The sequence below is a fragment of the Allobosea sp. 2RAB26 genome (genome assembly GCF_052115465.1).
Classification (GTDB): domain Bacteria; phylum Pseudomonadota; class Alphaproteobacteria; order Rhizobiales; family Beijerinckiaceae; genus Allobosea.
The window spans coordinates 114,235-210,206 of the sequence record NZ_JBFRGS010000012.1 but is presented as its reverse complement, the minus strand read 5'-3'; the positions used below and the strand labels follow the sequence as shown (position 1 = coordinate 210,206).

The following is a 95,972-nucleotide window of genomic DNA, read 5'->3' as shown; positions in this document are numbered from 1 at the left end:
CACTATCTCAAGCGCGTGAAGATCCCCGAGCAGGCGCTGAAATACCCGGGCCAGCTCTCGGGCGGCCAGCAGCAGCGCGTCGCGATCGCGCGCTCGCTCTGCATGAGCCCGAAGATCATGCTGTTCGACGAGCCGACCTCGGCGCTCGACCCCGAGATGGTCAAGGAGGTGCTCGACACCATGGTGAGCCTGGCAGAAGAGGGCATGACCATGCTCTGCGTCACCCACGAAATGGGCTTTGCGCGCCAGGTCGCCGACCGCGTCATCTTCATGGATGCCGGCCAGGTCGTCGAGATGAACGAGCCCAACGAGTTCTTCAAGAACCCGCAGCACGAACGCACCAAGCTCTTCCTCAGCCAGATCCTGCACTGAGGCCGGGCAAGACTTGAACCATGCGGCGCGCCGAACCCTCGGCGCGCCGCAACTGCGTCAAGGTTAGAGCGAGGATCGAGCGTCGTCTGCCATAGTGGACGCTGCCACGGCGATTGATCCAACAGGCATAGATAGAGATAGCCCCCGTATCGAACCACTATCGGCGCGATCAAATTCCGGAACAATTCGGGATGTACCCCGTTCTTGCCTGCAGAACGGAGGAACGCATCATGAGATTCATCATTCCGACGATGACTGCTGTCCTGCTTGCGACGAGCGGCGCCTATGCCCAGTCGATCAACATTGGACCGGGCGGGGTCTCGGTCGATCCACGCCCGCCGCGCGAGCGCGCCATCGACCGGGAAATCCGCCGCGAAGAGCGCATGCGCGATCGCGCCCGCTGGGAGCGCAGCAGCTGGCGCGGAGATTGCCGCACCGTGAGGACCATCGAGGAAACGCCGCGTGGCGAGATCAGGCGGACGACGCGGGTCTGCGATTGATCTCCCGCTGAAATGTGCAAGAGAAAGCCCGCCCTGGTGATCCAGGGCGGGCTGCTGATCGTTGGGGCTGCCTTATTTGGCGTCGCGGGCCTTCACGGCGGCATCGGGGAAGTCCGAGAACAGCCCGTCGATTCCGAGATCGAAGAAGGCCTTGTACTCGGCAGCGGGATCGCCCTTGAAATTCGAGGTTAGCCGCTTCGGCTCGCTGCGGAACGTCCAGGTATGGACGAAGAGGCCGGCCGCATGCGCGTCCTTGACGACATTGGTCGGCGCGATCAGTACCCGATCCTGCTCGTCGATCTTGCCGTCGCCGTTCAGATCCTTCGGCTTGCCGTCCTCGCCGATAGTTTGCTTGCCGGCGAGGATATAGGGCTTCCACGGCCCGACACCGTCGGCATAGGTCTTGATCTCCTTCAGCCCGTCGGCCGTGACCAGGTCCTTGAAGGTGCGCTTGTCGCCGGTGACGACGAAATCGTAGGGCTTGTCGAAGGGCGCGGCCAGCACGATGCCGCCATCCTTGTCGACGTCATCGGCATCGACGAGCTGGACGAGGCGCAGTTGCGTCTTGCCGCGCAGATATTTGAGATTGGCCGTCTCGAAGCTCTGGATGATCACGGGCGAGGACTTTTCGGTCCAGCCGGCCGCCTTCAACTGATCGAGCAGGCGGTCCTCGAGCGGCAGCCCGATCGCGGCATGAAAGATCGGGTGCTTGGTCTCGGGATAGATGCCGATGGTGCGGCCGGTCCGGGTGCTTTCGGCCTTGGCGAGATCGATGATCTCCTGCAGCGTCGGGATCGGGAACTTGCCATTATGCGACTGGTCGCGATCGGGCATCGCCTGCTTGGCGCGCAGCGTCTTGATCTCGGCGAGGGTGAAATCCCCGGCGAACCAGTCATTGGTGTCGACACCGTCGACCTTCCTGACAGTCTTGCGAGCAGCGAATTCCGGTCGCTCCGAAACGTCCGTGGTGCCGCTCAGCATCGGCTCGTGCCGTGCGACGAGTACGCCGTCCTTGGTCGCGACAAGATCCGGCTCGATGAAATCGGCACCCTGTTCGATCGCCAGCTTGTAGGATTCGAGCGTGTGCTCGGGCCTGTGGCCGCTGGCGCCGCGGTGACCGACGATGAGGGGCTTCTTCCCATCGAGCGTCGGCACGGGTTGGGCGAAGGCGGGCGATGTGGCAGCCAGGCCGCCGCAGGCAATGGCGGCCAGCATCGTGGCCGAAAGTAGCGTCTGTTTCATCGGATCTGTTCCCTGATCGCGGCAAGAGCGCGCGACCATGATCAGACGATATGACAGCTCCGTGAAGTGGTCTTGTGCCGCAAGGACAACTTTGTGGCGAGGCGCGGGGGCGCTGCCCGTCCGGTCCGTATCGTGGCGCGTCCTGACGGACGACGATCGAGAGGCCCGGCAGAAGCGTCGCCCGGTCAAGCCAGAGCGACGCCTGTGATTGGCTACGGGCTCAGCGCTTGTTTTCGAGCGTCGTCTTGGCGTCGAGGCGCTTCTGGGGGGGCGGCGTCAGGTCTGGCGGCGGTGTTGTGGCGCAGGCCGTGAGGGCCAGGGCAAGAAGACCGGCAAGCGTGATTCGGCAAAGGCGCTGCATGGCGTGGTTTCCACTTGATCGGAGCGATCGCCCCCCGTGTGCCGCTGACGACGACGCTTCGTCAAGCAGACGGCTTCACATGATAATGCGTCGATTTTCAAGCTGGACGCAGCAAGGGCAACCAGCCTCGGTTGCCGGATCATCCTGCGATGAGGGCCGTAAGCCCTGGCTCGCCATGCGGATTGCGGCATTCGGGGAGAGTGCCGCAAGATCGGCCGGAGTGGTGGCCCGGTCATGAGCGCCCGCGAGCGGCAGAGCAGAACGTCTGCTCAACCGGGACGGAATGTCCGGGACATGCCTTCGCCTCAAGTATCCGGTCGAGACGTTGTTGCCCCTGCCTCGTCTATATGACACCACAGCGCCGAGATTATGCCGCACACGCCGGCACCAGACGGAACGACGCAATGACCCCTGCCGCCCGCATCAGCGCCGCCATCGAGGTGCTGGACGATATCATACAGCGTCGCCGGCCGGCATCCGACGCCCTGAAGGATTGGGGTCTGTCGCGGCGCTTTGCCGGGTCGAAGGATCGTGCCGCAATTGCGACCCTGGTCTATGACGCGCTCCGCCGCCGCTCCTCCTCGGCCTTCGCCATGGGCGAGGAGACCTCGCGCGCGATGGTTCTCGGCATGCTCGCCGGCCTGCGCGAACTCCGGATGGAAGAGATCGCCGAACTGTGCTCGGGCGAGAACCACGCGCCCGCGCCGCTGACGCGCGAGGAAGCGACCCGGCTGATCACCTTCGACCTCGACGATGCACCGGGCTGGGTCCGCGCCGATGTGCCTGAGTGGCTTTGGCCTGCTTTCTCAGCGAGCTTTGGCGAGCAGGCCGTGTCGGAGGGCGCCGCACTGGCCGATCGTGCGCCGATCGACATCCGCGTCAATCGCCTTAAGTCGAATCAGGCCAAGGTGTTGGCGGAACTCGCTCATCTTGGAGCGGAGGCGGGGGCATGGTCCCCTGATGCGATCCGCTTCCTGCCGGGGGCGGATGGGCGCGGCCCTTCGCTGCAGAGCGAGCCGAGCTTCTTCGAGGGCGCCTTCGAGATCCAGGACGAGGGCTCGCAGCTCGTCTCGCTACTGGCCGGCGCCAAGCCCGGCGAGACCGTGGTCGACCTTTGCGCCGGCGCCGGAGGCAAGACGTTGGCTCTCGCTGCCCAGATGCAGAATCAGGGTCGCCTGTTCGCGACCGATCTCGATAGCCGTCGTCTGGCGCCACTGCATGAGCGTCTGGCGCGCTCGGGCGCCAGTATCGTCCAGATTCGCGTCCCGCGCAGCCGCGGCCATGAATCCCTCAGCGAAGTCGTGGGCGAGGCGGATCTCGTCCTGGTCGATGCGCCCTGCACCGGTTCCGGCACCTGGCGGCGTAATCCCGACGCAAAATGGCGCGTCAGACCGGGCGCGCTCGCCGAGCGGATCAAGGACCAGGCCGAGGTGCTGGCGCGCGCAGCCCGCCTGGTGAAGTCCGGCGGTCGTATTGCCTATGTCACCTGCTCGGTGCTTCCGGATGAGAATGACGGGGCCGTTTCAGGGTTCCTGCAGCGCCACCCCGGCTTCACCCTCGTGCCGAGCCAGGAGATCCTGTCGCCGAGGGAAGGCGACTTTGCTTTGCTCGCGCGGTTCTCGACCGCGCTTGGCCTGCAATTGTCGCCGCAGCGCACCGGGACGGACGGATTCTATCTGGCTTGCGTCAGGCGCGAGGCCTGAGGCGCGCTTGCGCCGTTGCGCCTGCGCGCGTGATGGCGTAACCGGGCGCGATGACGAGCAAGCCCCACGACTCCATCCTCATCATCGATTTCGGTAGCCAGGTCACGCAGCTGATCGCGCGTCGCGTACGCGAGATCGGCGTCTATTGCGAGATCGCTCCGTTCCAGTCGGCCTCCGAGGCCTTTCAGCGGATGAAGCCGAAGGGCGTCATCTTCTCCGGCGGTCCGGCCTCGGTGCCGGATGAAAATTCGCCGCGCGCCCCGCAGGAGGTCTTCTCGGCGGGCCTGCCGCTTCTCGGCATCTGCTATGGTCAGCAGACTATGGCGCATCAGCTCGGCGGCAAGGTCGAGGGCGGGCATGCGGCCGAGTTCGGCCGCGCCGATGTCGAGATCGTCGCGCCTTCGGCACTGTTCAGGGAGGTCTGGAACCAGGGCGGCCGCTTCCCGGTCTGGATGAGCCATGGCGACCGCGTCACGCAGTTGCCGGCTGGTTTCTCGGTCAAGGCGACCTCGGAGAACGCGCCCTTCGCGGTCGCGAGCGACGAGGAGCGGCGTTTCTATTCGACCATGTTCCATCCGGAGGTGGTGCATACGCCGGACGGCGCCAAGTTGCTGCGCAACTTCGTCGTCGATATCTGCGGCTGCGTCCCGGATTGGAGCATGTCCGCCTATCGCTCCGAGACCATCGCCAAGATCCGTGCGCAGGTCGGCAAGGGCAGGGTGATCTGCGGGCTTTCCGGCGGCGTCGATTCCGCCGTTGCCGCCGTGCTGATCCACGAGGCCATCGGTGACCAGCTCACCTGCGTCTTCGTCGATCACGGCCTGATGCGGATGAACGAGGCGGAAGAGGTCGTGCGCCTGTTCCGCGACAGCTACAACATCCCGCTCGTGCATGTGGAGGCGGAGGAACTCTTCCTCGCCGAGCTCGCCAAATGCGGCTCCGATCCGGAGGCCAAGCGCAAGACCATCGGCCGCCTCTTCATCGAGGTCTTCGACGAAGAAGCGCGCAAGCTCGGCGGTGCCGATTTCCTGGCACAGGGCACGCTCTATCCCGACGTGATCGAGAGCGTCTCCTTCTCCGGCGGGCCCTCGGTGACGATCAAGTCGCACCACAATGTCGGCGGGTTGCCCGAGCGCATGAAGATGAAGCTCGTCGAGCCGCTGCGCGAGCTGTTCAAGGACGAGGTCCGCGTGCTGGGCCGGGAGCTTGGCCTGCCCGAGGCCTTCGTCGGCCGCCATCCCTTCCCAGGGCCGGGCCTCGCCATTCGCTGCCCCGGCGAGATCACCAAGGAAAAGCTCGACATCCTGCGCAAGGCCGACGCGATCTATCTCGAGGAGATCCGCAAGGCCGGTCTCTACGACGTGATCTGGCAGGCTTTTGCCGTGCTGCTGCCGGTGCGCACCGTCGGCGTGATGGGTGACCACCGCACCTATGACCACGTCTGCGCGTTGCGTGCCGTCACCTCGGTGGACGGCATGACGGCCGATTTCTATCCCTACGACATGGCCTTCCTCGGCCGCACCGCGACCCGCATCATCAACGAGGTCAAGGGCATCAACCGGGTCGTCTACGACGTGACGTCGAAGCCGCCCGGCACGATCGAGTGGGAGTGATTCAGACCTTCTCGAATGTCGCGCTGAGGGTCTTTCCCGGCCTCGAACATCACAATCTGCGTCGGCTCCTCCATGCCGGCATCTGCGTTCCGGTCAACTCCGATGATCCAACGTACTTTAGAGGTCACGTAAGCGAAAATCTCATCCCGTCGGCCGAGGCATTGGGCCGGACCGCAGAGGAGCAATTGACCCTGGCAGACAACGGCCTCAGGGCCGCGTTCGTCGATGGGGACAGGCGCAAAAACGAACCGGAAGGTCATCAAGGGCAGGAGTCCACTGGGTCTTGCAGCGGTCTCCTACAATGAGACCTGAAAATACAGATTCTCCGCTCCGCATCTGGCTTGCGGTAATCGTGCTCGGCATCGCCTCGTTCACAATGGTCACGACCGAGTTCGCGCCGATCGGGCTGCTGTCCCAGATCGCCCTGGATCTGGGGCGAGATCAGGCCTCGGTCGGGCTCACGGTGACGCTCTATGCCTGGATCGGCGCCGCGAGCGGCCTGTTGTCGGTCGTTCTGCTCCAGAAGTTTCCTCGCAAGCCATTGCTCATCGTCTTGATGCTCATTCTTTCCGCGACCAATCTTGCGGCGATGATTTCCCACAGCTTCGACGGGTTGTTGCTGGCACGCGCGGTGGGCGCTGTCGTTCACGGTTTCTTCTGGGCCATGGCGGCTGCGGTCGCGTCACAGATTGCACCGTCCCACCGTATGGGTGTTGCAACCGCAATCATATTCGGCGGGATCTCGATGGCGACCGTTGTCGGCGTGCCGCTCGCGAACCTCGTCGGTCAGGCGAGTGGATGGCGTGCAGCGTTTGGCTCAATTGGCGCAGTCGGGCTGCTTACCTCGGTCCTGATGATCGCAGTTCTTCCCAAAATGCAGCCCGGATCGCCGGCAGGATGGAGAGAGCTTGGATCGGTGTTCCGCAGACATGACCTGCTGGGGATCTATGCTGTAACGGCATTCATGGCGGCGGCGAACTTCGCAGCGTACACTTTTATCGAACCATTCCTCGGAGAAATTCCGGATCTTCCCCAGGTCATGATCGGTGTGTTGCTGTTCGGCTTTGGGGGTGCAGGATTCCTTGGGAACATCCTGACCGGCTTTCTCATCGACCGCTTCATGAAGTCGATCATCACTGCAGGGCTGTTTGCCTTGTGCCTGGCGCTTGTTGGCCTTGGATGGTTCGGTCCTCAGCTGGGAACAGGTTGGGTCTTCGTCTTGCTCGTCATCTGGGGCGCCGCCATCGCGGCGCTGTTCGCGGGCCTGCAGACCTGGATCCTGCGCGCGGCCGGTTCGACAGTCATGTCCGCTGCCGCGATACACTCGGCGGTCATCAATTCGGCCATCGGCTTCGGAGCCATCCTCGGCGCCCGGATATTGACTGTATCCGGCGTATCCGGAGTGATGCTGGCCGCCGGAATGGTCGTCATTATCCCGCTTCTGATCATCCTGTTGCAAGCGGCTCCCCAGGCTGGCCCGAAGGAAAGGGGGAGCGTTGCTTGATGGTTGAGGCTGCAGTCAGACGCCGGCAGGCTTCTCAAGAATACTGAGACGGGTTCGGCAACGGTCCGGTGATCTTGCTTTTGAAATCAGGACCCCAACTTTTTGACAGTCCTAATGTCGGAGTTTTTGCGGCTACAGATTAGATTTGCGCGAAATGTCCATTGATTATTCGTTGTTCAAACAATCGAGTGGGAGTGAGGGCGAGCGGCGGCGGCAGGCCAGTTCCCACCGCTCGCGGGCATGCGAGTATGTGCATGCGACAACGACCTTTGATCGCCGATAGCGCTCCTCAGATTGTCGAGGCCAGGGCTTTGACCAACTCCTGAGGGGCTCCTTCACCGCCGGATTTGGGATCAGATTGACCGCACTTGGGGTCCCTAGGCGGGGACAGAGCAGCGTATTCGCCGCGATGCTGTTCCAACGATTGACGTTGACAGTTAATGTTTCCGTGGACCGCGACTTTCCGTCGGAGCCTTTAGCGATTGAACGACCCTGATCTCAGGGCAGGACAACGATTTTCCCGCCCGCCTGGTTCGTTTCCATCGTGCGATGCGCCTCAACGATTTCGTCGAGCTTGAACACCCGGCCGATGTTGATGCAAAGATCGCCGGCTGCGACCTGATCGGCCAGTGACTGCAGAGGGGTTCGCATGAAATCCTCTGACCCGCCTGCATAGGTGGTCAGTGACACAGCTGTCGGGATGGCGTCCATCGGGCTGAACTGATCAAACCACCATCGGTCGCCGACCATTCCGGTCATACAGACAACGCCGTGCGGGCGTGCGGTGCGCAATGAGTCCTTCAAAGTCGTCGTGCCGACCAGTTCGAGCACCTTGTTGACGCCGTTTGGGCAGATTTCACGGACCTGATCCGCGATCTCGCCGTTGTCGATCAACACCTGATCGGCTCCGTTCTCGCGCAACAAGCGTTCGCGAGCAGGATTGCGTGTTGTCGCCAGCACGAAGGCGCCGTGCTTCTTGGCGATCGCCGCGGCGGCCAAGCCCACCGATGTCGTGCCGCCACGTATGAGCAAGCGATCGCGTGCCTTCAGCTGCAACGCGTTGAAAAGCGATCCCCATGCCGTTTGCAGCATTTCGGGCATTGCGCCGAGAGTCTCCCATGGCAACGCCGTCTTGAGTCTTTGCACCTGTATCGCGGGTACGCAGACGTATTCGGCATAGCCGCCGTCGAACTGGCGCCCCATTCCGCCCATCGCGGTCGCGACGATATCGCCGGAGGCAAACGTCCCCCCTGGCGCCGCTGCAACGATTCCGACGGCTTCAATTCCGAGCACGCGCGGGAAAGGAACGCCGAGCGAAAGCCCCTTGCGAGTGAACAGTTCCGAGCGATTGAGCCCGAAGGCCTTCACCTGGATGAGCACCTGCCCTTTCTTGGGCGTCGGCATCGGTCGCGTTTCGAGCTTGAGGACTTCAGGCCCTCCGGCCTGATGGATCACGGCGGCCTTCATCGTGTTGGGCATCGGCCTGCTCCCTTACTGGCGCGGCGGATTGGTGGTGGAGAAGCTGTAGCGCGCGATCTTCCAGTCGCCCGAACCGAGCCTCTGCAAGACAAACAGTTCCTGATTGGCCTCTGCCCCTGCCTGGCCGTTCGCCTTGACGGTAACGGTGCCTGCGGAGTTGGTGCGCGCAAAGGCCCAGTGGGGTGCGACCTGGACGATTTCGACAATATCGAAGCGCACTGCCAGCCTGATCGCGTTGAACACGTTCACATAGGCGGCGCGCACTGCATCGGCGCCGACGCTTGATGGGGTGTTTGGCGGCATGAACACGCCGTCAGGCGCATAGAGCTTCATCACCGCGTCGGTATCCTCGGCGTTGAGTGCCCGCTCATAAGTGCGCAGGACATGCTCGATCGCGGTCCCGTCGCCGGTACGTTCGGCCGCGGAAGCTGTGAGGGACATCGCCAATGCGGTGCTGGCGGCAAGCGCGGAAATTACGATCTCTTTCATGGAGGTTCTCCTCGTTCACGGCATAATTGCCAACAAGAAGATGGGTCATTTCCAGTTTTGGATTTAGTCTGAAAATCTGGCAATGATTATCCCAAATTTGGGAAAGACATGCCAGACCTCAACGCGCTCCTGATATTCGCCCGGGTCGCCGAAACCGGCAGCTTTTCGGAAGCCGCGCGCCGTACCGGCATGCCGATCTCGACCGTGAGCCGCAGAATCGCCGAACTGGAGGACCAACTCGGCGTTCGCCTCTTCGAACGTTCGACCCGCAGCCTGCGGCTGACCGATGTTGGCGCGGAGATTCTGGAGCAGGCGCAACGCAGCGCCGAGATAAGCGAAGCGGTCGAGAGCATCGCCTCCAATCGCCTCTCCGAAGTGCGCGGTGCGCTGCGGCTTTCGGCGCCGCCCAACATTTCTGACAATCTGTTGGCGCCGCTCATTGGCTCCTTCCAGACGGCCTATCCCGCCGTAGAAGTGCAGGTGCTGATTACCGATCGCCATGTCGATCATATCTCCGAGGGCGTCGATCTCGCTCTGCGCCTCGGCCCCCTGAGTGACTCGAACCTCATTTCGCGCCCGATGCTCCGCTACCGCCATCGCCTCGTGGCCAGCCCCAGCTATCTGGAGCGGAAGAGCCCGCCGCTGCATCCACGGGACCTGCAGGAACACCGAATCCTGGCCTTCGCCTATTGGTCGCAGCAGCACCGTTGGACATTCGAGAGAGGTGATGAGCGCGAGACGGTCAGTTTCAGACCCAAGCTGACAATGAACGATTTCACCGGCCTGGCGGCTCTGCTGGCGGCTGGCGGCGGGATCGGCGAATTGCCTCCCATTGTCGCGCCTGCACTTGTTGCAGACGGGCGTCTGGTGGAGGTGATGCCGCAATGGCGCTTCCGGACGCTCGACTTATTGATCGTGCATCTTGGAAACCGCCACATCTCCCGCCCAGTTCGCTTGTTCAAGGATTTTGCGCTGCAGATGGCGCCAACGCTCGTCGGTGAACTACCGGTCTGAAATGCAGTTCAGTCGGCGGCGATGCATCATCGCGCGTTTCCCCGATTTTTTGACGGACCCGCCGTCGGAATGTGCTCGGCCGCAAAGGAAGTTGCGTCAAGATTTCAATGTTCTACGCGCTGTTTGAACAATCGAGTGGGAGTGAGGCGGCAATCGACACCTGCAGCTTTCGCTAGGGTGTCTCTGCCGCTTGCCGGGCGACCTGATCCCGGCGGCACCTGAGAAAGACCGCGTCCGATGGATTGGACGCAAGACCGATGGCGCGATCAAAGGCCGCAAGCGCGGCGTCGGTCGGGCCCGAGCGGGACAGCAATTCGGCACGTGCCGCATGAAACGGCTGATAGGCCGAGAGCGCTGAGGCAAGCAACTCAAGAGCGTGCAAGCCTGCTTGGAGTGCGCCAGCTTCCGCCAATGCCACGGCGCGGTTCAACCGGACGACCGGCGTCGGTTCGATCCGCAACAGGCTATCATAGAGCAGGACGATCTGCGGCCAGTCGGGCGGCTCCGCCTGGACATGCAAGGCGGCAATCGCCGCCTTGATCTGAAAGGCCCCCGGCGCGCGTCGCGCCACTGCACGATCGAGCAAGGCCAGCCCTTCGGCAATCCGGGCGCCATCCCAAAGCCTGCGGTCCTGCACTGCAAGTGGGACGCTGGTTCCGCCGGCATCGAGCCGTGCCGCGCGGCGGGCTTCGGTGATCAGCATCAGCGCCAGCAGTCCCTCGATTTCGGCCTGGTCCGGACGCAGGCCATTCAACATGCGCGCAAGATAGATGGCCTCTTCACCCAAAGGACTGGTGTGAGATTCGTCCGTGCCCGAATAGGCCTGGTTGAAAATGAGATAGACGACGGTCAGGACGGATTGCAGCCGCTCTGCCCAGGCTTCCGGTCCGGGTACGGCATAGGGAATGCCGGCGGCGAGTATCTTTGCCCGTGCCCGCGAGAGGCGCTGGCCCATGGTGGTTTCGTTGTCGAGGAAAGCAGCGGCAACGTCGGCCGTACTCAATCCGCGCAGGGTGCGAAGCGTCAGTGCGACCCGGGTCTTGGGCTCCAGCGCCGGATGGCAGCAGGTGAAGATCAGCCGCAGGCGTTCGTCGGCAATATCCTCGGTCGTCGTCTCGGCTGCTTCGGCTAGGGAAAGCCGGGCGATCTCGCCAGCCTTGCGGTCCTCACGGGCCGACTTGCGCAAGCGATCGATCGCCTTGCGCAGCGCGACCTTCAAGAGCCAGCCCTGAGGCGAGGCAGGCAGCCCCGTCCTTCCCCAATGCACGACCGCCGAGGCCAGGGCGTCCTGCAGCGCGTCCTCGGCAAGCTGGAAATTCTTCAGCTGAACAATCAGCGCAGACAGAAGCCGCCCCCGATCCATCCGCACCATATTCTCAATGGCACAGGAAACCGATCGGGGATCGGCGGCGGCCTCCGACATCAGGCGTCGTAGTCCATCACGGGCCGCACTTCGATCGTCCCATAGGCCGCCGACGGGATCATCGCTGCGAAGCGCAGGGCGGCATCCAGGTCGGGAACCTCAAAAATATAGTACCCGCCGAGGCGTTCCTTGGTCTCGGCAAAGGGGCCATCCATCGTCTCCACCTTGCCTCCGCGAATTCTCAGACTCGTGGCGGTCTCGACATCCTTCAGGCCTTCGCCCGCCACATAAGCGCCCGCCGCCTTCAGGGTTTCGTTGAAGGCGAAATACCCCTTCATCATCACCTCGAATTCTGGCGTGCCATAGGCTGGCTCGAGGGACGGGTCACTATAGATCAGCGCCATGTACTGCATGTCAGGTCTCCGGTGTTGGGCAGGTTCGGGGAGGTGTCAGGGGCGAGAGCCAAGCGCCGCGAGGGCGAGGGCCGCGGTCAGCGTCAGGGTTGCAAGGATGCAGGCGGAGTTACCCGCGATCCGCAGGGGATGGGTGGGGGCATTGGCGCGCAGTCCGATGGGGTGCAAAATCCGCCCGATGACGACCAGCAGCCCGGCGGCATGGAGCCAGAGCGGGCCGGCGCCCTGGCCCTCGGCCAGCACCATCAGGATGAGGATCATCGGCACCCATTCGACGAAATTGCCATGCCGGCGGATGCGTTCGTGCAGATTGGCATTGCCTGCATCTCCGATGGAGACGCTCAATGCCGAGCGGGTTTTGGTGACGCCGATCCACAGGGCCAGAAAGATCACGGCCAGGGGGATCGCATAGAGCGAGGTAATCGGAAAAATCATCAGGTTGGGCCATTCAGCTTGGTTTCGATGCCCCAAGAACGCTGCCCAATCCCGGATTTCGACATCCAGGCAAAAAATTTCAAACGAGCACGCCGGGTGGCATCCGCTAGGGTAAATTGGCCGCCTGGGCCAGTGGTATGAAATTCTATGAAGAATTGCTCTGACGGAAAAGGGTGAAGTCGTTCGTATGATATTACATTTCGATACTGTGCCTCACAGCGGATAAATATAGCCTGAAATTCATTCGATCGCCCAATGCGGATAGACTTCGCGGTGAAGTCCGGTCCTTGGAGGCGCCGCGCCTCCGGCGGGAGAACGCACGAGCGATCAGATCGTCACGACGATCTTGCCGAATTGTTCGTTCGACTCCAGGAACCGGTGCGCCTCGACGATCTGGTCGAACGGAAAGATCCTGGCGATGGTCGGCTGAAGCGATCCGGACGCCAGCCCGTCGAGGATGAACGCCTTGGCTGCCTCGAGCCGCGCGGGATCACTGAGGATCTCGTGTACGAGGTAGCCGCGGAGCGTCAGTGTCTTGCTGAGGACGGCGAAGAGCGGGAAGGGGGTCGGTTCAGGGCTCAAACCGCCATATTCGATGAGAATGCCACCCCGCGACATCGCGGCCGTCAGCGGGCCGAATATCGGGCCGCCGATCGGATCGAGCACGACGCGTACACCATTCCGGCCAGCGATGTCCGACAGCCGCGCTTCCAGATCTTCCTCGGCCGAAGCGACGACATGGGTCGCGCCAAAGGCGAGCAGGGCCTGCTTTTTGCCTGAGGTGCGCGTGACCGCGATCGTGGTCGCGCCCACCGTCTTGGCAATCTGGAGCGCGGCAAGTCCAACGCTGCTTGATGCAGCCGTGATGACGACAAAGTCCTCCCTGCGGAGCTTGGCGATGTCGATAAGCGCCCCATAGGCGGTGAGGTACTGCATCCAGAAGGCGGCAGCCGCTTCGAAACTGAGCGATGGCGGATGCTTCACGACGAGTTCGGCTGGAAACGTGGCAAGCTCGCCATAGGCGGGCCAGCGCACCATCGACACGGGTGGCACCACGCTGACGGCGTCGCCAAGTACCAACCCTTCCACATCGTCGCCGACGGCTTCAATGATGCCTGCTGCCTCAAGGCCGAGACCGGACGGCAAAGTCGGTGTCTCGATATAGGTGCCGGCGCGCAGCAACGCCTCGGCGCGGTTCAGCCCGAGCGCCTTGACCCGGATCTGCACCTCGCCTCGGCCGGGAGCCGGAACCGTCACGGTCTCGATGCGCAAGACCTCCGGACCACCATGCTCATGAAAGCGAACGACGCGTGCCATTGGCTGTAACTCCAAATTATTTGAACGGAATAAGCTATGCGTTCGGGCCGTGCCGCGGATAAATGGCTGAATCGGAAGATCAGTCAAAACTATGGGTTCTGAAAGATGGATCGCCTTACGAGCATGGCCGTGTTCGTCAAAGCCGTTGACTTGGGCTCGTTCGCGGCTGCCGCCGAGGCTCTCGATCTGTCGGGGCCGATGGTCGGCAAGCATGTCCGCTTCCTGGAAGAGCGGCTGGGCGTGCGCCTCATCAACCGCACCACGCGCCGCCAGAGCCTGACGGATTTCGGGCGCACCTATTTCGATCGCTGCCGCGTCGTTCTGGCCGAAGCCGAGGCTGCAGATGCGCTCGCTGCCGACCAGCTTTCAGAACCGCGCGGAAAGCTGCGTGTCACCATGCCTGCGCTCCTCGGCCGATGCTGCGTTGCGCCCATCCTGCTGGAGCTCGCGCGGCGCCATCCCGCGCTGGAGCTTGATCTGTCGTTCAGCGACCGCATCGTCGATCTTGCCGAAGGGAACTACGATCTCGCCATCCGGACAGGCGAGCTGGCGAACAAGACAGGCGTGATCGCGCGACGCATCGCTCGTCACCGGATGCTCGTCTGCGCGTCGCCGTCCTATCTCGAGACACACGGCCGGCCCGGTCAGATCGAGGAGATCGGTCGGCATCACGCCATCATCTACAGCCGGCCGGGCTGGATTCACCCGTGGCTGTTCGCGCGCGAGGGCCAGCCACCGGTGGAGGTTGCGCCGGTCGGCCGGTTGCGGCTCGACGACCTTGATGCCGTGGCCGATGCCGCAGCTTCCGGCCTGGGCCTTGCCTGGCTGCCATCTTGGCTGATTCAGGAGCGCATTCAGGCAGGCAAGCTTGTGCCGTTGTTGCTGAATGAGCCGGGATATGTGTTCGACAACTACGCGCTATGGCTGCAGACGCCTCACCTGCCGCGCAAGGTACGTCTCGCCGTCGATGCGCTGGCATCGGCGCTGCCCAGGCTCATGGCCTGAAATGCAGGGCATAGGGCGTCGCGACGACTTCAAGGCGCTTTCGGCCGCCCATTCCATCCCCACCGGACAAGAACGGAGTGTCGTGCGTCGGCCGGCAGCGCCTCAGTGCTTGCTGAGATATTTCATACCGGTATCGCACATCACGGTGACGATGGTCGCGCCGGGGCCGAACTGCTCGGCGAGGCGTAGCGCTGCGACGACATTGGCTCCCGTCGACGTTCCCGCGAAGAGGCCTTCCTCTCGGGCGAGGCGGCGGGCCATGGTGGCAGCCTCCTCGGTCGAAACCAGATCAATCCGGTCGGCGATGTCCTTCTCCCAGAGCGGCACGACATAGCCGGCGCCGATCCCGTCGATCTTGTGGGCTCCGGTCGCGCCGCCCGACAGCACCGGGGATTCGGCGGGCTCCACGGCCGCAATTGCGATCGCGGCATTGTGCCGGCGCAGCGCCTCGCCGGTTCCGCGGAGCGAGGCGGCGGTGCCGACGCTCTGGACGAAGCCGTCGATCCTGCCCCTCGTCTGCGCCCAGACTTCGTCAGCCATCCGGTGATAGGCCGCCATCTGGTCGCGGTTCTTCATCTGGTCGGTCCAGAAACTGCCGGTCTCGGCGGCAAGGACCCGTGCGGCTTCGATCATGTCGCGGGTGAGCTTCTCGGTCATGCGGCCGCTCTCACTGGGAATGATCTGAAGCTGGGCGCCCAGCAGTTTCATATGCTCGAGCTTCTCTCGCGCGAACGCGTCCGAGGTCACGATATGCAGCGGGTAACCCTTCACGGCACAGACCAGCGAGAGGGAGACGCCCGTGCTTCCGCCGGTATATTCGACGACGGAACCTCCCGGCTTCAGGCGGCCGTCCGCTTCGGCGGCCTCGACCATCGCCAGCGCCATGCGGTCCTTCATGCTCCCCGTCGGGTTTTCGCTTTCCAGCTTCAGCAGGATCCGGGCGCCGTTTGCCGGTGCGATCCGCCGCAGCGCGAGGAGGGTGGTGTTGCCGACGAGGTCCAGGATGGTTCGGTCCGGGTGGTTCATCTCAGGCGCCCTGCTGTTCGAGCCAGATCTTGAGCGCAACCGCATTGTTCCGCTCTTCGTCACGCGCCGCGTAGAGCAGGGTCACCGGACCTTCGCGCAGATGCCGGAAAAGCTCCCTGGTGGCCGCTTGCGCCGCTTCGCTCGTCAATTCGTCCGCATAGGCCGCGCGGAACGCATCCCAATCATCCGGCTTGCCGTGAAACTGCTTCCGCAGGGCATTGCTCGGCGCGATCTCCTTGAGCCAGAGGTCGATATGCGCCTTGTCCCTGGAGATGCCGCGCGGCCAAAGCCGGTCGACCAGGATGCGCTTGCCGTCATTGGCGGCCCGGTGGTCGTAGACGCGCTTCAGGACGAATGAGGCCATTGGACGTCTGCCACGTGGGGAACGAGGCGCCCGGATCGCGCGACGCCCATTTCCATGCATCTACATGTATTGTAGATGCATATAACCATGAGAGCTGGGAAGCAATCGCAAGGCAGCCTGCGACGCGAGGCTCGCGCCCTGGTCGACGCTTGCCCGGCCTGGAATGCCCGGCTGGCGGCGCGACGCATTTCGCTGTTCATCGATCGGGACATGGCGGCCCTTGGCCTTACCGCGGCGCAAGCCGGGCTGATGGCGCAGATCGCGACCATCGGCGACGATACGCTCGGCGCACTCGCTCAGCGGACCGGGCTCGAGCAATCCACGCTGTCGCGCAATCTGCGTACGCTGGAACGCGAGGGGCTGATCGAGATCGCGGTGGTGGAGGCAGACTTGCGGCGTCGTGCAGTGTGGCTGACCGAAGCCGGCGTACGGCGGTTACAGGAGGCCCTGCCGGTCTGGCGTCAGGCCCAAGCCCGTCTCGCGCAGATCCTGAGGCCTGGACTGGCGCGCGAGCTCGCAGACCACAGCGAGGCGCTGAACGAGGCGAAGCCCGGATCACGATTGCCTTGAAAGCTCCAAAATCTCTTGGTCGAGTGCGCGCCCTGGTCCCCCTCCGGCGAGCATCGGGCGCTGAGGTCGGTCGCGCTGCGATTGGAGGGCCTGGCTAGCGGGCAGCAGGACAAGCGTATCGGATTTCGTGCTGCGGTAGCGGTCGGGCGTCTTGCCGGACAGGTCGAGAGCGAGGTGCGAGATGACACCTGTCGACGCGTGTGATCTGTCGTTTCCGGATCTCAGTCTTCCGCAGAACCTTCGCGGCCCCCCGCGGGCAGGCAATCGCGAAAGCGTCGCAATCTTCTTCGCGCTCCTGCCGGAGCCGGACACAGCGAGCTACATTTCCCATCTCGCCGGCGACCTTCGCGCCGAGTTCAAGCTGCACGGTCGGCTGCGCCCGCCGAGCCTGCTCCATGTCTCGCTCAACAAGGTCGGCAATTTCATCGAATTGCCCAGGGAAATCATCGCCGCAGCGCTGGAAGCCGGCCGAATGGTCGAGGCCCATCAGTTCGCCGTGAGCCTTGACCGGTTCCTCAGTTTCAGCGGCGGTGAACCTCACGCCCTTGTCCTGTGCTGCGGGGAGGATCTCGCCGCGCTTTCGACACTGCGCCGCAACATCGATCGGGCGCTCAAGAGGGTCGGGCTGAAACCGGGTGGTCAGGCAGGTTCGACGCCCCATGTGACCATATTATACGACCGCGAACTCGTACCTCCCATGGGGCTCGAGCGGCCGATCGGCTGGGTCGCCCGCGACTTTGTCCTGATCGAGAGTTTCCAGGGACAAGGCCGATACGAGATTCTGGGGCGCTGGCCGCTGCACCCGCTATGTTGAAGGTCGAATGCGGTAAGCGCAGCGCCGCGCGCCATGAAGGATGTGTTCCTCTCGTTCGACCGAACAGCCCGGTCCGAGCGCGTCTCTGAAGATCGCGAGTTCGGCGCGGCAAAACCCCTGGCAAATCGACGCCGCGGCGCAGATCGGACAGTGGTTCTCGATCAGAAGCCAGCCATCGTCCGATCGCTGCCATTCGGCCATATAGCCTTCGCGGCTCCGGATCTCGGTGAGCGCCGCAATGCGGGCCTCCAGCCCTTCGGCGCCCGCCATGGCTGCCTGATAGGCGGTTCGCATCTCGGTTTCGCGGGCGTTGATCAAACGGTCGAGCGCGTCTGCCCCCAGGAGTTCGCGCACGGACCGCAACAGGCTGACCGTGAGCTCCGCATGGCTGTCGGGGAAGCGCGCCTGACCCTTGTCGGTCAAACGCCAGAACTGGGTTGGGCGGCCGACACCTCGGGACACGGTCTCGGTTTCGACAAGGGCTTCGGTCGCGAGCTTCGCGAGTTGCTGCCGCGCGTTCTCGCCCGTGGTGCCAAGCGCCCTTCCCAGATCAGCCGCGGTCTGTGCGCCGCGTGTCTTCAGCAGGGTCAGCAGCCGGTCAGCCGGCGGACGGGGCAGTGATGATGCATTTTCCAAGTCGTAGCTTGACATATTTCAGGAGCGCCAATATTCCAAGTCGATACTTGTTTTATAGAGCTTGCAGCAACCCGCTGCAAGCTGCGCTGGAGATGACGATGCCCTTCACGGTTCCGAGCCTGCCTTACGCCCTCGATGCGTTGGCGCCCGTCATGTCGGCAGAGACGCTGGACCTGCATCACGGCAAGCACCATCAGGCCTATGTCACCAAGCTCAACGAGCTTGTTCCGGGCTCGGCCTTCGAAGGTTTGAGCCTTGAGGAGATCATTCGCGGCTCCTTCGAAAGACCGGGCGCAGAGGCGATCTTCAACAATGCCGGCCAGCACTGGAACCACAATTTCTTCTGGCCCTCGCTAAGGCCCGATGCCGGCGGCATGCCCGGCAGGCTGGAAGCCCGGCTGAAGGGCGATTTCGGAACGATCGATGCCTTCAAGGCCGAGTTCGTGAAGCAGGGCCTTGCCCAGTTCGGTTCTGGCTGGGTCTGGCTGGTGCAGACGCGGGAAGGGCGTCTTGTCGTCACCAAATCAGCCAACGCGATCAACCCGCTGGTCCATGACCAGACGCCGCTGCTCGGCTGCGATGTGTGGGAGCATTCCTATTATGTCGACTATCGCAACCGCCGTGCCGATTACCTCCAGGCCTTCGTCGATCATCTCGTCGACTGGGATGTGGTCGCGTCGCGCTTGCCGGCCTGAGCCGATGATGGGACTCGCTGAGCGGCTCTCGGCGCGGCTCGCGGCTGGCGCCGAGAGCCACATCCTCCGCTTCGCCCTTGGCGCTGCCTGCCTGAAGAGCGGCGACGGCCCGGCCGCGATCGTACACCTCGAGCGCGCGGTCGCGCTTGATCCTGATTATTCGGCGGCATGGGCGCTGCTTGGCCGCGCCCGGTTGCTGGCGGGGCGGACGGAAGCGGCGTGCACAGCGTGGCAGCGTGGAATTTCGGCGGCCGAGCGGCGAGGCGACATTCAGTCCGCCCGGCAGATGCAGGTCCTCCTCAAACGCGCTTCAAAACCTGCCGGAGACGTGGATCGTGCCTGATCTGCCCTCAGCGATCCTGCTGTTCAAGACGATGCTGGTCTGCGGTCTTTCGCTCTGGTCGGCGATCACGGTCCTGAACAATATTGGCGACTTCCGTGGGGCGGCCGGCGCCATTGCGCGAACATTGGCGATGACGCCACTCAGGGAGGAGCCCGCGATCCCGACGCCGCTGCTCCGGCGGGCGCTGCGCTGCGATCACTGGTCTGTTCTCGCGCTTGCCGCAATCCTCGCGATGCAGGCCCTTGCGACAGCGCTGCTCGGCCTTGGTGGGTTTGAGTTGATCCGTGCCTGCCTGACTGCCGCGGCTCCGGCGCGGGGCATCTGGTTCTCGACTGCGGGGCTGGGCGTGATGGCGCTGGTCTGGCTGTCGATGATGAGCGGCGGGCTCTGGTTTGGCTACTGGATCCGTCAGGGCGAACTTCAGCTGACGCAGATCGCCCTGCTCACCATGACCGTTGTGGCTGCGCTGGCAGTCAATGCCTGACGCCGCTCGGGCGTCAGGCTGGCTTGTCCTGCTGTCTCAGACGATGGGCGGGTTGAGCCGCGCAAACCCCGCCTGACGGCGATAGGGAAAATAGGGATAAGGCGCGGTCACGCTGCTTGCTGCATCCAGCCGTGCGATCTGCTCTGCAGTCAGCGACCAGCCGACCGCTCCGAGATTCTGCCGGAGCTGCTCCTCGTTGCGGGCGCCGATGATGACGCTCGACACGGTCGGGCGCTGAAGCAGCCAGTTGATCGCGATTTGCGGTACCGATCGGCCGGTCTCCTTGGCGACCTCGTCGAGCGCATCGACCACCGCATAGAGCCTGTGATCGTCGACCGGCGGACCGAACTCGGCGGTCTGGTGCAGGCGGCTTCCCTCCGGCAGCGGCTGGCCGCGGCGCAGCCTACCGGTGAGGCGGCCCCAGCCGAGCGGGCTCCAGACCAATGCGCCCACGCCCTGGTCGCGCCCGAGCGGCATCAGTTCCCATTCGTAGTCACGCCCGACCAGCGAGTAATAGACCTGATGCGCGACATAGCGCGGGTAGCCATGCCTCTCCGCGAGTGCGAGCGACTTCATCAGCTCCCAGCCGGCAAAGTTGGAGACGCCGACATAGCGGAGCTTGCCGGCGCGCACGAGGTCACTGAGCGTCGACAGGACCTCCTCGATCGGCGTATGGGCATCGAAGGCGTGGAGCTGCAACAGGTCGATATGCTCGGTGCCGAGCCGGCGGAGCGCATCTTCGACCGCCTTGATCAGGCGCGGGCGCGACGATCCGGCATCGTTTGGTCCATCGCCCATCGGAAGGCTGGTCTTGGTCGAGATCAGCACCTCGTTGCGGCGCCCCTTGATCGCCTCGCCCAGCACCTCCTCGGACGCTCCGTTGGAATAGACATCGGCGGTGTCGAACAGGGTGAGACCGGCCTCAAGGCAGATGTCGACCAGTCGCCGGGCTTCTCTGGCGTCGGTGGTGCCCCAGGCGCCGAAGAGCGGACCCTGGCCACCGAAGGTTCCGGCGCCGAAGCTGAGGGCGGGGACCTTAAGGCCGGATGCTCCGAGATTACGATAGTCCATGATGGCTCTCCTTGGTGGTGTGATGGAGCAGATAAGTCTGGTTGGATGAAATCGCTCAGCAGCCACTCAGGGCCGGTGCCGTGACCGCGGCTTTGCGATCGAGGCGCAGGCTCCAGAGGGCGACCACGAGGCCGCCGATCGGCATCAGCGCTGCGACGAGGGGGACGGCCGTCAGGCCGGGCCCATGGTCGATCACCGCGCCGCCCGCCCAGGCGCCGAGCGCATTGCCGAGATTGAAGGCGGCGATGTTGAGGCTGGAGGCGAGACTCTGGCCAGCCCCGGAAGCCTTCTCCAGCACCCAGATCTGAAGGGGAGGGACGGTGGCGAAGCCGGCGGCGCCGAGCAGCCCGACGAAGATGGTGGCTGCGATGCCGTCGTGAATGGCGAAGGTCATCAGCCCGAGCACCAGCGCCAGGACGAGCATGCTGCCGATCACCGTCGGGACCAGGTAACGGTCGGCCAGCCGCCCGCCGATCAGGTTGCCGATGATCAACCCACCCCCGAAGACGAGCATGACCGGTGAGACCAGGCTATCGCCGAGCCCGGTCACCTTGGTCAGGATTGGCGCGATATAGGTGAAGACCGCGAAGACGCCGGCAAAGCCGAGGACAGTCGTCAGCAGGCCGAGCAGCACGGGGCGTTGCGCCATCGCCTTCAAATCGGTGCGCCAGTCGCTCGCCTCCGGTGCCGCCTTATCCTTCGGCACGAAGGCCGCGATGATGGCGAGCGCGACGATGCCGACGAGCGTCACAGCCCAGAAGGTGGCGCGCCAGCCGAGCTGCTGCCCGAGCCAGGTGCCGAACGGCACACCGAGGATATTGGCGATCGTCAGGCCGGTGAACATGATCGCGATGGCAGAGGCCTTGCGCTCCTGCGGCACCAGGCCGGTGGCGACGACCGAGCCGACGCCAAAGAAGGTGCCATGCGCGAAGGCGGTGAGGATGCGCGCTGCCATCAGCAGTCCGTAGTCCGGAGCCAGAGCGCAGGCGGCGTTGCCGAGCGTGAAGATGACCATGAGGGCGAGCAGCACGGTTTTGCGCGGCCAGCGCGCGGTGAAGGCTGTCATCAGCGGCGCCCCCACGACGACGCCCAGCGCATAACCGGAGATCAGCAGGCCGGCCGAAGCGATCGAGACGCCGAGATCGGCGCTGACCTCGATCAGGAGTCCCATGATGACGAATTCGGTGACGCCGATGCCGAAGGCGCCGGCGGTGAGAGCATAGAGTGCAATGGGCATGGTGGTTGTCCGCAAGACGGGAGGATGTCTCGCGGCAAGATGGCGCGCTGCAGCATCGTGCGTTAGACTGCCGCAAGGAATATCATTTGTGAGATGAATTCATCATGGCGCGTTTGGAGATCAACCGCTCCGGCGAGATGGAGGTCTTTGCCCGGGTCGTCGAGCTCGGCGGCTTCTCGGCGGCGGCCCGTGCCTTCCGGATGACGCCTTCGGCCGTCAGCAAGCTCGTCGCCCGGCTGGAGAGCCGCCTTGGCACGAGACTGGTCAACCGCTCGACGCGCAAGCTCCAGCTCACGCCCGAAGGCGGCATCTTTTATGAGCGCAGCATCCGTGTCCTGGCCGACCTGGACGAGGCGGAGCGTAGCGCCTCCTCCAGCGAGAGCCCGGCGGGCCGCATTCGCCTCAATACCAACGCCTCCTACGGCACGCATATTCTCGCGCCGGTCGTGCCGGAATTCCTGGCGCGCCACCCGGGCGTGACGCTCAACCTCGTGCAGACCGATGCCATCATCGACCTCATGGAAGAGCGTACCGATGTCGCGGTCAGGGCCGGGCCGCTGAAGAGCTCCAATCTCATCGCCCGCAAGCTCGGCGCGACCCGCATGACGATCGTCGCGGCGCCGATCTATCTGGAGCGGTTCGGCGAGCCGAAGAGTGTCGCGGAACTCGACGGCCATAATCGTATCGGCCTCTGCTACGCCCGCACCATAGAAGGCTGGCCGCTGCTCGATGGCGGTCAAGCCGTCACCGTCCCGATCGTCGGCAGCACGCAGACCAGCGATGGCGAGGCATTGCGGCATCTGGCTGTCGCGGGGGTGGGGCTCGCGCGGCTGGCGACCTTCACCGTGCGCGAGGATATTCGGGCCGGAAGACTGCGGCCGGTTCTGGAGGAGAGCAATCCGGGCGATCTCGAGGAGGTGCACGCCGTCTATCTCGGGCAGGGCGGACCTCTGCCGGCGCGTATCCGGGCGTTGCTCGATTTTCTGGGGGAGAAGGCGCGCGTCGGTTGAGCCTGGCCCAATCCCTGCCTAGACCAAGGCGTTCAGGCAGAGGGCGACATGGCGATCACGATTTACGGCATCAAGAACTGCGACACGATGAAGAAGGCCCGAACCTGGCTGGACGAGCACGGGGTCGCCTATCGCTTCCATGACTACAAGGCCGAGGGCGTGGCGCGCGCCAGTCTCGAGGCATGGTGCGCGGAACATGGCTGGGAAACGATCCTGAACCGCGCCGGCACCACGTTTCGGGCGTTGGCCGATACCGACAAGCAGGGGCTCGACACTGGCAAGGCAATTTCCTTGATGCTGGCGCAGCCCTCCCTGGTCAAGCGGCCGGTGCTCGACCTTGGCTCGCGGACATTGGTCGGTTTCAAGCCGGCGCTCTACGAGGCGGCCTTCCCGCGCTGATCCAGGACCATGGCCATGCCGGGCCCGGCCGTGCCGTCACGGTGGGCCGGCGTGCGCTGCACTTCCGTTGTCGCTGCGGCTGCGCTACCTCGCTGCGCATGACAACCGATTTCAGCTTCCATCTGCTCGGTCGGGACGGCGCTGCCCGTACCGGCGAGATCCGCATGCCACGCGGCGTAATCCGCACCCCGGCCTTCATGCCGGTCGGCACAGCCGCGACCGTGAAGGGAATGTATCCCGAGCAGGTCAAGGCGCTCGGCGCCGATGTGGTGCTCGGCAATACCTATCACCTGATGCTGCGCCCCGGCGCGGAGCGCATCGCGGGTCTTGGCGGCCTGCACAGTTTCATGAACTGGCAGCACCCGATCCTCACCGATTCCGGCGGGTTCCAGGTGATGTCGCTCTCCCAGCTTCGGAAGCTGACCGAGGAGGGCGTGACCTTCCAGTCGCATATCGACGGCTCGCGCCACATGCTCTCGCCCGAGCGCTCGGTCGAGATCCAAAAGCTGCTCGGCTCCGACATCGTCATGCAGCTCGACGAATGCGTCTCGCTGCCATGCGAGGACAGCGTCGCCGAGAAGGCGATGCGCCTGTCGCTGCGCTGGGCCGAACGCTGCAAGACGGCCTTCGGCAATCCCGCGGGCAGGGCGCTCTTCGGCATCGTCCAGGGCGGTTCCGTGCCGTCCCTGCGCGTCGAGAGCGCCAGGTCGCTCGTCGACATGGACCTCAAGGGCTATGCGATCGGCGGCCTTGCGGTCGGCGAGCCGCAGGACGTGATGCTCGCGATGATCGAGACGGTCGAGCCGCATCTGCCGCAGGAGCGCCCGCGCTACCTGATGGGCGTCGGCACGCCCGACGATATCGTGGAGTCGGTGAGCCGCGGCATCGACATGTTCGACTGCGTGATGCCGACCCGTGCCGGGCGCCATGGCCAGATCTTCACCCGCTTCGGCCGGATGAACCTGCGCAATGCCAAGCACGCCGACGATCCCCGGCCGATCGACCCGAAGTCGAGCTGCCAGGCCGCCAACGGCTACGCGCGCGCCTATCTGCACCATCTCGTCAAGGCCGACGAGATGCTCGGCAAAATGCTGCTGACCTGGGTCAATCTCGCCTACTATCAGGATCTGATGGCCGGGCTGCGCGCTGCGATCGCGGCCGGAACGCTGCTCGATTTCATCGCGGAGACCAAGGAAGGCTGGGCGAAGGGCGAGCCGGCATGATCGCGATTGCGGCAGCCAAGTCCCGGCTGGAGCGATGATCGACCCCTGGCTCGGCATGCTGCTGCTCAAGATGGCGACCGCGGCAGCGATCGTCGTCGGTTGCTCGCTGCTGGCCGAGCGGACCGGTCCGCTCGTTGCGGCCCTGATCGCGACGCTGCCGATTTCGGCCGGGCCGGTCTATGTCTTCCTGGCGCTCGACCACGACCCGGCCTTCATCGCCGCCGGTGCGCTCGGCAGCATGGCCGCCAATCTCTCCAATGCCGGTCTGGCGCTGGTCTATGTCCTGCTCGCCCAGCGCCTCGGCATGGTGGCGAGCCTCGTGACGGGGCTGGCGACGTGGTTCACGATTGCCATCGTGCTGCGGCAGCTCACGCCGCCGGTCATGGTCATGGCTGCACTGACCGTGGCGGTCTTTGCCGGCCTTCACATGCTCTTCAGGCCGTATCTGGCGGCGCGGCCGGCGGCGCCTCCCGGGCGGCCCTGGTACGCGATCCCGCTGCGCGCCGCTTGCGTCGCCGGGCTGGCGGGGACGGTGACGACCATCAGCGCACGCGTCGGCCCGGCTTGGTCCGGCGTGCTGGCGGCTTTTCCCATCGTGCTGTCGAGCCTCATCGCGATGCTGCAGCCACGCATTGGCGGCCCCGCGACGGCGGCCGTCATCGCCAACTGCGCGCTCGGCCTTCTCGGGTTCGGCCTCGCGCTTGGCCTTGTTCACCTGACGGCGGTGCCGCTCGGCTCATGGCCGGCGCTCGGCCTCGGGCTTCTGCTTTGCATCGGCTGGAATCTGGGCCTGATGACTATTGCCCGTCGCACGCGTCGGGCGGCGCCATGACGCGATGAATAGGCCGCCAATGATCAGGATGAAGCCCACCACCTGAAGCGGGCCCGGGATCTCGCCCAGGATCGGGATGGCGAGCAGGGTGCCGGTCACCGGGATCAAAGGGGGAAAACGACCGACGACGGAGGCGCCGAGCACATGCGCCGCCCAGCCCCAGATCCACAGGCCGATGATGACGTTGAGCACGCCCTGGTTGAGTGCATGCGCGACGAGCACCCACCACGGCGCGACATCGAAGCCGCGGAAATAGAACAGGAAGTAGAACGGCAGATAGGCCATCGACAGGACCGAGACGATCGCCGCCGCCTTTAGCCCGTTCACCTTCCAGAGCTGGATCAGCAGCGGGTAGAAGCCCCAGAGCAGCCCGACGCCGAGAAAGCAGAGATCGCCGCGCAAGGTGCCGGCCGTCGAAGCGGTGCTGCCGGCTATGCCGAGGCAGGCCAGGCCTGCGAGAACCCCGATGACGCCGATGATCAGGTTCCGCGTCAGCATAGCGCCAAACAGCACGACACTTCCTGCGATGCCGATCAGCGTCACCGTTCCAGGGCCGATGGTGGCGCCATGAGCCGCCGGGGCTAGCGTCAACCCGGTCAGCATCAGATAGGTCATCGGAAAGCCGCTGGTGATCGCGAGCCAGATTCCGCGCCGCCAGGTCACGCCGCCGCATGTCGCCAAGCCCCCATCCCTGAGGAAGATCGGCAACAGCAGAAGACCGGCGGTCGTGAAGCGCAGGGCTAGCAGATCGTGCTGGCTCAGTCCGTTGAGCACGGCGTGGCGGCTGATCACGAAGTTCGAGCCGAAGATCAGCACGCTGCACAGCATGCCGATGACGGCGAGACGCCAGCGCAGCCGTACTGCCTTTTGATCGATCAGCAAAGCGTCGGCGATCTTGTCCATGCTTCGATTAATCCCGCATCGCACAATCGCGATATGCCCGATGCTGCATGGCGCGCCCGCACCCGTCGCGGGATGGGAAATCTGTCGAGGGCCGCAATTGCTCCCCGGCTGCGCCATTTTGTCGCCGTGTCCGGCCTCTTCTCTCGAGGCGACCAAGGGATGAACTCATGAACGACGATACGACGAAGATGGCGATCGGCCGGGTTCTGCGCAGCTTCGGCGGCCAGGTCGCGGTTTCGGTCACGGCCTCCGTGGCTGCCGCCGGAGTTCTGGCCTTTCTTCAGATCCAGTCCGGAGCTGCCCATCGCGCGACCATGGCTGAGCAGATCGCCCGGGCGTCGCAGCCTGATGCCGAGCTTGCAAATGCCCCGGAAGCTCCCGTGAGCAAGTTCCTGGAGCGCCATCGCGATCAGATGAGCGCCGGCAATGCGGAGTCCGTCTCGCCCACCAGGGCCTTGGCTGTGCCGGCGACGTTGCTGATGCCGATGGCGACAGCCTGGGCGCTGCCAGCCGGCACGACACCCGCCTTGGCTCGCTCTGAACCGCAACGTAGCAGCGCGCCCGTCACTGCGGCGGCGCACACGGTCCCGCGCGAGCGGAGCAAGCCAAGCGTCGCGGCAGCGCAGCCTTTGCCGATTTCGCCACCGCTGCAACTGGCGGCCTCCGCGGGGGACGCCACGACGGCCGTCGCTTCAACGCGCGGGCCAAGCCTGCTGGGACTGGAACTGCCAGACGGCGTTACGCGGGCCGGCCGCGCGCTGGGCGGCCTCGCCGATCGGGTCGGTGCCGCCGGGACCTGGACGGTCTCGACGGCAAGCCAGCTCCTGCCGAGCTGGTGAGAGCAGGCGCCTTCAGCTTCAGGCCAGCGCCTTCAGCGCCGAGCGGCCGGCATAGATCGCCTGGGCGCCGAGTTCTTCCTCGATGCGCAGCAGCTGGTTGTACTTCGCGGTACGGTCGGAGCGGGCAAGCGAGCCCGTCTTGATCTGCCCGCAATTGGTGGCGACAGCGAGATCGGCGATCGTTGCGTCCTCGGTCTCGCCCGAGCGGTGCGACATCACCGCGGTGTAGCCGGCGCGCTGCGCCATCTCGACGGCGGCAAGCGTCTCGGTCAGCGAGCCGATCTGGTTGACCTTCACCAGGATCGAGTTCGCGGTCTTGCTCTTGATGCCCTGCGACAAGCGGGTGACGTTGGTGACGAAGAGATCGTCGCCCACGAGCTGGCACTTGCTGCCGACGAGATCGGTCAGAGCCTTCCAGCCCTCCCAGTCATCCTCGGCCATGCCGTCCTCGATCGAGACGATCGGGTAGTTGCCGACGAGCTTGGCGAGGTATTTGGCCTGCGCCTTCGGATCGCGGGTTTTGCGTTCGCCTTCATAGACGTAGGAGCCGTCCTTGAAGAACTCCGTCGCGGCGCAGTCGAGTGCCAGCGCGATGTCTTCGCCCGGCCGGTAGCCGGCCTTCTCGACCGCCTGCATGACGAAATCGAGCGCAGCCTCGGCCGATTTCAGGTTCGGCGCGAAGCCGCCCTCGTCGCCGACATTGGTGTTGTGGCCGGCGTCGTGCAGAGCCTTCTTCAGCGTGTGGAAGACCTCGGCGCCCATGCGCAGGGCTTCCGCGAAGGAAGGCGCGCCGACCGGCATGATCATGAATTCCTGGAAGTCGATCGGGTTGTCGGCATGGGCGCCGCCATTGACGATGTTCATCATCGGCACGGGCAGGACGCGGGCGGAGGTGCCGCCGACATAGCGATAGAGCGGCAGGCCCGAGCATTCGGCTGCGGCCTTGGCGACGGCGAGCGAGACGCCGAGAATGGCGTTGGCGCCGAGCTTCTTCTTGTTCGGCGTACCGTCGAGATCAATCATGGTCTGGTCGATCGCGGCCTGGTCCTCGGCATCCATGGCGACGAGAGCTTCGGCGATCGTGGTGTTGACGATTTCGACGGCCTTCAGCACGCCCTTGCCGAGATAGCGGCTCTTGTCGCCGTCACGCAGCTCTACGGCTTCATGCGCGCCCGTCGAGGCGCCGGAGGGGACCGCGGCGCGGCCCATCGAGCCATCCTCGAGCACGACGTCGACCTCGACGGTCGGATTGCCACGGCTGTCGAGGATCTGGCGGCCGATGATGTCGATGATCGCGGTCATGGGAGGCTCCGGTGCGAGGCGAAACGGAAGGATGCCGCGCTTCTAGCCAAGCGCAGGCGTAACGGAAAGAGGCGTCGCTGCGATTGGCCGGTGGCGCGGGCGCGCCCGAGGCTCTAGAAGGCCGCCTTCAAGGAGCCATGACCATGACGATCGACGCCTCGACCCTGCAACTGGGCCATGCCAGTGCACTGCCGCAATCTCCCGAGGAGGCCCGCCTCGACCGCGTGCCCAATCCGCATGCCGGCACGAATTATCTCGCGCGCTTCACATGCCCGGAATTCACCTCGATCTGCCCGGTGACCGGCCAACCCGATTTCGGCATCCTGGTCATCGATTACCTGCCCGGCAAATGGCTGGTCGAATCGAAGTCGCTGAAGCTCTATCTCGGGTCGTTCCGCAACCACGGAGCCTTCCACGAGGATTGCACCGTCAATATCGGCAAGACCCTGGTCGAGCTGCTCGAGCCGGAATGGTTCCGCATCGGCGGCTACTGGTACCCGCGCGGCGGCATCCCGATCGATGTGTTCTGGCAGACCGGCGAGCCGCCGAAGGGGCTCTGGCTGCCCGATCAGGGCGTCGCTCCCTACCGCGGCCGCTGAGCTCAGGTCCGCGAGCCTGCCAGCGGCAGGATGCGCGGCGTCACGATGCCGAGCAGGCCGATCCCTGCCGCAAAGAGCAGGATCGCGCCTGTCGTGCCGAGCAGATGCAGTGCGATGCCCATGGCGACGGGGCCGATCGCATGGCCCAGGAACAGCGCGCAGGCGAAGAGCGAGACGGCCGAGCCGCGCGCTGTCGGAGCGAGCTCGGTCGCCTGAGCCTGGAAGGTGCCGTGCATCAGGAAGAAGCCGAACCCGTTCAGGGTGAACAGGCCAACCGCGCTCCACCAGGGTAAGAAGGGCAGCGAGAACAGCACATAGCCCGTCGCCATCAGGAGCCCGCCGGTGACCGTCATGCGGGCCGGTCCGAGACGCTCGACCAGGACGCGGGTCAGGATTCCGTAGATGATGCCGCCAAGCCCGGTTCCGGCGATCACCAGCCCGGCCAGCGAGGGGCCGATCCCTGAGCGCTCCTGCAGGATCGCCGCGACATAGGGCGGCATGCCGAAGATCAGGCTGCCCTCGGTGATGACGATCGCATAGAGCAACTTGCTGCGCGGGTTGGCGAAGACGGATTTGTAATTCGCCAACGCGCCCGCAAAGCTGAGCGGCAGCCGTGCCGCGTCCGGGCGCGGCTTCAGTACGACGATGACCAGAAGCGCTGCAGCCGCCGCCATGGCAGCGGCCATCACGAAGACACTGCGCCAGCCGAAATGCTCCGCGATGACGCCCGAGCAGGCGGCCCCCGCCATTTGCCCGACGATCATCAGGACAAGGAAGCGCCCGAGCAGGACCTGCCGCTCGGCCATTGGCGCGCGGTCGCCGATCGCGGCCATGGCGATGGGGATGACGCCGCCGGCAACGATGCCCGTACTCGCCCGGATCACCGTCAGTACGTCGAAGGACAGCGAGAAGGCGGCAGCCATCGAGAGCAGGGCAAGCAGGCCGAGGCAGACACTGATCGTCCGCAGCTTGCCGACCGAATCCGCGATCGGGCCCAGGAAGGGCTGACCGACCGCGTAGGCGAAGGAGAACGCAGTTGCCATGGCGGCGATCTGCGCAATCGTCCGGCCGAACTCGGCTGCCAGTGTCGGCACCAGCGGATCAAGGATCCGCATGGTGAAGGTCGATGCGAAGCCGCAGGCCCCGAGGACCAGGATCAGCGGGCGCAGCGAGGCGGGCTTGGTTGCGGTAACGGGCTTGTCCATACGCGCCTTAAACCGGCGCGCGCCTCGCCTTGGCAAGCCGATCAAAGCCTTGCAGCTCTGCGATCAGCGCAGGGAAGTCCGCGAGCGGCACCATGTTGGGGCCGTCCGACGGCGCATTGTCGGGGTCGGGATGGGTCTCGATGAAGAGGCCGGCGACACCGACCGCGACCGCTGCCCGCGACAGCACGGGCACGAATTCGCGCTGACCGCCGGTGGAGGCGCCCTTGCCGCCCGGCTGCTGGACGGAATGCGTCGCGTCGAAGATCACCGGTGCCCCGATGCCTTCGGCCATGATCGGCAGCGACCGCATGTCGGTGACAAGCGTATTGTAACCGAAGGACGCGCCGCGCTCGGTGACCATGACATTCGGATTGCCGCTCTCGGTGATCTTGGCCGCGACGTTGACCATGTCCCAGGGGGCCAGGAACTGGCCTTTCTTGACGTTGACGACGCGCCCGGTCTGTGCGGCGGCAACCAGCAGATCGGTCTGACGGCACAGGAAGGCAGGAATCTGCAGGACGTCGACGACCTCGGCCACGGCGGCGCATTGCCCGGCTTCGTGCACATCGGTCAGGACCGGCAGGCCGGTGCGTTCGCGGATCTCGGCGAAGACGGGCAGGGCGGCCTCGAGGCCCATGCCGCGCTGCCCCTTGACGCTGGTCCGGTTCGCCTTGTCGAAGGAGGTCTTGAAGACCAGTCCGATCTCAAGTCTTACCGCTATCTCCTTGAGCGCAAGCGCGATTTCTAGCGCGTGCTCGCGGCTTTCCATCTGACAGGGGCCGGCGATCAGGGCAAGCGGCAGGGCGTTGCCGAAGCGGACCGGCCTCGCAAGGTCGGCGCCGATCGTGACGATGGCGTTGGCGGACATGGCGGCTCCAATGCGGTTGCTGGTGGCGGGCTTAGGTCGCTCGTCCGGCTGAGGTCAAGCCGGGGCCTCAGCTCAGGTCACCTCGAACCAGGTCCAGAGACCGAGATCGAAGCGCTCCAGCACGGTCGACGAAATCAGCCAGCGGCCAGGATTGTCGGCGATGAAGGCGATGTGCAGCCGCCGCCCTTCGGGGATCTGGACGGTATCGAGGAAATAGGGCTCCCAGCCGTCGTCGAGCGGATGCAGCAGGCGAAAACTATGGCCGTGGACATGGAACGGCTGCAGGAAAGCAGTGCGATTATCGATCGCGATCACCACCGGCGCGCCGCGCCTGACGCTGAAGAGGGGCTTGGCATCAGGCGTGCCGACTGCACCGTTGATCGCCCAGGGCCGGGCGAGATCGAGGCCGGAGAGGTCCAGTTTGCTGTCGGCGGTGACCTTGGCTCCGCCGGTCACGACGACTTCGCTACGCTTGGCGTCCTGCAGTCGCACGGCGAGCGGCAAGGCCGGATTCGGCTTGAGCGCAGCGATCTCGCCTGCCGCCGCCTGCCTTGCTCCCTCCGCGACGAAGCGCAGCAGAGGAACGCCCGAGCCGGTCAGCGCCGAGACCATTGCTGTGGCCCCCGCTTCGTCCGGCATGTCGAAGACGAGATCGTAGCGCGTGCCGGGGGCGAAGGGCAGCTGAGCGCGCACGGGTTCGAAATTATCGGTCGGCTGGCTGTCGACGGCCATGACGAAGGGCTTGATGCCGTCGAAACGCAGCCGCGTGATCCGGGCATTGCAGGCATTGGCGAGGCGCAACCGAACGCGTGCCCCCGGGAGCACCGCGATGCGCTGCGGCGGCGCCTTGCCATTGACGGTGATCCAGTTACCGAGCCGGCCGGCGGCGGCTCCTTCGGGCCCCTTCGCGTCAAAGGCCTGGATCGATTGGTCGTCGCCCAGCAGCCAGTCGGTCACCACCACCGGCAGGTCGAGATCGACGCGTGGCGGCTCAGTCTCCTCAACGATGAGCAGGCCAGCCAGGCCGCGTCCTGCCGGCTCGGACGAGGCGCGGACGAGGAGAGGGCGATACAGGAAGAAGCCCGAATCGGGCGGCGTCAGCCGGTATTCGAAGCTGGCTCCCGGCGCGATCGGCTGCTGGCTGAAGCCTCCGACACCATCCATCTCGGACGATCCGCGCAGGCCATGCCAATGCAGGCTCAGCGGTTTCGTCGTTCGGTTCTCCAGCCGGAGCCGTAGCGTCTGTCCCAGCTTGATCCGCAATACGGGCCCAGGCGTTTCACCGTCGACGGCCCAGACTTCGCTCTCCGGGGCCGGAGGCGGCCGCAGGCGTATCTTCGCCGGGCCGGCAACGAGGTTCCGGTTCGGCGGCGCGGCTGAATCGGCGTTCTCCGTCAGGGACTTCACTGGGGTGGTGGCCGGCAAGGATTGTGCGCCGGCCTCGCCCAGGACTGCACAGGCGCCCAGTCCCGCCAGCACGATGCGCCGTGTCGGCATGGTCGCCTGGCAACTGTGAGAAGGAGGACGGCGAGCGCTTCTGTCGGTCATGGCAAGCGGCATAATCCGTGGCGCGCGATCTGGCGAGAGGCCGGTATGGCGCCCCTGATTCAACGGCTTCGCAGAACCGTCGCATTTTTTTGCTGCATGCCGCGCCTGAAATGCGTATAGCACCGCGGCCCAACGATGGCGGCGCTGCGTTTGCTCGCGCGCAGCGCATCGGGTCGGCGGGCGTGGCGGAATTGGTAGACGCACTGGATTTAGGTTCCAGCGGCGAAAGTCGTGGKGGTTCGAGTCCCTCCGCCCGCACCAGACTTGGCCGGATTTCTCAAGCGCGGCGGCGGGCAACCCGACGGCGCGCGTTTGGATTTTTGAATTAACGAGCAGTTGGCGGAACGAAACAATGAACGTGACCGAAACCCTGTCCCAGGGCCTCAAGCGCGAATTCCAGGTGGTGCTGAACGCTGCCGACCTCAAGACCAGGCTCGATGATGGCCTGCAGGGCCTGCAGGGCAAAGCGCGTATCAACGGTTTCCGCCCCGGCAAGGTACCGGTCGCGCATCTGCGCCGGCTCTATGGCCGTTCGGTCATGGCCGATGTGCTGCAGAATGCAGTCAACGAGGCCAACCAGAAGATCGTCGCGGATAACGGCCTGAAGCTCGCTTTCGAGCCGCAGATCCGGTTCCCCGAGAACAAGGACGAGATCGAGGCCGCGATGGAGGCCAAGGGCGACCTCGCCTTCACGGTCGCGCTCGAGGTCCTGCCGAAGATCGAACTCGCCGACATCTCCGACGTTTCCCTGGTCAAGCCGGTGGCGGAAGTGCCTGAGAGCGAAGTCGATGCCGCGCTCGAGCGCATGGCGTCGCAGAACCGCAGCTTCACCTCGAAGGGTGCGAAGGCCAAGGCCGAGAAGGGCGATCGCCTGATGATCTCCTTCGTCGGCACGCTCGAGGGCGAACCCTTCGACGGCGGCACCGGCGAGGGCATTCCGCTCGATCTCGGCGCGGGGCAGTTCATCCCGGGCTTCGAGGATCAGCTCGAGGGCGCCAAGACCGGCGAGAAGCGCACCGTCAAGGTGACGTTCCCGGAGAACTACACCGCGACCCACCTTGCCGGTAAGCCGGCCGAGTTCGAGGTCACCGTCGACGACGTGCAGGGTCCCGACGCCCTCAAGATCGACGACGAGCTCGCCAAGGGCTTCGGCATGGAGTCGCTCGATGCGCTCAAGAGCGCCGTTCGCGAGCAGATCGGCCGTGATTTCGGCGCCCAGTCGCGCCGCAAGATCAAGAAGAGCCTGCTCGACGCGCTTGATGGCAAGTACACGTTCGAGCTGCCGCCGACCCTGGTCGAGCAGGAGTTCGCTGCCGTCTGGAGCCAGGTCGAGGCCGACATGAAGGACGCGAAGAAGACCTTCGCGGACGAGAACACCACCGAGGACGAGGCTCGCGCCGAGTACCGCCGGATCGCCGAGCGCCGGGTGCGCCTGGGCCTCGTGCTTGCCGAAATCGGTGAGCAGGCCAAGGTTCAGATCTCGGATGACGAGGTCACCCAGGCCCTGGTCGAGCGAGTCCGTCAATTCCCCGGCCAGGAGAAGCAGGTCTGGGAGTTCTACCAGAAGAACCCGCAGGCTCTCGCCGAGATCCGCGCCCCGATCTTCGAGGAGAAGGTCGTCGACCATCTGCTCAGCCAGGTGAAGGTCGAGGACCAGACGGTCAGCCGCGAGGCGCTCTACGCCGATGAGGACGCCACCGAGGAGGCCGGTGAGGCCAAGCCGAAGAAGGCAGCCGCCAAGAAGGCCAAGAAGTCCGAGGCCAAGGCGGACGACGCTGCCAAGGCCGACGACGCTTCGGCCTGAGACTTTCGGAAACCTTGATTCAAGATTGGCGCCGCCCGGCAATGGCCAGGGCGGCGCTTCCCTTTTCAGCCACGATCCGCGTGCTTATGTGGATGGTATTCACGAAATCCGCTGATTCCCGGCGACCGCGACCCCAAGGACAGACCCATGCTGCGCGATCCGATCGAGACCTACAACAATCTCGTCCCGATGGTGGTCGAGCAGTCGAGCCGCGGTGAGCGCGCCTTCGACATCTACTCGCGCCTGCTGCGGGAACGCATCATCTTCCTGACCGGCCCGGTCGAGGATTTCTCCGCCTCGCTGATCGTGGCGCAGCTGCTGTTCCTCGAGGCCGAGAATCCGAAGAAGGAAATTTCCTTCTACATCAACTCGCCGGGCGGCGTGGTCACGTCGGGCCTGTCGATCTATGATACGATGCAATTCATCCGCTGCCCGGTCACGACATTGTGCGTCGGGCAGGCGGCCTCGATGGGCTCGCTGTTGCTGACCGCGGGCGCCAAGGACATGCGCTTCGCGCTGCCAAATGCGCGCATCATGGTGCACCAGCCCTCCGGCGGCTTTCAGGGCCAGGTCACCGATATCCTGATCCACGCGCGCGAGGTCGAGAACCTCAAGCGCCGGCTGAATGAGATCTATGTCAGGCATACCGGCCGCAACTACGACGAGGTCGAGGCTGCGCTCGAGCGCGACAACTTCATGACTGCCGAGGCGGCCCGTGATTTCGGCCTGATCGACAAGGTCATTGATCGGCGTCCGGAAGACGCCGCGGCCTGATCGGGCCGGAATGGAGAACCGGGCAGGGGCCGAAACACGCCTTGGGCGTTTCGGCTCCCGTCTGGTGTCGGCTGCGACGAGCCGCCCCGCTATCTGTGGGTTGGCTTGATCAGCCGGGCGTCCCATATTGATTTGGAAAGCGGCCCCATGCTTGCATGGGGACTCGGGTGAGCGGACAGGCGCAGCTGGTGTCCGGTTTTGGGTCAGGTTTTCAGGTCGGATGTCTCGACCTGACGCGTTAACCTAATAATCGCGAACTGAGCGGCCTATTATGACGGAGAGACGACGCCCGCATCCGCTTCGGCTGGTGTGGACCGACTCCGGAAATGGAGATGAACGATGAGTAAGGTCAGCAGCGGCGATTCGAAGAGCACGCTCTACTGCTCCTTCTGCGGCAAGAGCCAGCACGAGGTTCGCAAGCTGATTGCGGGACCGACCGTGTTCATCTGCGACGAGTGCGTCGAGCTCTGCATGGACATCATCCGCGAGGAATCCAAATCCGCGCTGGTGAAGTCGAAGGACGGCGTCCCGACCCCGCGCGAGATCCGCAAGGTGCTGGATGACTATGTCATCGGCCAGGACCACGCCAAGAAGGTGCTCTCGGTCGCGGTTCACAACCACTACAAGCGGCTTTCGCACGCGACGAAGCACAACGACGTCGAGCTGGCGAAGTCGAACATCCTGCTGATCGGGCCGACCGGTTCGGGCAAGACGCTGCTCGCGCAGACTCTCGCCCGCATCCTTGATGTGCCCTTCACGATGGCGGATGCGACGACGCTGACCGAGGCCGGCTATGTCGGCGAGGATGTCGAGAACATCATCCTGAAGCTGCTCCAGGCCTCCGACTACAATGTCGAGCGGGCACAGCGCGGCATCGTCTATATCGACGAGATCGACAAGATCAGCCGCAAGTCAGACAATCCCTCGATCACCCGCGACGTCTCGGGCGAGGGCGTCCAGCAGGCGCTGCTCAAGATCATGGAAGGCACGGTCGCCTCCGTGCCGCCGCAGGGCGGGCGCAAGCATCCCCAGCAGGAATTCCTGCAGGTCGACACCACCAACATCCTGTTCATCTGCGGCGGTGCCTTCGCCGGGCTGGACAAGATCATCTCCAGCCGTGGCAAGGGCACCTCGATCGGCTTCGGCGCGATTGTGAAGGCCCCGGACGACCGCCGTACCGGCGCGATCTTCCGTGAGGTCGAGCCCGAGGATCTGCTGAAATTCGGCCTGATCCCGGAATTCGTCGGCCGTCTGCCGGTTCTGGCGACGCTCGAGGATCTCGACGAGGCGGCGCTGAAGACGATCCTGACCGAACCGAAGAACGCGCTGGTGAAGCAGTATCAGCGCCTCTTCGAGATGGAGGATACCGAGCTCACCTTCACCGATGAGGCCGTCAGCCTGATCGCGCGCAAGGCGATCGAGCGCAAGACCGGTGCACGCGGCCTGCGTTCGATCATGGAGAGCATCCTGCTCGAGACCATGTACGAACTGCCAGGGCTGGAAGGCGTCGAGCAGGTCGTGATCGGGCCGGAGGCTGTCGAGAACAAGTCGCGTCCGCTCTTCATCTATGCGGAACGCGAGGAAGAAACGAAGTCGGCCTCGGCCTGAGCTCCGCTGAATTTGGCCATTTCGGGAACGCGCGCCTGTTGGCGCGCGTTTTGCGTTCGAGAGGCGGTTGCCTTGCCGGAACGCTCCTTGCGACAAAGCAACGTTGGAAGACGTCTTCGGCTTGCTTGAAAGCCGGCACAGAAGCCTCCACTTTAGGTGCACCTGCGAGAGTCGCGCGCCTTCTAAGGGCGGGGCCCGCGGGGGCGGTCAGGCGAATGGTCGTCTTGCCGCTTACGTCCGATCGTTCCGCCCATCAGGGGGTTCGCCGGGCGCAACTGCAAAGGATAAGTCATGACTGGCTCGGCGCCCCGCGCTCCTTTCGTTCCCGGCGAGACCGGCACCTATCCGGTTCTCCCCCTGCGCGACATCGTCGTTTTCCCGCATATGATCGTCCCGCTCTTCGTCGGGCGCGAGAAGTCCATTCGCGCCCTTGAGGAAGTGGTCAAGACCGACGGCCTGATCCTGCTTGCGACGCAGAAGAACGCCGGCGATGACGATCCGGCGACCAAGGACATTTATGAGATCGGCACGCTTGCCCGCGTGCTTCAGCTGCTGAAGCTGCCCGACTCCACCGTCAAGGTGTTGGTCGAGGGCGTCGGCCGCGCCAAGGCGACGTCCTATGTCGCCGAGGAAGCCTTCTATCAGGCTGATGCGATCGGGCTCTCCGAGGAAGAAGGCAAGAAGGTCGAGGTCGAGGCGCTCGGCCGCTCTGTCGTCAGCGAGTTCGAGAGCTATGTGAAGCTCAACAAGAAGATCTCGCCCGAGATCGTCGCCGCCGTCTCGCAGATCGACGAGCCCTCCAAGCTTGCCGACACGGTTGCCTCGCACCTGGCCGTCAAGATCGCCGACCGTCAGGCCGTGCTCGAGATCGTCAATGTTGCGCACCGGCTGGAGAAGGTGCTCTCGCTGATGGAAAGCGAGATGTCGGTTCTGCAGGTCGAGAAGCGCATCCGCTCGCGCGTCAAGCGCCAGATGGAGAAGACCCAGCGCGAGTACTATCTCAACGAGCAGATGAAGGCGATCCAGAAGGAGCTTGGCGACGGCGAGGAAGGCCGCGACGAGCTGGCCGAACTGGAAGAGCGCATCGTCAACACCAAGCTCTCCAAGGAAGCCCGCGACAAGGCGATGGCGGAGATGAAGAAGCTTCGCCAGATGTCGCCGATGTCGGCCGAGGCGACGGTGGTCCGCAACTATCTCGACTGGATGCTCGGCATTCCGTGGGGCAAGAAGTCGAAGATCAAGAAGGACCTCGCCGTCGCCCAGCAGGTGCTCGACGACGATCACTACGGTCTCGACAAGGTCAAGGACCGCATCGTCGAATATCTCGCCGTGCAGCAGCGCGCCAACCGGCTCGCCGGCCCGATCCTGTGCCTCGTCGGCCCTCCGGGTGTCGGCAAGACCTCGCTCGGCAAGTCGATCGCCAAGGCGACCGGCCGCGAGTTCGTGCGCATGTCGCTCGGCGGCGTGCGTGACGAGGCCGAGATCCGTGGCCACCGGCGCACCTATATCGGTTCGATGCCCGGCAAGATCATCCAGTCGATGAAGAAGGCGAAGACCGCCAATCCGCTCATCCTGCTCGATGAGATCGACAAGATGGGTCAGGACTTCCGTGGCGATCCCTCGGCGGCCCTGCTCGAGGTGCTTGATCCCGAGCAGAACGCCGCCTTCAACGACCACTATCTGGAGGTCGACTACGACCTCTCGAACGTCATGTTTGTGACCACGGCCAACACGCTGAACATTCCGCCGGCCCTTCTGGACCGCATGGAGGTGATCCGCATCGCTGGCTACACCGAGGAAGAAAAGGTCGAGATCTCTCGTCGTCACCTGATCCCGGAGACGATCAAGAAGCACGGCCTTGAATCCAAGGAATGGTCGATCGATGACGAGGCCCTGATGACGCTGATCCGGCGCTATACGCGCGAGGCCGGCGTCCGCAACCTCGAGCGCGAGCTTTCCAACACCGTGCGCAAGGCGGTGAAGGACATCATCCTGACCAAGAAGAAGAAGGTCGCGATCACCCCGACCGTGCTCGAGGACTATCTCGGCCCGCCGCGTTACCGCTATGGCGAAGCCGAGACCGAGGATCAGGTTGGTGTCGTCACGGGTCTTGCCTGGACGGAGGTCGGCGGCGAACTGCTGACGATCGAAGGCGTCATGATGCCCGGTCGGGGCAAGATGACCGTCACAGGCAATCTGCGGGACGTGATGAAGGAATCGATCTCGGCAGCGGCATCCTATGTCCGCTCGCGCGCCATCGATTTCGGTATCGAGCCGCCACTCTTCGAGCGGCGCGACATCCACGTCCACGTTCCCGAGGGGGCGACCCCGAAGGACGGTCCGTCGGCCGGTATCGCCATGGCGACTGCGATCGTCTCGGTGCTGACCGGCATTCCGACCCGTCGTGACCTTGCCATGACCGGCGAAGTCACGCTGCGGGGCAGGGTGCTGCCGATCGGCGGCCTCAAGGAGAAGCTCCTGGCTGCGCTGAGAGGCGGCATCAAGAAGGTGCTGATCCCCGAGGACAACGCCAAGGATCTGATCGACCTGCCGAAGTCGGTGAAGAGCGGCCTGGAGATCGTGCCGGTCGCACGCATGGAGCAGGTGCTCCAGCACGCGCTGATTCGCCAGCCGGTGCCGATCGTCTGGGAGGAGGACCTCTCGGCGGTTCGCCCCAAGGCGGCCGAGGATGACGCTTCGGGCGGACTCGTCGCCCACTGACGCGGTCATCCCGCACGACACACGAGTGACCAGAAGGCCGGCAGCATCGCTGCCGGCCTTTCTCGTTTCCGGATGGCTATCGTGATTGCGCTGGGCTCCGCTCGACCACCGTTCGCCGAAGAAGGCGCTTGAGCCGGTCCCTGGGTCATAGCTTACGCCGGGGGCGAGGAGCAGAGATGAGCAACCGATCCGACAGAAACACCCTGCTGGCCGCCCAGGAATGCGCCGAGCGCATTGGCCTGACGGCGCGTGCGCTACGCCTCTACGAGAAGCGCGGCCTGATCAAGCCGCGCCGCAGCGAGAAGGGGTGGCGGCTCTACGGCGCCGACGAGATCGCCCGCCTGCATGAAGTCCTTGCGCTGAAGCAGCTCGGGCTCAGCCTGGCACGCATCACCGCGCTGCTGCAGGGCAAGGCGGTCGATCTCGATCGCATCCTGACGCTGCAGCAAGCCGCCCTGCGGGAGCAGCACAGCCGTACCGAGCGTGGGCTGTCCCTGGTCGGGGCGGCGCGGGCGAAGCTGTCGACCGGCGGCTCATTGTCGACCGACGAACTGATCAAGCTGGCGAAGGAGGCCACGATGAGTGAAACGCAGACCGACGAAGTCGCCTGGCGGCGCTATGAGCAAGCGCGGCCGCGCTCCGCTATCACGATCGATCCGGCCCTGCTCGACGGCTATGTCGGGGACTACCGGCTCACCTCCGGGCTGATCCTGTCGATCAGCCGTAGAGGCGATGCGCTTCTTCTGGAATCGTCGGGGCAGATGCCCGTGGAACTCTTTGCCGAGAGCGCCACGAAGTTCTTTCTGAAGTTTCCAGCAGCGCAGGTCAGCTTTGTTCCCGGTCCTGGCGGGCGCGCCGAGGCCCTGGTCCTCCATCAGGATGGTAACGAATCGATGGCCGAGCGCATTAGCGCGGACGAGGCCCGGAGGATCGCAGAGGCGCTGGGCCGCAGGGTCCAGTCCAACCTCCCGCATCCCGACAGCGAGACGACACTGCGCCGCGTCATCGAGGAGCATCAGGCTGGACATCGCTATGTCGAGAAGATGAGCCCGGAGCTGGCTGTGGCCGTCGAGGAGCAGTTCTCCCTGGTGAGCGCTGCGTTGCTGGCCAAGGGGGCTCTGGAGGCGCTGCGCTTCAACGGCGTCGGACAGAGTGGGGTCGATGTCTATGAGGCGCGCTTCGCCGCGCCCGGCGTGCTGGAATGCGGAATCGGCTGGACTGACGACGGCGTGATTCACACCCTGTGGCTGCGACCAGTGCCATAGGCGCGAGAGCGTCTTCCGATTCGAAGCGAGAATCGACGGCGCGTGCTGACGGCGAATCTGCAGCGCCTGCGGCGGTCACTTCGACGCATCAAGCAGGTCGTGACGGAGCGCTCGAAATCGTGCTTGGACCACACCGAAAACAATGAGAGGCGAAGGCGGGAGGAGCAGTCATCCCGGGGCCCAACATCATCCAAAAACCGCTTGTAACGGTGGATGCGAATTTTCATCTATCTGCTTGAGATAAATGGCGCGGGCGACGGGGCTCGAACCCGCGACCTCCGGCGTGACAGGCCGGCACTCTAACCAACTGAGCTACGCCCGCGCTGGGCGGCTAAGGCGTCTTGGCCTCAGCGAGGTTGGGATTAGGGTGCCGGGCCGGCGGTGTCAAGCGCGAGGTGCCGGCAAAATTCATCTTCCCCAAATTCCAAACCGTCGGGTGCGCCGGCAGGCGCAAGCCGCTGACTTTTGCAGTGCAAAACGAGACACAAGTCGCCTCAAACTCGATTTCATCGGCACTTTCGGCTGCTCGCATGATCCGTCGCGCGCCGTGAAAGCTCGAACCGGGCAGAGGCCCAGAACCCCTAAAAAGGGCCGGGGACCGGTCCAAAGATGGATTCGGCGGGCTCCTCAGCCGAAGCACCTCAGCCGAGTTATCAACAGGCCGGTTCGGCCGACAACTTTCGAACACGCTCGCAACGGCCACCCCCATTGGAGAGGGCGGCTTCATGGCATCGCGGAGCGGCGAGCCGGCTCCATTGCCGGCTTTTTGTTCGCACATGAATCCGCTTGCCGGCCGAAATCTGCTCATGCTTACCTGTGGTTAACCAACAGTCCCGGGCGGGGGCGAAACGATGACGGACGCGACGCGCATTCGACAATTGCGAGCGGAACTCTGCCTCCGGCTTGAGGCGCATGGCGTCGCAGATCCGCGGGCAGCGCAGATGATCGACCCGATCGGGATGGTAACCAGCTGGCCGCCGGGTGAGCCTGTGGAGCAGGCTGGCGACCACCCGGCGCTGCTCCGTTCAGAGGCTCGCGACGCTCACATACTGGGCTGTCTCGATGGCGCGATCCGTCAGATCTCCCGGCGATGATCGGTGCGGGGCGACACGATCGGAAAACTGCTCGAACAGCTGAGCGAAACGACGGGGCACGGTCCAGGGGAGGCGCCAGCAGCTCTCATCTCCCCGGCCCTGGACTGGTCGGATTGTGCGGATGGCAGCGAGCGTGGCTGTTGATCCTCGTCTTGCTGCTGCTGCTGTGGGTGGCTCCCTGGATCATCGTGCACGTCACGAGAACGGCGTCCCTGTGAACGGCTCGGCGACCTCTGCGGCGTTATCCGCGCGCACAGGATGACGACACTTCACGGCCGGTGCCTTGCAAAAGGGTCAAAGGGCCGTCGCATGTACGGTGCAATCAACCACCCAGCCGATCGAGCGTGCAGAACAGGGCTATGGGCAGGATCGACACCCGTTGCCGCGACAGCCTGAACGAATTCCTGGGGGCGGCAATCGCGGACGGAATGGGGCTAGATGAGCACACCGGCCGCGCGCTCTGCCGGAAGCAGGGCGGGAACTGGCCTGAATTCATGGTGCTGGGCGCTGGTGGGCGGTGACGGGCTCGAACCGCCGACCCTCTCGGTGTAAACGAGATGCTCTACCAACTGAGCTAACCGCCCCTCCGAGTTGCGGTTTAAGGCTTCATCGCCGCGCCTTCAAGCCTTGAGAGCGGGGGAAGCCAGGATAAGGCCTCACCAGTCTCACCAGGGCCGGCGTGGCCCCGTGTCGATGTGGATAAGTCCGTTCCAATAGACCTTGTGGCCGCCGACCTCCGAGAGCGAGCGGGCATAGTCGAGCACGACGCGCGGCCGCACGCCGGGCACGCGGAAATCCATGGCTTCGCAGCGCTTATGATAGGACCCGCGCCGGGCGCGCCAGGGCGGCCGCCAGGTCGAGGTCACTTTCACGGCTCCGTACTTGTCGGCAATCTTGCCGAGAATCGATTTCAGCAATTGCGGCAGGCAGGCGGTCGAGGTGCCGGGGTCGGTCGAGATGCCCGGTCGGTCCGGTTTTTCATCCGGATCGAAGGCCGGCTCCGCTCCGGCCTTCTGGCCGGGTGTCAGCTTCGGCCATTCCGGGCCTTCATCTTCATCGGGCTCCGTGACGGCAGGCGAATTCGGGGCCGGCGGAGAATCGGCCTGCTCGGCGACTGGCACGGGAGCAAGAACCGGGGCGGCCGGGGGAGGGACCACGATGGCAGGCATCGCCGCCTTTGCCGGCAGGTCCAGATCGAAGGGACGTCCGGGTGGGAGCGGCGCCAGCATCATCTGGCCGTCCTCTGCGCCGGCGTGAGATGCCGACAAGGCGAAGACGATCGCGAGCAGCGGCAACGGGAACCTGAGCGGCAGAGGCGATCCGGTATTTCCTGTAGGCAAGGGCTTAGGCAAAGGCATCTCAGGGGGTGGGCGCTGGCAGGAAGACGGCGCGTGTCTCGGCGCCGAGGAGCGGAAGCTGCGGCGTCTTTGCGCAGAGCGAGAGAAGTTCGGCAGGCGCCGCGGTGACCTTCTCGACGTCGAGCAACGGACGCTGCGCGCCGCCGGCATAATAGCCGGCGAGCCACAGCACGAGCTGACTCTGGTCGTTGCTGATCATGGCGCTGAAATCGGCGCAGGTCGCGCGGGTGAGATCGATACTCTCGGCATGTGTTGCGCCGGCGGGGGCGAGCAAGCTTCCGGCCAGTGTCGCGAGCGCCGCGATACGGTGGAGTGGTCGGACCATGCGTCTCGCTCCTGGGGCGGCTGATTCCCGCAATAAAGCCGATTCGTAACCATCTTGTCGCGGCGTGCGCCTGCTACTTGGTGCGAGCTATCGGTTTTGCGGTAAAAATTGCGTGCAATGCGTCTGGTTCATTGCCGTGACGCGGTTGTGCGACGCGGCGAACCCTTGCGTGATTCTAGAGTAGGGGCTAATCGACTGCCGATGCGTGTGCCGCGGGTCTGGGCCCGCGAAGCGAGGTTGTCCATGCAAGCATTACCTGTACCGTCCTTGCTGAGCGACTACCTGCCGCTGGCCCTCTTCATCGGCGTTTCCATGGTCATTGGTCTTGCGCTGCTGATCGCACCGTTCGCCGTCGCGTATTCAAAACCGGACGCTGAAAAGCTCTCCGCCTATGAGTGCGGTTTCAACGCGTTCGATGACGCGCGCATGAAGTTCGATGTCCGCTTCTATCTGGTCTCGATCCTGTTCATCATCTTCGATCTCGAGGTCGCCTTCCTGTTTCCCTGGGCGGTCGCGTTCGGCGATCTCGGCTGGTATGGTTTTTGGTCAATGATGATCTTTTTGGGCGTCCTGACCGTCGGATTCGTCTACGAATGGCGCAAGGGCGCGTTGGAGTGGGACTAACCGTCGGCTCGCGAGGCGCCGCCTCGGTGTTGATCTGACGGTAACGGGTTCACAAGGGTAGTTTCATGGCAATCACAGCGATCGACCGCGGCGATCCGCTCGTCGCGCCCGCGCCCCGGGGGCTGCTCGGCCCGGACGGGAAGCCGGTGGGTGCGCGCGATCCCTTCTTCGTCGAGATCAACAACGAACTCGCGGACAAGGGTTTCCTCGTCACGGCGACCGACGACCTGATCAACTGGTCGCGTACCGGTTCGCTGATGTGGATGACCTTCGGCCTCGCCTGTTGTGCCGTCGAGATGATGCAGCTGTCGATGCCGCGCTATGACGTCGAGCGCTTCGGCTTCGCGCCACGTGCGTCCCCGCGCCAGTCGGACGTGATGATCGTTGCCGGCACGCTGACCAACAAGATGGCTCCGGCGCTGCGCAAGGTCTATGACCAGATGCCCGAGCCGCGCTACGTCATCTCGATGGGCTCCTGCGCCAATGGCGGCGGCTATTACCACTATAGCTACTCGGTGGTGCGCGGCTGCGACCGCATCGTGCCGATCGACATCTATGTCCCCGGCTGCCCCCCGACTGCGGAAGCGCTGCTCTATGGCGTGCTGCTGCTGCAGAAGAAGATCCGGCGCACCGGCACGATCGAACGCTAACGCCCCCGCACCCTGGCGGGGATTGCTCCGGTCGTGACGATGCGAGCGGCGAAAAGGTTGAGGTTGAGATGAGCGAAGAGCTCGTGACACTCGGTGAAGAGATCAAGGCTGCGCTGCCCGGCGCGGTCGTGAACGCTGTCGTCGCCTTCGATGAGCTGACGGTCGAGGCCGAGGCTGCGTCGATCGTCCAGGTCATGGCGACGCTTCGCGACGATCCGCGCTTTCGCTTCGTGAACTTCACCGATATCGCCGGCGCCGATTATCCCGCACGCGAGAAGCGCTTCGACGTCGTCTATCATCTGCTGTCGCCGCGCCATAACCGGCGTATCCGCGTCAAGGTGCAGACCGACGAGGCGACCCCGGTTCCGTCGATCATCGATGTCTTCCCGGCCGCGAACTGGTACGAGCGCGAGGCCTATGACTTCTATGGAATCCTGTTCTCGGGGCACCCGGATCTGCGTCGAATCCTCACCGATTACGGGTTCGAGGGCTATCCGCTGCGCAAGGACTTCCCGCTGACCGGCTTCGTCGAGGTTCGCTATGACGACGAGCAGAAGCGGGTCGTCTACGAACCCGTGAAGCTCAGCCAGGAATTCAGGAATTTCGACTTTTTGAGTCCCTGGGAAGGCACGGATTACGTGCTGCCAGGTGACGAGAAGGCGAAGGGAGCCTGAACGCGATGGCTGCTGCCGACAAATCCCTGTCCGGAGGCTGTCTCTGCGGTGCGGTCCGCTTTGCGGCCGTGCCGGAGAAGCTGGAAATGGATGTCTGCCATTGCGGCATGTGCCGGAAATGGAGCGGCGGCACCTTCATGGCCGTGCCATGCACCGGGGTCACTGTGGACGATGACGCTTCGCTCAGCGTGTATCCGTCCTCCGACTGGGGCGAGCGCGTGTTCTGCAGGACCTGCGGCTCCAGTCTGTTCTGGCGGCTGCGCGGCGGAGAGGGGCATGTCGCCGTCTCCTTGCAGAGCTTCGACGACCTTTCGCCCTTTGCCTTCACCGAAGAAATCTTCATCGACGAGAAGCCAGCGCTCTATGCCTTTGCAGGAGAGCGGCCGCGCAAGACCGGCGCGCAGGTCGTCGCCGAATTCGCCGCGAAACAGGCGGGCTGAGAATGACCGAGCACAACATCCGCAATTTCTCGATCAATTTCGGGCCGCAGCACCCGGCGGCACACGGCGTGCTGCGCCTCGTGTTGGAGCTCGACGGTGAGATCGTCGAGCGCGTCGATCCGCATATCGGCTTGCTGCATCGCGGCACCGAGAAGCTGATCGAAGCCAAGACCTATCTGCAGGCGCTGCCCTATTTCGACCGGCTCGACTATGTCGCGCCGATGAACCAGGAGCATGCCTATTCGCTCGCGGTCGAGAAGCTGATGGGGGTGACCGTGCCGCGGCGCGGCCAGCTCATCCGCGTGCTCTATTCCGAGATCGGCCGCATCCTCTCGCATATCCTCAACGTCACCACGCAGGCGATGGACGTCGGTGCGCTGACGCCGCCGCTCTGGGGCTTCGAGGAACGCGAGAAGCTGATGATCTTCTATGAGCGGGCCTGTGGCGCGCGCATGCATGCGGCCTATGTCCGGCCGGGCGGCGTTCACCAGGACCTGCCGCCCTCGCTGATCCACGATATCGCCGAATGGTGCGACCCCTTCCTCAAGGTCTGCGACGACCTCGAAGGACTGCTCACCGACAATCGCATCTTCAAGCAGCGCAATGTCGATATCGGCGTCGTCGATCTCGACACCTGCTGGAAATGGGGCTTCTCGGGCGTGATGGTGCGCGGCTCCGGCGCCGCCTGGGACCTGCGCAAGAGCCAGCCTTACGAATGCTATGAGGAGATGGAATTCGACATCCCCATCGGCAAGAACGGCGACTGCTACGACCGCTACTGCATCCGCATGGAAGAGATGCGCCAATCCGTGCGCATCATGAAGCAGTGCTGCGAGAAGCTGCTGGCTGCCGATGGTGGCGGCCCGGTCTCCTCGCTGGACGGCAAGATGGTGCCGCCGAAGCGCGGCGAGATGAAGCGCTCGATGGAAGCGCTCATCCATCATTTCAAGCTCTACACCGAGGGCTACAAGGTCCCCGAAGGCGAGGTCTATGCCGCCGTCGAAGCGCCAAAGGGCGAGTTCGGCGTCTATCTCGTCTCCGACGGAACCAACAAGCCCTATCGCTGCAAGATCAAGGCTCCGGGCTTCGCCCATCTCCAGGCCATGGATTTCATGTGCCGCAAGCACATGCTGGCGGACGTCTCCGCAATCCTCGGCTCTCTCGACATCGTTTTTGGTGAGGTGGACCGCTAATGTCCGTCCGTCGTCTCGCGCCCGATCACGTTCAACCCGCGTCCTTCGCCTTCACTGCGGCGAACGAGAACTGGGCTGATCAGCAGATCGCCAAATATCCGGAAGGCCGGCAGGCTTCCGCCGTGATTCCGCTGTTGTGGAAGGCCCAGGAACAGCATCACGGCTGGGTTCCGCGCGCCGCGATCGAGGCCGTGGCGAAGAAGCTCGCGATGGCACCGATGCGCGTGCTGGAGATCGCGACCTTCTACACCATGTTCAATCTGCAGCCGGTCGGAGCCCATTTCATCCAGCTCTGCGGCACGACCCCTTGCGCGCTGCGCGGAGCCGAGGCGCTGAAGAAGGTCTGCGAGGACGTCATCGGCCCGCAATCGACCGTATCTGCCGATGGCAAGCTGTCCTGGCTCGAGGTCGAATGCCTCGGCGCCTGCTGCAACGCCCCGATGGCGCAGGTCAATTTCGACTATTACGAAGACCTGACGCCCGAGAATTTCCGCGCGCTCCTCGACGATCTGCGACATGATCGGCCGACGAAGCCCGGCCCGCAGATCGACCGCTCCTGCTCGGAACCGGTCGGCGGTGGCGAAACGCTGAAGGATCCGGGCCTTTATGACGGCTCCGTGATCGGGGCCGGCAACTGGCAGGCTCGCGTCACCGAACAGCGCAAGGCAGCGGCCGAGGCTGCAGCTGCCACGGCAGCGGCGGAGGCAGCGGCCAAGGCGGCTGAGGCGACGCCGGCAGCGGTTGCGACCAAGCTGGCGACCGAGACGGCGGCTCCCGCCCGTCCGGAGCCTTCGTCCCCGGCCCAGCCTGCGGGCTCCGCGCAGGACACACCGGCAGCCGGCGGCAAGGTCGACAAGGACGCCGTTGCTGAATCTGCGAAGCCGGCCGATGCGCCGGCGCGCCGTACGCGGGCTGCCAAGCCCAGCGACAAGCCGAAAGAGTGAGGCGAGACATGCTCGCAGATCGCGACCGCATCTTTACGAACCTCTACGGCCGACACGACCTGTCGCTGAAGGGGGCCATGGCGCGTGGCGCCTGGGACGGTACCAAGTTCCTGCTCGAGCAGGGGCGCGACTGGATCATCGACGAGATGAAGCGCTCGGGCCTGCGCGGGCGCGGCGGCGCCGGCTTCCCGACCGGACTCAAGTGGTCGTTCATGCCGAAGCAGAACGACGGGCGTCCGCATTACCTCGTCGTCAATGCCGACGAATCGGAGCCCGGCACCTGCAAGGACCGCGAGATCATGCGCAACGACCCGCATACGCTGGTCGAAGGCTGCCTGATCGCTTCCTTCGCGATGGGCGCGCATGCGGCCTACATCTATATTCGTGGTGAGTATGTCCGTGAGCGCGAGGCGTTGCAGCGCGCCGTCGACGAGGCCTATGCGGCAAACCTCATCGGCAAGAACAACAAGCACGGCTATCCGTTTGATCTCTATGTGCATCACGGCGCCGGCGCCTATATCTGCGGCGAAGAGACGGCGCTGCTGGAGAGTCTCGAAGGCAAGAAGGGCATGCCGCGGCTGAAGCCGCCATTCCCGGCCAATGTCGGCCTCTATGGCTGCCCGACCACCGTCAACAACGTCGAGTCGATTGCGGTGGCGCCGACCATCCTGCGCCGCGGCGCGAGCTGGTTCTCCTCGCTCGGCAATCCGAACAATGTCGGCACCAAGCTGTTCTGCGTCTCGGGCCATGTGAACAAGCCCTGCAACGTCGAAGAGGTGATGGGCATCCCGTTCCGCGAGCTGATCGACCGCCATTGCGGCGGCATCCGCGGCGGCTGGGACAATCTGCTCGCCGTCATCCCTGGCGGTTCCTCCGTGCGCATGGTGCCCGCCGAGCAGATCATCGACACGCCGATGGATTTCGATTCGCTCTCGAAGCTGCGCTCGGGCCTTGGCACCGCCGCGGTGATCGTCATGGACAAGTCGACCGATATCGTCCGCGCCATTGCCCGTATCAGCTATTTCTACAAGCATGAGAGCTGCGGCCAGTGCACGCCGTGCCGTGAGGGCACGGGCTGGATGTGGCGCGTGCTCAACCGCATGGCCGAGGGCAGGGCGCAGAAGCGCGAGATCGACATGCTGCTGGACGTCACCAAGCAGGTCGAAGGCCACACGATCTGCGCGCTCGGCGATGCCGCGGCCTGGCCGATCCAGGGGCTGATCGCGCATTTCCGTCACGAGATCGAAAAGCGCATCGACGATTATGCCGCCAATCCGCATTCCGAGCCGGCGCGGCTGATGGCGGCGGAGTAAGACCATGACCAAACTCGTCATCGACGGCATCGAGGTCGACGTCCCGGCCGATTACACCGTGCTCCAGGCCTGCGAGGCTGCCGGCGCCGAGGTGCCGCGCTTCTGCTTCCATGAGCGCCTCTCGATCGCCGGCAATTGCCGCATGTGCCTCGTCGAGGTGAAGGGCGGGCCGCCGAAGCCCCAGGCCTCCTGCGCCATCGGCGTGCGCGACCTGCGCCCCGGCCCGAATGGCGAGCCGCCGGTCGTCTCGACCAAGTCGCCGATGGTCAAGAAGGCGCGCGAAGGGGTGATGGAGTTCCTGCTCATCAACCACCCGCTCGACTGCCCGATCTGCGACCAGGGCGGCGAGTGCGACCTGCAGGACCAGGCGATGGCCTATGGCGTGGACAATTCCCGCTATGCCGAGAACAAGCGTGCGGTCGAGGACAAGTATATCGGCCCGTTGGTGAAGACGACGATGACGCGCTGCATCCACTGCACGCGCTGTGTCCGCTTCACCACCGAAGTCGCCGGCGGCACCGATCTCGGCGCCATTGGCCGCGGCGAGGACATGGAGATCACGACCTATCTCGAACAGGCGATGGGTTCGGAACTCCAGGGCAACATCGTCGATCTTTGCCCGGTCGGCGCGCTGACCTCGCGGCCTTACCAGAACAAGGCCCGGCCCTGGGAGCTGACCAAGACCGAATCCGTCGACGTGATGGATGCGGTCGGCTCCGCCATCCGGGTCGATTCCCGTGGCCGCGAGGTGATGCGCATCCTGCCGCGCGTCAACGAGGCGGTGAACGAGGAGTGGATCTCCGACAAGACCCGCCATGTCGTCGACGGCCTGCGCACGCAGCGTCTCGACCGGCCCTATATCCGGCAGAACGGCGCGCTGAAGCCTGCAAGCTGGAACGAGGCCTTTGCGCTGATCGCGGACCGGCTGAACGCGACCGGGCCTGAGCGCGTCGGCGCGATCGTCGGCGACCTTGCCGCGGTCGAGGAGGTTTTCGCGCTGAAGAGCCTGATGGCCGCGCTTGGCGTCGGCAATATCGACAGCCGCCAGGATGGTGCGAAGCTGCATCCCAGGCATGGTCGCGCCAGCTACCTCCTCAATGCAGGCATCGCCGGGATCGAGGATGCGACCTCGCTGCTGATCATCGGCGCCAATCCGCGCAGGGAAGCGCCGATCCTCAACGCCCGCATCCGCAAGCGCTGGCTGCGCGGTGACTTCAAGGTCTCGCTGATCGGCGAACAGGCCGATCTAACCTACGCCCATGACTATCTCGGCGCTGGTCCCGAGACCCTCGCCGATCTCGTCAAGCGCGCTCCGGCTGCCGGCGACAAGCCGATGGTTCTGGTCGGGCAGGGCGCTCTCGCCCGCGCGGACGGCGAGGCGATCCTCTCGCTCGCCGCCAAGGCGGCACAGGTGCTGGGCGCGGTCAAGGACGGCTGGAACGGCTTCGGCGTGCTGCACACCGCAGCCGCCCGCGTCGGTGCGCTGGATCTCGGCTTCGTGCCAGGCGAGGGTGCACGCGATGTCGCCGGCATGGTTTCGCCCGGCGCACTCGATGTGCTGTTCCTGCTCGGCGCCGACGAGGTCGAAGTCCCGGACGGGGCTTTCGTGATCTATCAGGGTACCCATGGTGACCGTGGCGCGCATCGCGCCGATGTCATCCTCCCGGGCGCCGCCTATACCGAGAAGTCCGGCACCTATGCCAACACCGAGGGCAGGGTGCAGATGACCGATCGTGCCACTTTCCCGCCGGGCGATGCCCGCGAGGATTGGGCGATCCTGCGGGCGCTCTCCGGTGTGCTCGGCAAGACCCTGCCCTTCGACTCGCTCGCGGCGCTGCGCCAGGCACTCTACGCTGCCCATCCGCATTTCGCCGGGCTCGATACGCTTCCGGCGGCTGACGCCTCTTCGCTTGGCGCCCTTGCGGGACTTGGCGGCAAGACCGACAAGGCTGGCTTCGCCTCGCCGGTCGCTGATTTCTACCAGACCAACCCGATCGCGCGTGCCTCGGCCGTGATGGCGGAATGCTCGGCGCTGGCCTCTGGCCGGATGCGGCAGGCGGCGGAGTAAGGCCAGATGAACTGGGATATCGTCCTCGATCTCGCGATCATTCTCGGCAAGAGCCTGCTGCTGCTGGTTTGCCTGCTCGTCTTCATCGCCTTCATCCTGCTGGCGGACCGCAAGATCTGGGCGGCGGTGCAGCTTCGGCGCGGCCCGAACGTGGTCGGGCCGTTCGGCCTGTTCCAGAGTTTCGCCGACCTGCTGAAATTCGTCTTCAAGGAGCCGATCGTCCCGTCGAGCTCCAACAAGGGCGTCTTCCTGCTCGCCCCGCTGGTCTCCTGCGTGCTCTCGCTCGCGGCCTGGGCGGTCATCCCGGTCGCGGATGGCTGGGCGATCGCCGATATCAATGTCGGCATCCTCTACATCTTCGCGATCTCGTCGCTCGGCGTCTATGGCGTGATCATGGGCGGCTGGGCCTCGAACTCGAAATATCCGTTCCTCGGCGCCCTGCGCTCAGCGGCCCAGATGGTCTCCTACGAAGTCTCGATCGGCTTCGTCATCATCACCGTGCTGCTCTGCGTCGGCTCGTTGAACCTGTCAGCCATAGTGGAAGCGCAGAACACGAGCTGGGGCATGCTGCGCTGGTTCTTCCTGCCGCTGTTCCCGATGTTCGTCGTCTTCTTCATCTCGGCTCTGGCCGAGACGAACCGGCCGCCCTTCGATCTGCCGGAAGCGGAGTCCGAGCTCGTCGCCGGCTTCATGGTCGAGTACTCCTCGACGCCGTATCTGCTGTTCATGCTCGGCGAATACGTGGCGATCATGACCATGTGCTCGCTGACCACGATCCTGTTCCTCGGGGGGTGGCTGCCGCCGTTCCCGATCGCGCCCTTCACCTGGCTGCCCGGCGTGTTCTGGTTCGCGCTCAAAATCTGCCTGGTGTTCTTCATGTTCGCCATGGTGAAGGCCTTCGTGCCGCGCTACCGCTATGACCAGCTGATGCGCCTCGGTTGGAAGGTGTTCCTGCCGATCTCCCTGGTCTCGGTGGTGGTCGTGGCGGCAGTGCTGCAGATCACTGGCTGGGGGCCGGTGCGCTGATGGAATTATCCACTGCGGGGCTGATCGGCGCTGCCGTCGGTCTGGTCCTGGGGTGGGTGGACTACAAGGTCGTCGGAGACCTCGTCGAGCGCGCGCTGCGCCGGACGGATACCTCGACGACCCGCGAGGAGAAGGATGATTACGAACGGCGCATCAGGCTGTTCAGGATCGTCTTTCTGATCGGCACCATGGGGTTCTTCCCCATTCTGGGTTACCTGCTCGGCCGTCTGCTGTTCGGTTGAGTTTGTGAAGAGGATGAGAGCGATGTCACTCGCGCAAGCCGCCAAAGGGCTGCTTCTCAAGGAGTTCGTTTCGGCGTTCTTCCTGTCGATGCGCTATTTCTTCAAGCCGAAGGCGACGCTCAACTATCCCTTCGAGAAGGGCGTGCTTTCGCCGCGCTTTCGCGGCGAGCATGCGTTGCGCCGCTATCCCAATGGCGAGGAGCGCTGCATTGCCTGCAAGCTCTGCGAGGCGATCTGCCCGGCCCAGGCGATCACGATCGAGGCCGGTCCGCGACGCAATGACGGCACGCGTCGCACCACGCGCTACGACATCGACATGACGAAGTGCATCTATTGCGGCTTCTGTCAGGAAGCCTGCCCGGTGGACGCCATCGTCGAGGGGCCGAACTTCGAATTCGCGACCGAAACCCGCGAAGAACTGTTCTACGACAAGGCAAAACTGCTGGCGAACGGTGATCGCTGGGAGCGCGAGATCGCGCGCAACATCGCGATGGATGCGCCGTATCGCTGAGGCGGTGAAGACCTCCGCGGCTCCGGGCATCCGGGGCAGCGGGTCGGGATGACGAGGGATGGGGAGCGTCGCGCGGTTGTCGCGTCCGGCGGGCCTCTCTATAGACGCTCAAAACTGTGCCTGACTCGCTCGGGCACGCTTGAAACGAGGGCCGCCCGCAAGGGCGGAAGGGCTGACCGAGATGAACGCCGCAGCGGCATTCTTCTATCTGTTCTCTGGCATCACCGTCGCTTCGGCGTTCATGGTGGTGTCGTCGCGCAACCCCGTTCATTCGGTGCTGTTCCTGATCCTGGCCTTCGTCAATGCGGCTGGCCTGTTCCTGCTGCTCGGGGCCGAGTTCCTCGCGATGCTGCTGGTCGTCGTCTATGTCGGCGCGGTCGCTGTGCTCTTCCTCTTCGTGGTGATGATGCTCGACGTGGATTTCGCCGAGTTCCGCCAGGGCTTCCTGAACTACCTGCCGGTCGGGGCGCTGGTCGGGCTGATTTTCCTGGTCGAGCTGCTGCTGGTGGTTGGCGCCTGGGTGATCGATCCGAAGATCGTCAGCACGCCCGTCGCCGCGATCCCGGCCAGTATCAGCAACACCGAGGCGCTCGGCCAGGTGCTTTACACCCAGTATGTCTATTACTTCCAGGCGGCCGGTCTGGTGCTGCTTGTCGCCATGATCGGCGCGATCGTCCTGACGCTGCGCGACCGTCCCGGCGTCAAGCGCCAGAATGTCGTCGCCCAGAACGCCCGCACCAAGGAAACCGCGATGGAAGTGCGCAAGGTGCCCTCGCGCGCCGGCCTGCCTGAGGAGACCGTCTGATGATCGGCCTGGGACATTATCTCGCGGTCGGCGCGATCCTGTTCACGCTTGGCGTGCTCGGTATCTTCATCAACCGCAAGAACGTCATCGTCATCCTGATGTCGATCGAGCTCATCCTGCTCGCGGTCAACATCAACTTCGTGGCCTTCTCGTCGTTCATGAACGATCTCGTCGGCCAGGTCTTTGCGCTCCTGGTGTTGACTGTCGCGGCGGCGGAAGCCGCGATCGGCCTCGCCATTCTTGTCGTCTACTTCCGAAATCGCGGCACGATCGCGGTGGAAGACATCAACATGATGAAAGGCTGAGCGCGCCTGCGCGCCCTGCTAGCTGCCATGTATCACGCGATCGTCTTCCTCCCGCTCCTCGGCTTCCTGATCGCCGGCCTCTTCGGCCGGCTGATCGGATCACGCGCCTCGGAGATCGTCACCACCTCGCTGCTGATGGTCTCGGCCGTCCTGTCCTGGATCGCCTTCTTCAATGTCGGCTTCGGCGCGGGCACCACGCGCATCCAGGTCGCGACCTGGCTCGCATCCGCCGATCTGCGCGTCGACTGGGCTTTCCGCATCGACACGCTGACCGCGGTCATGCTGGTCGTCGTCAACACCGTCTCTTCGCTCGTGCACCTCTACTCCATCGGCTACATGCACGAGGATCCGCACCGGCCGCGCTTCTTCGCCTATCTCTCACTCTTCACCTTCGCCATGCTGATGCTGGTGACGGCGGACAACCTGGTCCAGATGTTCTTCGGCTGGGAAGGCGTCGGTCTCGCCTCCTATCTGCTGATCGGCTTCTGGTACCAGAAGCCCTCGGCGAACGCGGCTGCGATCAAGGCCTTCGTCGTCAACCGCGTCGGCGATTTCGGTTTCCTCCTCGGCCTCGCCCTGGTCTTCGTGCTGTTCGGCTCGGTCACCTTCGACAGCATCTTCCCGAAGGCGGGCGAACTGACCGGCCAGACCTTCCGGTTCCTCGGCTATGAGTGGAACGCGCTGACCCTGACCTGCCTGCTGCTTTTCATGGGCGCGATGGGCAAGTCGGCGCAGTTCCTGCTGCACACGTGGCTGCCTGACGCGATGGAAGGCCCGACCCCGGTCTCGGCACTGATTCATGCCGCGACCATGGTCACCGCCGGCGTCTTCATGGTGGCGCGCCTGTCGCCGATCTTCGAATATGCGCCGGTCGCAATGACCGTCGTCGTCGTCATCGGCGCAACCACTGCCTTCTTCGCGGCGACCGTCGGGCTGGTGCAGAATGACATCAAGCGCGTGATCGCCTATTCGACCTGCTCGCAGCTCGGCTACATGTTTGTCGCGCTGGGCGTCGGCGCGTATTCCGCCGGCATCTTCCACCTCTTCACCCACGCCTTCTTCAAGGCGCTGCTGTTCCTCGGGGCCGGCTCGGTCATCCACGCGATGCACCATGAGCAGGACATGCGCCACATGGGTGGGCTACGGAAGCACATTCCCTTCACCGCGGCTGCGATGACGATCGGCACGCTGGCGCTGACCGGCTTCCCGTTCTTCGCCGGGTACTTCTCGAAGGACGCGATCATCGAGAGCGCCTTCGCGGCCAAGCATGGCTTCGCCACCGACTACGCCTTCGTGCTGCTGGTCGTGGCTGCCTGCTTCACCTCGTTCTACTCCTGGCGCCTGTATTTCATGACCTTCGAGGGGCGTCCGCGCTGGGCCGACCACGGCCATGACGCGCATGGTCATGACGATCACGCTCATGCCGCGCATGCCCATGGTCACGATGACCACGCGCATGCCGGACATGGCCATGACGGTCACGGCGATCACGCGCACCAGCCGCATGAGAGCCCGCTCAGCATGCTCGTGCCGCTTGCGGTGCTCGCGCTCGGTGCCGTTGCCGCCGGCTTCGTCTTCAAGGAAGCCTTCATCGGCCACGACTACGAGCATTTCTGGAAGGCCTCGCTGTTCACCGGCAAGGACAACCACATCCTGCATGCGATGCACGAGGTTCCCGGCTGGGTCGTGGCCTCGCCCTTTATCGCGATGGTGCTCGGCTTCGTCGGCGCGCTCTACTGCTACGTGCTGCGCCCGGACGTGCCAGGCAAGCTCGCGAAGGCGAACCCTGTCCTGTACCGCTTCCTGCTCAACAAGTGGTATTTCGACGAGATCTACGACTTCCTGTTCGTTCGTCCGGCTAAATGGCTCGGCCGCTTCCTCTGGAAGAAGGGCGACGGCTTCATCATCGACGGTTTCGGCCCCGATGGCGTCTCGGCTCGGGTGGTCGATGTCACCAACCGCGTCGTCCGGCTCCAGACCGGTTTTGTCTATCACTATGCCTTCGCCATGCTGATCGGCGTCGCGGGCCTGGTGACCTGGTATTTGCTGACTCGCGGGTGAGATGATGTTCGGTTTCGGTATCCTCACCGGTCTACTCGTCCTGCCGCTGGTTGGCGCCGCCTTCATCCTGGCGCAGCGCGGCGACGAGGCTTCGGTCAGCTCCAACGCTCGCTATGTCGCGCTGGCGACGACGATCGCGACCTTCTTCCTGGCTTGCGTCGCCTGGGGCCGGTTCGACTCGGCCAATCCGGCCTTCCAGCTGGTCGAGACCCATGGCTGGGTCTCGGATGCGATCAGGTTCAAGCTCGGCGTCGACGGTTTCTCATTCCCGTTCGTGGTGCTCACCGCCTTCCTGATGCCGTTCTGCATCCTCGCGTCCTGGACGTCGGTCGAGAAGCGGGTTCGCGAATACATGGTCGCGTTCCTGATCCTTGAGACGCTGATGATCGGTGTCTTCGTCGCGCTCGACCTCGTGCTGTTCTACGTCTTCTTCGAAGCCGGCCTGATCCCGATGTTCCTGATCATCGGCATCTGGGGCGGCAAGCGCCGCGTCTACGCGTCCTACAAGTTCTTCCTCTACACGCTGCTCGGCTCGGTGCTGATGCTGCTCGCGCTGATGGCGATGTACTGGAATGCCGGTACCACCGACATCCCGACGCTGCTTGCGCATAAGTTCCCGGTCTCGATGCAGCCCTGGCTCTGGCTCGCCTTCTTCGCATCCTTCGCCGTGAAGATGCCGATGTGGCCGGTCCATACCTGGCTGCCTGACGCCCACGTGGAAGCACCGACCGCGGGCTCCGTCATCCTGGCGGCGATCCTGCTGAAGATGGGCGGCTACGGCTTCATCCGTTTCTCGATCCCGATGTTCCCGGAAGCCTCGGCGATGTTTGCGCCGCTGGTCTTCGCGCTCTCCGTCATCGCCATCATCTACACCTCGCTGGTGGCGCTGATGCAGGAGGACATCAAGAAGCTGATCGCCTACTCGTCCGTCGCCCATATGGGTTTCGTCACCATGGGCCTCTTCACCCTGACGCCGCAGGGCATTCAGGGTGCGATGTTCCAGATGGTCAGCCACGGGCTGGTCTCCGGCGCACTCTTCCTTTGCGTCGGCGTGATCTATGACCGCATGCATACCCGCGAGATCGCCGCTTATGGCGGGCTGGTCAACCGGATGCCGCGTTACGCTGTCGCCTTCATGGTCTTCACCATGGCCAATGTCGGGCTGCCCGGCACTGCCGGCTTCGTCGGTGAGTTCCTGACCATCCTGGGGGCCTTCAAGGCCAATCCCTGGGTCGCGTTCTTTGCGGCTTTCGGCGTCATCCTCTCAGCCGGCTATGCGCTCTGGCTCTATCGCCGCGTCGTGTTCGGCGAACTGGTGAAGCCCGAGCTCAAGAGCATCACCGATCTCAACACCCGCGAGGTCGTCATCCTCGCTCCGCTGATGCTGCTGACGATCTGGTACGGCATTGCGCCGGGTACCATCCTCGACGCCTTTGCTGCGCCGACCGAAGCCCTCATCAAGAATTATCAGGCCGCACTCACCGCCGCGAAAACGGCGATGCTGGTCGTACAGTAAGGTTTGGCAGCAATGACCTTGCCCGCCCTCGGCCCAGCTCTGCCGGAAATCACCCTCGCCATCGGCGCGATCGCCATGGTGCTCTACGGCGCCATCCGCGGCGAGGGCGCGACCCGTACGCTCGAAGCCTTCGGACTTGCCTTGCTCGCGCTAGCGCTCGTGATGGTGCTCTCGGGCACCGGCAAGGCGGTGACCTTCAACGGCGGCTTCGTCGCTGACGGTTTCGCGCGCTTCATGAAGGCACTGACCCTGATCGGTGCCGGCGCGGCGATCGTGCTCGCAGGCGATTTCATGCGCCGCGACGGCTCGATGCGTTTCGAGTTCCCCGTGCTGGTCGTGCTCGCCACGATCGGCATGATGATGATGATCTCGGCCAGCGACCTGATCGGCCTTTATATCGGTCTCGAGCTGCAGAGCCTTGCGCTCTATGTCGTCGCCGCCTTCGACCGCGACAATACCAGGTCGACCGAAGCGGGCCTGAAGTACTTTGTCCTCGGCGCGCTGTCCTCGGGCATGCTGCTCTATGGCAGCTCGCTGGTCTACGGCTTCACCGGCACCGTGACCTATTCCGGCATCGCCCAGGCCGTCCACGGCGAGCATATCAGCCTCGGGCTGATCTTCGGCATCGTCTTCGTCGCCGCCGGCCTTGCCTTCAAGATCTCGGCCGTGCCCTTCCACATGTGGACACCGGACGTCTATGAGGGTGCGCCGACGCCGGTCGCCGCCTTCTTCGCTACTGCGCCCAAGATGGCTGCGATGGCGATGATGGTTCGCATCTTCGTCGGGGCGTTCCCGGGCGCGCTGCATGAGTGGCAGCAGATCATCATCTTCATGTCGATCGCCTCGATGGCGCTCGGCGCCTTCGCTGCCATCGGCCAGCGCAACATCAAGCGCCTGCTCGCCTATTCCTCGATCGCCAATATGGGCTATGCGCTGGTTGGCCTCGCGACGGGAACGGCAGCGGGCGTCCAGGGCGTGATGACCTATATGGCGATCTATCTCGCCACGACGCTTGCCGCTTTTGCCTGCGTTCTGATGATGCGCCGCGACGGCAAGCCGGTCGAAGACATCTCCGAGCTTGCCGGGCTCTCGCGTACCAATCCCTGGATGGCTTTCGCGCTGGCGATGATGATGTTCTCGCTCGCCGGCATTCCGCCGCTGGCCGGTTTCTGGGCGAAGTTCTACGTTTTCTATGCCGCGATCGATGCCAAGCTCTACGCACTTGCTGTGATCGGCGTGGTGACCAGCGTGGTCGGCGCCTACTACTACCTGCGCGTCATCAAGGTGATGTATTTCGACGAGGCGAAGCCGGCCTTCGAGAAGGGAGACATCGGCGTGCGCGGCGTGCTGCTGGTCTCGACCCTGTTCGTGCTGATGCTCTCCTTCGTGCCGGCCCCGCTGTTCGACTCGGCTGCTGCTGCCGCCAAGTCGCTGTTCTAAGGGGGCGGGCGGCGTGCTCGGCGAGGCGGCGCGCGCCGCCGGCTACCGGCTGATCGTGCGGGACGCGGTAGGCTCGACCATGGAAGAGGCGCGTCGCGCCTCCGACCAGGGCGACCCTGGCTTACTCTGGATCGTGGCTCGCAGCCAAAGCGCCGGGCGTGGCCGTCATGGCCGCAACTGGGGCTCACCGCCCGGAAATCTCTACGCGAGCCTCTTGCTCGTGCAGCCCTGCGAACCTGCGCTGGCGCCGCAGCTCGGGTTTGTTGCCGGCCTCGCCCTGCATGACGCCGCAGCCAGGGTGACCGGCCTCTCTGCTCCGCGCATTGCTTTGAAATGGCCCAATGACCTGCTGATCGACCGCGCCAAGACGGCGGGGCTGCTGCTCGAAGGCGAGAGCCGGGCGGGGCGCTTTGCGGTCACCATCGGCATGGGCGTCAATGTCGCCAGCCGACCGGACGATACCCCTTATCCAGCGACCTTCCTGAAGGCCGAAGACCAGGCTGCGAGTATCGAGGCTCTGCTGGCCGCGCTCAGCGACGCCTGGGTTGCCCGCTTCAATGCCTGGTCATTGCCGGGCGGCTTTGGCCCGACCCGGGCGGCCTGGCTCGAACGTGCAGCATTCCTCGGCGAGACCATCACCCTGCGCCTGGCGGAGGGGCCGCTGAGCGGTCGCTTCCTTGGCCTCGATGCTTCGGGCCGGCTCGAGCTCGATGTCGCAGGCGCGCGACATCTGGTTGACGCAGGCGATCTCTATTTCGGCCCTCCCGGCTGAACGGCTACGCCTGTCCCAGAGCGGCTCCTGTCGCGCTTCCACGGCCTTCATGCTAGGCCTTGCCACTCATCCGGCGCGCTCTGCGCCCTGCCTTTTGCCTTAGGATTTCCCGTGACCCGTTCCAGCGACCAACTCGTCTTCGTTCCCCTCGGCGGCCTAGGCGAGATCGGTATGAATGCGGCACTCTATGGCTTCGGGCCTGAAGGGCGGCGCAAATGGATCCTGGTTGATTGCGGCCTGTCATTTGCCGGTCCCGATGTTCCGGGCGTCGACATCGTCCTCCCCGACCTGCGCTACATCATCGAGGAGCGGGCCAATCTGCTTGGCATCGTGATCACCCACGCGCATGAGGATCATATTGGCGCGCTCGCGGCGCTGTGGCCCTCCCTGCGCGCGCCCGTCTACTGCACACAGTTCGCGGCCGGGCTGCTTGCCACGCGGCGGCTGGGCGAGCCCGGCGCTCCGAAGGTGCCGATCAACGTCGTCGCCCAGGGCGGACATGTCACGCTGGGCCCCTTCGAGATCGAGTTCGTGCCGGTCGCGCATTCCATTCCGGAATCCTGCGCGCTGGCGATCCGTACTCCGGTCGGCCTCGTCGTTCATACCGGTGACTGGAAGATCGACCCGACACCGCAGGTCGGCCTGCCGACCGACGAGAAGCGGCTGCGCGAGCTCGGCGACGAGGGCGTGCTCGCCCTGATCTGTGACTCGACCAACGTCATGCGCGACGGCATCAGCCCGAGCGAGGCGGACGTCGCGGCCAAGCTGAAGGAACTGGTCGCTTCCGCGCCCGGCCGAGTCGCCGTCACGACATTCGCCTCGAATGTGGCCCGGCTGCGGGCCGTAGCCGAAGCTGCCATGGCCGGTCATCGCGATGTCGTCGTGGTCGGCCGTGCGATGGACCGTGTCATCGATGTCGCGCGCGAATGCGGCTATCTCGATGGCATTCCGGCATTCCGCTCCGTCGAGCACTATGGCTACCTGCCGCGCGACAAGGTTGTGGCGCTGCTCACCGGCAGTCAGGGTGAGCCGCGCGCCGCGCTCTCGCGCATTGCGTCCGACGATCATCCCGAGATCGCCCTGTCGCCAGGCGACCGTGTGATCTTCTCGTCCCGCACCATTCCGGGCAATGAGAAGGCGGTCGGCAACATCCTGAATGCGCTGGCACGGGACAATATCGAGATCATCACGGACCGCACGCACCTGGTCCATGTCTCGGGCCATCCGCGCCGCGAGGAAATGGCCCGGCTCTATGGCTGGCTCCGGCCGAAGATCGCCATTCCCGCCCATGGCGAGGATCTGCATCTGAGCGAGCACGCGGCCTTCGCACGCGGGCTCGGCGTCAAGAACGTCGTTCGTGCCGGCAATGGCGACATCATCGCCATTACGGCTGATGGCGCCGGCAAGATCGACGAAGCACCCCATGGCCGGCTCTATCAGGACGGCGCTCTCCTGGTGAACGCCATGGAGAAGACGATCCAGGAGCGCCGCCGGCTCTCCTTTGCCGGCATGATTTCGGTCGCGGTTGCGGTTGACGACAAGGGCGGTATCGCCGGCGAGCCAGAGATTGCCGTGCTGGGCCTGCCGCCGGCCGCGCGCGACGGCACGCCCTTCGACGAACTGGTCGCCGATGCGGTCTCCGACCTGCTCGACAACATCCCCAAGGCGCGTCGCCGCGATCCTGAAGCGCTGCGCAACGCGCTGGAGCGTGGCCTGCGCAGCACCGTCAACGAGGAATGGGGCAAGAAGCCGCTGGTGCATGCGCTGGTGATCGAAGTCTAAGATATCGGCCCGAAAACTGGATTGCGGTTTTCGGGCCGATGCCAGCGCGGAAGGCTAGATCATCGGCAGTATGGACGGCGGTGTTCTCGCCGGATGCAAGGGAGCTCTGAATGATTGGTCGCCTCAACCATGTCGCCATCGCCGTAAAGGACCTTGCGGCCTCGAGTGCGCTCTATCGCGATACGCTCGGTGCACGCGTCTCCCAGCCGCTGCCGCAGCCTGAGCACGGCGTCACGGTCGTCTTCGTCGAGCTGCCCAACACCAAGATCGAGTTGCTCGAGCCCCTTGGGGCGGATTCGCCTGTCGCGAAATTTCTCGAGCGGAATGCCGATGGCGGCATTCATCACATCTGCTACGAGGTCGACGACATCCTGGCTGCGCGGGACCGGCTGAAGGCAACGGGCGCGCGCGTGCTCGGTTCCGGTGAGCCGCGCATCGGCGCCCATGGCAAGCCAGTCCTGTTCCTGCACCCCAAGGATTTCTGCGGAACGCTTGTCGAACTGGAACAGGCCTGAGATCCGACGGCGCGAAACAAGCGGGAGACGATTGATGATCGAGTTCTTCGGGGAGCCCGAAGCGGGCTCGCCACGCCCGTTCAGTGCGGCGACGCGAGCAGCGGGGCTTATCTTTGTCTCCGGACATTCGGCTCCGCATGATCCTGCGAACGGCATCCACCGCGGTGCGACACCGGCCGATGAGGTTCGCAATGCGCTGGGGCGGATCAGCGAGATTCTGACGGAAGCCGGCAGCAGCCTCGACCGTGTCGTGCAGATGACGATGCTGATCACCGACCCATCCGACTACGTCGCCTGCAATGCTGAATATGTGAAGCATTTCCCCGGCGGCCTGCCGGCGCGCCATACCGCGCGCTTCGGCGTGCCCACGGAAGCGCGCGTCGCATTCTCCTGCGTCGCCTTGGCCGGATAGGCTTTCGCGTGGATTGCGAGGGGCTGCGGCAGCGAGGAACCTTGCCGCAATCCCGCTGGCTTGCCATGAGATGACCGCCTCCGCCCGAGAAAGGATCAGGCCATGACCATTGCTGGCGGTCTCGCCGTTTATTTCGTGATCTGGTGGACGGTTCTGTTCGTGACCCTGCCGTTCGGGGTCCGCAGTCAGGCGGAGGACGGGGAGGTCGTTCAGGGCACCGAGCCAGGCGCGCCCGTGCTTCCGGGCCTCGCCAAGAAGGCGCTGATCACAACGATCCTGGCCGGAATCATCTTCGTGTTCGTTTGGTATATCTGGTCGGCCTACGATCTTTGATCGGCCGGGGACGGTAACGCCAAAAACAAAGGGCAAGGCCGAAGCCTTGCCCTGGAGTCTGTTTTTTCCGCAGTAACGGCGCACATCTGGTTGCGTGCGACTCATATACTAGGCGGGCGTTTGTTCCTCCCGAGACCTGGTCCGCGGCGCTCAAGGTTTCCCCGAGCGAGCCCAGCGCCAGATGAGTATCCGATTGTGACAGGGCTGTCACCCATTTAGGCAGCGCTAGCCTGATCTTTTTGCAAGTTAAATGAAGTTTGCTCTTGTGCAGTGCAGCATGCTCCAGATGTGGCGGCTCAACGCCTTGTTCCCGTCAAAGGATGCCGTTACGACGCCGGTGATGATCGGCCGGATCCTCCGGCAACGACGGAGATGCTTCACATGCTGCGCAGTTCTCTCGCCATTCTCGCCCTTGCTGCGTCGCTCGGCTGCGCTCAGGCGCAAGCGCCGGCCTCCGATCCCAACAATACGGTCGTGCTCGAGACCAAGGACGGCAACATCACGATTCGTCTTCGTCCCGATCTGGCGCCCAAGCATGTCGAGCAGATCAAGGCGCTGACCAAGCGTGGCTTCTATGATGGTATCGTCTTCCATCGCGTCATCGACGGCTTCATGGCCCAGACCGGCGACCCCACCGGCACCGGCACGGGCAAGTCAGACCTGCCTAATCTCCCGGCTGAATTCAGCCCCACGCCCTACAAGGTCGGCTCGGTCGGCATGGCGCGTTCCGCCTCGCCCGATTCCGCCAATTCCCAGTTCTTCATCTGCTACGAAGGCTGCGGTTCGCTGACGGGGCAGTACACGCTGTTCGGCGAAGTGGTGTCCGGCATGGATGTGGCGCGCAAGATCAAGAAGGGCAGCTCGGCCAATAATGGCCAGGTCAGCGGCCCCGACAAGATCGTGCGCATGCGTCTTCAGTCCGACGCGAAATAGCAAGAAGCGGCTACCTGCATGTCGCGTGTCCTGCCCCTGTTCGTCGCCGGCTTGTCGATCGTCATGGTCGGCGCTGGCGCGGCACAGGACACACGCGACCTGGGATTGCCCCCGCCCTCCGGCTCGCAGAACCCGGTTCTGCCTCCGCCTTCCGGCTCGCAGAATCCCGTCCTGCCCCCACCCACGGGGCAGCGCTACCTGCCGGGGATCGGCGGGCCGTTCGGGGAACACGCGCCACGCCGCGCCATTCCAAGCCTGCCGCCTCCTGTCGATTCGGGGCTGAGCGGATCGGTCTCGCCAGTGACGCGGAGCTTTGAAGGCGACGCCGTCGATCGCGTTTCGGAGCTCGGCCCAGCGTTTCGACGCTGCTGGAATCCGCCTGCGATGACCGGCTCCAGCGACAGCGCCATGGCGACTGTCCGCTTTAGCCTGCGGCGCGACGGCACCATCTTTGGCCAGCCGCGCGTCACCTGGGAAACGCGCCGCACCGACCCCGATCTGCGGGAACGGTTCACCGCCTCCGTGATCGACGCCATCCGAAACTGCGCACCTGTGAGGTTGTCGCCGCGCTTCGGAGCGAGTATCGCGGGGCGACCCTTCACCATTCGCTTCCACGGCCGTGCGCCGTCCAATGAAAGGCCGATCTGATGTCGCTCGATCCCGAGAACACCCTCGTCATGGAAACCACAAAGGGCCGCGTTGTCATCAAGCTGCGCCCCGACCTCGCCCCTGCCCATGTCGAGCGCCTGAAGACGCTGGCGCGCCAGGGCTTCTATGACGGCATCGTCTTCCACCGCGTCATTGACGGCTTCATGGCGCAGGTCGGCTGCCCGCATGGCACCGGCACCGGCGGCTCCGACCTGCCGGACCTGAAGGCCGAGTTCAACGCCGAGCCGCATGTTCGGGGCATCTGCTCGATGGCCCGTTCGCAGAACCCGAACTCGGCCAACAGCCAGTTCTTCATCGTCTTCGACGACGCCCGCTTCCTCGACAAGCAGTACACGGTCTGGGGGCAGGTCGTTGAAGGCATGGAGAATGTCGACAACATCAAGCGGGGCGAGCCGGTGCGTGAGCCGGACTCCATCGTCTCGATGAAGGTGATGGCTGACGCGGCCTGATATCGCCACGGGCCCCGTTCGAACGGGGCCTGAGTTCAGATGAGCCCTCATCCCGGCAGCGCCGCAGGCGCGTCCCGACGGATGGGGGCTCATCTTGTTTTGGTTCGCAGTTTTGTGAGGCGGATTCGATCGTGGATGTCGAACTTTTCGACTTCGACCTGCCGGAAGAGCGTATCGCGCTGAGGCCCGTCAGCCCACGTGATGCTGCGCGGATGCTCGTGGTGCGGCCGGATTCAGCCGAACCATTCGAGGATCGTGGCGTTCGCGAACTTGCCAGCCTGCTTCAACCCGGCGACGCGCTCGTCCTCAACGATACGCGCGTGATCCCGTCCCGGCTCTATGGCCGGCGCGTCAGGGGAGAGGCCTCGGCGCGCGTCGAGATCATGCTGCACAAGCGCGAAGCATCCGACCGATGGCTCGCGTTTGCCAGGCCGGCCAAGAAGCTCGCTCTCGGCGAGACGGTCGTGTTCGGCTCGGATGCGGCATCGAATGCGTGCGAGCTCGGCGCGCTGCATGCCGAGGTCGTCGGAAAGGGCGAGGGCGGCGAGGTCGAGTTGCGCTTTGCCTGGTCTGGTCCGGTGCTCGATGAAGCGATCGCGCGGCTGGGTGAGTTGCCACTCCCGCCCTATATCGCGGGCAAGCGGCCGACCGATCAGGCCGATGCCCACGACTATCAGACGGTTCACGCCCGTATGGATGGAGCCGTGGCCGCCCCGACTGCCGGTCTCCACTTCACGCCGGAGCTGTTTGCAGCCCTCGACGCGCACGGCGTTTCCCGCCATTTCGTGACGCTTCATGTCGGCGCGGGCACGTTCCTCCCGGTCAAGGCCGAGGATACGCGCGAACACCGCATGCATGCCGAATGGGGTAGCGTGAGCACTGAGACCGCAGCAGCGCTGAACCAGGTCAAGGCAAGGGGAGGCCGCATCGTTGCCGTTGGGACCACGGCCCTGCGGCTGCTCGAGAGCGCTACCGGCGAGAACGGGGTCGTCGCGCCATTCTCCGGTGATACGGCCATCTTCATCACACCAGGCTATCGCTTCCGGGCCGTCGATATCCTGATGACGAACTTTCACCTGCCGCGCTCGACACTGTTCATGCTGGTCTCGGCTTTCTGCGGGCTCGACCTCATGAAACAGGCCTATGCCCATGCGATCGCGGAGAAATATCGGTTCTATTCCTATGGTGACGGCAGTTTGCTGTTCAGGGCTGAACCCACCACGCCACGCCACGCTTGATCCGGCTCGCAATCGGCCAGCGAAAATGCTACCCGGCAGGGTGAAGAGGATTGTGACACCCTATGGCCGATATTTTTCGTGAGATCGACGAGGAGGTCCGGCGCGACAAGGCGGCGGCGCTCTGGAAGAAATATGGCAACCTGCTGATCGGCTTGGCCGTGGCTGCTGTCGTGGCCGTCGCAGCCTGGCAGGTCTGGCTGTATCGCGAGCAGCAGGCTTCGCAGGCCGTGGGTGCGCGGCTGGAAGAGGCGCTGAGGGCTTCGCGCGACAATCGCGGCGCCGAGGCGGAGTCGATCCTCGTTGACCTCGCGGCCAACGCGCCGGCGGGATACCGCCAGATCGCGCGGTTCCGCCTGGCTGCCGAAACCGGCAAGCGCGACGCTGCCGCGGGCGCAACGGCCTTCGACGCACTGGCGAATGACAGCTCTCTCGATCAGCTCTATCGCGATCTTGCCCGGCTTCGTGCCGGGATGTTGCGCGTCGATCTTGCGCCCTATACCGAGACCCGTGCCGCGCTTGAGCCGCTCGCGTCTACGCAGGGCGTCTGGCGCCATTCGGCCCGTGAGTTTCTCGGCATTGCCGCCCTCAAGGCCAATCTGTTCGAGGATGCCGGCCGCTGGTTCGATGCCATCGTGACCGATCCGCAATCGCCGCAGGTGCTGCGCCAGCGTACCGATCTCTATCTTGCGCTGGTGCGCGGCGGCGCCGTCGAGACCAAGAATTGACCCGACGCGCCGATCCCGGCGCGTAACAGGACGAATTTGAACACCATGACCGCGACCGTCGCCATCATCGGCCGGCCGAATGTCGGCAAATCGACGCTCTTCAACCGGCTCGTGGGCAAGAAGCTCGCTCTGGTCGATGACCGGCCGGGCGTGACCCGCGACCGGCGCGAAGGTGATGCCTCACTCGGCCATCTGCGCTTCCGCATCATCGATACCGCCGGACTCGAGGAGGCCGACAAGGACTCCCTTGCGGGCCGCATGCGCGCTCAGACCGAGACCGCGATCGCCCAGGCCGACGTGATCCTTTTCATGATCGATGCGCGGCTTGGCCTGACGCCGATGGACCAACCCTTCGCGGATCTGGTGCGCCGTTCTGGAAAGCCTGTGATCCTGCTCGCCAACAAGGCGGAAGGGAACAAGGGCAAGGACGGCACATTCGAGGCCTATGCGCTCGGGCTCGGCGACCCCGTTCCGTTCTCGGCCGAACATGGCGAAGGCACCGCGGATCTGCTCGAAGCGCTCGTGCCATTCATTGCCGACGAGCCAGACGAAGACGAGGACGATCAAGCCTGGGCCGAAGCTCCCGCCGCGGATCTCGATGAAGACAGCGACCCCAACAAGCCGCTGCGCGTCACCATTATCGGCCGCCCCAATGCCGGCAAGTCGACGCTGGTCAACCGGATGATTGGCGAAGACCGGCTGCTCACGGGGCCGGAAGCCGGGATCACCCGAGACACCATCTCGGTTGACTGGGAGTGGCGCAGCCGCCCGGTCAAGCTCTTCGACACGGCGGGCATGCGCAAGCGCGCCCGCATCGAGGAGAAGCTCGAAAAGCTCTCGGTCGCCGATGCGCTTCGGGCCATTCGGTTCGCCGAAGTCGTCGTCGTCCTGCTCGATTCGACCATTCCCTTCGAGAAACAGGACCTGACGCTGGTCGATCTGACCGAGCGCGAAGGCCGGTCGGTCGTCATCGGGCTGAACAAGTGGGATCTCGTTGCCGACAAGCAAGGCCTGCTGGCCGAGCTCAAGGAGAAGGCGAACCATTTGCTGGCGCAGGTGCGCGGCGTGCAGATCGTTCCGCTGTCAGGCCTGGCGGGCGAGGGTATCGACCGGCTGATGCAGGCTGTCTTCGCCAGCTATGACGTCTGGAATCGCCGCGTCTCCACGGCGCGGATCAACCGCTGGCTCGAAGGCGTGCTCTCGGCTCACCCGCCTCCGGCCGTCGCCGGACGCCGCATCAAGATCCGCTATATGACGCAGGCAAAAGCGCGCCCGCCGACTTTCGCGCTGTTCGGCAACCAGCTCGACCATTTGCCGGTGTCCTATACGCGCTATCTCGTCAACAATCTGCGCGAGGCATTCGAGCTGCCGGGCACACCGATCCGCCTGCATACGCGCGGCGGTGACAATCCCTACGATCGAAACAAGCGCAAGTGAAGGTCACCGTCGTCGGTGCGGGCATTGGCGGTCTTGCGACGGCCTGGGCACTCAGCGGACGTGGCGATGAGGTAACGCTGCTCGAGCAGGCGCCGGTGATTCCCAATCCCTACGCCGCCTCGGGCGACCAGCATCGCATCATCCGTCGCGCCTATGGTAGTGCCGATGGCTATGCCCGCACCATCCCGGAGGCCTTCGCGGCATGGGACGAGATGTGGGCTGATCTCGGCCGGTCCCACCTCGCCAGTTGCGGCGTTCTCGGCGTCTCGCTGCAGGAGGGCGACGAGGGCGAGCAGTATCGCGACGGGCTCGACCGGACGTCACAGCCTTATACGCTGCACGCGCCTGCCGCGGCTGCGACGCGCTGGCCCTTTCTCGATGCGGCAAGCCTCCGCTACGCCTATTTCAGTGCCGACGGCGGCGCTCTCTTTCCGGCACGGATTGCTGCGGATCTGCTCCGACTTCTGGCGGAACGCGGCGTCGCTATTCAGGCCAATGCCCGCGTCTCGGCCGTGGAGGCGGATGCCGGCGTCGTCATCCTTGACGATGGGACGCGGATTGCTGCCGACCAGGTCGTCGTGACGGCTGGGGCCTGGGTGCTGCGCCTGTTCCCGGAACTCGGCGATGCGCTGAAGACCTACCGCACTGCGGTCGTCTATCTCGATCCGCCCAGGGATCTCCGTGACGCCTGGCAGCGTGCGCCTGCCATGGTCAGCGTCGGTGGCGACAGACACGGTTATATCCTGCCGCCGGTGGACGGGACCGAACTGAAGTTGGGCGCAGGAATCCATCGCCGCCCGAGAGAGCCCGACGAGGAGCGCGAGCCTCGTCCCGGGGAGGGCGAGCAGATCCGCGACTATTTTGCCCCGCCGCTCGCTCGGCTCGATGAGTATCGCGTCAAGCGTACCGCGACCTGCGCCTATACCTTCACCGAGGATGGCACATTCTTCGCGCGCCGGATTGGCAAGGCGCTCGCGGTCTCCGCATGTTCGGGGCATGGCTACAAATTTGGCGCCGCGGTCGGTCGACGTGTCGCGACTGCTCTGGAGAGCGGAGACGACGCCGCATTGTTCCGCTGGCTGCGCGCGGAGTAGGCCAGATGGAGGGGCGGATGCTCGAGACGGTCAGCGCCCTGTTCGTCAGCCCGGAAAACAAGGTTCTGCTCGGCCTGAGGGCATCCTGGAAGCGCGCATGGGCCGATCACTGGGATGCGATTGGTGGCCGGGTCGAACCGGGTGAAGGCCTCCAGGAAGCACTTCTGCGCGAATGCCGTGAGGAAGTTGGCCTTGTCCCGACACGCTATCAGCTGGTGCTGTCGGAGCCGGAGCGCTTTCCGGAGCGCAATGGCGAGGCGCTGCACCACATCTACGTCGTGCATGCGTGGGCGGGCGGGGACGCGGTCAACCTCTGCGACGAGCATGTCGAGATACGCTGGTTTACGCTCGACGAGATGGCGGCGCTGCCAAACCTCACCATCCCCGATCTGATTACGCTGGCGCGTGCGGCGCCGCGCGCGGGAGCCTGATTGCTCTCGAGCAGGGCATCAGACCGAAAAGTGGAATCCACCTCTCGGGGAAAATCCGATGCTGCCTAAAGAGAGGGATCGCCACTTTGCGCCCTCCATGACGCGCGCCAATTTAGGCCGGCATTTGCGGGCTCAGTACCTTGCCCTGCGGAAAATCGAAAATCTTGCCGGTCTCGGCCCAATCGGGCGAGGCCAGGCGTACGAGATGCGGAGCGAGGTCTTCCGGGGTCTTCAGCGTCAGCGGATCCTCGCCCGGCATCGCTTCTTCCCGCATGCGGGTGCGCAGGGGGCCGGGGTTGACGATCATCACCTTGAGCGGGGTCGTTACGGTCTCGGCCGCATAGGTGCGCGCCATGGCCTCGACGGCCGCCTTCGAGATCGAGTACGGGCCCCAATAGGCCAGGCACTTATGCGCCGCACCTGACGACATCACGATGACCCGGCCCGAATCCGAGGCCTGCAGGGCCGGTTCGACCGATTTGATCAGGCGCCAGTTGGCCGTGACATTGGTTTCGAACACCTTGGCCCATTCCTTCGGCGAGGCATGGGTGAGCGGGGTCAGGGGGCCGAGGATGCCGGCATTGGCGAGCAGGATGTCGAGTTTGCCCCAGCGCTGCAGCAGAGCGGGGCCAAGCTTCTCGATCGCAGCCGCATCGCCGAGGTCGACAGGAACCAGCGTCGCACTGCCGCCAATGCCCTGAATCTCATCATCGAGTTCTTCAAGCGCGCCCGAGGTTCGCGCCAGAGCAACGACATGGGCGCCGGCATTGGCGAAGGCGAGGGCTGCGGCGCGGCCAATACCGCGCGACGCGCCAGTGACGAGCGCGACGCGCCCTGCGAGAGGCTTGGTCATCATAGACTCTTGTGATCAGCCGGCTTCGGCCAGGAGGGACAATTCCTGCTTGGCGCTCTCGCCGATGACGTCGGTCAGCGAGGTCGGGTAGTCGCCGGTGAAGCAATGGTCGGTGAATTGCGGCCGGGCGGGATCGCGCCGTTCATGCCCCATGGCGCGGTAAAGACCGTCGACCGAGAGAAAGGCGAGCGAATCCGCGCCGACGAACTGGCGCATCTCCTCAAGGGTATGCGTTGCCGCCAGCAGCTTCTCGCGGTCGGGCGTGTCGATGCCGTAGTAGTCGGGATGGGTGATCGGCGGCGACGAGATGCGGAAATGCACCTCGCGCGCTCCAGCCTCGCGCATCATCTTGACGATCTTGAACGAGGTCGTACCGCGCACGATCGAGTCGTCGACCAGAACGATACTCTTGCCCTCGACCACGCTGCGGTTGGCCGAATGCTTCAGCCGCACGCCGAGTTCGCGGACCTTCTGGGTCGGCTCGATGAAGGTGCGCCCGACATAATGGTTGCGGATAATGCCGAGCTCGAAGGGAACGCCGCTTGCCTGGGCAAAGCCCAGCGCCGCCGGCACGCCCGAATCCGGTACGGGCACGATCACATCGGCATTTGCCGGCGCTTCCGAGGCCAGCTGCGCGCCCATGCGCTTGCGACGTTCATAGATGCTCTGGCCCTTCACGATCGAGTCCGGCCGGGCGAAGTAGATATACTCGAAGATGCAGGGGCGTTCCGCAACCGGCGGGAAGGGCTTGTGGCTCTCGATGCCGTCCTCGGAGATGACGACGACTTCGCCGTTCTCGACCTCACGGACGAACTTGGCGCCGATGATGTCGAGCGCACAGGTCTCGGAGGTCAGGATCGGTGCCCCGTCGAGCTCGCCGAGCACGAGCGGGCGGATGCCCAACGGATCGCGAGCGCCAATCAACTTCTTGTTGGTGATGCCGACGAAGGCATAAGCGCCCTCGATCTGGCGGATGGCATCGACAAAACGATCGATGAAGCGGGTCTTGCGGCTGCGGGCGACAAGATGGAGCAGCACCTCCGTATCGGAGGTCGACTGATAGATCGCACCGTCACGGACAAGGTTGCGGCGCAGCGTCAGGCCGTTGGTGAGGTTGCCGTTATGCGCAACGGCAAAGCCGCCGCCATGCAGCTCGGCGAAGAGCGGCTGGACGTTTCGGAGGATCGTTTCCCCCGTCGTCGAATAGCGCACATGACCGATCGCCTGCGCGCCCTGGAGCTTGTCGATGACCGAGGCTTCCGAAAACGCATCGCCGACAAGGCCGAGACGCCGCTCCGAATGGAAGCGCCTGCCGTCGAAGGTCACGATACCAGCCGCTTCCTGGCCACGATGCTGGAGAGCATGCAGGCCGAGCGCGGTCAGCGCGGCGGCATCGGCATGACCGAAGATGCCGAAGACGCCGCATTCCTCGCGCAGCCGGTCGGCATAGGGATCGAAGGCGTCGTGGGTCTCGGGGTGAGACGTCATTACGGGCTCCATACGCTGTAACACGGCTGCGTTACGCTCCAATTACGGACGAGTTTGGGCAGGCGTTCCGGGGCGGGTGCCTTCGATCGCACGCTGTAGCGCCTGGCGGTCGTTGGCGTTCGGCACTTCAGTGCGGCGCTGCGGGTCAGTGGTCGGGCTCGCCGGTGGGCGCGGCTCCTCGGCCGGCGCCTCGGCAGGCTCTTCGCCGGTCTTGGGCTTCAGCAGCTTCTTGACGAAGTCAGAATTGATGTCCTGCGGCAGCATCGTCAAAAGCGAGCGGCCGGTCTCTTCGAGGATCGGCTTGGCCTTGGCGTCCTTTGCCCAGGTCGGGAGATTCTTGTCGCCCATCAGCGCGGTGAAGAACACGTAACCGATCACCGCCAGCAGCAGCCCGCGGGCGGCGCCGAAGACAAAGCCGAGCGTCCGGTCGAGCGCGCCGATACGCGAGTCGAGGACGAAATCGGAAATCCGGGCAGTCACGAGCGACACGATGATCAAGGTTACCAGGAACAGGGCCGCGATCACGGCGACCAACGCGATGGTCTGGTTCGGGATATGTTGCTGCGCCAGCGGCAGGAGCTGGGGATGAAACACCCAAGCCACCACAGCTGCCGTCGCCCAGGACGCGATAGCCAACACTTCTCGTGTCAGCCCGCGCACAGCGGCCAGCAACGCCGAGATCAGAACCACGCCGATGACGACGAGATCGAGGATTGTGACAGGCATGTAGGAAGCCGCTTCTCTAGCATCTAGGGGTGGCCCGCAAGAAATGGGCTGGCCGCAACGATTTTGCTATACGCGTTCGAAGGGGTTCCGTCACCCTTGGGGGCGGTTCATTTCACATCCCTGCGAGGAGCGCGAGCCGCGATATCGGCGACGAGCTCCGCGACATGCCCGAAACGGCGCAGTCCCAGCCCGCTGCCATCGCCGAAATCTGCTCCACCTGCGGGAAAGAGTGCAGCCTCGAAGCCGAGCTTGGCAGCCTCGCGCAAGCGGGCAGCCGTGACGGAAACCGGACGAATCGCCCCCGACAGTGCGATCTCGCCAAAATAAACGCCTTCGGCCGGCAGAATCGCTCCGGTCAGCGAGGAGATCAGCGAGGCGGCAACCGCCAGATCCGCGGCCGGCTCGTTGACCCGCAGGCCGCCGGCTACGTTGAGATAGACATCATGCTGGCCGAGCCTTAGGCCGCCATGGGTTTCGAGCACGGCAAGCACCATCGCGAGACGGCTGTTTTCCCAGCCGACGACAGCGCGCCGCGGCGTGCCAAGTGAGGTCGGCGAGACCAGCGCCTGGATCTCGACCAGCACCGGCCGCGTGCCCTCAACTCCGGCGAAGACCGCGGCCCCAGGGGCGGCCTGATCCCGGCCCGCCAGGAAAAGGGCCGATGGATTAGTGACTTCCGACAATCCCTTGCCGGTCATCTCGAAGACGCCGATCTCGTCAGTTGCTCCGAAGCGGTTCTTCTGCCCGCGCAGGACGCGGAAGGCATGTGCGCCTTCGCCCTCGAAGGAGAGAACGGCGTCGACCATATGCTCGACCACACGCGGCCCGGCGATCTGACCGTCCTTGGTGACATGGCCTACGAGGATCAGGCAGGCGCCGCTGGTCTTGGCATAGCGGATCAATGCCTGGGCCGAGCCTCGTACCTGCGTCACTGTGCCCGGCGCGCTTTCAACCTCGCCCGACCACATGGTCTGGATCGAATCGATCACGACGAGGGCCGGACGCTGACCCTGATTGAGGGTGGCGACGATGTCCTCGACATTGGTTTCTGCAGCGAGGTCGACCGGCGCATCGGCGAGGCCCATGCGTTCGGCCCGCAGGCGGACCTGCCCGGTCGATTCTTCGCCCGAGACATAGACGACGCGATGGCCGCCATTGGCGAGCGCCGCACAAGCCTGCATCAGCAGGGTCGATTTGCCGATGCCGGGATCGCCGCCGATCAACAGCACAGAGCCGGGCACGAAACCGCCACCGGTGACGCGGTCGAGCTCACCGATGCCGGCGACAATGCGGGGAGCATCCTGTGTCTCGCCTTTGAGCGTCTCGAGCGCAAAGACACGGCCCCGCGCGCGGCCGTTCGACGAGCCGCGTCCGCCCGGCACCGGCGCAGCCTGCGCTTCCTCGCTGAGCGACGACCATGTGCCGCAGGCGTCGCATTTGCCCTGCCAGCGATGATAGACCGCGCCGCAGGCTTGGCAGGTATAGGTTGGACCGCGTTTCGCCATTCGGCACTAGAGCCCGACATAGCGGCGCGCATAGCGCCCGCCCAGCCCGGTCAGGATCTCGTAGCCGATGGTCTTGGCTCCAGCGCCCACCGTCTCGATGTCGAGCGGCCCGCCGATCAGCGTCACCGGCGCGCCCCGCACGGCGGCAGCGGCAGGCGCATCCGTGACATCGATGATGATCAGGTCCATCGAAACCGTGCCGACGAACGGGCAGGTAACGCCGCCAACGATCGCCGAACCGCCGGTGCTGCTATCCGTCCAGCTCGCATTGCGCGGGTAGCCATCAGCATAGCCGAGGCAGATCGTGGCGAGCTTGCGCGGCCCCGGTGCGGTCCAGCGGCCGTTATAGCCCACTTGCGTGCCGGCCTTGACCTCGCGCAGTTGGAGAATGCGAGCCTCCAGCCCGATGACAGGCTGCATCGGGTTCGGCTGGTTCGGCGTCGGGTTGCCGCCATAGAGTGCGTAGCCCGGCCGGGTGAGCTGATAGGACGGGACATCCTTGAGGAAATGACCCGAAGAGTTCTTCAGCGAGGCGGGAATGCCGGGGAAGGCGGCTGCAATATCGGCGAAGGCTGCGGCCTGTCGCGCGTTGGCTGGATCGGCCTCATCCTCGGATGAGGCGAAATGCGACATCACAAGGCCGATGCCTGCGGCCGTGATCGTGCCTGAGCGCTCACGCGCGAGGTTCAAGCCTTCGCCGGCCCAGAGCCCGAGCCGGTTCATCGCGGTGTCGACATGCAGGGCCGCCGACCTGACCGCGGCTCCGCCCTGGCGGAAAGCGGCCCATTCGAGCAGTTCTTCATGCGAACCGAGCACCGGTGACAGGCCGTGCTGGGCAAAGTGGCCGCAGGTTTCCGGCAAGAGGCCGTTCAGCACATAGATCGCCGCGTCGGGAGCCACGGCTCGTGCCCGAACGCCCTCGGACAGATGGGCGACGAAGAACGTCCGGCAGCCGGCCTTGGCGAGAGCTGTGACCGCTGGCTCGATGCCGATGCCATAGGCGTCGGCCTTGACCACGGCGCTGGTCTCGGCCCCGCGGGCACGCTGTCCGAGCGCACGCCAATTCGCTACCAGCGCCCCGAGATCGATCGTCAGTGTCGCGCCGGCCATGCCGGCATCCGGGGTATCGAAGGCGGTCATATCTGTTCCGGCAAATGGGCTTCTTCGGCGCGGTCGGAGAAGCGTGTGACGTCGGCATCGAACTGCAGGGCGATGGTGCCGGTCGGGCCGTGACGCTGTTTGCCGATGATCAACTCGGCGAGACCATGGGCCACCTCCATCTCGTTGAGCCAGGTCGCATGTTCCGGCGTGCCGGCACGCGGTTCCTTGCCCTTGAGGTAATATTCCTCGCGATAGACGAACATCACGACGTCAGCGTCCTGCTCGATCGAGCCCGATTCGCGCAGGTCCGAGAGCTGGGGCCGCTTGTCGTCGCGGTTCTCGACCTGGCGCGAGAGCTGCGAGAGCGCGATGATCGGTACCGAGAGTTCCTTGGCCAGCGCCTTCAGGCTGGTCGTGATCTCGGTCAGTTCCTGCACGCGGTTCTCGCCCTTCTTGGCCGAGCCCGAGAGCAGCTGGAGGTAGTCGATGAAGAGAGCATCGAGCCCCTTCTGGCGCTTCAGCCGTCGCGCGCGCGCCATCAGCTGGGCGATCGAGAGGCCACCGGTCTGGTCGATATAGAGCGGCAGTTTCTCGATCTGGTTTGCGACATCGGCCAGCCGCGCGAAATCGCCTTCGGAGATGCGGCCCTGCCTGATCTTGTATGACGAGATGCCCGATTGTTCGGCGACGATACGGGTCGCGAGCTGGTCGGCCGACATTTCGAGTGAGAAGAAGGCGACGATACCGCCGTCGACGGATTTGAGCGAACCGTCATCCTGTCGCTCGCCGCGCCAGGCCTTGGCGATGTTGAACGCGATATTGGTCGCAAGCGAGGTCTTGCCCATGGCCGGGCGACCGGCAAGCACGATCAGGTCCGAGCGCTGCAGGCCGCCCATGCGCGCGTCGAGATCGCGGAGGCCGGACGAGATGCCTGAGAGACCGCCGGCGCGCTGGTAGGCGCTCGCCGCCATGTCGATCGCGAGGCGAAGCGCGCCATCGAATTTCTGGAACCCGCCCTCGTAGCGGCCCTTCTCGGCCAGTTCATAGAGCCGACGCTCGGCTTCCTCGATCTGCTCGCGAGGCGCCATCTCGACCGGTGCGTCATAGGCGACGTTGACCAGATCCTCACCGACGCCAATGAGCAGGCGCCGGATGGCGAGTTCGTAGATCGTGCGCCCGTAATCCTGCGCGTTGATGATGGTCGTGGCCTCGGCCGCGAGGCGCGCGAGATATTGCGAGGCCGTGATGCCGCCAAGATCGATCTCGGCGAGAAATGTCTTCAACGTGATCGGCGTCGCGATCTTGCCCGCTCGGATCAAACTCGCGGTCAACTCGAAGATGCGCTGGTGGATCGGCTCGAAGAAATGGTCCTGCAGCAGGAAGTCCGAGACGCGGTAGAACGCGTCGTTATTGACCAGGATTGCACCCAGCAGCGCCTGCTCAGCCTCGATATTATGGGGCTGGACGCGATACTCCGCCTCTTGACTGTCGAGACGGGCAACGAGGGCGGTGGCAGTGGCCATGATCTGCGGGCAAGCTCGGCTGAGATGAGTCGGATAAACTGTACTCTAGCACCCTGACGCCCGATGCCAGCAGGCAATGCGGCTTCCTCCCGATCTTCACACCCTTCCAACGAAAAGGGCGCCGTGTTGCCACGGCGCCCTTGACTCATGGTTAGACGAGGTCGTCTCAGCGATCGTCGTTGTCGCCGGCCTCGGCCAGTGCCGCGCCGACCTCGAGACCGAGATCGTCGAGATCGAACTCCTCGCGAGCCGTGACGTTCTCACCGCGGACCTGGCGCTCGGCCTCTTCAGCGGAACGGGCGATGTTGATGGTGACGGTGACCGAAACCTCAGGATGCAGCACGACCGGAACGGTGTGCAGACCGAGCGTCTTGATCGGCGCGTTCAGGGTGATCTGGCTACGGTCGACGCTGAAGCCGTCCGCGGTCAGGGCCTCGGCGATGTCGCGGGTCGAGACCGAACCGTAGAGCACGCCGGACTCGCCCGACTGACGCAGCATCACGACCGAGTGGCCGTTCAGCGTCTCGGCGACCGAATCGGCCTCCTTCTTGAGCTCGAGATTGCGGGTCTCGAGCTGGGCGCGCTGCGTCTCGAAGCGCTTCCTGTTCTCTTCGGTGGCGCGCAGCGCCTTGCCGCGGGGCAGCAGGAAATTACGGCCGAAGCCGTCACGCACGCGGACGACTTCGCCCATCTGGCCGAGCTTGGCGACGCGTTCGAGCAGGATCACTTCCATTGGTCTTCTCCTTCTTGTGTTTGATGTCAGGCGTTAGGCATGGGTGGAACGGTGGGTGGGGCCTTTCGGCGCCCCAGCAGAGAATCGACGATGCCGGCAAGCGACAGCAGCGGCGTCAGCAGGGCCTGCATGATGACGAGCGCGAGATAGACCGAGATCAGCGCCGGCCCGCGCCAGGCTTTGCCGCGCGTCAGATCGTGGATGGTGGCCAGCCCGCTGAACATGAAGGCAGCGAGGAGTGCGCCGGTCATCGCAGCTCCGGCGACGCCGATGAAACCGCCGAGCGTGCCTATCGCCATTGCCAGGCCAAGCAGGATCAGCGCCTGGCGGGGAACCGTCGTTGCCGGAATGAAAGGCCACGGGCGCGGCAGCCGGCCGGAGACCTGCACTGCCTTGGCCGCAAGCCAGAGATTGGCGACGATCGTCGTGACGAAGGACGCGCCGATCCCGACGGGGACCGCGGGCGCGAGCGTCAGCGCAAGCTCGGAAACCTTCACATCTGCTGGCAAGGCGATGAGGCGGCTGCGCACCATCTCGGAGAGCAGGTTCTCGATGACGCGTGCGATCACCGTGCGATAGGTGTCGTAGTCCGTGGTCATCACGAGAGCGCTGCCAACGGTTGTCAGCGCGGCTATTGCGGCGATCCAGACCAGAAGATGACCGAGCGGATACCACTCGGCACCGCCCGTGCCGTCATGACGGGCAAGCAACGCGAGGTAGGCAATCCACCAGGCTGGCAGCGCGACGATCAGCGCATAATTCAGCCCGGCGGCAAAGCTGAGCGCGACCATGCCGGCGATCGCGCCGGCTGCGGTCGCAACAAGCCCGGCGCGATGATTCCAGCCGAGTGCCGCGATGAAGATCGGAAGAGGGGCTGCAGAATACAGCAGAATAGCCAGCGGCGATCCGGTGATCACCACTGCGAAAAGAAGGGCCGAGACAAGGCCCGCACCGATGCCGACGATCGGAAGCATTCTTCGTCCTGCTGTCCCGCTGCTCGAAATGGCAGGGTGAGAGGCATCTCGCCTCAACATACCCGGCGGGATTTCACCGCTGGGCGACTAGGGGTTCGGCCACCGCCGGTGCCAGGCACTGGCGGTGGGTCGCAATCCGCTTAGCGGATGACGTAGGGCAGCAGGCCCAGGAAGCGGGCGCGCTTGATCGCCTGGGCGAGCTCACGCTGCTTCTTGGCCGAAACGGCCGTGATACGCGACGGCACGATCTTGCCGCGCTCGGAGATGTAGCGCGAAAGCAGGCGCACATCCTTGTAGTCGATCTTCGGAGCGCCTTCGCCCGAGAACGGGCAGGACTTGCGGCGGCGGAAGAAGGGGCGGCGGGCGCCGGCGGAAGCGGTCGACATGGCTTAGGCCTCCGTGCCGGTGGTTTCGGTGGTCTCGTCTTCGCGACGCGGACGGTCACGGCGCGGGCCGCGATCGAAACGGTCGCCACCACGCTCGAAGCGGTCACCGCCGCGCTCGCCGCGGTCGTCACGATCGCGCTTCTGCAGCATGGCCGACTGGCCTTCCTCGAGCTCCTCGACGCGGATCGTCAGGAAGCGCAGGACGTCTTCGTTGATGCGCATCTGGCGCTCCATCTCCAGCACGGCGGCGGAGGGAGCGTCGATGTTCAGCAGCGAGTAATGAGCCTTGCGGTTCTTGCGGATGCGATACCCGAGCGACTTCACGCCCCAGTACTCGGTCTTGGTGACCGAGCCGCCATTCGCCTCGATGATGCCCTTGAACTGTTCGACAAGAGCTTCGACTTGCTGCGCGCTGACATCCTGCCGCGCGAGCAGCACATGCTCGTACAATGCCATTATGGCCTTCCTTTGTTTCACCCTGTTTCGCTCGGCGCGGAGCCCTCCGAGCCCTGGATAAGGCCCGACAGGATTTCATCGAAGGCGGAGACACGGGATGGCGGTTCGAGAGCCGAACCTGCGGATGCTTGATAAGCGCCCGCCATCCGTTCAGCCTCCGGCCGAACAAACAGGAGGCGGCTGATACAGCGTCGTGGCCATTTCCGCAAGCCAAATCACTGCACAGGTGGCTGCGAATTCTCCAGCAAAGCTTGACTTGGCCTCCCAAGCAATGTGAGAGCGCCGTCGCGATGACTAATTTATGAACATCGGGATTTTCTCAGCATGACAACCGCGTTCATCTTTCCCGGCCAGGGCTCTCAGGCCGTCGGCATGGGCAAGACCTTGGCCGACGCCTTTCCGGCGGCCAGGGCAGTCTTTGCCGAGGTCGACGACGCCCTGTCGCAGAAGCTTTCGGCGATCATGTGGGATGGTCCTGCTGAGGAGTTGACGCTGACCGCCAATGCTCAGCCTGCCCTGATGGCTGTGAGTCTTGCCGTGATCCGTGTCCTTGAGGCGGAGGCGGGCCTGTCGCTGCAACGCGATGCGGCCTTCGTGGCCGGCCACTCGCTCGGCGAGTATTCTGCGCTGGCGGCTGCGGGCAGCTTCTCGATTGCGGATGCTGCGCGCTTGTTGCGGATTCGCGGCGACGCCATGCAGAAGGCTGTGCCGGCAGGCGAGGGGGCGATGGCAGCGCTGCTCGGGGTCGAGCTCGAACAGGCGCGCGAGATTGCCAGGGATGCAGCGCAAGGCGAGGTCTGCGAAGCTGCCAATGACAATGGTGGCGGACAGGTCGTTCTCTCCGGCAGCAAGGCAGCGATCGAGCGGGCTATTGCGCTCTCCGGGCAGCGCGGCGTCAAGCGCGCCCTGCCACTGCCGGTATCAGCGCCCTTCCATTGCGCGCTGATGCAACCTGCCGCAGATGCTATGCGCGAGGCCCTGGCAAGGGTCGCTCTGGCGGCGCCGGTTGTTCCGGTGATGGCCAATGTCGGAGCTGCTCCGCTGAGCGACCCCGATGCGATCCGCGCGTCGCTGGTGGCGCAGGTGACGGGAACCGTGCGCTGGCGCGAATGCGTGCAGGCTATGGCCGATGCCGGCGTGACCCGTTTCGTCGAGGCAGGCAGCGGTAAGGTGCTGGCCGGCTTGGTCAAGCGTATCGCAGCCGGCACGAGTGCGGTTTCGCTCGGCGCCGCCGACGATATCCGCAATTACAGTGCCCAGAACGGGTGAGCCGGCAGGATGCCGGGTCGATATAAAAAGGAGGCAGCATGTTTGACCTGACGGGGAAGAAAGCCCTGGTCACCGGCGCGACCGGAGGGCTGGGCGGCGCGATCGCCCGCACGCTCCACGGCCTCGGTGCCAGCGTCGCTCTGTCCGGCACGCGGGTCGAGGCGCTCGAGGCTCTCGCAGCCGAGCTTGGCGAGCGCGTCGTGATTGCGCCTTGCAACCTGTCGGACAAGGATTCGGTCGAGGCGCTCGTCCCGACTGCTGAGGAGAAGCTCGGTGGGCTCGATATCCTCGTCAACAATGCTGGCGTGACGCGCGACAATCTTTTCCTCCGCCTCAAGGACGAGGACTGGGACAGCGTGATCGCCGTCAATCTGACCGCAGCATTCCGGCTGTCGCGGGCGGCCGTGAAGACGATGATGCGCCGCCGCTATGGCCGCATCGTTTCGATCGGTTCGGTCGTCGGCGTCACCGGCAATCCCGGGCAGGGCAATTACGCCGCCTCGAAAGCCGGGCTGATCGGGATGTCCAAGGCGCTGGCGGCGGAGGTCGCCAGCCGCAACATCACGGTGAACGTCGTTGCGCCGGGCTTCATCGAGTCGCCGATGACGCAGGCGCTCAACGACAAGCAGCGCGAAGGCATCCTCGCCGACGTGCCGATGGGCCGATTGGGTGTGGGTGACGATGTTGCTGCAGCTGTCGCTTATCTCGCCAGCAACGAGGCCGCTTACGTGACCGGGCAGACGCTTCACGTCAACGGTGGAATGGCAATGATTTGAAGGTCTTGAGAAGGTTCTTTGTAACCTTCCGAGATCGGTTTGCGGCTCTCGTCAGCTATCGACGAGTGTGTTAACTAGCGCCGTCGCGCTGCAGCGCGCGTGCTCGGGGGGACTTGACGCGAACCCTGTTGTTGCGTTTGTGCAGCCTTAAGAGTTCCGCCCCGGCGGCATTCCGGAAGGGGTGCCGGGTGCCGGGTGGCGGGAGCGGTTCCCTACACGCATCGCGATCCAGCGATGCGTTTCAAGCTTTGAGGAAAAGATCCATGAGCGATGTCGCCGAGCGCGTGAAGAAGATCGTGATCGAGCATCTCGGCGTCGAACCCGAGAAGGTCGTCGAAGGCGCCAACTTCATTGAAGATCTGGGTGCCGACAGCCTCGATACGGTCGAGCTCGTGATGGCTTTCGAGGAAGAGTTCGGCGTCGAGATTCCGGACGATGCTGCCGAGACGATCGTCACGGTCGGCGACGCCGTCAAGTTCCTCTCGAAGAGCGCCTGATCGGCCTCTGGCCGTTACTGCATCATGAGCCCACGCAGCTACACCATGCGACGTGTCGTGGTGACCGGGCTTGGCATGGTGACGCCGCTTGCATGCGGCGTCGAGCCGACCTGGTCACGTCTGATCTCCGGCGCCAGCGGCGCCGGTCCGATCACGAGCTTCGACGCGAGCGACCTTCCCGCCCAGATCGCCTGCAATATTTCGCGCGGCGATGGTTCCGACGGCACCTTCAATCCTGACGATTGGATGGAGCCGAAGGAACAGCGGAAGGTCGATGATTTCATCGTCTTCGCAATGGCGGCTGCGACGCAGGCGCTCAATGATGCCGGGTGGAAACCCGAAAGCTATGAGGACCAGATCGCGACCGGTGTCGCGATCGGGTCCGGCATTGGTGGGCTCGGCGGCATCTATGAAGCGTCGATCCTGCTCAAGGAGCGCGGCCCGCGCCGCCTCTCGCCTTTCTTCATTCCCGGCCGGTTGAGCAATCTCGCCGCCGGCTATGTTTCGATCACGCACGGCCTCAAGGGGCCGAATCACGCAGTGGTCACGGCTTGCTCGACCGGCGCTCATGCCATTGGCGATGCCTCGCGGATGATCGCTCTCGGCGATGCCAAGGTGATGGTCGCGGGGGGAACCGAATCGGCGATCAACCGCATCGGCATTGCCGGGTTCTGCGCGTGTCGCGCGCTGTCCACTGGCTTCAACGACACGCCTGAGAAAGCCTCGCGTCCCTATGACAAGGATCGCGACGGCTTCGTCATGGGCGAGGGGGCAGGGGTCGTCGTTCTCGAGGATCTCGAGCATGCCAAGGCGCGCGGTGCGCGCATCTATGCCGAAATCGTCGGGTACGGCATGTCGGGTGATGCTTATCATATCACCTCGCCGGCCGAGGATGGCGACGGTGCCTATCGTTGCATGTCGGCGGCGCTCGATCGTGCCGGGGTCACGGCGGGTGATCTCGACTACATCAACGCGCATGGCACCTCGACCCAGCTCGGCGACGAAATCGAGCTGCGGGCAGTCGAGCGGCTGCTCGCCAACGCTCCGCGGAAGCCCGCCATGTCCTCGACCAAGTCGGCGACGGGACACCTGCTCGGCGCGGCAGGCGCGATCGAGGCGATCTTCACGGTCCTCGCGATTCGCGACCAGATCGCACCGCCGACGATCAATCTCGACAACCCATCCGTCGAGACCGATCTGGACCTGGTGCCGAATGTCGCGAAGAAGCGCAGCATCGAGATCGCTCTCTCCAATTCCTTCGGGTTTGGCGGGACGAACGCCTCGCTGGTGATCCGGCGTTTCGTCGACTGACGCACCGGCCGATGAGGCTCAGCGCGCTTTCGCCATAATTTCTGCTAGTCTGTCACCGGATTTCGGGACAGGCTCGAAATGCGTCGCATCGCCAGGGCATTGCGGCGAACCTCACGACACCAGAACGCGAGCGCCAGCACTGTGAACACTTCGCCCCGCGTCGCCCCGAAGAGCCCGAGCGAGGCGTTGAAGCCGGTGGCGCCGCCTGCTCCGCCGCCGAAGGCGCGTCGCAGGAGGCGCAATCCCTTCATCGGCATGCTCAGCGGGTTGTTCACGACTGCGCTCGTCTTGGCCGGCGTCGTCGGTGCTGGAATCGCTGTGGTCGGCAGCCAGGGTAAGGCGCCGGGGCCGCTCGCGAGCGACCGTGTGCTGATCATTCCCAAAGAAAGCGGCCTCACCGAAATTGCCGAGCTCCTTCAGCGCGAGGGATTGATCGAGCATCCCTGGACCTTCAAGGTTTCGGCGCTGATCTCCGGCAATTGGACCAAGCTCAAGGCGGGTGAGTATCTGTTCAAGGCTCGCGCCAGCCAGCAGGACATTCTCGACATCATTGCCGAGGGCAAGGCGGTCGAGCATTCGATCACCGTGCCGGAAGGTCTGACCAGCGAACAGATCATCGCGCGGTTGCGCGACAATGATCTCCTCACGGGCGACGTAATTCAGGTGCCTCGCGAGGGGACCATCCTGCCCGACACTTTCAAGTTTCCACGCGGGTTCACACGGCAGGCGATCGTCGACCGGATGACGCGCGATCAACGCCGTATCCTCAACGATGTCTGGAGTCGCCGCCCTGCCGACCTGCCGATCAAGACGCCGCAGGAGTTGGTGATCCTGGCTTCGATCGTCGAGAAGGAAACCGGCCGCGCCGACGAGCGCCCGCGCGTTGCCGGTGTCTTCATCAACCGTCTGAACCGCAAGATGAAGCTGCAATCCGACCCGACGATCGTCTACGGGCTCGTCGGCGGCAAGGGCACGCTCGGCCGCGCGATCCAGCGTAACGAGATTACCCAGGCGACGCCCTACAATACCTATGTCATCGACGGACTGCCGCCGGGCCCGATCGCCAACCCGGGCCGTGCCGCAATGGAGGCCGTGGTCAACCATTCCAGGACCAAGGAGCTCTACTTCGTGGCTGATGGCAGTGGTGGGCACGCCTTCGCCGAGACCTTGGAGCAGCATAACCGCAATGTCGCCCGCTGGCGGCAGGTCGAGTCGCAGCGGCGCGAGGCTGGCAAGCCCTCGCCGGATTCGAATGTCGACAAGGTGGAACCGCCGCCGGCGCCGGATAATCGCACCGAAGCGCCTGGGGCCTCGCGAGCGGCCGATGCGACGTCCGGGGATAGCGAGACGGTGGGGGGCAGCCGGCGTGCGTCGGCGGATGGTCCGGCGGGAACGCGCGCGCGCGCCTTCGATGCGTCGGAAGGGACGAACCGCGATCCGCTGCTGAACCGAAGCTACGATCTCAACTCGTCGAAGCAGGTTCCAGCACTGCGCCCCTGAGCGGCTCTGGCGAGTATGGGCAGTCACGCCCGATTTCTCCCCATCTTCGCGCTTCTATGTGTGCAGCGCGACTTGCGAGCGGTGTTTCGCCTCACTACGGTCCCGCCGCATCAGATACAGCGTCGAGCGGTGATCCTGCGCATTGTGATCGCACGGTGAGCCGTCGGGGGGAGTTTCAGCGTCCATGGCGATCGAGAGCATGACCGGCTTTGCCCGCGCAGCCGGCACCGCAGGTCTTCATGCCTGGGCATGGGAAATCCGCAGTGTCAATGCGCGCGGCCTCGATGTGCGCGTCCGGGTACCTTCCGGGTTCGAAGCCCTGGCCGAGGCGGCGCGCAAGCGCCTCGGCGCCGCCTTTTCTCGCGGTACATTGCACGTGAATCTCTCGATCAACAGCGATGCCCGGCCGGCGAAGCCTCGTATCAACGAGGCGGTGCTTGCGGGCCTGCTGGAATCCGTCGCGAGGCTGCCCGCCTCCGACAGCATCCGTCCGGCGTCCTTTGACGCGCTGCTTGGGATTCGCGGCGTGGTCGAGATTGCCGACGAGGACGAGGATATCCTGGCGCAGCTCGAGGCCCCCTTGCTTGCTGGCCTGGACGCGGTGGTCCTGGGTCTCAAGGAGGCGCGCTCCGCCGAGGGGAGAGCGCTTGAATCCGTTCTCACAGGCCACCTTGCCAGCATTGGCCGTCTGACCGATGAGGCGGAGCAGCATCCCGGGCGGAGTGTGGAAGCGATCCGCGCACGGCTCGCGACGCAGGTGCAGGCCCTGCTCGATGCCAGCCCGGCACTCGATCCGCAGCGCCTCCATCAGGAGGCCGCGCTGCTAGCGGTCAAAGCCGATATCCGCGAGGAGATCGACCGGCTGCATGCTCATGTTGCCGCGTTGCGGGGCTTGTTCGATCAGGGCGGGCCGATCGGCCGGAAGCTCGACTTTCTTGCGCAGGAATTCGGGCGAGAATCCTCGACGCTTTGCGCCAAGGCCGGTGATGCCGGGTTGTCGCGCATCGGGCTCGAGCTGCGGACGGTCGTCGACCAGATGCGCGAACAGGTTCAGAATGTGGAGTGACGGCTGATGGCCGATCTGGTGCGCCCGGCCCGTCGCGGCCTGATGTTGATCCTGTCCTCTCCCTCGGGAGCGGGCAAATCGACCCTGACGCGAACGCTGTCGCAGAAGGAAACCAATCTCGATCTATCGGTCTCGGTCACGACCCGGCTCAAGCGCCCCTCCGAGATTCATGGCGTCCATTATCACTTCATCGACCGCCCTGCCTTCGACACGTTGCGCGAGCGCGATGATCTGCTCGAATGGGCCGAGGTCCATGGCAATGGCTACGGGACGCCGCGCAAGCCCGTCGAGGATGCGCTGAAGGCCGGCCGCGATGTGCTCTTCGACATCGACTATCAGGGCACGCAGCAGATCCTCGAAAAGGCGCGCGAGGATGTCGTCGCCATCTTCATCCTGCCGCCATCCATGGCGGAACTGCGCTCTCGGCTCGTGCGTCGCGCCGAGGATGCGCCTGAGGTCATCGCCAAGCGACTCGACAACGCCCGCGACGAGATCGCTCGTTGGAGCGTCTACGACTACGTCATCATCAATGACGATCTCGGTGCTGCCTATGAATCGGTCCGCGCGATCCTCACCGCCGAACGCCTGAAGCGTTCGCGCGCGATTGGTATGAGTGAATTTGTCGCCGGGCTCCTCAGCGAAGCAATCGCGTAGGGAGCGCCGCTATCCGGCCTTCAGCCCAGCCAGGGCGTTGGCGAGGCGCACGAATCCTGAAACGGGCACTTCCTCTGCGCGCGCCGTTGGCGACAGGCCGGCGGCCTCGATCATCGGCTGCGGATCAGGCGTCACGGCCTTGAGGCTCTGGCGCAGCATTTTCCGGCGCTGGCCGAAAGCAGCCAGCGTGACACGCTCCAGCAATCTCTGTTCGCAGGGCTCCGGCCTCAGTCGCGGCACGAGTTGAACGACAGAGGACGTGATTTTCGGCGGCGGCACGAAAGCGGACCTGGGCACGTCGAACAGGATCTTGGTTTCGCAACGCCAGTTCGCGAGAACGGCCAGCCTGCCATAGTCGGCGCGCTGCTCCGGGGTTGCAACGATGCGCTCGGCCACCTCGCGCTGGAACATCAGCGTGAGCGAGTTCCACCAGGAGGGCCAGGGTTCCTGGCTGAGCCAGCCAACGAGCAACGGCGTGCCGATATTATAGGGCAGGTTGGCGATGATCCGGGCGGGCGAGCCGCCAAGATGAGAGGAGAGGTCGACGGCAAGCGCATCGCCGTCAATCACTTCAAGCCGTCCCGGGTAATGTGCGGCGATCTCGGCCAATGCTGGCAGGCAGCGTCGATCACGCTCGACCGCGATGACACGTCCAGCCCCGTTAGCGAGCAAAGCACGCGTCAGCCCACCTGGGCCAGGGCCGATCTCGACCACAGTCTCGCCATCGAGTGGCCCGGCGGCGCGGGCGATCCTGCTTGTCAGGTTGAGATCGAACAGGAAGTTCTGGCCCAGCGACTTCTGCGCCATCAGGCCGTGGCGTTCGACCACCTCGCGCAGCGGCGGTAGCGTGTCGATCTGACTCATGGCAGGCGGCTTTCGGAATGGGCCGCCATGCGGGCTGCCAGCCGCAGCGCGGCGCAAAGGCTGTCGGGGCGGGCAATGCCGCGGCCTGCAATGTCGAAGGCCGTTCCGTGATCCGGTGAGGTACGGATGAAGGGCAGGCCAAGTGTCACGTTGACGCCCTCGTCGAAGGCAATCGTCTTGATCGGAATCAGTGCCTGATCGTGATACATCGCCAGTGCCGCATCGTACCCGGCACGGGCGCGGGAATGGAACATCGTGTCGGCAGGATAAGGACCGCTTGCGTCGATTCCCAACGCCTTGAGCTGCGCGACGGCTGGCGCCACCACCGCAGCATCCTCCTCGCCCAGCGCTCCACCTTCTCCCGCATGCGGATTCAGCCCGCTCAGTGCGATCCGGGGCTGCGGAATTCCGAAGCGGGAGGCCAGTTCGCGAGCGACAATTCGCCCCGTCTCGACAATCAGATCCGTCGTCAGCAGCGATGGTACTGCACTGAGCGGCACGTGGATCGTTACCGGAACAACCGCCAGATCTTCGCACCAGAGCATCATCACGGGGTGGGGCGTCCTGCCTCCATCCGCCGCAAGATGCGCCAGATATTCCGTATGGCCGGGATGCCTGAAACCGGCGGCGTAAAGAACGCTTTTGGCAATGGGATTGGTGACCAGCGCGGCCGCATGTCCTTCGCGCACCGCAGCGACGGCGCGATCGATCGCCTCGATAGTCCCCGCAGCCGTGGCCGGATCAGGATGTCCGGATACCACGATCGCGGTCTTCTCAAGCGCAATGACGGGCAGGGCCTGGTCGAAAAGCGCCTCTGCCTCATGCCAGGCGCAGCCAACGATGGGCACATCGAGGCCGAGCCGTCGTGACAGGCTTTCCAAAAGACCGGGGTCGGCAATGCAAGCAAAGGGCGGAAGGGCTGCGGGCTCCCGCAGCACCCAGGCTTTCAAGGCGAGCTCAGGGCCGATCCCTGCCGGATCACCTTGCGTGAGAGCGAGCAGTCGCGGTGACACGTTTTTCTCCACCCGCACCGGCTCGCTCGCAGTAATCCTGATTCTACCCTCAGCGAGCGGCGACGCCGTCGCCTGTCGAGCCCTGGCCCAGGTTCTGAGAGTAGCTGATCTCGCCCAAGGTGCGCAGTTCGAGCTTGAACATCACCGTCCGCGTATCCTTCGTGGCGCCGGACTGCCGGTCGGCATAGGACTGCGAATAGGAGATGTCGAACACGGTGCATTCGTCGGTGTAGTTGATGCCGAAGCTCATCGAGGCGGGCTGGAACGGGCCCGTCTTGGGATAGGTGAGTGCCGCAAGGGCTACGGGATCGAGCTGGGCTGCCACGAAGGCATCACGATACCGCTCGCGGTCGAACTTGTACTTGTCGAGGTCGAACAGGACCCCGGCGCGGACGCGCCAGTATTGCGCGATCCCGAGCGAGCCGTTCAGGCCGAGACCCTCGCGCCGCCGCGGAATGCCCAACTCGGGCTGGGGCTCATAGCGGCCATAGGTCACGGAGGTCGATACCACGCCATTGCTGTAGGTGGCGCCTGCATCGATCCGCTGCGCCTCGAACGTCGATTCGTCCAGCCGCGCCGCGCCGGACAGGAAGAAGTTCTTGAACGGCGAGATTTGCGCGCGGGTGACGAAATCGGACCGCGTCGTTTCGAGACCTGAATCCAGGCCGGTATTGACCAGGTCGGCTTGTGCGAAGGAATTGCGCCCGGCGAGATTGAAGGACTGGCCGACAAGGAAATTGGCGTAGGCCTCCTTGCCGAAACGGCCTGTGTAGAGCGCGCCGACATTCGCTCGCGTGCCACCCTCGACCCGATCATAGCCGGAGAACTTGCCGCTCCACTCGAACAGGTTGGTGTCGTCGAAGACGAGGCTTTGCGCATCTTCGTTGGCGACGCGCAGGACATTCGTCTCGTTCGGACGTGCAACGAACTGGGCGACTGGCTCGATGATATGCGTGCCCCACGAGGTCTTGGCCACGAAGGGGTAGCGGTACATCAGGCCGACCGCCGGCATGACGCGCCCGAAGACATCGTCGGATGTGTTGAAGATCGAGGAAACGTTGGCGTTGGAAAAGCCGGTCGTCGACGGATTGACCGAGAAGATATCCGCGCGAACCGACGCATACGGCGTCCAGACCTGACCGAGCGAATCGATGAAATTGCGCCGCCAGGACACTTCCGCTGTTGCGCGCGCCACCGAACCGCCGATGCCGCGCACCAGGCACTGGTCTTTCTGGTAGACCGCGCAGCCATCATAGAGCGGGTTCGGCGTCGTGATCAGGAAGTTCTTCTGGGCCGGAATCTGCTGGAAGGCAGCGGCGTCCCGCGTGAGGCTTGTGACGTTCACATTGAACGCCAGTTCACCGCCAATGACGTCCGGCTTGTGCACCCGCTTGTTGTAGTCGAACACCGGCAGGACGAGCGGCTGCTGCTTCTGCCAATCGGACGACGTCAGGGGTTGGAAATAATAGCCACGCAGGTCGAACCAGGCATTCGGGCTCTGGCCGTTGAGATAGCCCGTGGAGATCGATTCCTGCAGGTAGGTCGTCGAGCTGATGCTCTCGCTCCGGATGCGATAGTTCTTCCAGAACCAGCGGTCCGTCGACATCGCGACGTCCCAGCCGTAGGTCCAGCGCGGATTCAAATAGAATTTGCCAGTGGTTTCCAGCGAGCCGCGGAAATCGCTGTCGCGCGCGCCGTACGGCGTCGGCTGGAACGCATCCGGTTCGGCCTGGAAGATGCCGGCTGCACGGATGTTGTAGGACCCGTTGACGAGCCGGTGACGCCACTCGGCCTGGCCAAGGAAGCCCTGCCGCGAGAGATAGGTTGGCGTGACTGTGAGATCGTAGTTCGGGGCGAGGTTGAAGAAATAGGGCAGGCCAACACCGAAGCCGAGCGCGCTGGTGTTGATGAAGGCCGGCGACAGGAAGCCGCTCTTGCGCTTCACCGTCGAGTCCGGGCCCGACATGTACGGGATATAGGCGATCGGAACCCCGGCGAATTCCAGCCGGGACGATTCGTAATAGATCGTCTGCTCGGACTTCTTATGGATGATCCGCGCCGAGCGGACCTGCCAGAGCGGCGGCTTTTCGGGCTTGTCCTTGCAGGGCTCGCAAGCGGTGTAGATGCCCTTCTCAAAGACGAAGGTCTCGCCGTCCGTACGTTCAGCCCGCGGAGCGGTAAACCGCGTCTTGTCCGGGTTCACGACGCGTAGCGAATCAATGAAGCCGTCGCGGAAATCGTCGGTCAGATTGAAGCGGTCGCCGGTGATGACGGTACCGTTCGATTCGGTGATCCGGGCATTGCCGCTGGCGATGACGCGCTTGCTGGCGCGGTCATAGGTGACCTTGTCGGCTTCGATCGTACGGCCCTGATAGAGAATCTGGACGTCGCCGACAGCCGAGACGCTGTTGTTCTTGTTGTCGTAGACCAACTCGCGCGCGTCGACGACCATGCGTTCCTGCGGCTTCGCCGGAGCTTGCGCGAAAGCGCTCCCTCCTGCCGTCAGGCAATAGGCCAAACTCGAGGCGAGGGCGGTCGCCGCGGCAAAACGAGCCATGCGTCTCACGCCAGAGGCCATATGCTCAATCCAAAATTAACCATAGGCACAGTACTAGTTACCCGTCTTCCTGGTGAAGGAGAGCGAGCGCCCCAAGCATCGTCCCCACAACCGCCGGCAACCACGCGGCCACCATGGGATTGACGATCCCTGATGCCCCGAGCTCTTCCGACAGCTGCGTCGCGACATAGAGCACGAACCCGGCCGCCACGCCACCTATCACCAATCTCGTAACACCACCAAATCTGAAAAATCTTAAGGAAACGGATGCCGCCACCAGGATCATGGCAACGAGCAGAAGCGGCCGCGCCTTGAGCGACTGGTAGCGCAGCTCGTAGCGCGTGGAATCAAGGCCGGCCTTCTGCGTCCGTTCGATCACTGTCGGCATCGACCAGAACCCAACAGCGTCGGGCGGGGTGAAACTTTGCCGCACCTGGTCGGGCTCCAGAGTCGTCGCGAGCAGATAGGTCGTGTAGCTCTGTGGCTCTTCCGTGGCAGACACGACGCGTGCATCGGTCAATTCCCAATAGCCGCGATGCAGGATCGCTTCCCTTGCCTCCACGCGCTCGTTGAAGCCGCCATTCGCATCGAAGCTAAAGACAGCGACCTGGGAGAGGCCTGACGCGTCCGGCAAGGCTGCCGCAGCGCGAATAATCGCCTGCCCGTCGACGCTGCGCTGGCGAATCCAGATTTCCTGCGCTCCGGACGCCTGGGTACTCCTCGCGAAGAGCCTGGCTTCGAGGGCCGTCGCGCTGCGCTTCAGTTCGGCTGCGAGCGGGTTGTAGATCATGATCGAGACAAAGCCGATCACTGCTGCGACCAATGCGGCCGGCTGCAGGAATTGCCAGGCCGAGACGCCCACGGAGCGGGCCACCACGAGCTCAAGCTTCCGGCTTAGCGTCAGCAGTGCGAACATGCCACCGAACAGCACGGCAAAGGGAAAGATCTGCTCCGCCACCGCAGGCGCGCGAAACAGCGCGAGCCTGATGATTTGCGGCGTCGTCGCGAGCGGCGAATCGCCGGCACGGCGCATCAGCTCGACGAAATCGAGCGTCAGGATCAGAAAGAAGAAGGTGCTGAACACGCTGATGATGGCGCGTGTGAAGCGCTTCGTCAGGTATCGGCCGAAGGTCGAGACAAGCAGCATCAGGCGCGACGCAGGCGAGAGGGCAGGGCGGATAGCGACAGGATGATCGGCTCGAACAGCTTGTTGAGTCGTGGCCTCAGCGACGCGCCAAACATGATAAGGGCCGTAGAGCAGATGATTGTGACCAGGGGCAGAAGGTAGAGCAGGACGACTGCAAAACCCGATCTGACGCTGGCGGTCCACGCGGCGTAGGCGCCGATGCGGACCGCACCGACAATCAAAATTGCTGCCTGGATCGCGACATTGCGGCCCTGACGCGTCGTACGCGCTTCACCGAGGGCGGCGAAGGCGACCAGCATGAACGCGATCGGGTAGAGCGGCGCCGAAAGACGATTGTGCAGTTCGGCGCGGAACCGCCCGGCCTGCAGCTTGTAATAGGCTTCATTGGGGTCCTGTCGCAGCAAGGCCCAGGTCGTGCGTTCGCGTGGCTTGTAGATCACCCTGTCGCCATTGCCTTCGCCATCGCCGCCTGTCGACTCGCCCGATAGGGCCGACAGGTTGAGCGCGTAGCGCTCGAAGGAGATGATCGAAGTCGACTCCTTGTTCTTGGCTTCGCGCTGGATGGTACCCTTCTCCAGCATCAGGAAGCTGTTGCCGTCCGATTCCACTGTCCGGCCGCGCTCGGCGATGTAGACGGAGGGTTGGCTGGGGTCGCGGCGGTCCTGCATAAAGATGCCGAGCAGCGCGTCACCCGAACGCTCGCGGTAGTGAAACGTCACTCCGGAATCGAGTGAGACGAACTGGCCTTCCTTCACGACATTGGCGACGAAATCGGCCCTGATCAGCGTGATCAGGTCCCGCAACGCCCGGAACCCCGACGGCATGACCGAAATCGCCATCCAGCCGACAAGTAGGGAGGTCGCCAGCGTCAGCACGATGAACGGGCGGGTCAGCCGGTAGGGCGCGACTCCGGCCGCATTCATGACGATCAACTCCGAATCGCCGTTCAGCCGGTTCAGCGTGTAGAGCGTCGACATGAACAGCGCGACCGGTGCGATGCCCGCGATCAGCGCCGGCAACGAAAGCAGTGTCACCGTGAAGAAGATGTAGATGGTCTGGCCCTTGCCGGTGATCAGGTCGACCTCACGCAGGGCCTGCGTCACCCAGATCACGCTGGTCAGCCCGATCAGAAGTACGATCGCTGCGACCGCGGCGATCTTCAGGATGTAGCGGTCGAGACGGAGAAGACGCACGCGTTAGCTTCCGGTGAAACCGAGGGCAGTTCGAGGCTCCCCTTGGACGGTTCGCCAAACACTCCCTATGGTATAGCCACGATCATGGCGCAAACGGGAATCGTTCGCATCATGTTCACGACCTTCCTGAAGAGCCCTATTCCCGCCAATTGTGAGCAGCTTATGTCGCAGCGCCTGAAGCTTGAGGTCAAAGCCCTGAACACCATCGGCGGGCAGGACCTCGTCATTTTCGTGTCGGACAAGCTGACCCCGGCGAAGCTTGCCGAGGATTGGCTCGGAGAGGGCGCTCATGCACTGCTCGCCAGGGCTGCGGCAGCCGACAAGTTCAAGGGCAAGGTGTTTTCCGGGATGACGTTGCTGGCGCCGGACGGGGCCGGGTATGAGCGGCTGGTCGTCATCGGGGTCGGACCTGATGCAGATCACGATAAGCTCGATTTCGCCAAGCTTGGCGGGGCTGTTGCGGGCAAGCTTGGCAGTGGCCGCTCGGCCGATGTGATCATCGCTCTGCCTGACGTTGAAATCAGTGCCGAGCAAGCAGCCGCGGTCGCTCTCGGGTTGCGGCTCCGGGACTATGTCTTCGACCGTTACAAGACCAAGACCCGCGAAGCCGACGATGCCGATCCGATCACCGTGACGCTGCGCACCCCCGACCCTGCCGCTCTCAAGAAGGCCCTCAAGGCCTACGAAGCTGTCGCCGGCGGTGTTGAGATTGCTCGCGATCTCGTGAACGAGCCGCCGAATGTGCTCTATCCCGAAGAATTCGCCGAACGCGCCGCCAAACTTGAGAAGCATGGTGTCGAGGTCGAGATTCTCGATGAGAAGCAACTCAAGAAGATCGGCATGCGGGCCTTGCTTGGCGTTGGCCAGGGGTCGCGCCGGGAGAGCCGCGTCGTCGTCATGCGCTGGAATGGCGCCAAACCCGGAGTTCGGCCCGTCGCCTTCGTCGGCAAGGGCGTCACGTTCGACACTGGCGGCATCTCGCTGAAGCCGGGCGCCGGGATGGAGGACATGAAGGGGGACATGGCCGGAGCCGCCTGCGTCACCGGACTGATGCATGCGCTCGCAGCGCGCAAGGCCAAGGTCAATGCGATTGGCGTGATTGGGCTGGTCGAGAACATGCCGGATGGCAACGCCCAACGCCCCGGTGACATCGTCACCTCGCTTTCAGGGCAGACCATCGAGATCATCAATACCGACGCAGAGGGGCGGCTCGTCCTCGCCGATGTGCTCTGGTACACGCAGGACAAGTACAAGCCGCGCTTCATGATCAACCTGGCAACCCTGACAGGAGCGATTTTGGTAGCGCTCGCGCAGGAGAATGCCGGGCTGTTCTCGAATGATGACGAGTTGTGCGAGCGACTGGCAGTCGCTGGCAAGGCCACCGGCGAAACTGTCTGGCGCATGCCGCTTGGCGCAGCCTACGACAAGATGATCGATTCAAAGTTCGCGGACATGAAGAACTCGGCCGGGCGTTATGGCGGTTCGATCACTGCTGCGCAGTTCCTGCAGCGGCATGTCAATGAAACGCCCTGGGCGCATCTCGACATCGCCGGCACCGGCATGGGCTCGCCAAACAGCGAGACCAATCGCTCCTGGGGCTCGGGCTGGGGCGTGCGCCTCCTCGACCGGCTCGTCGCGAATCATTACGAGTCCTGATTCACTCGAAACATTGTTTCGCAATGCTCTGATAAGAAGGGGCTTTCATGACGGAAGTCCTGTTCTTCCATCTTCAGTCGCGTCCGCTGGAGCAGGTTCTCCCGACCATCCTCGATCGGGCGCTGTCGCGCGGCCAGAAGGTGGTCATCGAGGTCTCCAGTTCCGAGCGGGCGAGCGTGCTGGACGATCATCTGTGGACCTATGCGGATGACAGCTTCCTGCCGCATGTCATGGCGAGCGAACCGGATGCACCGACCAATCCGGTCGTGCTGACGACAGAGGCCCATAATCCCAACGCGGCCCAGGTTAGAATCTGCGCTGACGGCATCCGTATTCCCGACGCATTGCAGGACTACGAGCGCGTCGTCCTCATCTTCGACGGCGACGACCCCGAC

The 95,972-nt window shown here is 64.4% G+C and carries 98 protein-coding genes and 3 tRNA genes (1 of these 101 running past the window's edge); 63 read left to right on the top strand and 38 right to left on the bottom strand.

The genetic code is table 11. The annotated features are described in order from the left end of the window. Both AB4118_RS22985 and AB4118_RS22980 read left to right on the top strand, forming a co-directional pair. On the top strand, window positions 1–372 hold a 372-nt coding region (locus AB4118_RS22985; protein WP_441491917.1), incomplete at its 5' end, for an amino acid ABC transporter ATP-binding protein. 230 nt (window positions 373–602) lie between these two features. Then, window positions 603–872, top strand: coding sequence for a hypothetical protein (locus AB4118_RS22980; protein ID WP_441491916.1), 270 nt, complete (start codon window positions 603–605; stop codon window positions 870–872). A gap of 72 nt (window positions 873–944) precedes the next feature. Here AB4118_RS22980 and AB4118_RS22975 read toward each other — a convergent pair whose 3' ends face one another. Together AB4118_RS22975 and AB4118_RS22970 are read right to left on the bottom strand one after the other, a co-directional pair. Further along, window positions 945–2,114 (bottom strand): glycerophosphodiester phosphodiesterase, encoded by a 1,170-nt coding sequence (locus AB4118_RS22975; protein ID WP_441491915.1) that lies wholly within the window; start codon window positions 2,112–2,114, stop codon window positions 945–947. A gap of 220 nt (window positions 2,115–2,334) precedes the next feature. Then, window positions 2,335–2,475, bottom strand: coding sequence for a hypothetical protein (locus AB4118_RS22970; protein WP_441491914.1), 141 nt, complete (start codon window positions 2,473–2,475; stop codon window positions 2,335–2,337). Between the two features lie 404 nt (window positions 2,476–2,879). Here AB4118_RS22970 and AB4118_RS22965 point away from each other — a divergent pair, with 404 nt between their 5' ends. Genes AB4118_RS22965 through AB4118_RS22950 form a run of 4 tightly spaced genes read left to right on the top strand, consistent with a single transcriptional unit; the run spans window position 2,880 to window position 7,295 of the window. Then, window positions 2,880–4,178, top strand: coding sequence for an RsmB/NOP family class I SAM-dependent RNA methyltransferase (locus AB4118_RS22965; RefSeq protein WP_441491913.1), 1,299 nt, complete (start codon window positions 2,880–2,882; stop codon window positions 4,176–4,178). A 50-nt stretch (window positions 4,179–4,228) separates the two neighbouring features. Further along, on the top strand, window positions 4,229–5,791 hold the full coding sequence (gene guaA / locus AB4118_RS22960) for a glutamine-hydrolyzing GMP synthase (RefSeq protein WP_441491912.1): 1,563 nt from the start codon (window positions 4,229–4,231) through the stop codon (window positions 5,789–5,791). Further along, window positions 5,782–6,096: a hypothetical protein gene (locus AB4118_RS22955; protein WP_441491911.1), complete on the top strand. Its 315-nt coding sequence runs from the start codon at window positions 5,782–5,784 to the stop codon at window positions 6,094–6,096. The genes guaA and AB4118_RS22955 overlap by 10 nt, the downstream gene beginning before the upstream one ends. 47 nt (window positions 6,097–6,143) lie before the next feature. Then, window positions 6,144–7,295, top strand: a complete 1,152-nt coding sequence (locus AB4118_RS22950; protein ID WP_441491910.1) for an MFS transporter — start codon at window positions 6,144–6,146, stop codon at window positions 7,293–7,295. Between the two features lie 498 nt (window positions 7,296–7,793). On the opposite strand, the gene AB4118_RS22945 is transcribed toward AB4118_RS22950, so the two are convergent. Both AB4118_RS22945 and AB4118_RS22940 read right to left on the bottom strand, forming a co-directional pair. Next, complete coding sequence (locus AB4118_RS22945) at window positions 7,794–8,774, bottom strand: zinc-binding alcohol dehydrogenase family protein (RefSeq protein WP_441491909.1); 981 nt, start codon at window positions 8,772–8,774, stop codon at window positions 7,794–7,796. 12 nt (window positions 8,775–8,786) lie between these two features. Beyond that, complete coding sequence (locus tag AB4118_RS22940; protein WP_441491908.1) at window positions 8,787–9,263, bottom strand: YybH family protein; 477 nt, start codon at window positions 9,261–9,263, stop codon at window positions 8,787–8,789. Between the two features lie 108 nt (window positions 9,264–9,371). Between AB4118_RS22940 and AB4118_RS22935 the strand changes: the two genes are divergently transcribed. Continuing rightward, entirely contained in the window at window positions 9,372–10,277 is a 906-nt protein-coding gene (locus AB4118_RS22935) for a LysR family transcriptional regulator (protein WP_441491907.1), read from the top strand. Between the two features lie 172 nt (window positions 10,278–10,449). Here AB4118_RS22935 and AB4118_RS22930 read toward each other — a convergent pair whose 3' ends face one another. The 4 genes from AB4118_RS22930 to AB4118_RS22915 all read right to left on the bottom strand — a co-directional run bounded on the left by AB4118_RS22930 (window position 10,450) and on the right by AB4118_RS22915 (window position 13,805). Next, window positions 10,450–11,700: an RNA polymerase sigma factor gene (locus tag AB4118_RS22930; protein WP_441491906.1), complete on the bottom strand. Its 1,251-nt coding sequence runs from the start codon at window positions 11,698–11,700 to the stop codon at window positions 10,450–10,452. Further along, entirely contained in the window at window positions 11,700–12,053 is a 354-nt protein-coding gene (locus AB4118_RS22925) for a YciI family protein (protein WP_441491905.1), read from the bottom strand. The genes AB4118_RS22930 and AB4118_RS22925 overlap by 1 nt, the downstream gene beginning before the upstream one ends. Before the next feature lie 36 nt (window positions 12,054–12,089). Further along, on the bottom strand, window positions 12,090–12,488 hold the full coding sequence (locus AB4118_RS22920; protein WP_441491904.1) for an MAPEG family protein: 399 nt from the start codon (window positions 12,486–12,488) through the stop codon (window positions 12,090–12,092). A gap of 327 nt (window positions 12,489–12,815) precedes the next feature. After that, a complete protein-coding gene (locus AB4118_RS22915) occupies window positions 12,816–13,805 on the bottom strand; it encodes a zinc-dependent alcohol dehydrogenase family protein (RefSeq protein ID WP_441491903.1) in 990 nt (329 codons plus the stop codon). A gap of 105 nt (window positions 13,806–13,910) precedes the next feature. Here AB4118_RS22915 and AB4118_RS22910 point away from each other — a divergent pair, with 105 nt between their 5' ends. Further along, window positions 13,911–14,810 carry a LysR family transcriptional regulator gene (locus tag AB4118_RS22910; protein ID WP_441491902.1) on the top strand — a complete coding sequence of 300 codons (900 nt, stop codon included), beginning with the start codon at window positions 13,911–13,913 and terminating at the stop codon, window positions 14,808–14,810. A 102-nt stretch (window positions 14,811–14,912) separates the two neighbouring features. On the opposite strand, the gene AB4118_RS22905 is transcribed toward AB4118_RS22910, so the two are convergent. After that, on the bottom strand, window positions 14,913–15,836 hold the full coding sequence (locus tag AB4118_RS22905) for a PLP-dependent cysteine synthase family protein (RefSeq protein WP_441491901.1): 924 nt from the start codon (window positions 15,834–15,836) through the stop codon (window positions 14,913–14,915). A gap of 1 nt (window position 15,837) precedes the next feature. Then, window positions 15,838–16,200: a DUF488 domain-containing protein gene (locus AB4118_RS22900; protein WP_441491900.1), complete on the bottom strand. Its 363-nt coding sequence runs from the start codon at window positions 16,198–16,200 to the stop codon at window positions 15,838–15,840. Between the two features lie 87 nt (window positions 16,201–16,287). Here AB4118_RS22900 and AB4118_RS22895 point away from each other — a divergent pair, with 87 nt between their 5' ends. Continuing rightward, on the top strand, window positions 16,288–16,770 hold the full coding sequence (locus AB4118_RS22895) for a MarR family winged helix-turn-helix transcriptional regulator (RefSeq protein WP_441491899.1): 483 nt from the start codon (window positions 16,288–16,290) through the stop codon (window positions 16,768–16,770). Window positions 16,771–16,951: 181 nt separating this feature from the next. Beyond that, window positions 16,952–17,584 carry a 2'-5' RNA ligase family protein gene (locus AB4118_RS22890; protein WP_441491898.1) on the top strand — a complete coding sequence of 211 codons (633 nt, stop codon included), beginning with the start codon at window positions 16,952–16,954 and terminating at the stop codon, window positions 17,582–17,584. Here the strand turns inward: AB4118_RS22890 and AB4118_RS22885 are convergent. Continuing rightward, window positions 17,576–18,235: a helix-turn-helix transcriptional regulator gene (locus tag AB4118_RS22885; RefSeq protein ID WP_441491897.1), complete on the bottom strand. Its 660-nt coding sequence runs from the start codon at window positions 18,233–18,235 to the stop codon at window positions 17,576–17,578. The two genes, AB4118_RS22890 and AB4118_RS22885, sit on opposite strands and share 9 nt — an antisense overlap. Window positions 18,236–18,318: 83 nt before the next feature. Between AB4118_RS22885 and AB4118_RS22880 the strand changes: the two genes are divergently transcribed. Genes AB4118_RS22880 through AB4118_RS22870 form a run of 3 tightly spaced genes read left to right on the top strand, consistent with a single transcriptional unit; the run spans window position 18,319 to window position 19,742 of the window. Next, a complete protein-coding gene (locus AB4118_RS22880; protein ID WP_441491896.1) occupies window positions 18,319–18,915 on the top strand; it encodes a superoxide dismutase in 597 nt (198 codons plus the stop codon). A 7-nt stretch (window positions 18,916–18,922) separates the two neighbouring features. Further along, a complete protein-coding gene (locus AB4118_RS22875; protein WP_441491895.1) occupies window positions 18,923–19,258 on the top strand; it encodes a tetratricopeptide repeat protein in 336 nt (111 codons plus the stop codon). Continuing rightward, entirely contained in the window at window positions 19,251–19,742 is a 492-nt protein-coding gene (locus AB4118_RS22870; RefSeq protein ID WP_441491894.1) for a DUF2165 family protein, read from the top strand. Before AB4118_RS22875 ends, AB4118_RS22870 begins: the two co-directional genes overlap by 8 nt. A gap of 36 nt (window positions 19,743–19,778) precedes the next feature. Here AB4118_RS22870 and AB4118_RS22865 read toward each other — a convergent pair whose 3' ends face one another. After that, entirely contained in the window at window positions 19,779–20,813 is a 1,035-nt protein-coding gene (locus tag AB4118_RS22865) for an aldo/keto reductase (protein ID WP_441491893.1), read from the bottom strand. A gap of 55 nt (window positions 20,814–20,868) precedes the next feature. Next, a complete protein-coding gene (locus AB4118_RS22860; protein WP_441491892.1) occupies window positions 20,869–22,050 on the bottom strand; it encodes an MFS transporter in 1,182 nt (393 codons plus the stop codon). Between the two features lie 104 nt (window positions 22,051–22,154). Here AB4118_RS22860 and AB4118_RS22855 point away from each other — a divergent pair, with 104 nt between their 5' ends. From AB4118_RS22855 to AB4118_RS22840, 4 genes are all read left to right on the top strand, one after another. Next, window positions 22,155–23,060, top strand: a complete 906-nt coding sequence (locus AB4118_RS22855; RefSeq protein ID WP_441491891.1) for a LysR family transcriptional regulator — start codon at window positions 22,155–22,157, stop codon at window positions 23,058–23,060. 48 nt (window positions 23,061–23,108) lie between these two features. Then, on the top strand, window positions 23,109–23,459 hold the full coding sequence (locus AB4118_RS22850) for an ArsC family reductase (protein WP_441491890.1): 351 nt from the start codon (window positions 23,109–23,111) through the stop codon (window positions 23,457–23,459). Between the two features lie 98 nt (window positions 23,460–23,557). After that, window positions 23,558–24,682, top strand: a complete 1,125-nt coding sequence (gene tgt, locus AB4118_RS22845) for a tRNA guanosine(34) transglycosylase Tgt (protein WP_441491889.1) — start codon at window positions 23,558–23,560, stop codon at window positions 24,680–24,682. A gap of 34 nt (window positions 24,683–24,716) precedes the next feature. Then, on the top strand, window positions 24,717–25,514 hold the full coding sequence (locus tag AB4118_RS22840; protein ID WP_441491888.1) for a hypothetical protein: 798 nt from the start codon (window positions 24,717–24,719) through the stop codon (window positions 25,512–25,514). Here AB4118_RS22840 and AB4118_RS22835 read toward each other — a convergent pair. Continuing rightward, entirely contained in the window at window positions 25,419–26,417 is a 999-nt protein-coding gene (locus tag AB4118_RS22835; RefSeq protein ID WP_441491887.1) for a DMT family transporter, read from the bottom strand. The two genes, AB4118_RS22840 and AB4118_RS22835, sit on opposite strands and share 96 nt — an antisense overlap. A 167-nt stretch (window positions 26,418–26,584) precedes the next feature. Between AB4118_RS22835 and AB4118_RS22830 the strand changes: the two genes are divergently transcribed. Continuing rightward, a complete protein-coding gene (locus AB4118_RS22830) occupies window positions 26,585–27,256 on the top strand; it encodes a hypothetical protein (RefSeq protein ID WP_441491886.1) in 672 nt (223 codons plus the stop codon). A gap of 18 nt (window positions 27,257–27,274) precedes the next feature. On the opposite strand, the gene eno is transcribed toward AB4118_RS22830, so the two are convergent. Further along, complete coding sequence (gene eno, locus AB4118_RS22825) at window positions 27,275–28,558, bottom strand: phosphopyruvate hydratase (RefSeq protein ID WP_069880643.1); 1,284 nt, start codon at window positions 28,556–28,558, stop codon at window positions 27,275–27,277. A 143-nt stretch (window positions 28,559–28,701) separates the two neighbouring features. On the opposite strand from eno, the gene queF reads away from it, so the two are divergent. Next, a complete protein-coding gene (gene queF / locus AB4118_RS22820; protein ID WP_441491885.1) occupies window positions 28,702–29,157 on the top strand; it encodes a preQ(1) synthase in 456 nt (151 codons plus the stop codon). Window positions 29,158–29,159: 2 nt separating this feature from the next. On the opposite strand, the gene AB4118_RS22815 is transcribed toward queF, so the two are convergent. From AB4118_RS22815 to AB4118_RS22805, 3 genes are all read right to left on the bottom strand, one after another. Beyond that, window positions 29,160–30,362 carry an MFS transporter gene (locus tag AB4118_RS22815; protein ID WP_441491884.1) on the bottom strand — a complete coding sequence of 401 codons (1,203 nt, stop codon included), beginning with the start codon at window positions 30,360–30,362 and terminating at the stop codon, window positions 29,160–29,162. Window positions 30,363–30,369: 7 nt separating this feature from the next. Further along, window positions 30,370–31,230, bottom strand: coding sequence for a 3-deoxy-8-phosphooctulonate synthase (gene kdsA, locus AB4118_RS22810; protein WP_441491883.1), 861 nt, complete (start codon window positions 31,228–31,230; stop codon window positions 30,370–30,372). 72 nt (window positions 31,231–31,302) lie between these two features. Beyond that, a complete protein-coding gene (locus AB4118_RS22805; protein ID WP_441491882.1) occupies window positions 31,303–32,727 on the bottom strand; it encodes a multicopper oxidase family protein in 1,425 nt (474 codons plus the stop codon). 227 nt (window positions 32,728–32,954) lie between these two features. On the opposite strand from AB4118_RS22805, the gene AB4118_RS22800 reads away from it, so the two are divergent. The 6 genes from AB4118_RS22800 to AB4118_RS22775 all read left to right on the top strand — a co-directional run bounded on the left by AB4118_RS22800 (window position 32,955) and on the right by AB4118_RS22775 (window position 40,950). Continuing rightward, window positions 32,955–33,039: transfer RNA gene (locus tag AB4118_RS22800), tRNA-Leu, on the top strand. 91 nt (window positions 33,040–33,130) lie between these two features. Next, a complete protein-coding gene (gene tig / locus AB4118_RS22795) occupies window positions 33,131–34,582 on the top strand; it encodes a trigger factor (protein ID WP_441491881.1) in 1,452 nt (483 codons plus the stop codon). 147 nt (window positions 34,583–34,729) lie between these two features. Then, window positions 34,730–35,356 carry an ATP-dependent Clp protease proteolytic subunit gene (locus tag AB4118_RS22790; protein ID WP_441480223.1) on the top strand — a complete coding sequence of 209 codons (627 nt, stop codon included), beginning with the start codon at window positions 34,730–34,732 and terminating at the stop codon, window positions 35,354–35,356. A 339-nt stretch (window positions 35,357–35,695) separates the two neighbouring features. Further along, window positions 35,696–36,964 (top strand): ATP-dependent Clp protease ATP-binding subunit ClpX, encoded by a 1,269-nt coding sequence (gene clpX / locus AB4118_RS22785; protein ID WP_441491880.1) that lies wholly within the window; start codon window positions 35,696–35,698, stop codon window positions 36,962–36,964. A 291-nt stretch (window positions 36,965–37,255) separates the two neighbouring features. After that, complete coding sequence (gene lon, locus AB4118_RS22780) at window positions 37,256–39,685, top strand: endopeptidase La (protein ID WP_069880649.1); 2,430 nt, start codon at window positions 37,256–37,258, stop codon at window positions 39,683–39,685. Window positions 39,686–39,861: 176 nt separating this feature from the next. Next, window positions 39,862–40,950 (top strand): MerR family transcriptional regulator, encoded by a 1,089-nt coding sequence (locus AB4118_RS22775; RefSeq protein WP_441491879.1) that lies wholly within the window; start codon window positions 39,862–39,864, stop codon window positions 40,948–40,950. 245 nt (window positions 40,951–41,195) lie between these two features. Here the strand turns inward: AB4118_RS22775 and AB4118_RS22770 are convergent. The 4 genes from AB4118_RS22770 to AB4118_RS22755 all read right to left on the bottom strand — a co-directional run bounded on the left by AB4118_RS22770 (window position 41,196) and on the right by AB4118_RS22755 (window position 43,727). After that, a tRNA-Asp gene (locus AB4118_RS22770) sits at window positions 41,196–41,272 on the bottom strand. 1,280 nt (window positions 41,273–42,552) lie between these two features. Further along, window positions 42,553–42,628, bottom strand: a tRNA-Val gene (locus AB4118_RS22765). A gap of 81 nt (window positions 42,629–42,709) precedes the next feature. Continuing rightward, entirely contained in the window at window positions 42,710–43,339 is a 630-nt protein-coding gene (locus AB4118_RS22760; protein WP_441491878.1) for a YcbK family protein, read from the bottom strand. Window positions 43,340–43,403: 64 nt separating this feature from the next. Next, window positions 43,404–43,727: an HdeA/HdeB family chaperone gene (locus tag AB4118_RS22755; protein WP_441491877.1), complete on the bottom strand. Its 324-nt coding sequence runs from the start codon at window positions 43,725–43,727 to the stop codon at window positions 43,404–43,406. Window positions 43,728–43,970: 243 nt separating this feature from the next. On the opposite strand from AB4118_RS22755, the gene AB4118_RS22750 reads away from it, so the two are divergent. The 29 genes from AB4118_RS22750 (at window position 43,971) to AB4118_RS22610 (ending at window position 70,329) form a co-directional block, all read left to right on the top strand. Next, a complete protein-coding gene (locus AB4118_RS22750) occupies window positions 43,971–44,351 on the top strand; it encodes an NADH-quinone oxidoreductase subunit A (protein WP_441491920.1) in 381 nt (126 codons plus the stop codon). A 65-nt stretch (window positions 44,352–44,416) separates the two neighbouring features. Beyond that, complete coding sequence (locus AB4118_RS22745) at window positions 44,417–45,001, top strand: NuoB/complex I 20 kDa subunit family protein (protein WP_069880655.1); 585 nt, start codon at window positions 44,417–44,419, stop codon at window positions 44,999–45,001. A gap of 68 nt (window positions 45,002–45,069) precedes the next feature. Further along, a complete protein-coding gene (locus AB4118_RS22740; protein WP_441491876.1) occupies window positions 45,070–45,675 on the top strand; it encodes an NADH-quinone oxidoreductase subunit C in 606 nt (201 codons plus the stop codon). A 5-nt stretch (window positions 45,676–45,680) separates the two neighbouring features. Beyond that, window positions 45,681–46,115, top strand: coding sequence for a GFA family protein (locus AB4118_RS22735; protein WP_441491875.1), 435 nt, complete (start codon window positions 45,681–45,683; stop codon window positions 46,113–46,115). A 2-nt stretch (window positions 46,116–46,117) separates the two neighbouring features. Then, on the top strand, window positions 46,118–47,308 hold the full coding sequence (locus AB4118_RS22730) for an NADH-quinone oxidoreductase subunit D (RefSeq protein ID WP_069880658.1): 1,191 nt from the start codon (window positions 46,118–46,120) through the stop codon (window positions 47,306–47,308). Next, entirely contained in the window at window positions 47,308–48,252 is a 945-nt protein-coding gene (nuoE, locus tag AB4118_RS22725) for an NADH-quinone oxidoreductase subunit NuoE (RefSeq protein ID WP_441491874.1), read from the top strand. Before AB4118_RS22730 ends, nuoE begins: the two co-directional genes overlap by 1 nt. An 8-nt stretch (window positions 48,253–48,260) precedes the next feature. Continuing rightward, a complete protein-coding gene (gene nuoF / locus AB4118_RS22720; protein WP_113518448.1) occupies window positions 48,261–49,565 on the top strand; it encodes an NADH-quinone oxidoreductase subunit NuoF in 1,305 nt (434 codons plus the stop codon). Between the two features lie 4 nt (window positions 49,566–49,569). Beyond that, the gene (gene nuoG / locus AB4118_RS22715; RefSeq protein WP_441491873.1) at window positions 49,570–51,633 is read left to right on the top strand and encodes an NADH-quinone oxidoreductase subunit NuoG; all 2,064 of its coding nucleotides are present in this window, start codon (window positions 49,570–49,572) and stop codon (window positions 51,631–51,633) included. A 6-nt stretch (window positions 51,634–51,639) separates the two neighbouring features. After that, on the top strand, window positions 51,640–52,659 hold the full coding sequence (nuoH, locus tag AB4118_RS22710) for an NADH-quinone oxidoreductase subunit NuoH (RefSeq protein WP_113518450.1): 1,020 nt from the start codon (window positions 51,640–51,642) through the stop codon (window positions 52,657–52,659). Then, entirely contained in the window at window positions 52,659–52,901 is a 243-nt protein-coding gene (locus AB4118_RS22705) for a hypothetical protein (RefSeq protein WP_441491872.1), read from the top strand. The genes nuoH and AB4118_RS22705 overlap by 1 nt, the downstream gene beginning before the upstream one ends. 22 nt (window positions 52,902–52,923) lie before the next feature. Next, window positions 52,924–53,412: an NADH-quinone oxidoreductase subunit NuoI gene (nuoI, locus tag AB4118_RS22700; RefSeq protein ID WP_043236790.1), complete on the top strand. Its 489-nt coding sequence runs from the start codon at window positions 52,924–52,926 to the stop codon at window positions 53,410–53,412. A gap of 181 nt (window positions 53,413–53,593) precedes the next feature. After that, a complete protein-coding gene (locus tag AB4118_RS22695; protein WP_441491871.1) occupies window positions 53,594–54,217 on the top strand; it encodes an NADH-quinone oxidoreductase subunit J in 624 nt (207 codons plus the stop codon). Continuing rightward, window positions 54,214–54,522, top strand: a complete 309-nt coding sequence (gene nuoK, locus AB4118_RS22690; protein WP_043236787.1) for an NADH-quinone oxidoreductase subunit NuoK — start codon at window positions 54,214–54,216, stop codon at window positions 54,520–54,522. Before AB4118_RS22695 ends, nuoK begins: the two co-directional genes overlap by 4 nt. Window positions 54,523–54,549: 27 nt before the next feature. Further along, a complete protein-coding gene (nuoL, locus tag AB4118_RS22685) occupies window positions 54,550–56,583 on the top strand; it encodes an NADH-quinone oxidoreductase subunit L (RefSeq protein ID WP_441491870.1) in 2,034 nt (677 codons plus the stop codon). Window positions 56,584–56,587: 4 nt separating this feature from the next. Beyond that, window positions 56,588–58,099 (top strand): NADH-quinone oxidoreductase subunit M, encoded by a 1,512-nt coding sequence (locus AB4118_RS22680; RefSeq protein ID WP_113518454.1) that lies wholly within the window; start codon window positions 56,588–56,590, stop codon window positions 58,097–58,099. A 12-nt stretch (window positions 58,100–58,111) separates the two neighbouring features. After that, on the top strand, window positions 58,112–59,539 hold the full coding sequence (nuoN, locus tag AB4118_RS22675; protein WP_441491869.1) for an NADH-quinone oxidoreductase subunit NuoN: 1,428 nt from the start codon (window positions 58,112–58,114) through the stop codon (window positions 59,537–59,539). Window positions 59,540–59,552: 13 nt separating this feature from the next. Beyond that, complete coding sequence (locus AB4118_RS22670; RefSeq protein ID WP_441491868.1) at window positions 59,553–60,311, top strand: biotin--[acetyl-CoA-carboxylase] ligase; 759 nt, start codon at window positions 59,553–59,555, stop codon at window positions 60,309–60,311. 111 nt (window positions 60,312–60,422) lie between these two features. After that, window positions 60,423–62,093 carry a ribonuclease J gene (locus tag AB4118_RS22665; protein WP_441491867.1) on the top strand — a complete coding sequence of 557 codons (1,671 nt, stop codon included), beginning with the start codon at window positions 60,423–60,425 and terminating at the stop codon, window positions 62,091–62,093. Window positions 62,094–62,203: 110 nt separating this feature from the next. Continuing rightward, on the top strand, window positions 62,204–62,608 hold the full coding sequence (gene mce, locus AB4118_RS22660; protein ID WP_043236779.1) for a methylmalonyl-CoA epimerase: 405 nt from the start codon (window positions 62,204–62,206) through the stop codon (window positions 62,606–62,608). Between the two features lie 34 nt (window positions 62,609–62,642). After that, a complete protein-coding gene (locus AB4118_RS22655; protein WP_441491866.1) occupies window positions 62,643–63,020 on the top strand; it encodes a RidA family protein in 378 nt (125 codons plus the stop codon). A gap of 102 nt (window positions 63,021–63,122) precedes the next feature. Continuing rightward, window positions 63,123–63,353, top strand: coding sequence for a DUF1467 family protein (locus AB4118_RS22650; RefSeq protein ID WP_069880671.1), 231 nt, complete (start codon window positions 63,123–63,125; stop codon window positions 63,351–63,353). 381 nt (window positions 63,354–63,734) lie between these two features. Beyond that, window positions 63,735–64,286, top strand: coding sequence for a peptidylprolyl isomerase (locus AB4118_RS22645; protein ID WP_441491865.1), 552 nt, complete (start codon window positions 63,735–63,737; stop codon window positions 64,284–64,286). Window positions 64,287–64,304: 18 nt separating this feature from the next. Next, window positions 64,305–64,934, top strand: coding sequence for a hypothetical protein (locus AB4118_RS22640; protein WP_441491864.1), 630 nt, complete (start codon window positions 64,305–64,307; stop codon window positions 64,932–64,934). After that, on the top strand, window positions 64,934–65,404 hold the full coding sequence (locus AB4118_RS22635) for a peptidylprolyl isomerase (RefSeq protein ID WP_441491863.1): 471 nt from the start codon (window positions 64,934–64,936) through the stop codon (window positions 65,402–65,404). The genes AB4118_RS22640 and AB4118_RS22635 overlap by 1 nt, the downstream gene beginning before the upstream one ends. A 131-nt stretch (window positions 65,405–65,535) precedes the next feature. After that, window positions 65,536–66,642, top strand: a complete 1,107-nt coding sequence (gene queA / locus AB4118_RS22630; protein ID WP_441491862.1) for a tRNA preQ1(34) S-adenosylmethionine ribosyltransferase-isomerase QueA — start codon at window positions 65,536–65,538, stop codon at window positions 66,640–66,642. Between the two features lie 62 nt (window positions 66,643–66,704). Then, window positions 66,705–67,367 carry a tetratricopeptide repeat protein gene (locus tag AB4118_RS22625; RefSeq protein WP_441491861.1) on the top strand — a complete coding sequence of 221 codons (663 nt, stop codon included), beginning with the start codon at window positions 66,705–66,707 and terminating at the stop codon, window positions 67,365–67,367. Window positions 67,368–67,412: 45 nt separating this feature from the next. After that, window positions 67,413–68,804 (top strand): ribosome biogenesis GTPase Der, encoded by a 1,392-nt coding sequence (der, locus tag AB4118_RS22620; RefSeq protein ID WP_441491860.1) that lies wholly within the window; start codon window positions 67,413–67,415, stop codon window positions 68,802–68,804. Continuing rightward, window positions 68,801–69,898, top strand: a complete 1,098-nt coding sequence (locus AB4118_RS22615; RefSeq protein ID WP_441491859.1) for an NAD(P)/FAD-dependent oxidoreductase — start codon at window positions 68,801–68,803, stop codon at window positions 69,896–69,898. Before der ends, AB4118_RS22615 begins: the two co-directional genes overlap by 4 nt. 17 nt (window positions 69,899–69,915) lie before the next feature. Continuing rightward, a complete protein-coding gene (locus AB4118_RS22610) occupies window positions 69,916–70,329 on the top strand; it encodes an NUDIX hydrolase (protein ID WP_441491858.1) in 414 nt (137 codons plus the stop codon). Window positions 70,330–70,441: 112 nt separating this feature from the next. Here AB4118_RS22610 and AB4118_RS22605 read toward each other — a convergent pair whose 3' ends face one another. The 10 genes from AB4118_RS22605 to rpsF form a co-directional block, all read right to left on the bottom strand. After that, window positions 70,442–71,185 (bottom strand): SDR family NAD(P)-dependent oxidoreductase, encoded by a 744-nt coding sequence (locus tag AB4118_RS22605; protein WP_441491857.1) that lies wholly within the window; start codon window positions 71,183–71,185, stop codon window positions 70,442–70,444. 12 nt (window positions 71,186–71,197) lie between these two features. Continuing rightward, window positions 71,198–72,670, bottom strand: a complete 1,473-nt coding sequence (gene purF, locus AB4118_RS22600; RefSeq protein WP_441491856.1) for an amidophosphoribosyltransferase — start codon at window positions 72,668–72,670, stop codon at window positions 71,198–71,200. Window positions 72,671–72,712: 42 nt separating this feature from the next. Next, window positions 72,713–73,396 carry a CvpA family protein gene (locus AB4118_RS22595; RefSeq protein WP_441491855.1) on the bottom strand — a complete coding sequence of 228 codons (684 nt, stop codon included), beginning with the start codon at window positions 73,394–73,396 and terminating at the stop codon, window positions 72,713–72,715. Window positions 73,397–73,503: 107 nt separating this feature from the next. Continuing rightward, on the bottom strand, window positions 73,504–74,901 hold the full coding sequence (gene radA / locus AB4118_RS22590; protein WP_441491854.1) for a DNA repair protein RadA: 1,398 nt from the start codon (window positions 74,899–74,901) through the stop codon (window positions 73,504–73,506). 6 nt (window positions 74,902–74,907) lie between these two features. Further along, window positions 74,908–76,041 carry an alanine racemase gene (gene alr, locus AB4118_RS22585; protein WP_441491853.1) on the bottom strand — a complete coding sequence of 378 codons (1,134 nt, stop codon included), beginning with the start codon at window positions 76,039–76,041 and terminating at the stop codon, window positions 74,908–74,910. Then, window positions 76,038–77,525: a replicative DNA helicase gene (locus tag AB4118_RS22580; RefSeq protein ID WP_069880684.1), complete on the bottom strand. Its 1,488-nt coding sequence runs from the start codon at window positions 77,523–77,525 to the stop codon at window positions 76,038–76,040. The genes alr and AB4118_RS22580 overlap by 4 nt, the downstream gene beginning before the upstream one ends. Window positions 77,526–77,691: 166 nt before the next feature. Next, window positions 77,692–78,258 carry a 50S ribosomal protein L9 gene (rplI, locus tag AB4118_RS22575; protein ID WP_441491852.1) on the bottom strand — a complete coding sequence of 189 codons (567 nt, stop codon included), beginning with the start codon at window positions 78,256–78,258 and terminating at the stop codon, window positions 77,692–77,694. Between the two features lie 26 nt (window positions 78,259–78,284). Further along, window positions 78,285–79,232: a DUF2232 domain-containing protein gene (locus AB4118_RS22570; RefSeq protein WP_441491851.1), complete on the bottom strand. Its 948-nt coding sequence runs from the start codon at window positions 79,230–79,232 to the stop codon at window positions 78,285–78,287. Between the two features lie 140 nt (window positions 79,233–79,372). Further along, a complete protein-coding gene (gene rpsR, locus AB4118_RS22565; protein WP_038367644.1) occupies window positions 79,373–79,618 on the bottom strand; it encodes a 30S ribosomal protein S18 in 246 nt (81 codons plus the stop codon). Window positions 79,619–79,621: 3 nt separating this feature from the next. Continuing rightward, window positions 79,622–80,074, bottom strand: a complete 453-nt coding sequence (gene rpsF / locus AB4118_RS22560) for a 30S ribosomal protein S6 (RefSeq protein ID WP_113518472.1) — start codon at window positions 80,072–80,074, stop codon at window positions 79,622–79,624. A gap of 324 nt (window positions 80,075–80,398) precedes the next feature. On the opposite strand from rpsF, the gene fabD reads away from it, so the two are divergent. From fabD to fabF, 4 genes are all read left to right on the top strand, one after another. Beyond that, window positions 80,399–81,343 carry an ACP S-malonyltransferase gene (fabD, locus tag AB4118_RS22555; RefSeq protein WP_441491850.1) on the top strand — a complete coding sequence of 315 codons (945 nt, stop codon included), beginning with the start codon at window positions 80,399–80,401 and terminating at the stop codon, window positions 81,341–81,343. A 38-nt stretch (window positions 81,344–81,381) separates the two neighbouring features. Continuing rightward, complete coding sequence (gene fabG, locus AB4118_RS22550; RefSeq protein ID WP_441491849.1) at window positions 81,382–82,119, top strand: 3-oxoacyl-[acyl-carrier-protein] reductase; 738 nt, start codon at window positions 81,382–81,384, stop codon at window positions 82,117–82,119. A gap of 263 nt (window positions 82,120–82,382) precedes the next feature. Next, window positions 82,383–82,616, top strand: a complete 234-nt coding sequence (locus AB4118_RS22545) for an acyl carrier protein (protein WP_043236751.1) — start codon at window positions 82,383–82,385, stop codon at window positions 82,614–82,616. Between the two features lie 45 nt (window positions 82,617–82,661). Further along, entirely contained in the window at window positions 82,662–83,927 is a 1,266-nt protein-coding gene (gene fabF, locus AB4118_RS22540) for a beta-ketoacyl-ACP synthase II (RefSeq protein WP_441491919.1), read from the top strand. A gap of 44 nt (window positions 83,928–83,971) precedes the next feature. Here fabF and AB4118_RS22535 read toward each other — a convergent pair whose 3' ends face one another. After that, the gene (locus AB4118_RS22535) at window positions 83,972–84,202 is read right to left on the bottom strand and encodes a hypothetical protein (RefSeq protein ID WP_441491848.1); all 231 of its coding nucleotides are present in this window, start codon (window positions 84,200–84,202) and stop codon (window positions 83,972–83,974) included. Here AB4118_RS22535 and mltG point away from each other — a divergent pair. From mltG to gmk, 3 genes are all read left to right on the top strand, one after another. Next, window positions 84,195–85,427 carry an endolytic transglycosylase MltG gene (gene mltG, locus AB4118_RS22530; protein WP_441491847.1) on the top strand — a complete coding sequence of 411 codons (1,233 nt, stop codon included), beginning with the start codon at window positions 84,195–84,197 and terminating at the stop codon, window positions 85,425–85,427. The genes AB4118_RS22535 and mltG overlap by 8 nt on opposite strands. Before the next feature lie 184 nt (window positions 85,428–85,611). After that, window positions 85,612–86,493: a YicC/YloC family endoribonuclease gene (locus AB4118_RS22525; protein ID WP_441491846.1), complete on the top strand. Its 882-nt coding sequence runs from the start codon at window positions 85,612–85,614 to the stop codon at window positions 86,491–86,493. A gap of 6 nt (window positions 86,494–86,499) precedes the next feature. Further along, window positions 86,500–87,147: a guanylate kinase gene (gene gmk, locus AB4118_RS22520; RefSeq protein WP_113518477.1), complete on the top strand. Its 648-nt coding sequence runs from the start codon at window positions 86,500–86,502 to the stop codon at window positions 87,145–87,147. Between the two features lie 9 nt (window positions 87,148–87,156). Here the strand turns inward: gmk and rsmA are convergent, their stop codons facing one another. The 5 genes from rsmA to lptF are packed head-to-tail and all read right to left on the bottom strand — an operon-like array spanning window position 87,157 to window position 93,921. After that, the gene (gene rsmA / locus AB4118_RS22515; protein ID WP_441491845.1) at window positions 87,157–88,011 is read right to left on the bottom strand and encodes a 16S rRNA (adenine(1518)-N(6)/adenine(1519)-N(6))-dimethyltransferase RsmA; all 855 of its coding nucleotides are present in this window, start codon (window positions 88,009–88,011) and stop codon (window positions 87,157–87,159) included. Continuing rightward, the gene (gene pdxA, locus AB4118_RS22510) at window positions 88,008–89,024 is read right to left on the bottom strand and encodes a 4-hydroxythreonine-4-phosphate dehydrogenase PdxA (protein ID WP_441491844.1); all 1,017 of its coding nucleotides are present in this window, start codon (window positions 89,022–89,024) and stop codon (window positions 88,008–88,010) included. Before pdxA ends, rsmA begins: the two co-directional genes overlap by 4 nt. Window positions 89,025–89,073: 49 nt before the next feature. Then, window positions 89,074–91,581, bottom strand: a complete 2,508-nt coding sequence (locus AB4118_RS22505; protein ID WP_441491843.1) for an LPS-assembly protein LptD — start codon at window positions 91,579–91,581, stop codon at window positions 89,074–89,076. 58 nt (window positions 91,582–91,639) lie between these two features. Beyond that, the gene (gene lptG, locus AB4118_RS22500; protein WP_441491842.1) at window positions 91,640–92,728 is read right to left on the bottom strand and encodes an LPS export ABC transporter permease LptG; all 1,089 of its coding nucleotides are present in this window, start codon (window positions 92,726–92,728) and stop codon (window positions 91,640–91,642) included. Then, a complete protein-coding gene (gene lptF, locus AB4118_RS22495) occupies window positions 92,728–93,921 on the bottom strand; it encodes an LPS export ABC transporter permease LptF (protein ID WP_441491841.1) in 1,194 nt (397 codons plus the stop codon). Before lptF ends, lptG begins: the two co-directional genes overlap by 1 nt. Window positions 93,922–94,083: 162 nt before the next feature. Between lptF and AB4118_RS22490 the strand changes: the two genes are divergently transcribed. Further along, a complete protein-coding gene (locus AB4118_RS22490) occupies window positions 94,084–95,577 on the top strand; it encodes a leucyl aminopeptidase (protein WP_441491918.1) in 1,494 nt (497 codons plus the stop codon). 47 nt (window positions 95,578–95,624) lie between these two features. After that, window positions 95,625–95,972: the 5' portion of a DNA polymerase III subunit chi gene (locus AB4118_RS22485; RefSeq protein ID WP_441491840.1), read on the top strand. The gene runs 105 nt beyond the window's last position; 348 of the gene's 453 nt are visible here — the first part of the coding sequence; its start codon is at window positions 95,625–95,627; the stop codon falls past the right edge of the window.

What these genes read in the sequence shown, in the direction of transcription:
- der (WP_441491860.1), top strand. Translation starts at nt 67,413, where the DNA reads ATGACCGCGACCGTCGCCATCATCGGCCGGCCGAATGTCGGCAAATCG.
- AB4118_RS22490 (WP_441491918.1), top strand. Translation starts at nt 94,084, where the DNA reads ATGTCGCAGCGCCTGAAGCTTGAGGTCAAAGCCCTGAACACCATCGGC.
- tig (WP_441491881.1), top strand. Translation starts at nt 33,131, where the DNA reads ATGAACGTGACCGAAACCCTGTCCCAGGGCCTCAAGCGCGAATTCCAG.
- AB4118_RS22750 (WP_441491920.1), top strand. Translation starts at nt 43,971, where the DNA reads ATGCAAGCATTACCTGTACCGTCCTTGCTGAGCGACTACCTGCCGCTG.
- AB4118_RS22910 (WP_441491902.1), top strand. Translation starts at nt 13,911, where the DNA reads ATGGATCGCCTTACGAGCATGGCCGTGTTCGTCAAAGCCGTTGACTTG.
- AB4118_RS22655 (WP_441491866.1), top strand. Translation starts at nt 62,643, where the DNA reads ATGATCGAGTTCTTCGGGGAGCCCGAAGCGGGCTCGCCACGCCCGTTC.
- AB4118_RS22505 (WP_441491843.1), bottom strand. Translation starts at nt 91,581, where the DNA reads ATGGCTCGTTTTGCCGCGGCGACCGCCCTCGCCTCGAGTTTGGCCTAT.
- clpX (WP_441491880.1), top strand. Translation starts at nt 35,696, where the DNA reads ATGAGTAAGGTCAGCAGCGGCGATTCGAAGAGCACGCTCTACTGCTCC.
- AB4118_RS22890 (WP_441491898.1), top strand. Translation starts at nt 16,952, where the DNA reads ATGACACCTGTCGACGCGTGTGATCTGTCGTTTCCGGATCTCAGTCTT.
- radA (WP_441491854.1), bottom strand. Translation starts at nt 74,901, where the DNA reads ATGGCGAAACGCGGTCCAACCTATACCTGCCAAGCCTGCGGCGCGGTC.
- AB4118_RS22745 (WP_069880655.1), top strand. Translation starts at nt 44,417, where the DNA reads ATGGCAATCACAGCGATCGACCGCGGCGATCCGCTCGTCGCGCCCGCG.
- fabG (WP_441491849.1), top strand. Translation starts at nt 81,382, where the DNA reads ATGTTTGACCTGACGGGGAAGAAAGCCCTGGTCACCGGCGCGACCGGA.
- AB4118_RS22895 (WP_441491899.1), top strand. Translation starts at nt 16,288, where the DNA reads ATGAGAGCTGGGAAGCAATCGCAAGGCAGCCTGCGACGCGAGGCTCGC.
- AB4118_RS22930 (WP_441491906.1), bottom strand. Translation starts at nt 11,700, where the DNA reads ATGTCGGAGGCCGCCGCCGATCCCCGATCGGTTTCCTGTGCCATTGAG.
- tgt (WP_441491889.1), top strand. Translation starts at nt 23,558, where the DNA reads ATGACAACCGATTTCAGCTTCCATCTGCTCGGTCGGGACGGCGCTGCC.
- AB4118_RS22640 (WP_441491864.1), top strand. Translation starts at nt 64,305, where the DNA reads ATGTCGCGTGTCCTGCCCCTGTTCGTCGCCGGCTTGTCGATCGTCATG.
- AB4118_RS22970 (WP_441491914.1), bottom strand. Translation starts at nt 2,475, where the DNA reads ATGCAGCGCCTTTGCCGAATCACGCTTGCCGGTCTTCTTGCCCTGGCC.
- AB4118_RS22940 (WP_441491908.1), bottom strand. Translation starts at nt 9,263, where the DNA reads ATGAAAGAGATCGTAATTTCCGCGCTTGCCGCCAGCACCGCATTGGCG.
- AB4118_RS22975 (WP_441491915.1), bottom strand. Translation starts at nt 2,114, where the DNA reads ATGAAACAGACGCTACTTTCGGCCACGATGCTGGCCGCCATTGCCTGC.
- nuoE (WP_441491874.1), top strand. Translation starts at nt 47,308, where the DNA reads ATGTCCGTCCGTCGTCTCGCGCCCGATCACGTTCAACCCGCGTCCTTC.
- rpsF (WP_113518472.1), bottom strand. Translation starts at nt 80,074, where the DNA reads ATGGCATTGTACGAGCATGTGCTGCTCGCGCGGCAGGATGTCAGCGCG.
- AB4118_RS22650 (WP_069880671.1), top strand. Translation starts at nt 63,123, where the DNA reads ATGACCATTGCTGGCGGTCTCGCCGTTTATTTCGTGATCTGGTGGACG.
- AB4118_RS22920 (WP_441491904.1), bottom strand. Translation starts at nt 12,488, where the DNA reads ATGATTTTTCCGATTACCTCGCTCTATGCGATCCCCCTGGCCGTGATC.
- AB4118_RS22775 (WP_441491879.1), top strand. Translation starts at nt 39,862, where the DNA reads ATGAGCAACCGATCCGACAGAAACACCCTGCTGGCCGCCCAGGAATGC.
- nuoF (WP_113518448.1), top strand. Translation starts at nt 48,261, where the DNA reads ATGCTCGCAGATCGCGACCGCATCTTTACGAACCTCTACGGCCGACAC.
- AB4118_RS22880 (WP_441491896.1), top strand. Translation starts at nt 18,319, where the DNA reads ATGCCCTTCACGGTTCCGAGCCTGCCTTACGCCCTCGATGCGTTGGCG.
- nuoH (WP_113518450.1), top strand. Translation starts at nt 51,640, where the DNA reads ATGAACTGGGATATCGTCCTCGATCTCGCGATCATTCTCGGCAAGAGC.
- kdsA (WP_441491883.1), bottom strand. Translation starts at nt 31,230, where the DNA reads ATGTCCGCCAACGCCATCGTCACGATCGGCGCCGACCTTGCGAGGCCG.
- rpsR (WP_038367644.1), bottom strand. Translation starts at nt 79,618, where the DNA reads ATGTCGACCGCTTCCGCCGGCGCCCGCCGCCCCTTCTTCCGCCGCCGC.
- AB4118_RS22635 (WP_441491863.1), top strand. Translation starts at nt 64,934, where the DNA reads ATGTCGCTCGATCCCGAGAACACCCTCGTCATGGAAACCACAAAGGGC.
- AB4118_RS22695 (WP_441491871.1), top strand. Translation starts at nt 53,594, where the DNA reads ATGAACGCCGCAGCGGCATTCTTCTATCTGTTCTCTGGCATCACCGTC.
- nuoL (WP_441491870.1), top strand. Translation starts at nt 54,550, where the DNA reads ATGTATCACGCGATCGTCTTCCTCCCGCTCCTCGGCTTCCTGATCGCC.
- nuoI (WP_043236790.1), top strand. Translation starts at nt 52,924, where the DNA reads ATGTCACTCGCGCAAGCCGCCAAAGGGCTGCTTCTCAAGGAGTTCGTT.
- purF (WP_441491856.1), bottom strand. Translation starts at nt 72,670, where the DNA reads ATGACGTCTCACCCCGAGACCCACGACGCCTTCGATCCCTATGCCGAC.
- AB4118_RS22830 (WP_441491886.1), top strand. Translation starts at nt 26,585, where the DNA reads ATGAACGACGATACGACGAAGATGGCGATCGGCCGGGTTCTGCGCAGC.
- AB4118_RS22835 (WP_441491887.1), bottom strand. Translation starts at nt 26,417, where the DNA reads ATGGACAAGATCGCCGACGCTTTGCTGATCGATCAAAAGGCAGTACGG.
- AB4118_RS22915 (WP_441491903.1), bottom strand. Translation starts at nt 13,805, where the DNA reads ATGGCACGCGTCGTTCGCTTTCATGAGCATGGTGGTCCGGAGGTCTTG.
- AB4118_RS22755 (WP_441491877.1), bottom strand. Translation starts at nt 43,727, where the DNA reads ATGGTCCGACCACTCCACCGTATCGCGGCGCTCGCGACACTGGCCGGA.
- AB4118_RS22850 (WP_441491890.1), top strand. Translation starts at nt 23,109, where the DNA reads ATGGCGATCACGATTTACGGCATCAAGAACTGCGACACGATGAAGAAG.
- AB4118_RS22705 (WP_441491872.1), top strand. Translation starts at nt 52,659, where the DNA reads ATGGAATTATCCACTGCGGGGCTGATCGGCGCTGCCGTCGGTCTGGTC.
- AB4118_RS22545 (WP_043236751.1), top strand. Translation starts at nt 82,383, where the DNA reads ATGAGCGATGTCGCCGAGCGCGTGAAGAAGATCGTGATCGAGCATCTC.
- AB4118_RS22900 (WP_441491900.1), bottom strand. Translation starts at nt 16,200, where the DNA reads ATGGCCTCATTCGTCCTGAAGCGCGTCTACGACCACCGGGCCGCCAAT.
- AB4118_RS22595 (WP_441491855.1), bottom strand. Translation starts at nt 73,396, where the DNA reads ATGCCTGTCACAATCCTCGATCTCGTCGTCATCGGCGTGGTTCTGATC.
- AB4118_RS22790 (WP_441480223.1), top strand. Translation starts at nt 34,730, where the DNA reads ATGCTGCGCGATCCGATCGAGACCTACAACAATCTCGTCCCGATGGTG.
- eno (WP_069880643.1), bottom strand. Translation starts at nt 28,558, where the DNA reads ATGACCGCGATCATCGACATCATCGGCCGCCAGATCCTCGACAGCCGT.
- nuoG (WP_441491873.1), top strand. Translation starts at nt 49,570, where the DNA reads ATGACCAAACTCGTCATCGACGGCATCGAGGTCGACGTCCCGGCCGAT.
- AB4118_RS22730 (WP_069880658.1), top strand. Translation starts at nt 46,118, where the DNA reads ATGACCGAGCACAACATCCGCAATTTCTCGATCAATTTCGGGCCGCAG.
- AB4118_RS22570 (WP_441491851.1), bottom strand. Translation starts at nt 79,232, where the DNA reads ATGCTTCCGATCGTCGGCATCGGTGCGGGCCTTGTCTCGGCCCTTCTT.
- queF (WP_441491885.1), top strand. Translation starts at nt 28,702, where the DNA reads ATGACGATCGACGCCTCGACCCTGCAACTGGGCCATGCCAGTGCACTG.
- gmk (WP_113518477.1), top strand. Translation starts at nt 86,500, where the DNA reads ATGGCCGATCTGGTGCGCCCGGCCCGTCGCGGCCTGATGTTGATCCTG.
- AB4118_RS22935 (WP_441491907.1), top strand. Translation starts at nt 9,372, where the DNA reads ATGCCAGACCTCAACGCGCTCCTGATATTCGCCCGGGTCGCCGAAACC.
- AB4118_RS22735 (WP_441491875.1), top strand. Translation starts at nt 45,681, where the DNA reads ATGGCTGCTGCCGACAAATCCCTGTCCGGAGGCTGTCTCTGCGGTGCG.
- nuoN (WP_441491869.1), top strand. Translation starts at nt 58,112, where the DNA reads ATGACCTTGCCCGCCCTCGGCCCAGCTCTGCCGGAAATCACCCTCGCC.
- rsmA (WP_441491845.1), bottom strand. Translation starts at nt 88,011, where the DNA reads ATGAGTCAGATCGACACGCTACCGCCGCTGCGCGAGGTGGTCGAACGC.
- AB4118_RS22740 (WP_441491876.1), top strand. Translation starts at nt 45,070, where the DNA reads ATGAGCGAAGAGCTCGTGACACTCGGTGAAGAGATCAAGGCTGCGCTG.
- AB4118_RS22865 (WP_441491893.1), bottom strand. Translation starts at nt 20,813, where the DNA reads ATGGACTATCGTAATCTCGGAGCATCCGGCCTTAAGGTCCCCGCCCTC.
- guaA (WP_441491912.1), top strand. Translation starts at nt 4,229, where the DNA reads ATGACGAGCAAGCCCCACGACTCCATCCTCATCATCGATTTCGGTAGC.
- lptG (WP_441491842.1), bottom strand. Translation starts at nt 92,728, where the DNA reads ATGCTGCTTGTCTCGACCTTCGGCCGATACCTGACGAAGCGCTTCACA.
- rplI (WP_441491852.1), bottom strand. Translation starts at nt 78,258, where the DNA reads ATGGAAGTGATCCTGCTCGAACGCGTCGCCAAGCTCGGCCAGATGGGC.
- mce (WP_043236779.1), top strand. Translation starts at nt 62,204, where the DNA reads ATGATTGGTCGCCTCAACCATGTCGCCATCGCCGTAAAGGACCTTGCG.
- AB4118_RS22805 (WP_441491882.1), bottom strand. Translation starts at nt 32,727, where the DNA reads ATGCCGACACGGCGCATCGTGCTGGCGGGACTGGGCGCCTGTGCAGTC.
- fabF (WP_441491919.1), top strand. Translation starts at nt 82,662, where the DNA reads ATGCGACGTGTCGTGGTGACCGGGCTTGGCATGGTGACGCCGCTTGCA.
- AB4118_RS22965 (WP_441491913.1), top strand. Translation starts at nt 2,880, where the DNA reads ATGACCCCTGCCGCCCGCATCAGCGCCGCCATCGAGGTGCTGGACGAT.
- AB4118_RS22860 (WP_441491892.1), bottom strand. Translation starts at nt 22,050, where the DNA reads ATGCCCATTGCACTCTATGCTCTCACCGCCGGCGCCTTCGGCATCGGC.
- fabD (WP_441491850.1), top strand. Translation starts at nt 80,399, where the DNA reads ATGACAACCGCGTTCATCTTTCCCGGCCAGGGCTCTCAGGCCGTCGGC.
- AB4118_RS22945 (WP_441491909.1), bottom strand. Translation starts at nt 8,774, where the DNA reads ATGCCCAACACGATGAAGGCCGCCGTGATCCATCAGGCCGGAGGGCCT.
- AB4118_RS22875 (WP_441491895.1), top strand. Translation starts at nt 18,923, where the DNA reads ATGGGACTCGCTGAGCGGCTCTCGGCGCGGCTCGCGGCTGGCGCCGAG.
- AB4118_RS22980 (WP_441491916.1), top strand. Translation starts at nt 603, where the DNA reads ATGAGATTCATCATTCCGACGATGACTGCTGTCCTGCTTGCGACGAGC.
- AB4118_RS22610 (WP_441491858.1), top strand. Translation starts at nt 69,916, where the DNA reads ATGCTCGAGACGGTCAGCGCCCTGTTCGTCAGCCCGGAAAACAAGGTT.
- AB4118_RS22525 (WP_441491846.1), top strand. Translation starts at nt 85,612, where the DNA reads ATGGCGATCGAGAGCATGACCGGCTTTGCCCGCGCAGCCGGCACCGCA.
- AB4118_RS22625 (WP_441491861.1), top strand. Translation starts at nt 66,705, where the DNA reads ATGGCCGATATTTTTCGTGAGATCGACGAGGAGGTCCGGCGCGACAAG.
- AB4118_RS22680 (WP_113518454.1), top strand. Translation starts at nt 56,588, where the DNA reads ATGTTCGGTTTCGGTATCCTCACCGGTCTACTCGTCCTGCCGCTGGTT.
- AB4118_RS22815 (WP_441491884.1), bottom strand. Translation starts at nt 30,362, where the DNA reads ATGGACAAGCCCGTTACCGCAACCAAGCCCGCCTCGCTGCGCCCGCTG.
- AB4118_RS22855 (WP_441491891.1), top strand. Translation starts at nt 22,155, where the DNA reads ATGGCGCGTTTGGAGATCAACCGCTCCGGCGAGATGGAGGTCTTTGCC.
- AB4118_RS22885 (WP_441491897.1), bottom strand. Translation starts at nt 18,235, where the DNA reads ATGTCAAGCTACGACTTGGAAAATGCATCATCACTGCCCCGTCCGCCG.
- AB4118_RS22580 (WP_069880684.1), bottom strand. Translation starts at nt 77,525, where the DNA reads ATGGCCACTGCCACCGCCCTCGTTGCCCGTCTCGACAGTCAAGAGGCG.
- AB4118_RS22925 (WP_441491905.1), bottom strand. Translation starts at nt 12,053, where the DNA reads ATGCAGTACATGGCGCTGATCTATAGTGACCCGTCCCTCGAGCCAGCC.
- lon (WP_069880649.1), top strand. Translation starts at nt 37,256, where the DNA reads ATGACTGGCTCGGCGCCCCGCGCTCCTTTCGTTCCCGGCGAGACCGGC.
- AB4118_RS22905 (WP_441491901.1), bottom strand. Translation starts at nt 15,836, where the DNA reads ATGAACCACCCGGACCGAACCATCCTGGACCTCGTCGGCAACACCACC.
- AB4118_RS22605 (WP_441491857.1), bottom strand. Translation starts at nt 71,185, where the DNA reads ATGATGACCAAGCCTCTCGCAGGGCGCGTCGCGCTCGTCACTGGCGCG.
- AB4118_RS22840 (WP_441491888.1), top strand. Translation starts at nt 24,717, where the DNA reads ATGATCGACCCCTGGCTCGGCATGCTGCTGCTCAAGATGGCGACCGCG.
- AB4118_RS22645 (WP_441491865.1), top strand. Translation starts at nt 63,735, where the DNA reads ATGCTGCGCAGTTCTCTCGCCATTCTCGCCCTTGCTGCGTCGCTCGGC.
- alr (WP_441491853.1), bottom strand. Translation starts at nt 76,041, where the DNA reads ATGACCGCCTTCGATACCCCGGATGCCGGCATGGCCGGCGCGACACTG.